The organism is Streptomyces sp. NPDC046915 (assembly GCF_040644935.1).
GTDB lineage: Bacteria > Actinomycetota > Actinomycetes > Streptomycetales > Streptomycetaceae > Streptomyces.
In genome coordinates this window covers 112,058-224,027 of sequence record NZ_JBEYXB010000009.1, presented here as the reverse complement: position 1 = coordinate 224,027, position 111,970 = coordinate 112,058, and the positions used below count along the sequence as shown (strand labels likewise).

Annotated in this window: 105 protein-coding genes and 5 pseudogenes (2 of these 110 cut by a window edge); 46 read left to right on the top strand and 64 right to left on the bottom strand. The window is 71.1% G+C overall.

Annotated elements, in window-relative coordinates:
* Both ABZ915_RS24535 and ABZ915_RS24530 read right to left on the bottom strand, forming a co-directional pair.
* A protein-coding gene (locus tag ABZ915_RS24535; protein WP_361806910.1) for a hypothetical protein crosses the window boundary here: on the bottom strand, positions 1-272 show its 5' portion. It extends 187 nt beyond the left edge of the window; 272 of the gene's 459 nt are visible here — the first part of the coding sequence; its start codon is at positions 270-272; the stop codon falls past the left edge of the window.
* Positions 254-814, bottom strand: a complete 561-nt coding sequence (locus tag ABZ915_RS24530) for a DUF2231 domain-containing protein (protein ID WP_361806907.1) — start codon at positions 812-814, stop codon at positions 254-256. The genes ABZ915_RS24535 and ABZ915_RS24530 overlap by 19 nt, the downstream gene beginning before the upstream one ends.
* A gap of 121 nt (positions 815-935) precedes the next feature.
* On the opposite strand from ABZ915_RS24530, the gene ABZ915_RS24525 reads away from it, so the two are divergent.
* Both ABZ915_RS24525 and ABZ915_RS24520 read left to right on the top strand, forming a co-directional pair.
* Positions 936-1,688, top strand: coding sequence for a transcriptional regulator (locus ABZ915_RS24525; protein ID WP_361806904.1), 753 nt, complete (start codon positions 936-938; stop codon positions 1,686-1,688).
* A gap of 26 nt (positions 1,689-1,714) precedes the next feature.
* Positions 1,715-2,251 (top strand): DoxX family protein, encoded by a 537-nt coding sequence (locus ABZ915_RS24520; protein ID WP_361806901.1) that lies wholly within the window; start codon positions 1,715-1,717, stop codon positions 2,249-2,251.
* Between the two features lie 3 nt (positions 2,252-2,254).
* Here the strand turns inward: ABZ915_RS24520 and ABZ915_RS24515 are convergent, their stop codons facing one another.
* A complete protein-coding gene (locus ABZ915_RS24515) occupies positions 2,255-2,599 on the bottom strand; it encodes a helix-turn-helix domain-containing protein (protein ID WP_361806898.1) in 345 nt (114 codons plus the stop codon).
* A gap of 142 nt (positions 2,600-2,741) precedes the next feature.
* On the opposite strand from ABZ915_RS24515, the gene ABZ915_RS24510 reads away from it, so the two are divergent.
* Both ABZ915_RS24510 and ABZ915_RS24505 read left to right on the top strand, forming a co-directional pair.
* Entirely contained in the window at positions 2,742-3,173 is a 432-nt protein-coding gene (locus ABZ915_RS24510) for an STAS domain-containing protein (protein WP_361806896.1), read from the top strand.
* On the top strand, positions 3,170-3,577 hold the full coding sequence (locus tag ABZ915_RS24505; protein ID WP_361806894.1) for a DUF3224 domain-containing protein: 408 nt from the start codon (positions 3,170-3,172) through the stop codon (positions 3,575-3,577). Before ABZ915_RS24510 ends, ABZ915_RS24505 begins: the two co-directional genes overlap by 4 nt.
* A gap of 383 nt (positions 3,578-3,960) precedes the next feature.
* Here the strand turns inward: ABZ915_RS24505 and ABZ915_RS24500 are convergent, their stop codons facing one another.
* On the bottom strand, positions 3,961-4,920 hold the full coding sequence (locus ABZ915_RS24500; RefSeq protein ID WP_361806891.1) for a chlorophyllase: 960 nt from the start codon (positions 4,918-4,920) through the stop codon (positions 3,961-3,963).
* A gap of 406 nt (positions 4,921-5,326) precedes the next feature.
* Here ABZ915_RS24500 and ABZ915_RS24495 point away from each other — a divergent pair, with 406 nt between their 5' ends.
* Positions 5,327-5,920 (top strand): lamin tail domain-containing protein, encoded by a 594-nt coding sequence (locus ABZ915_RS24495; protein ID WP_361806888.1) that lies wholly within the window; start codon positions 5,327-5,329, stop codon positions 5,918-5,920.
* A 250-nt stretch (positions 5,921-6,170) separates the two neighbouring features.
* Entirely contained in the window at positions 6,171-7,607 is a 1,437-nt protein-coding gene (locus ABZ915_RS24490) for a hypothetical protein (RefSeq protein WP_361806885.1), read from the top strand.
* Between the two features lie 12 nt (positions 7,608-7,619).
* Here ABZ915_RS24490 and ABZ915_RS24485 read toward each other — a convergent pair whose 3' ends face one another.
* The 4 genes from ABZ915_RS24485 to ABZ915_RS24470 form a co-directional block, all read right to left on the bottom strand.
* Entirely contained in the window at positions 7,620-8,411 is a 792-nt protein-coding gene (locus ABZ915_RS24485) for an HAD family hydrolase (RefSeq protein ID WP_361806882.1), read from the bottom strand.
* 77 nt (positions 8,412-8,488) lie between these two features.
* The gene (locus ABZ915_RS24480; RefSeq protein WP_361806879.1) at positions 8,489-9,133 is read right to left on the bottom strand and encodes a hypothetical protein; all 645 of its coding nucleotides are present in this window, start codon (positions 9,131-9,133) and stop codon (positions 8,489-8,491) included.
* Complete coding sequence (locus ABZ915_RS24475; RefSeq protein ID WP_361807398.1) at positions 9,130-10,650, bottom strand: ATP-binding protein; 1,521 nt, start codon at positions 10,648-10,650, stop codon at positions 9,130-9,132. Before ABZ915_RS24475 ends, ABZ915_RS24480 begins: the two co-directional genes overlap by 4 nt.
* Before the next feature lie 29 nt (positions 10,651-10,679).
* Complete coding sequence (locus ABZ915_RS24470) at positions 10,680-11,360, bottom strand: response regulator transcription factor (RefSeq protein ID WP_361806877.1); 681 nt, start codon at positions 11,358-11,360, stop codon at positions 10,680-10,682.
* A gap of 140 nt (positions 11,361-11,500) precedes the next feature.
* Here ABZ915_RS24470 and ABZ915_RS24465 point away from each other — a divergent pair, with 140 nt between their 5' ends.
* Positions 11,501-12,397 (top strand): DUF3152 domain-containing protein, encoded by an 897-nt coding sequence (locus tag ABZ915_RS24465; RefSeq protein ID WP_361806874.1) that lies wholly within the window; start codon positions 11,501-11,503, stop codon positions 12,395-12,397.
* Between the two features lie 224 nt (positions 12,398-12,621).
* Positions 12,622-13,542 carry a hypothetical protein gene (locus tag ABZ915_RS24460; RefSeq protein ID WP_361806872.1) on the top strand — a complete coding sequence of 307 codons (921 nt, stop codon included), beginning with the start codon at positions 12,622-12,624 and terminating at the stop codon, positions 13,540-13,542.
* Positions 13,543-13,626: 84 nt separating this feature from the next.
* On the opposite strand, the gene ABZ915_RS24455 is transcribed toward ABZ915_RS24460, so the two are convergent.
* Positions 13,627-14,484 (bottom strand): intradiol ring-cleavage dioxygenase, encoded by an 858-nt coding sequence (locus ABZ915_RS24455; RefSeq protein ID WP_361806869.1) that lies wholly within the window; start codon positions 14,482-14,484, stop codon positions 13,627-13,629.
* Between the two features lie 195 nt (positions 14,485-14,679).
* Between ABZ915_RS24455 and ABZ915_RS24450 the strand changes: the two genes are divergently transcribed.
* Positions 14,680-15,333, top strand: coding sequence for a maleylpyruvate isomerase N-terminal domain-containing protein (locus ABZ915_RS24450; RefSeq protein ID WP_361806867.1), 654 nt, complete (start codon positions 14,680-14,682; stop codon positions 15,331-15,333).
* A 10-nt stretch (positions 15,334-15,343) separates the two neighbouring features.
* Here ABZ915_RS24450 and ABZ915_RS24445 read toward each other — a convergent pair whose 3' ends face one another.
* A complete protein-coding gene (locus ABZ915_RS24445; RefSeq protein ID WP_361806864.1) occupies positions 15,344-15,679 on the bottom strand; it encodes a hypothetical protein in 336 nt (111 codons plus the stop codon).
* A 347-nt stretch (positions 15,680-16,026) separates the two neighbouring features.
* Between ABZ915_RS24445 and ABZ915_RS24440 the strand changes: the two genes are divergently transcribed.
* The gene (locus ABZ915_RS24440) at positions 16,027-18,219 is read left to right on the top strand and encodes an MMPL family transporter (RefSeq protein ID WP_361806861.1); all 2,193 of its coding nucleotides are present in this window, start codon (positions 16,027-16,029) and stop codon (positions 18,217-18,219) included.
* Between the two features lie 81 nt (positions 18,220-18,300).
* Here the strand turns inward: ABZ915_RS24440 and ABZ915_RS24435 are convergent, their stop codons facing one another.
* From ABZ915_RS24435 to ABZ915_RS24405, 7 genes are all read right to left on the bottom strand, one after another.
* Positions 18,301-26,361: a type I polyketide synthase gene (locus ABZ915_RS24435; RefSeq protein WP_361806858.1), complete on the bottom strand. Its 8,061-nt coding sequence runs from the start codon at positions 26,359-26,361 to the stop codon at positions 18,301-18,303.
* A 93-nt stretch (positions 26,362-26,454) separates the two neighbouring features.
* On the bottom strand, positions 26,455-28,047 hold the full coding sequence (locus ABZ915_RS24430) for a phosphodiester glycosidase family protein (RefSeq protein WP_361806855.1): 1,593 nt from the start codon (positions 28,045-28,047) through the stop codon (positions 26,455-26,457).
* 204 nt (positions 28,048-28,251) lie between these two features.
* A complete protein-coding gene (locus ABZ915_RS24425) occupies positions 28,252-29,709 on the bottom strand; it encodes a glycoside hydrolase family 43 protein (RefSeq protein ID WP_361806852.1) in 1,458 nt (485 codons plus the stop codon).
* Between the two features lie 73 nt (positions 29,710-29,782).
* The gene (locus ABZ915_RS24420) at positions 29,783-30,727 is read right to left on the bottom strand and encodes a carbohydrate ABC transporter permease (RefSeq protein ID WP_361806849.1); all 945 of its coding nucleotides are present in this window, start codon (positions 30,725-30,727) and stop codon (positions 29,783-29,785) included.
* A 1-nt stretch (position 30,728) separates the two neighbouring features.
* Entirely contained in the window at positions 30,729-31,634 is a 906-nt protein-coding gene (locus tag ABZ915_RS24415; RefSeq protein WP_361806846.1) for a sugar ABC transporter permease, read from the bottom strand.
* A 35-nt stretch (positions 31,635-31,669) separates the two neighbouring features.
* On the bottom strand, positions 31,670-33,013 hold the full coding sequence (locus ABZ915_RS24410; protein WP_361806843.1) for an extracellular solute-binding protein: 1,344 nt from the start codon (positions 33,011-33,013) through the stop codon (positions 31,670-31,672).
* Between the two features lie 136 nt (positions 33,014-33,149).
* Positions 33,150-34,973 carry a sugar-binding domain-containing protein gene (locus ABZ915_RS24405; RefSeq protein ID WP_361806841.1) on the bottom strand — a complete coding sequence of 608 codons (1,824 nt, stop codon included), beginning with the start codon at positions 34,971-34,973 and terminating at the stop codon, positions 33,150-33,152.
* A 145-nt stretch (positions 34,974-35,118) separates the two neighbouring features.
* On the opposite strand from ABZ915_RS24405, the gene ABZ915_RS24400 reads away from it, so the two are divergent.
* Together ABZ915_RS24400 and ABZ915_RS24395 are read left to right on the top strand one after the other, a co-directional pair.
* Positions 35,119-36,162 carry a LacI family DNA-binding transcriptional regulator gene (locus ABZ915_RS24400; RefSeq protein ID WP_361807395.1) on the top strand — a complete coding sequence of 348 codons (1,044 nt, stop codon included), beginning with the start codon at positions 35,119-35,121 and terminating at the stop codon, positions 36,160-36,162.
* A 132-nt stretch (positions 36,163-36,294) separates the two neighbouring features.
* Positions 36,295-38,898, top strand: a complete 2,604-nt coding sequence (locus ABZ915_RS24395; RefSeq protein ID WP_361806838.1) for a PA14 domain-containing protein — start codon at positions 36,295-36,297, stop codon at positions 38,896-38,898.
* Between the two features lie 83 nt (positions 38,899-38,981).
* Here the strand turns inward: ABZ915_RS24395 and ABZ915_RS24390 are convergent, their stop codons facing one another.
* The 3 genes from ABZ915_RS24390 to ABZ915_RS24380 form a co-directional block, all read right to left on the bottom strand.
* Positions 38,982-39,791: an SGNH/GDSL hydrolase family protein gene (locus ABZ915_RS24390; protein WP_361806835.1), complete on the bottom strand. Its 810-nt coding sequence runs from the start codon at positions 39,789-39,791 to the stop codon at positions 38,982-38,984.
* Between the two features lie 211 nt (positions 39,792-40,002).
* Positions 40,003-41,040, bottom strand: a complete 1,038-nt coding sequence (locus tag ABZ915_RS24385) for a zinc-dependent alcohol dehydrogenase family protein (protein ID WP_361806832.1) — start codon at positions 41,038-41,040, stop codon at positions 40,003-40,005.
* A gap of 47 nt (positions 41,041-41,087) precedes the next feature.
* The gene (locus ABZ915_RS24380) at positions 41,088-41,498 is read right to left on the bottom strand and encodes a cupin domain-containing protein (protein ID WP_361806829.1); all 411 of its coding nucleotides are present in this window, start codon (positions 41,496-41,498) and stop codon (positions 41,088-41,090) included.
* Positions 41,499-41,699: 201 nt separating this feature from the next.
* Here ABZ915_RS24380 and ABZ915_RS24375 point away from each other — a divergent pair, with 201 nt between their 5' ends.
* A complete protein-coding gene (locus tag ABZ915_RS24375) occupies positions 41,700-42,566 on the top strand; it encodes a helix-turn-helix domain-containing protein (RefSeq protein WP_361806826.1) in 867 nt (288 codons plus the stop codon).
* A 97-nt stretch (positions 42,567-42,663) separates the two neighbouring features.
* Here the strand turns inward: ABZ915_RS24375 and ABZ915_RS24370 are convergent, their stop codons facing one another.
* Positions 42,664-43,452, bottom strand: coding sequence for a class I SAM-dependent methyltransferase (locus ABZ915_RS24370; RefSeq protein WP_361806823.1), 789 nt, complete (start codon positions 43,450-43,452; stop codon positions 42,664-42,666).
* Between the two features lie 120 nt (positions 43,453-43,572).
* On the opposite strand from ABZ915_RS24370, the gene ABZ915_RS24365 reads away from it, so the two are divergent.
* Together ABZ915_RS24365 and ABZ915_RS24360 are read left to right on the top strand one after the other, a co-directional pair.
* The gene (locus tag ABZ915_RS24365) at positions 43,573-44,169 is read left to right on the top strand and encodes a TetR family transcriptional regulator (RefSeq protein WP_361806820.1); all 597 of its coding nucleotides are present in this window, start codon (positions 43,573-43,575) and stop codon (positions 44,167-44,169) included.
* 74 nt (positions 44,170-44,243) lie between these two features.
* Positions 44,244-44,792, top strand: a complete 549-nt coding sequence (locus ABZ915_RS24360; protein WP_361806817.1) for a YciI family protein — start codon at positions 44,244-44,246, stop codon at positions 44,790-44,792.
* 59 nt (positions 44,793-44,851) lie between these two features.
* Here the strand turns inward: ABZ915_RS24360 and ABZ915_RS24355 are convergent, their stop codons facing one another.
* From ABZ915_RS24355 to ABZ915_RS24345, 3 genes are all read right to left on the bottom strand, one after another.
* Positions 44,852-46,066, bottom strand: coding sequence for a glycosyltransferase (locus ABZ915_RS24355; protein WP_361806814.1), 1,215 nt, complete (start codon positions 46,064-46,066; stop codon positions 44,852-44,854).
* Complete coding sequence (locus ABZ915_RS24350; protein WP_361806811.1) at positions 46,063-46,863, bottom strand: MerR family transcriptional regulator; 801 nt, start codon at positions 46,861-46,863, stop codon at positions 46,063-46,065. The genes ABZ915_RS24355 and ABZ915_RS24350 overlap by 4 nt, the downstream gene beginning before the upstream one ends.
* Before the next feature lie 112 nt (positions 46,864-46,975).
* Complete coding sequence (locus ABZ915_RS24345; RefSeq protein ID WP_361806808.1) at positions 46,976-48,337, bottom strand: cytochrome P450; 1,362 nt, start codon at positions 48,335-48,337, stop codon at positions 46,976-46,978.
* 257 nt (positions 48,338-48,594) lie between these two features.
* Between ABZ915_RS24345 and ABZ915_RS24340 the strand changes: the two genes are divergently transcribed.
* Together ABZ915_RS24340 and ABZ915_RS24335 are read left to right on the top strand one after the other, a co-directional pair.
* Complete coding sequence (locus tag ABZ915_RS24340; RefSeq protein ID WP_361806805.1) at positions 48,595-48,813, top strand: hypothetical protein; 219 nt, start codon at positions 48,595-48,597, stop codon at positions 48,811-48,813.
* Complete coding sequence (locus ABZ915_RS24335) at positions 48,813-49,382, top strand: pyridoxamine 5'-phosphate oxidase family protein (protein WP_361806802.1); 570 nt, start codon at positions 48,813-48,815, stop codon at positions 49,380-49,382. The genes ABZ915_RS24340 and ABZ915_RS24335 overlap by 1 nt, the downstream gene beginning before the upstream one ends.
* A gap of 9 nt (positions 49,383-49,391) precedes the next feature.
* On the opposite strand, the gene ABZ915_RS24330 is transcribed toward ABZ915_RS24335, so the two are convergent.
* Positions 49,392-50,393, bottom strand: coding sequence for a glycoside hydrolase family 43 protein (locus ABZ915_RS24330; protein ID WP_361807392.1), 1,002 nt, complete (start codon positions 50,391-50,393; stop codon positions 49,392-49,394).
* A 269-nt stretch (positions 50,394-50,662) separates the two neighbouring features.
* Between ABZ915_RS24330 and ABZ915_RS24325 the strand changes: the two genes are divergently transcribed.
* Positions 50,663-51,496 (top strand): hypothetical protein, encoded by an 834-nt coding sequence (locus ABZ915_RS24325; protein ID WP_361806799.1) that lies wholly within the window; start codon positions 50,663-50,665, stop codon positions 51,494-51,496.
* A gap of 36 nt (positions 51,497-51,532) precedes the next feature.
* Here ABZ915_RS24325 and ABZ915_RS24320 read toward each other — a convergent pair whose 3' ends face one another.
* From ABZ915_RS24320 to ABZ915_RS24275, 10 genes are all read right to left on the bottom strand, one after another.
* Positions 51,533-52,765, bottom strand: a complete 1,233-nt coding sequence (locus tag ABZ915_RS24320) for a cytochrome P450 (protein WP_361806796.1) — start codon at positions 52,763-52,765, stop codon at positions 51,533-51,535.
* Positions 52,766-52,814: 49 nt separating this feature from the next.
* On the bottom strand, positions 52,815-54,203 hold the full coding sequence (locus ABZ915_RS24315; RefSeq protein WP_361806793.1) for an FAD-dependent oxidoreductase: 1,389 nt from the start codon (positions 54,201-54,203) through the stop codon (positions 52,815-52,817).
* A complete protein-coding gene (locus ABZ915_RS24310; protein WP_361806790.1) occupies positions 54,193-54,438 on the bottom strand; it encodes a ferredoxin in 246 nt (81 codons plus the stop codon). The genes ABZ915_RS24315 and ABZ915_RS24310 overlap by 11 nt, the downstream gene beginning before the upstream one ends.
* 113 nt (positions 54,439-54,551) lie before the next feature.
* The gene (locus ABZ915_RS24305; protein ID WP_361806787.1) at positions 54,552-56,081 is read right to left on the bottom strand and encodes an APC family permease; all 1,530 of its coding nucleotides are present in this window, start codon (positions 56,079-56,081) and stop codon (positions 54,552-54,554) included.
* Positions 56,082-56,192: 111 nt separating this feature from the next.
* Positions 56,193-58,097, bottom strand: a complete 1,905-nt coding sequence (locus ABZ915_RS24300) for a DUF2264 domain-containing protein (RefSeq protein ID WP_361807389.1) — start codon at positions 58,095-58,097, stop codon at positions 56,193-56,195.
* 130 nt (positions 58,098-58,227) lie between these two features.
* The gene (locus ABZ915_RS24295; protein ID WP_361806784.1) at positions 58,228-59,274 is read right to left on the bottom strand and encodes a LacI family DNA-binding transcriptional regulator; all 1,047 of its coding nucleotides are present in this window, start codon (positions 59,272-59,274) and stop codon (positions 58,228-58,230) included.
* Positions 59,275-59,331: 57 nt separating this feature from the next.
* Positions 59,332-60,981: an extracellular solute-binding protein gene (locus ABZ915_RS24290; protein WP_361806781.1), complete on the bottom strand. Its 1,650-nt coding sequence runs from the start codon at positions 60,979-60,981 to the stop codon at positions 59,332-59,334.
* Between the two features lie 38 nt (positions 60,982-61,019).
* Positions 61,020-61,907: a carbohydrate ABC transporter permease gene (locus tag ABZ915_RS24285; RefSeq protein ID WP_361806778.1), complete on the bottom strand. Its 888-nt coding sequence runs from the start codon at positions 61,905-61,907 to the stop codon at positions 61,020-61,022.
* The gene (locus tag ABZ915_RS24280; RefSeq protein WP_361806775.1) at positions 61,904-62,758 is read right to left on the bottom strand and encodes an ABC transporter permease subunit; all 855 of its coding nucleotides are present in this window, start codon (positions 62,756-62,758) and stop codon (positions 61,904-61,906) included. Before ABZ915_RS24280 ends, ABZ915_RS24285 begins: the two co-directional genes overlap by 4 nt.
* 233 nt (positions 62,759-62,991) lie before the next feature.
* Entirely contained in the window at positions 62,992-63,435 is a 444-nt protein-coding gene (locus ABZ915_RS24275) for a hypothetical protein (RefSeq protein WP_361806772.1), read from the bottom strand.
* A 171-nt stretch (positions 63,436-63,606) separates the two neighbouring features.
* On the opposite strand from ABZ915_RS24275, the gene ABZ915_RS24270 reads away from it, so the two are divergent.
* From ABZ915_RS24270 to ABZ915_RS24260, 3 genes are all read left to right on the top strand, one after another.
* The gene (locus ABZ915_RS24270; protein ID WP_361806769.1) at positions 63,607-64,113 is read left to right on the top strand and encodes a SigE family RNA polymerase sigma factor; all 507 of its coding nucleotides are present in this window, start codon (positions 63,607-63,609) and stop codon (positions 64,111-64,113) included.
* 77 nt (positions 64,114-64,190) lie between these two features.
* Positions 64,191-65,423, top strand: a complete 1,233-nt coding sequence (locus ABZ915_RS24265; protein WP_361806766.1) for a hypothetical protein — start codon at positions 64,191-64,193, stop codon at positions 65,421-65,423.
* A gap of 42 nt (positions 65,424-65,465) precedes the next feature.
* Complete coding sequence (locus ABZ915_RS24260) at positions 65,466-65,888, top strand: response regulator (RefSeq protein WP_361806763.1); 423 nt, start codon at positions 65,466-65,468, stop codon at positions 65,886-65,888.
* Positions 65,889-65,897: 9 nt separating this feature from the next.
* Here the strand turns inward: ABZ915_RS24260 and ABZ915_RS24255 are convergent, their stop codons facing one another.
* On the bottom strand, positions 65,898-66,551 hold the full coding sequence (locus ABZ915_RS24255; RefSeq protein WP_361806761.1) for a response regulator transcription factor: 654 nt from the start codon (positions 66,549-66,551) through the stop codon (positions 65,898-65,900).
* A 225-nt stretch (positions 66,552-66,776) separates the two neighbouring features.
* Between ABZ915_RS24255 and ABZ915_RS24250 the strand changes: the two genes are divergently transcribed.
* Both ABZ915_RS24250 and ABZ915_RS24245 read left to right on the top strand, forming a co-directional pair.
* Positions 66,777-68,279 (top strand): DUF4118 domain-containing protein, encoded by a 1,503-nt coding sequence (locus ABZ915_RS24250; protein ID WP_361806758.1) that lies wholly within the window; start codon positions 66,777-66,779, stop codon positions 68,277-68,279.
* A gap of 99 nt (positions 68,280-68,378) precedes the next feature.
* Complete coding sequence (locus ABZ915_RS24245) at positions 68,379-68,579, top strand: hypothetical protein (RefSeq protein WP_361806755.1); 201 nt, start codon at positions 68,379-68,381, stop codon at positions 68,577-68,579.
* Between the two features lie 224 nt (positions 68,580-68,803).
* Here ABZ915_RS24245 and ABZ915_RS24240 read toward each other — a convergent pair whose 3' ends face one another.
* The gene (locus tag ABZ915_RS24240; RefSeq protein WP_361806753.1) at positions 68,804-69,388 is read right to left on the bottom strand and encodes a TetR family transcriptional regulator; all 585 of its coding nucleotides are present in this window, start codon (positions 69,386-69,388) and stop codon (positions 68,804-68,806) included.
* Between the two features lie 228 nt (positions 69,389-69,616).
* Positions 69,617-69,772, bottom strand: coding sequence for a hypothetical protein (locus tag ABZ915_RS24235; RefSeq protein WP_361806750.1), 156 nt, complete (start codon positions 69,770-69,772; stop codon positions 69,617-69,619).
* A gap of 113 nt (positions 69,773-69,885) precedes the next feature.
* Here ABZ915_RS24235 and ABZ915_RS24230 point away from each other — a divergent pair, with 113 nt between their 5' ends.
* The 3 genes and pseudogenes from ABZ915_RS24230 to ABZ915_RS24220 form a co-directional block, all read left to right on the top strand.
* Entirely contained in the window at positions 69,886-70,767 is an 882-nt protein-coding gene (locus ABZ915_RS24230; RefSeq protein WP_361806748.1) for an MBL fold metallo-hydrolase, read from the top strand.
* A gap of 47 nt (positions 70,768-70,814) precedes the next feature.
* A pseudogene (locus ABZ915_RS24225) lies at positions 70,815-71,480 on the top strand (SDR family NAD(P)-dependent oxidoreductase); the annotation flags it as partial.
* Between the two features lie 25 nt (positions 71,481-71,505).
* Positions 71,506-71,748: pseudogene (locus ABZ915_RS24220) on the top strand (GNAT family N-acetyltransferase); the annotation flags it as partial.
* Between the two features lie 127 nt (positions 71,749-71,875).
* Here ABZ915_RS24220 and ABZ915_RS24215 read toward each other — a convergent pair.
* From ABZ915_RS24215 to ABZ915_RS24205, 3 genes are read right to left on the bottom strand one after another with little or no spacing between them, the layout of a single operon-like run.
* Positions 71,876-72,577, bottom strand: a complete 702-nt coding sequence (locus tag ABZ915_RS24215) for a PaaI family thioesterase (protein WP_361806745.1) — start codon at positions 72,575-72,577, stop codon at positions 71,876-71,878.
* A gap of 44 nt (positions 72,578-72,621) precedes the next feature.
* On the bottom strand, positions 72,622-73,632 hold the full coding sequence (locus tag ABZ915_RS24210; protein WP_361806742.1) for an alcohol dehydrogenase catalytic domain-containing protein: 1,011 nt from the start codon (positions 73,630-73,632) through the stop codon (positions 72,622-72,624).
* Positions 73,625-74,056: a tautomerase family protein gene (locus ABZ915_RS24205; RefSeq protein ID WP_361806739.1), complete on the bottom strand. Its 432-nt coding sequence runs from the start codon at positions 74,054-74,056 to the stop codon at positions 73,625-73,627. Before ABZ915_RS24205 ends, ABZ915_RS24210 begins: the two co-directional genes overlap by 8 nt.
* Before the next feature lie 104 nt (positions 74,057-74,160).
* Between ABZ915_RS24205 and ABZ915_RS24200 the strand changes: the two genes are divergently transcribed.
* On the top strand, positions 74,161-74,751 hold the full coding sequence (locus tag ABZ915_RS24200; RefSeq protein WP_361806736.1) for a TetR/AcrR family transcriptional regulator: 591 nt from the start codon (positions 74,161-74,163) through the stop codon (positions 74,749-74,751).
* Positions 74,752-74,769: 18 nt separating this feature from the next.
* On the opposite strand, the gene ABZ915_RS24195 is transcribed toward ABZ915_RS24200, so the two are convergent.
* Positions 74,770-75,246 carry a tautomerase enzyme gene (locus tag ABZ915_RS24195; RefSeq protein ID WP_361806733.1) on the bottom strand — a complete coding sequence of 159 codons (477 nt, stop codon included), beginning with the start codon at positions 75,244-75,246 and terminating at the stop codon, positions 74,770-74,772.
* 653 nt (positions 75,247-75,899) lie between these two features.
* On the opposite strand from ABZ915_RS24195, the gene ABZ915_RS24190 reads away from it, so the two are divergent.
* The 6 genes and pseudogenes from ABZ915_RS24190 to ABZ915_RS24165 all read left to right on the top strand — a co-directional run bounded on the left by ABZ915_RS24190 (position 75,900) and on the right by ABZ915_RS24165 (position 79,849).
* Entirely contained in the window at positions 75,900-76,496 is a 597-nt protein-coding gene (locus ABZ915_RS24190; RefSeq protein ID WP_361806730.1) for a hypothetical protein, read from the top strand.
* Positions 76,493-77,416, top strand: coding sequence for a hypothetical protein (locus ABZ915_RS24185; RefSeq protein WP_361806727.1), 924 nt, complete (start codon positions 76,493-76,495; stop codon positions 77,414-77,416). The genes ABZ915_RS24190 and ABZ915_RS24185 overlap by 4 nt, the downstream gene beginning before the upstream one ends.
* A complete protein-coding gene (locus ABZ915_RS24180) occupies positions 77,413-78,459 on the top strand; it encodes a serine hydrolase domain-containing protein (RefSeq protein WP_361806724.1) in 1,047 nt (348 codons plus the stop codon). The genes ABZ915_RS24185 and ABZ915_RS24180 overlap by 4 nt, the downstream gene beginning before the upstream one ends.
* A 78-nt stretch (positions 78,460-78,537) precedes the next feature.
* Positions 78,538-79,146 carry a DJ-1/PfpI family protein gene (locus ABZ915_RS24175; RefSeq protein WP_361806721.1) on the top strand — a complete coding sequence of 203 codons (609 nt, stop codon included), beginning with the start codon at positions 78,538-78,540 and terminating at the stop codon, positions 79,144-79,146.
* A gap of 174 nt (positions 79,147-79,320) precedes the next feature.
* Positions 79,321-79,428 (top strand): annotated as a pseudogene (locus tag ABZ915_RS24170) (sigma-70 family RNA polymerase sigma factor); the annotation flags it as partial.
* Between the two features lie 298 nt (positions 79,429-79,726).
* On the top strand, positions 79,727-79,849 hold the full coding sequence (locus tag ABZ915_RS24165) for a hypothetical protein (protein WP_361807443.1): 123 nt from the start codon (positions 79,727-79,729) through the stop codon (positions 79,847-79,849).
* Positions 79,850-79,873: 24 nt separating this feature from the next.
* On the opposite strand, the pseudogene ABZ915_RS24160 reads toward ABZ915_RS24165, so the two are convergent.
* Positions 79,874-81,405: pseudogene (locus ABZ915_RS24160) on the bottom strand (alpha-galactosidase); the annotation flags it as partial.
* Positions 81,406-81,625: 220 nt separating this feature from the next.
* Here ABZ915_RS24160 and ABZ915_RS24155 point away from each other — a divergent pair.
* Positions 81,626-82,780: an ROK family transcriptional regulator gene (locus ABZ915_RS24155; RefSeq protein ID WP_361806718.1), complete on the top strand. Its 1,155-nt coding sequence runs from the start codon at positions 81,626-81,628 to the stop codon at positions 82,778-82,780.
* Positions 82,781-82,790: 10 nt separating this feature from the next.
* Here the strand turns inward: ABZ915_RS24155 and ABZ915_RS24150 are convergent, their stop codons facing one another.
* The 3 genes from ABZ915_RS24150 to ABZ915_RS24140 all read right to left on the bottom strand — a co-directional run bounded on the left by ABZ915_RS24150 (position 82,791) and on the right by ABZ915_RS24140 (position 85,829).
* The gene (locus ABZ915_RS24150; RefSeq protein ID WP_361806715.1) at positions 82,791-83,075 is read right to left on the bottom strand and encodes a hypothetical protein; all 285 of its coding nucleotides are present in this window, start codon (positions 83,073-83,075) and stop codon (positions 82,791-82,793) included.
* Positions 83,076-83,100: 25 nt separating this feature from the next.
* Entirely contained in the window at positions 83,101-84,471 is a 1,371-nt protein-coding gene (locus tag ABZ915_RS24145; RefSeq protein WP_361806712.1) for a ricin-type beta-trefoil lectin domain protein, read from the bottom strand.
* Between the two features lie 407 nt (positions 84,472-84,878).
* Positions 84,879-85,829: a helix-turn-helix domain-containing protein gene (locus ABZ915_RS24140; protein WP_361806709.1), complete on the bottom strand. Its 951-nt coding sequence runs from the start codon at positions 85,827-85,829 to the stop codon at positions 84,879-84,881.
* Positions 85,830-86,080: 251 nt separating this feature from the next.
* Here ABZ915_RS24140 and ABZ915_RS24135 point away from each other — a divergent pair, with 251 nt between their 5' ends.
* Positions 86,081-86,881: an alpha/beta hydrolase gene (locus ABZ915_RS24135; protein WP_361806706.1), complete on the top strand. Its 801-nt coding sequence runs from the start codon at positions 86,081-86,083 to the stop codon at positions 86,879-86,881.
* A 14-nt stretch (positions 86,882-86,895) separates the two neighbouring features.
* Here the strand turns inward: ABZ915_RS24135 and ABZ915_RS24130 are convergent, their stop codons facing one another.
* From ABZ915_RS24130 to ABZ915_RS24115, 4 genes are all read right to left on the bottom strand, one after another.
* Positions 86,896-87,066 carry a hypothetical protein gene (locus tag ABZ915_RS24130; protein ID WP_361806703.1) on the bottom strand — a complete coding sequence of 57 codons (171 nt, stop codon included), beginning with the start codon at positions 87,064-87,066 and terminating at the stop codon, positions 86,896-86,898.
* A gap of 103 nt (positions 87,067-87,169) precedes the next feature.
* Positions 87,170-87,352 carry a hypothetical protein gene (locus ABZ915_RS24125; protein ID WP_361806700.1) on the bottom strand — a complete coding sequence of 61 codons (183 nt, stop codon included), beginning with the start codon at positions 87,350-87,352 and terminating at the stop codon, positions 87,170-87,172.
* A 144-nt stretch (positions 87,353-87,496) separates the two neighbouring features.
* Entirely contained in the window at positions 87,497-88,195 is a 699-nt protein-coding gene (locus ABZ915_RS24120) for an SDR family oxidoreductase (RefSeq protein WP_361806697.1), read from the bottom strand.
* A gap of 40 nt (positions 88,196-88,235) precedes the next feature.
* Complete coding sequence (locus ABZ915_RS24115) at positions 88,236-88,556, bottom strand: GYD domain-containing protein (RefSeq protein WP_361806694.1); 321 nt, start codon at positions 88,554-88,556, stop codon at positions 88,236-88,238.
* A 299-nt stretch (positions 88,557-88,855) separates the two neighbouring features.
* Between ABZ915_RS24115 and ABZ915_RS24110 the strand changes: the two genes are divergently transcribed.
* Positions 88,856-89,167, top strand: a complete 312-nt coding sequence (locus ABZ915_RS24110) for a hypothetical protein (RefSeq protein ID WP_361806691.1) — start codon at positions 88,856-88,858, stop codon at positions 89,165-89,167.
* Positions 89,168-89,286: 119 nt separating this feature from the next.
* On the opposite strand, the gene ABZ915_RS24105 is transcribed toward ABZ915_RS24110, so the two are convergent.
* Positions 89,287-90,099: an SAM-dependent methyltransferase gene (locus ABZ915_RS24105; protein ID WP_361806688.1), complete on the bottom strand. Its 813-nt coding sequence runs from the start codon at positions 90,097-90,099 to the stop codon at positions 89,287-89,289.
* Positions 90,100-90,213: 114 nt separating this feature from the next.
* Positions 90,214-90,771, bottom strand: coding sequence for a TetR family transcriptional regulator C-terminal domain-containing protein (locus tag ABZ915_RS24100; protein WP_361806685.1), 558 nt, complete (start codon positions 90,769-90,771; stop codon positions 90,214-90,216).
* Between the two features lie 107 nt (positions 90,772-90,878).
* Here ABZ915_RS24100 and ABZ915_RS24095 point away from each other — a divergent pair, with 107 nt between their 5' ends.
* Positions 90,879-92,036: an FAD-dependent monooxygenase gene (locus tag ABZ915_RS24095; RefSeq protein WP_361806682.1), complete on the top strand. Its 1,158-nt coding sequence runs from the start codon at positions 90,879-90,881 to the stop codon at positions 92,034-92,036.
* 2 nt (positions 92,037-92,038) lie between these two features.
* On the opposite strand, the gene ABZ915_RS24090 is transcribed toward ABZ915_RS24095, so the two are convergent.
* From ABZ915_RS24090 to ABZ915_RS24080, 3 genes are all read right to left on the bottom strand, one after another.
* Complete coding sequence (locus ABZ915_RS24090) at positions 92,039-92,275, bottom strand: hypothetical protein (protein WP_361806679.1); 237 nt, start codon at positions 92,273-92,275, stop codon at positions 92,039-92,041.
* A complete protein-coding gene (locus ABZ915_RS24085) occupies positions 92,272-92,886 on the bottom strand; it encodes a ParA family protein (RefSeq protein ID WP_361807386.1) in 615 nt (204 codons plus the stop codon). Before ABZ915_RS24085 ends, ABZ915_RS24090 begins: the two co-directional genes overlap by 4 nt.
* Positions 92,887-93,004: 118 nt before the next feature.
* Entirely contained in the window at positions 93,005-93,637 is a 633-nt protein-coding gene (locus ABZ915_RS24080) for a TetR family transcriptional regulator (RefSeq protein ID WP_361806676.1), read from the bottom strand.
* Between the two features lie 93 nt (positions 93,638-93,730).
* Between ABZ915_RS24080 and ABZ915_RS24075 the strand changes: the two genes are divergently transcribed.
* Positions 93,731-94,522, top strand: coding sequence for an SDR family NAD(P)-dependent oxidoreductase (locus ABZ915_RS24075; protein WP_361806673.1), 792 nt, complete (start codon positions 93,731-93,733; stop codon positions 94,520-94,522).
* Positions 94,523-94,698: 176 nt separating this feature from the next.
* On the opposite strand, the pseudogene ABZ915_RS24070 reads toward ABZ915_RS24075, so the two are convergent.
* Positions 94,699-94,995, bottom strand: a pseudogene (locus ABZ915_RS24070) (LLM class flavin-dependent oxidoreductase); the annotation flags it as partial.
* Between the two features lie 47 nt (positions 94,996-95,042).
* Here ABZ915_RS24070 and ABZ915_RS24065 point away from each other — a divergent pair.
* Positions 95,043-95,510, top strand: a complete 468-nt coding sequence (locus tag ABZ915_RS24065; protein ID WP_361806670.1) for a MarR family transcriptional regulator — start codon at positions 95,043-95,045, stop codon at positions 95,508-95,510.
* Between the two features lie 11 nt (positions 95,511-95,521).
* Here ABZ915_RS24065 and ABZ915_RS24060 read toward each other — a convergent pair whose 3' ends face one another.
* Positions 95,522-96,010 carry a carboxymuconolactone decarboxylase family protein gene (locus ABZ915_RS24060; RefSeq protein WP_361806668.1) on the bottom strand — a complete coding sequence of 163 codons (489 nt, stop codon included), beginning with the start codon at positions 96,008-96,010 and terminating at the stop codon, positions 95,522-95,524.
* A 119-nt stretch (positions 96,011-96,129) separates the two neighbouring features.
* On the opposite strand from ABZ915_RS24060, the gene ABZ915_RS24055 reads away from it, so the two are divergent.
* Positions 96,130-97,119: a pirin family protein gene (locus ABZ915_RS24055; RefSeq protein WP_361806665.1), complete on the top strand. Its 990-nt coding sequence runs from the start codon at positions 96,130-96,132 to the stop codon at positions 97,117-97,119.
* Positions 97,120-97,121: 2 nt separating this feature from the next.
* On the opposite strand, the gene ABZ915_RS24050 is transcribed toward ABZ915_RS24055, so the two are convergent.
* The 7 genes from ABZ915_RS24050 to ABZ915_RS24020 all read right to left on the bottom strand — a co-directional run bounded on the left by ABZ915_RS24050 (position 97,122) and on the right by ABZ915_RS24020 (position 105,233).
* The gene (locus ABZ915_RS24050) at positions 97,122-98,555 is read right to left on the bottom strand and encodes an aminobutyraldehyde dehydrogenase (RefSeq protein WP_361806662.1); all 1,434 of its coding nucleotides are present in this window, start codon (positions 98,553-98,555) and stop codon (positions 97,122-97,124) included.
* Positions 98,548-99,867, bottom strand: coding sequence for an FAD-dependent oxidoreductase (locus ABZ915_RS24045; protein ID WP_361806659.1), 1,320 nt, complete (start codon positions 99,865-99,867; stop codon positions 98,548-98,550). Before ABZ915_RS24045 ends, ABZ915_RS24050 begins: the two co-directional genes overlap by 8 nt.
* 36 nt (positions 99,868-99,903) lie before the next feature.
* Positions 99,904-100,974, bottom strand: a complete 1,071-nt coding sequence (locus ABZ915_RS24040) for an ABC transporter ATP-binding protein (protein WP_361806656.1) — start codon at positions 100,972-100,974, stop codon at positions 99,904-99,906.
* 3 nt (positions 100,975-100,977) lie between these two features.
* A complete protein-coding gene (locus tag ABZ915_RS24035; RefSeq protein ID WP_361806653.1) occupies positions 100,978-101,859 on the bottom strand; it encodes an ABC transporter permease in 882 nt (293 codons plus the stop codon).
* Positions 101,856-102,755, bottom strand: coding sequence for an ABC transporter permease (locus ABZ915_RS24030; protein WP_361806650.1), 900 nt, complete (start codon positions 102,753-102,755; stop codon positions 101,856-101,858). The genes ABZ915_RS24035 and ABZ915_RS24030 overlap by 4 nt, the downstream gene beginning before the upstream one ends.
* A gap of 3 nt (positions 102,756-102,758) precedes the next feature.
* Positions 102,759-103,883 (bottom strand): spermidine/putrescine ABC transporter substrate-binding protein, encoded by a 1,125-nt coding sequence (locus ABZ915_RS24025; protein WP_361806647.1) that lies wholly within the window; start codon positions 103,881-103,883, stop codon positions 102,759-102,761.
* A gap of 174 nt (positions 103,884-104,057) precedes the next feature.
* The gene (locus tag ABZ915_RS24020; protein WP_361806644.1) at positions 104,058-105,233 is read right to left on the bottom strand and encodes an aromatic ring-hydroxylating dioxygenase subunit alpha; all 1,176 of its coding nucleotides are present in this window, start codon (positions 105,231-105,233) and stop codon (positions 104,058-104,060) included.
* A 355-nt stretch (positions 105,234-105,588) separates the two neighbouring features.
* On the opposite strand from ABZ915_RS24020, the gene ABZ915_RS24015 reads away from it, so the two are divergent.
* The 6 genes from ABZ915_RS24015 to ABZ915_RS23990 all read left to right on the top strand — a co-directional run.
* The gene (locus ABZ915_RS24015; protein ID WP_361806641.1) at positions 105,589-106,011 is read left to right on the top strand and encodes a hypothetical protein; all 423 of its coding nucleotides are present in this window, start codon (positions 105,589-105,591) and stop codon (positions 106,009-106,011) included.
* Complete coding sequence (locus ABZ915_RS24010; protein WP_361806639.1) at positions 106,008-107,246, top strand: NADH-ubiquinone oxidoreductase-F iron-sulfur binding region domain-containing protein; 1,239 nt, start codon at positions 106,008-106,010, stop codon at positions 107,244-107,246. Before ABZ915_RS24015 ends, ABZ915_RS24010 begins: the two co-directional genes overlap by 4 nt.
* A gap of 99 nt (positions 107,247-107,345) precedes the next feature.
* On the top strand, positions 107,346-107,537 hold the full coding sequence (locus ABZ915_RS24005) for a ferredoxin (protein WP_361806636.1): 192 nt from the start codon (positions 107,346-107,348) through the stop codon (positions 107,535-107,537).
* A gap of 1 nt (position 107,538) precedes the next feature.
* Positions 107,539-109,593, top strand: a complete 2,055-nt coding sequence (locus ABZ915_RS24000; RefSeq protein WP_361806633.1) for an acetate--CoA ligase family protein — start codon at positions 107,539-107,541, stop codon at positions 109,591-109,593.
* 28 nt (positions 109,594-109,621) lie between these two features.
* Positions 109,622-110,794, top strand: coding sequence for an acyl-CoA dehydrogenase family protein (locus ABZ915_RS23995; protein WP_361806630.1), 1,173 nt, complete (start codon positions 109,622-109,624; stop codon positions 110,792-110,794).
* A 38-nt stretch (positions 110,795-110,832) separates the two neighbouring features.
* On the top strand, positions 110,833-111,970 hold the 5' portion of the coding sequence (locus tag ABZ915_RS23990; RefSeq protein WP_361806627.1) for an acyl-CoA dehydrogenase family protein. The gene runs 35 nt beyond the window's last position; 1,138 of the gene's 1,173 nt are visible here — the first part of the coding sequence; it begins with the start codon at positions 110,833-110,835; its stop codon lies beyond the right edge, outside the window.

Here is a 111,970-nt window from a genome sequence, read left to right as displayed (position 1 = left end):
CAACGTCCCAGCATCACGAATCCCAGCAGGGCGACCGGCAACAGCAGACCGAACGCCGTCCAGGCGAGGCCCCCCTTGTCGGCCACGACGTAGACGATCCACACCACCAGGCCGACCGCGGCCAGGGCGAAATGACCGAAGACCACGGGCGCAGGCAGACGGCTCGCACCGGACTGCTGCTGCCGGATCCCACCGCGTTGGATCCAGGTGCCCAGCATGTAGAAGCCGCCGAGGGCGGTGACCAGCCACGCGATCAGTGCCGCGATGTCCATGGGGAACTCCCGAGTGATGGAGAGTGCGGGGAGACGTAGCCCTCTGCCTGAGTGCCTTCGTCGGCGACGCGCACGCCGTAGCGGTAGGAGAGCTTGCCGCCGAGGAATCCCGAGACGCCCAGGACCGCCAGGCTGACGGCGGACAGGGCGAGCGGGCCGAGGCCGACGCTGCCGCCGTCGGTGTAGCCGCTGTGACGCCAGAGGAAATTGATGACGTAGGCGGCGGTCACCAGCAGGTTCAACGTCATGTGCACCAGGCCGGTGCGGAACGCCCGGGTCCCCGCGGGGATCCCGAGCAGGTCGAGGAATCCGACCATGGCGGCGAGCAGCGCCCCGATCACCCCGACCGCGATCAGCCACTCCGAGCCCTGGGTCAGGAAAGCCGGATGGCTGACGACGTGGGAGGCGATGTCGAACGCCAGGCCGGCCACCCAGGCGCCGATCGGCACCGTCACCAGGATCGGATGGAAGGGATGACCGTACGGACCGGCGAGCGCGGCACTGGTCGGCCGCTTCGCCTGAAGCTGAGACTCACTGGCCATCGCTACCTCCTTCGCTTTTCACCAACAAATCTTTGTCTTATTGCAGGAGGACGTCAAGGCGTGCAGGTCATGACGTCGCAAACAACGCAGCGCCCACGCAGGCAGGAGTTACCGTGGTCTGGTGGCTGTAGACCCGACTTCGCCGGCCGACGCGGCCGGCGCCGCGATCGACTCCGTCAGCGTCCTGGGCGAGGACTCGCGGCGACGCATGTTCGCCTTCATCCGACGCGCCCGCCGGGCCGTGACCCGCGACGAGGCCGCCGCCAGTGTCGGCATATCGCGCAAGCTCGCCGCCTTCCACCTCGACAAGCTCGTCGACGCCGGCCTGCTGCGCGCGCACTACGAACCGCCCGGTGGGATCCGCAAGGTCGGCAGGCAGCCGAAGGTCTACGAACCCACCGACGCCCAGATCACGGTGAACATCCCCGACCGGCGCCACGAACTCCTGGCCGACCTGCTGCTGGACGCCGTCCTGACGGAGGGTGCCGACGAGAACGCCGCGCAGGCGGCGGTCCGGGCCGCCGGCCGGCGCGGCCGGGACATGGGCGAGGCCGAACGGGACCGCACCCGCCCCGGCCGCCTGGGCCCCGAACGCGGTCTGACCGCCTGCGAGCGCATGCTCGACCTGCACGGCTACGAGCCCGTCCGCGAAACCCCCGCCCAGGTGCGGCTGCGCAACTGCCCGTTCCACCCGCTGGCCGCCAAGGCCCCCGACCTGGTGTGCGGGATGAACCACGCCTTCCTCACCGGCTACCTCGAAGGCCTCGACATCACCGGGGTGCAGGCGGTCCTGGCCCCCGAACCCGGAGAATGCTGCGTCCGGCTCGGCCCCGCCGCCGAGATCCCCGAAAAAAGGAAGAAGCCGTTGGCTTAATCTCTGAGCACGGAAGAGGCATCGTCATGAAACCGCCGACTGAACGGCGGTCGGACACCGACGCCCGGACCGCCTTCCTGGATTCGTACGGCGCCGACCTCGGCATCCTGATTCTGCGGCTGACCGTGGGGCTGGTACTCGCCGGGCACGGCGCGCAGAAGCTCTTCGGTCTGTTCGGCGGGCCGGGACTGGCCGCCACCGGCAGACAGTTCGCCGAGCTCGGCTATCACCCCGGCACCTTCAACGCCGGCCTGGCCGGAGCCAGTGAACTGCTCGGCGGGCTCGGTCTGGCCGCCGGATTCCTCACCCCGCTGGCGGCCGCGGCCGTCGTCGGAGTGATGATCAACGCTATGGCCGTCACCGCTTCCCACGGGCTGTGGTCCACGGACGGCGGCCTGGAGTACCCCATGTGCATGGCGGCTGCCGCGCTCGCCATCGCGGGGGTGGGGCCGGGGCGCCTCTCCCTCGATCGCCCCTTCCCATGGCACCGCGGAACCGTGCGCACCGGTGCGTTCGCCCTCGGGGCCGGCGGGCTCGGCGCGGCGGTCGTGCTGGCGCTGTGACCGTTACGACTCCGCCGTGACGTGGGGGTGGGGAAGCGTGCTGCGGTCGGCTTCGTCCTGGATGAGCAGGGAGAGCAGTGATGCCACGGTCAGCCCGGCTTCGGCCGGGTGCCGGAGGATCTTGCTGGGGTCGATCCGGTAGTTGTTGGTGCGCCCCTCCCGGGTGTGGGAGAGATAGCCGTCGCGTTCCAGGTCGGCGATGATCTTCTGGACGGCGCGCTCGGTCAGGCGGCAGTGTGCGGCGATGTCGCGGATGCGCGTGCTGGGATTGTCGGCGATGGCCGCCAGGACCCGGGCATGGTTGGTGAGGAAGGTCCATCCGGTGTGTGGTTCGGGCACTCCGTCCATGGCCGTCAGCTTACCGGCCGGGCATTCAGGCATTCAAAAGCACGTACTGTTTTTCATGTATTGGTTGACGGGAATGGGTCGGTCGGGGGAGCCTGGAGCCGGAGGCTGGTGATCAGGCGAAGGACCAGGCGAGGAGAAGGACATGCCGGAGCCTGCGCCGCGGGCGCAGCCCCTCATGGCGAAGGGCGTCGCACGTACGGACAGCGGCAGCGGCACGCCGTTCGTGCCGTGCCGGGCGACGCTCGCCGTCGTGCGGGACGGCACCCGGATGGGCGTGGTGGTCCGGGGTGAACTCGACTTCGACGCCGACCGGTGGCTCCGGCATGACCTGGACGACGCGCTCAGGCGCTCGGTCGACGGCATCACCCTGGACCTGAGCGCGGTGGACTTCTGTGACTGCGCCGGCCTGGGCATCCTGCTCACCCTGCGCAAGCGGGCCCTCCAGCAGGGCAAGACCGTCACCATCCGGGCCGGCAGTCCCACGGTCGAGCGACTGCTCGACCTGACCGGTGCCGGGGAGCTGTTCGAGCCCCCGGGCCCTTTGTCGGACCGGATCGATACGGTCGGCCCATGAGAGCTGCTGGAACCTTCACCGTCAACGCCTTCGTCCCGACCGAGCTGAAGCCCGACCCCGCCGTGGCCACCGGCCTTCCGGTGGGTGTCGCGACGATGGACAAGCGCTTCGAGGGAGAGGTCGCGGGCCGCTCGGCGACCTTGTTCACCGCCGCGTTCGACCAGACGACCGGGGTCGGCACCTATGTGGCCATGGAGTCGTTCGAAGGCTCGCTGCACGGCCGTGACGGTGCCTTCAACTTCGTGCACTCGGCGACCACGTCCGGCAGCGACCGCACCGCGGAGTTCTTCACCATCGTCCCGTCGAGCGGTACCGGGGAGCTGGCCGGGATCTCCGGTGCGGGCGGCATCACGGTCGACGCCGACGGCACACATCGGATCTGGCTCGACTACTCGCTCACCTGAGTACGCCCGAGTACGTCACCGGCCCTGCCGCAGCGGGGTGATCAGCTCGTCGGCCGGCCACCGCGCCACGCCGGGCGGGTAGGGGCCGCGCAGGCTCAGCACGATGTGGGTGAAGCCTGCCGCGATCAACTCGGCGAGGGCGGCGCGGTCTTTGGCCGGTCCTGGCCAAGCGCCTCGCCGGGCGCCGGCGCAGCACCGAAGGCTGGCGCAGGAACGTCGTCGCGCTCACCGCAGAGGGGCGCAAGCTGCTGCGCAGAGCCGAACGCACGCGCCTGGACGCTGAACGCCGCTTCCTCGCGCCCTTGCCCGCCACCGAAGCGGACGCACTGGTGGGTGCGCTGCGGAAGCTCACCGCCGAGCCCGCGGCGCCGGACCGATAGGGCCTACTTGGACTCGACTCGTCCGAGCGGGTCGGGGTCGGCCGTGAGCGTGTCACATGCCGCCTGCCAGGCGGGATCCGCGGAGTAGAGCTCGGATCGGAGGTAGGCCCAGGTGAGCCGTTGGACCGCGGACACGCGCTCGGGGTTCTCGTCCGTGGTCTCGGCCACGTCGTATCCGGAGATCCCGCCGAGCCCGTGCTCCGCGTCGAACAGGGTGAGCAGGGACTTGGGGCCGGGGGAGAGGTGGTACGGGTCGGTGTGCCATTCCGGGCCACGGACCGTCAGATGGGCGGAGGCGTCCTTGTCGCCGGCGACCACCAGTGTGGGTGTCGTCATCCGGGAGAAGTCCGTGCTCAGGAAGAACGAGTAGTTCTCGGCCACGAACTCGGTGACGGCGTCGCCGCCCCTGCCGGGCGCGGCGAGGAGTACTCCCGCCTTGATCCGGGGGTCGGACAGGTCCACTTCCGTTCCGTCGTCCGGATCGGTGACCCGGGCGCCCAGCAGCAGGCTCGCGGTGTGCCCGCCCATGGAGTGGCCGGCCACGGCCACCTTGCCGCGGTCCAGGCGGCCGAGGAGTTGCGGGACGGCGGCTTCGACGGCGTCGAGCCGGTCGAGGATGCGCTTCATGTCCTCGGCCCGTGACCGCCAGTACAGAGGCGCCCCGGGTGTGCCGGGGTCCAGGCTCAGCGTCCTGGAACTCAGATGGGTCGGCTGGATCACGACGAAGCCGTGCGCCGCCCAGAAGTCGGCGAGCGGGGCGTAACCGTTCAGCGAGGAGAGGTGGTTCGAGTGGCCCTGGCCGTGTGACAGGAGGATGACCGGCAGATCGCTCCCGGTCACGGGCGCGGAGACCCGTATCCGAAGGTCCACGGCCCGGTCGGGGGCCGACAGGACCACCGGGCTGACCGAGAGGACGGGGACCGGCGAGCTGATGGTGTCGGCCGGGTGGATCGGTGCACTCATGGGGCGTATTTCCCTTCACATGCAGGAGCGGCCCGCTACAGCTACGCTGAAACGGAGCGTTGTTCCGATTAATATACGGAACGGCGTTCCGTTTTGGCAACAGCCGTCGGCCGTCGGGTCGTGACCGGCATCGGCTGTTACTCACTTTCGGGTGACGCCGACCCTCGTCATGGGCGTCGATCCTTCATGCCTCAACGTGTCTCAGATAGTTGGGTGATACAGGCGAGAGTCACGTGAATATGGACAATTCGTAACACGCGTCGCGTATCCCATGTGGTTGGCGCGTCCGGTTGCAGGGTGTCGGTGCGCGGCCGCCCGGCCGCCACCCGCACCGAGCCCCCGCCGGCGCCGCGGCAGCAGACCGCTCGCCGGGGGTGTGCTCCGAACCCTGTGAAGGGGGACCCCCGTGTCCGTATCCGTTTCTGTGACCACCCGCCGTCTGACCGCCGCCGCGGCTGTCGCCGCGGCCGTGGTGGGGGCGGTGGCGCTGCCCGCGTCGGCCGCCGACCACCACCAACGGCCTTTCGACCGTGACCGCGTGGTCATCAGCGACGTGCAGTACCTCTCCCCGGGCCGGGAGGACCGTTCCCGCCGTTCCCTGAACCGGGAGTGGGTGGAGATCACCAACAACGGCCGCCGTGGCGTCGACCTGGACGGCTGGACGCTGTCCGACGAGGACGGCCACACCTACACGTTCCGCTACGCACGGCTGGCCGGCCGTGCCACGGTACGCGTCCACACCGGCCTCGGCCGGGACAGTGCCACGGACCTGTACCAGGACCGGCGGACACACGTGTGGGACGAGGACGCCGACACCGCCACCCTGCGCGACGACCACGGCCGGTTCGTCGACGCCTTCTCCTGGGGCCGGGACCACCACCGCCACGACGGTGGCGACCGCTGGGGCGGCGAGCGCCGTGAGGGCGGCCGCGGCTGGGACGGTCGTCGCGACGGTGACCGCGAGGAGGGCCACCACCACCACGGTGACCACCGCCGGTAGGCGGCCTGCCCGTTGGTGACCGCTGACTCGCCGGTCGGTCACCTCCGGTACGCACGGCTGACGGCGCGCCGCCTTCCACGGTGGCGCGCCGTCTCCTTCGCTCACCGTCACCCACTTGGTCGCCACCCGGCTCTGCTCGGATTGACAGCTGCCTCACCGGGCGCGGTACTGAACACGAGGGGCTCTTGGTCAAGAGTTCCCCTGTGGTGCACTCCACCACCCCCCATCTCTCCCCGCTCAGGGAGCCGCCATGACGGTGCAGCAACAGCAAGCCATGATCCCGACGGTTCTGGTCTACGAGGACGACCCGGGATTTCCCCCCACGCATGTCAACATGCCCGTGCCGCATCCCGTTCCTCAGCTCGACACCCAGCCCTTCCCGACGGCCATAGCCGAGCCGGCGCCGCAGCCGGACAGCGCGGGGCCGGGCACGGAGGCGTTCCGCTACTGGGTGGCGGCCGACGCGCTCAGCAGGGCCAGCCGGACCTGGGGTCCGCTGGTTCCGTCGGGAACGCAGTGGCATCCGATGGTCGGACGCGCACTCACCGCGCACCTCAACGCGGGAGACGACCTCAACGCCTTCTACAACCGCAGAGGCCTGTTCTTCTTCCGCCACACCGTGGCCGGGGTCACCGTCGCCGCGTGCGAGAGCTCCGAGGTCGTCGAGCACGAGACGGGTCACGCGGTCCTCGACGCCCTGCGTCCTCAGCTGTTCAACATGGCGAGCGCCGAGGCGGACGCCCTGCACGAGGCGTTCGGGGACATCAGCTCCCTGCTGAGCTCACTCCGCCTGGAGTCGCTCCGGACCGCCGTACTGGCCGAGACCCAGGGGGACCTCGAACTGTCCTCGCGGCTGTCACGGGTGGCCGAGCAACTCGGCTGGGCGATTCGCCAGGGCCACCCGAGCGCGGTCGACCCGGACTGCCTGCGCAACCTGTCGAACAGCTTCTTCTACACCGACCCGGTGCACCTGCCACCGAGCGGGCCCGCGAACGCGCTCTCCAGCGAACCGCACTCGTTCTCCCGGGTGTTCAGCGGCGCCTTCCTGAAGGTCGTCGCCGGGATCTTCCACATGCAGGACCTCCAGGACCAGGCCGGTCTCGGGGCGGCGGGCGAGATCGCGGGCCAGCTGCTGGTGGACGCCGTGGTGGCCGCACCCGTGGTGTCCGGCTACTACGCGCAGATCGCGGGTCACATGATCGCCGCGGACCAGCGCCGCAACGGCGGCCGGTACAGCCAGGCCCTGCGCTCGGCGTTCATCCGCCACGGCATCCTCTCCATGGAGGCCGCCGCGTCCATCACCGGGCCGGAGGTGGCCCGCCGGAGCGCCGGCATCACCGAGGCGATGCCGGGCGGTGCTGACGACCAGGGCATGACCCCCGTGACGATCCAGGGGACGATGTACGGCATCACCCAGCCCCTGACGCTCGCCGCCCCGGCGGAGGAACGGCGGTTCGGCATCGCCGGCTCCGACCCCGCCGGCGGCACGGTGCGGCCCGCCGATCCCGAGCGGGTCGCCACGTCGTACCTCGAGGACCTCTTCCGCCGCGGCCGGGTCCACGTGCCCGAGGAGCACCGCTCGGACGCGGCGTTCGTGGACGTCAGCCCGACCCGGCTCAAGACCCACGAGATCGCGCGCGCGACGACCGGAGAAGGCCTCGCTCTGATCCGGCGGTGCTTCGACTAGCCGAAAACCCGACTAGCCGAAATAGCGCAGACGACGGACGGTCAGCCGTCCGTCGTCCTCGCGTTTGACGACATGCGTCGTCCTCGCCGTCGGCTCCTCGCCCTCGAACACCGCCTCGCCCCGCGCCAGCAGGTCGCTGACGTACTTGTCGGTCGCCCGGCGCTCGGCGTCGTCGTTCGCACCGGCAGCCGCGGCGCCACCGTCCACCGGCCCCCGCAGGTCCACCGTGAAGCCGCCGCGTTCGAGGGCCTCGGCGCCGCGTGTGGTCGCCATGGCGAGCACCAGCCGTTCGGACACGGCATTATCGGGGACGGCCTCGGTCTCGTCCATGGCCGCGGTCAGCTCCGGCAGGCCCCGGCCGTCCGGCACTTGGATCCGCGCCCGGAGCACGGCACGGTCCTCCAGCGCGGCGAAGACGAACACCGGGTGGGGTGCGGTGCGCATCCCCGCCTGTCGTGCGAAGGCACGCTCGTCGGGATCCTCTCCCACGAAGACACAGTCGCCGGCCGGCACACCTCCCGTGCTCGCCACCGCCTGGTCGAACAGCCCGCGGTCGTTCTTGGCACCCCAGTGCACGAGGCTCACGTCGGTGAAACGGCCGGGGAACGCCTTGTGCAGGGCCGCGGCGGCCCGTGCGACCGCGCCGCCCCCCGAACCGGGGTTGGAGATGACGCCCTTGCGCACCTCGCCCAGGGCGTCGAGGACGGCGATGACGCGCGGCCGGGGCAGAAGTGTCAGCGAGCCGTCGGGCTCCACGCGGGCATCCGCCAGGGTCGCCCCGATGTCGAAGAAGATCACAGGCATCTGGGATGCCTTCCCGCGGCGACCTCTTCCGTCTATGGTCCGCCCGGGTGACAACCGCCTTGCGGAGAGCCGCGCTTCTAGCCGTCGGGGCACTGCTTGCCGGTTCCCTCGGTGTGCCGGCCGTCCGGGCCCGTGACGGTCACCGGCAGCGGTTCGGTTCCGGGGGCGGTGACGCGTTGGGCCGCGACGGCCGTGCAGATGAGCTGGAAGGCGGCGAGACCGTCCGGCTTGGCCGTGGGCACGGAGAGTTCGATGAGCACGCGGCCGCCGTTCGACGTCACTTTCACCGGGGCCGAGGCGGGGGTGGCTTCCGGCCGGACCAGGGTGGGGGTGTCCGTGGGGGTGTCCGTCGGGGCATCCGTGGGGGTGTCCGTGGCAATGGACGGGGCCGCAATGGACGGGGCCGCAATGGACGGGGCCGCAATGGACGGGGCCGCAGTGGACGGCAGCGGTGGCAGCAGCGTGTGCAGTCCCTTGAGCCGTTCCTTCTCGGTCGGCCCCTGGAGCAGCAGCCGCACGGCCGGCTCGACGCCTACCTCGGCGGCCATCTGGCGGGGTACGGGGACCAGCGTGCCGTCCGCCACGAGGTAGACCCATGTCGTCGCCACGGCCCCGCCGGCGGGGCCGCCCGCCTCCACCACCCCGGTCGTGGGGATGCCGCAGGAGACGAGCGCGCACAGTGACGGAAGGATCAGCGACGCGGACCGGCGTACACCTCTCATGACCGGCCTCCTCGTGGCGACGCGCCCTTCGGCGGCTCGACCCGGGGCGGACGCGGCGGATCCTCCCTGCGCAGGGGAAGTTCCACGGTGAAGACGGCACCGCCCTCCGGCCGGTTCCCGGCGCGCACGGTCCCGCCGTGCACGCGGACGTTCTCGGCGGTGATCGCGAGACCCAGGCCGCTGCCTTCGGTCCGGGTGCGGGCGGCGTCCGACTTGTAGAAACGCTCGAAGACATGAGGCAGCACGCTGTCGGGGATTCCGGGCCCGCTGTCCAGCACCTCGATGACGGCCAGGTGGTCCGCACCGGGCTCCCCGCCCCCGTGCAGGCGCAGTTGGACCGGGCGGGCGCCGTGCCGGAGGGCGTTGCCGACCAGGTTCGCGACCACGACGTCGAGCCGGCGCGGGTCGACGCGCCCGCGCAACGCGTCCGGTGGCGGCAACCGGACGTCCACCAGGTCGGTCCAGGCGCGGGCGGCGAGTGTGCGCCGCAGCGACTCGGCGAGGTCGATCTCGTCCAGGTGCAGCACCGCCGCGCCAGCGTCGAACCGGGAGATCTCCATCAGGTCGTCCACCAGGCGGGCCAACTTCACGGTCTCCTCACTGATCAGCCGTACCGCGGTGGCGGTGTCCGGGTCGAGGCGGGCGGCGTCCTCGTCGAGGACGTCCGTGACCGCCGACATGGCGGCCAGCGGGGTGCGCAGTTCGTGCGAGACGTCCGCGGCGAACCGACGGGCACGGGCCTCCATGTCGCGCAGTTCCGCGACCGACTCCTCCAGGGCGGCGGCGGTCTCGTTGAACGTGTGCGACAGATCGGCGAGTTCGTCGGAGCCGTCGACGGCGAGCCGGGTGTCCAGTCGTCCCTCGGCGATGCTGCGGGTGGCGCTGCGCAGCGCCCGCACCGGACGCAGTACCCCACGCGCGGCGAGCAGCGCGAGCAGCACGGCCAGCGCCAGGGCGGGCACGGCGGCCCTTTCGACGGCGGTGACCAGGGCGTCGACGTAGGCCTGTTCCGTGGTCTGCGGCACCGTGAGGAAGACGTGGAGGCCCGAGGAGGTGGCACGGTCGGTGAAGATGACCGACATGCCGACGACGAGTGCGGTGTGATCGCCGCTGTGCACCCGCTGGAAGACGGTGGCCTGCCTGGAGTTCACGGCCTCGCGCAGGTCCGGCGTCAGTTCCTCGAACCGGTCGTCGGGGACGGAGGTCGCGTTCAGGTCGCGATAGGTGACCAGGACGCGCCAGGTCCCGGACGGCTCGGCTGCCGCCACGTTGGCCGCGAAAACCCTCAGCCCGGCCTCGTTCGACGGCACGCTCAGTGTCGGGGCGAGCCGGTTCACCTGGGCGCGCAGCTGGCTGATCACCATGTCCTGGCTCTGCTGGAGCACGCCCGTGCGCGCCTCACGGAAGGTCAGGGCGCCGGTGGTCAGGGCGGTGAGCGCGGCCACGAGCGCGAACGCCACGACCAACCGGGTGCGCAGGCCGCGCAGTTGCGGGACCTTGGCGCGGGCTCCGAGCAGCCTTCGTGCGCGGGGTTTCGGCACGGGCGTCACAGGGAGGCGAACCGGTAGCCGAAGCCGCGCACGGTCTCTATGTAGCGGGGCTCGCCCAGCTTGGCGCGCAGCCGTTTGACACAGGCGTCCACCAGGCGCGCGTCCCCGTGGTAGCTGTGTTCCCAGACCGCTTCCAGGAGTTGCTGCCGGCTGAACACCTGGCCGGGCGAGGCGGACAGGAGCAGCAGGACCCGCAACTCGGACGGGGCGAGCGCGACGGGCGCACCCCGCAAGGTCACCGAGAAACCGGCCCGGTCGACGGTCAGGTCCCCGTAGGTGTCGAGCTTCGGCAGACCGTCGCCGACGGGTACCGCGGTCGCACGCCGCAGCACGGCACGGATGCGCGCCTCCAGCACCCGGGCCTGCACGGGCTTGACCACGTAGTCGTCGGCCCCGGCCTCGAGCCCGACGACGATGTCCTCGTCGTCGCCCCGCGCCGTCGCCATGATGATCGGCAGTGTCTGGTCGAGGGCGCGCATCCCACGGCACACGTCCAGGCCGGGCATGCCGGGCAGCATCAGGTCCAGTACCACGACGTCCGGCCGGAAGGACCGCAGGACCTTCAGCCCCTCTTCCCCCGTGTCGGCGGCGGCGACCTCGTGGCCCTGGCGGCGCAGCGCGAGGGCCACACCCTCCCGCACGGCCCGGTCGTCTTCGATCAGCAGAACGCGTGGCATGCGCTCAGTATCCCTACGACCTCCGGGAGATCGAGAAACTGTTACCGGATGATCATATGAGCCAAACCCCGGCTCGCTGTTACCTTTTCGTTACCGTTCGGGCCAGATTTGATCACATCGCGATCACAATCTGAACAACCATGACCGCGCACAAAACAACTCCCTCCCGCACCCGTCGCCGTCGGAACGGCCGCGCGCACGCCTCCGCGCGCGGGCCGAAGGCGCCGCTGTGGGGCGGACTGGCGGCCCTGACCCTCTTCGGCGCCGCCGGTCTCGCGGCCGTGGGCTGGACTTCTCCCGGCGCGACCGGCGCCCACGCCGGTGCCGGTCGCGCCGACGCCCGCGCCGACATGCGCGACGCGCCCACCGGACACGCGAGAGCCGGCTCCGAGCCCACCCGGCCGACCCCGAGTGCCACGTCTTCGCCCAGCCCGTCGACCAGTTCCTCCGCCCCTCCCTCCCGGCAGGACATCCCGGCCACGGGGCCGGGCACGTTCACCACCGCACCCGGCGGCAGCGCCAGGGTCGGAAAGGGGAAGGTCCTGCGTTACCGGGTCGACGTGGAGAACGGCCTCGACCTGTCCGCCGCGGACGCGGCCAAGGAGGTGGAGCGCGTGCTCGCCGACCGGCGCGGCTGGACCGCCGACGGCCACTCGGCGTTCCAGCGGGTGTCCGGCGGCACCACCGACTTCGCCGTACGGATAGCCACACCCGGGACCGTGGACAAGATCTGCGGTGAGTCCGGGCTCGACACCGGCGGCAAGGTCAACTGCGACGTCGGCCGCAACGTGATGGTCAACCTCAGACGCTGGCTGCTCGCCACACCCGTCTACGCCAAGGACGTCACCGCCTACCGCGCCCTGATCGTCAACCACGAGGTCGGCCACTTCCTCGGCCACGGCCACGCCGGCTGCCCGGGCACGGGGCGGCCCGCCCCCGTGATGATGCAACAGATCAAGGGCATGCACGGCTGCGTGCCCAACGTATGGCCGTACGACGAGCGGGGACGGTACGTCACCGGGCCCGCGGTTCCCTGAGCCCATGGGTTTACGCAGTACGAGTGAATGAGGGGGCTTTTCGATTCGGTGCCAGTGGTAGATCTTTTACGGTCTCTGCGTGGATCCGGCGGCCGCAGAGGAGGTCCTGCGGGCGGGGGGCCGGTTGAGAGGCGCACCGGATGGTGGGGTTGGGCAAGTCGCCGGACACACTCGGGGGACGGACCGGGACGAGGGCCTGGGGCGCGGTCGGTGTGGTGTGTCTCATGGGAACGGTGCTGGCTGCCGGCGCGTGGTGGACGGCCGGCGGCCCGGCGGCACGGATGGTGGACAACGGGCCGTCCATCGGCTGCTGGGTGTTGACGGCCTCTTTGATGCTCCGTGCCTGGGGCGCGAGCGGCCCGGTCCGCAAACGCCTGCTGCTGTTGGCGGGTTCCGCGGCGTCCGGCGGCGTGTACCGGGGCGCGGTCGACATGCTGTCGGCCCACCCGCAGGTCTGGGGACGGAACGCGCTGAGCTCAGTGGTGGTCACCGGCGTGACGCTGGCGGTCGGACTGGGGATGGCGGGTCTGGTGGTCGCCGCCGATGCCGGTGCGGGCCGGCACGTTCTCCTGCGGCGCCTGTTCGACGGGGTGGTCACGGCCGGGTCGGTGTTCATGACGGGATGGGTACTGCTGCGGGAGGCCGGTGACGGCTGGCGGCTGGGGACGGGCATGGTCGGCCTCCTCTGGGCCGCGGAAGTCGTGTTCCTCAGCTTTCTGTTCGCCCTGCGCCGGCTCGTACGCGGCGACCAGCGGGTCACCCTGTGGGTAGGCGCGGCGGGATTGTCCCTCACGCTGATCGGCGACAGCCTGCGACTGTGGACGATCGGCCCGAACGGCTTCGAGGTGATGTCCTGCCAACTGGTCGACGCCTGCGACACCGCGGGACTGCTGCTGCTCTCCGCCGGCCCTTGGGTGCCCGGCGGGGCGAGCGTCCTGGTCGCCGGTCAACCGACGCTGCAACTGGGCATAGAGGGCGCCGCCGCGTTCATCCCCCTGACCGTCTGCACGGTCACGGCGCTGGGTTATGCGCTGGCTCCTCTGTCCCGCGACCCGGTGCCGTTGCTGGTCGGCGGGACGGTCATGCTCAGTCTCTGGGCACGCCAGACGTTCCTGCCGAGGGAGAAGGCCGGCAACGACGACTGAGACGACGCGACGGCATGGCGGCAACGAGCCCCACCCGCCTGTCCGTCGGGACGGCCCTGCGGACAGGGCCGTCCCGGGGAAGGGCTACGACGTGCTCACGCCGATGGTGAGGGTCGCCTTGTAGCCGTCGGAGACGCTGTCGCCGAGCGCGGTCAGCGTCAGCAGGCCGGAGGCGGCGCCGCCGTCGTCGTAGATGGTGTCGTCGTCGAGCTGCGTCTCCGTGGTGGTGTTGTCCGAGTACGGCGAAGACGCCTGGACCTCGGTGTTGATGTCCGGGTCGAAGAACAGCTGCCCGGTGTGGACGAGCGTCCCGCCGGTGTACGAGTCGTCGGTGAGCGTCACATCCGTGTGGACCCGCAGGTGGACGTGGACGGCGCGGGAGACGTAGTGGCCGGGCCAGATGGAGGTGATGTTCACCTGCCCGTCGGAGTCGGTCATCTGGCCGCCCCGGAGGAAGGTGCCGTTGTCGGTCTCCGTGTGGCCGTTGCCGCCGACGAAACCGGAGTACTCGCCGAGGGAGTCGCAGTGCCAGATCTCGACCAGGGCGTCCCCCAGGGGGGAGCAGTCGTTGGCGGTGTCGACGACGGTGAAGGTGTACTGAACCTCGACGCCTTCCTTGCCGTCGCGGATGTCCTCCCGGACCAGGGCGCCCGAGAGGGAGTACGGTCCCTCGGTGACCTCGGCGGTGAGGGTGCAGACGCCCGCGGAGGACGAACTGGTGGCGGTCGTGGTGGCGGAGGCGTCGGTCTCCGCCGTGCTGGTGTCGGTGCTGGCCGAGGCGAAGCCGGCGACCGCGAGTCCACCGGTTACGGCGATACCGCCGCCGCCGATGAGGACGCGCCGTCGCTGTACGCCCTTGCCCCGTCGATGCCGGGCGGGCTGGGAGGAGTCGGAGAGCTCTGGTTCAGGTGACTGCGGTGTTGCGGAGGCGTTGTCTGTCATGGCCACGAACGTAGAGACGCACCTGAAGAAAGCATTGAAAGCGCGCTGTGAGCGGGCTGGGGACATAGCCCCCAACTGCCGCGTATCTTCAGGAAGTCGGGGCGCATTCCGCGTGTCCCTGGGCCTGGGGCGGGGGTTCGCGGAAGGGGGGTGAAATGAGTCGCGCACGGCGGTCGGCGCTGCTAGCTTGCCGCGGTGGATCTCTTCTCACGGTCGTGGACGGCGTTGCGCGCGGCGGTCGCCGAACTCCCGGACAAGGACTTCGAGCAGCCGTCCGGCTGCACGGGCTGGCTCGTACGTGACCTCGTGTGCCACCTGGTCATCGACGCACAGGACGTCCTGATCACCCTCGTCACCCCCGCCGAAGCGGAACCGACCGTCAACGCGGTCACCTACTGGAACCTCGTCGAAGCCCCGACCGGCGACGACCCGCTCGACGCGCTGGTCGTCCGGCTCGCCGCCGCGTACGAAGAGCCGCGGCTGCTCAAGTTCCACCTCGACGACGTCGGCTCCGCCGCCGGACGCGCCGCCGAACTCGCCGACCCCACCGCGCGGGTCAGCACCCAGGGTCAGGTCCTCACCGTGGGTGACTATCTTTCCGCGTACGTCATGGAATGGACGCTGCACCACCTCGACCTGATCGCCCGGCTCCCGGACGTCGCGGGGCCGCCCGCGGAAGGCCTGTCCCGTTCCCGGGCGATGCTGGAAGAGATCGCCGGGTCCGCGTTCTCCAGGTCGTTCTCCGACGAGGACGCGCTCCTGATCGGCACCGGACGCCGGGCACCGACCGCCGCGGAGAGTGCCGAACTGGGCTGGCTGGCCGAGACGTTGCCGCTCTCCCTCGGCTGAGACGTGGCCGTCACTCGGGGTGGGTCACCGCCTCCTTCTGCAGTTGCACCGCCGCCAGGAGGCTCAGCTTCGGCTCCGCCTGGCGCAGCGCCTTCACCGCCGCGACCGAGGCGATGTCCCCCGTGAAACCGACGGCGGCCAGCCGGGAGCGGACCCAGCGGGCGCGCAGCTGGTTCTCGGTCGCGACGGCGGTGGACTCGACGAGTGCGGCGGCGCGTTCCAGACCCGGGCGCTCCTCGGGCGAGGCGTCGGCCAGCGCCTGGCGCAAGGCCGCCGCGACCATGTCCGCGTCCCGGATCACCAGCACGGCGTCGTGTTTCCTGCTCAGTCCCGCGAATCCTGTCATGCGGATCATGGTGACCGTCATGCTCCGTCGATGCCAAGCGACTTGAGCAGTCTCAGAGGTGGACGGTCATCTCCACGGTGACCTGGCGGACAGCCGCCGTCCTCGGGGAAGAGCGAGGTGGTGAAGGCGGTACACAGCCGGCGAAGACGCGGTCCATGAGGCCGATCCGAAAATCTCTGGCAGGGCCCGGTCGTGGCCTGATGGAATGATCTTGCGTCCGGTCACTACGATCGGAGCTCAAGACAACCGTTCGACCGGCCCGATGCTGGGTGCCGGTCGGGGTCGCCGATGCCAGGGTCCGCTCCCCGGGTTGCGGTGATCTTCCTGTTCCAGGAGGACCCTCCCGCATGTTCCGACGTATTGGCAACACCGTCGTCCGACATCCTGTCTGGACGATCGTTGCATGGCTGATCGCGGCGGTTGCGATCGTCGCCACCGCTCCAAGCCTGCCCTCGAACAGCGACGAGAGCAGTTTCCTACCGAAGAGTTACGAATCCATCAAAGCGGCGGATCTCCAACAGAAGGCGTTCCCCAGCGCCTTCACCCCGTCCGCGATCGCGCTGTACCAGCGCACCGACGGCGGCAAGCTGACCGCCGCCGACCAGAAGGACGTCGCCCGGATCACCACCGAACTGGGCAAGAAGCACATCGACCAGGTGCAGAAGGTCGTCCCCGGCCAGCCGTCCAAGGACGGCAGGTACACCATGACCCTGGTCCAGATGGACAGCAAGAACGCCGGCCAGCCCAAACAGGCCGACGCGGCCAAGGTCCTGCGTGACGACGCGAAGGAGCTGACCAAGGGAACGCAGCTCGACGTCAAGCTCGGCGGTTCCGCCGCGCAGGCCCTCGACCAGCAGGATTCGTCCAAGCGCGGCCAGGCGCTGATCGGCATCGGCACCTTCGCCATCATCCTGGTGACCCTGCTGATCATCTTCCGGGCGCCGATCCTGGCCGTACTGCCCCTGATCCTGATCGGCCTGGTGTCGGCCATCGCCAACGGGCTGATCGCGTACGCCACCAAGCTGTTCGATCTTCAGGCCAACAGTTCGATCTCGTCGATCCTGATCGTCGTGCTCTTCGGCGTGGGTACGGACTACTTCCTCTTCCTGATATTCCGATACCGCGAACGCCTGCGCGCCGGCGACGAGCCCAAGGAGGCCATGATCAACGCGGTCGCCCGGGTCGGCGAGGCCATCGCCTCGGCCGCCGGGGCGGTCATCATCGCCTTCCTCGCGCTGTCCCTGTCCACGCTGGGCTTCCTCAAGCAGATGGGCCCGGCGCTGGCGATCGCGGTCAGCGTCACCCTGATCGCGGGCCTGACCCTGATCCCGGCCGTGGTCTCGCTCATCGGGCCGAAGGTCTTCTGGCCCTCGAAGTCCTGGCGGCAGGAGCCGGACAACGCCCGTTTCGCCGCCCTCGGCCGTGGCGTGGAGCGTCGCCCGGTGCTGACCGCCGTGGCATCCGGCCTCGTCCTGCTCGTGCTGTCGCTGGGTACGCTCGGATTCAACGCCACGTTCGACCTTGCGTCGGGGTCCATGCCCAAGACCAAGGAGTCCATGGTCGTCCAGGACGAGATGCAGAAGGCGTACTCGGCGGGTGCCGCGGCGCCCACGGACGTCTACCTGTCCAGCGCCGACGGCAAGCCGCTGGACAAGACCGCCTTCGACGCGTACGCGCAGAAGCTCGGTGCCGTGGACGGCGTCGCGAACGCCCGGATGTCCCAGGTCAACCAGGCCGGCACCACGGCGGACTTCACCGTCACGCTCAAGTACGAGGCCTCGACGGACAAGGCGATCGACGCCGTCGGCAGGGTGCGCGACGTCGCGCACTCCGACGCCCCCGACGGCACCGAAGCCGTCGTCGGCGGCATGTCCTCGATCTACAAGGACATCGACACCGCGGTCAACCACGACTACCGGACGGTCTTCCCCGTCGCCGCCGTCCTCATCATGGTCATCCTGGGGCTGCTGCTGCGCAGCGTGGTCGCGCCCTGGTACCTGATCGCCTCCGTGGGTCTCGGGTTCGGCGCCACCCTGGGCGCCACCGTATGGATCTTCCAGGAGGGACAGGGACACTCGGGTCTGATGTTCATGCTCCCGGTGATCATGTATCTGTTCGTGGTCGCCATCGGTACCGACTACAACATCCTCATGATCGCCCGGCTCCGCGAGGAGGCACGGGAAGGGCGCGAACCGCGTGAGGCGGCCGGCATGGCGCTCAGGCATGCCGGGCCGACCGTGGCCGCGGCGGGCTTCATCCTGGCGGCGACCTTCGCCACGATGATGCTGGCGGGCAACGCGCTGCTCACGGAGATGGGTTTCGCGGTCTCCTTCGGCATCGCGGTCGCCGCCTTCGTCATGGCGATGTTCTTCACTCCGAGCCTCACCGCGCTCATCGGCCACGCGGCGTGGTGGCCGGGGCACGGGGACCGGGCGGAGGAAGGGACGGCCGGCGCGGCCTCCGGACCCGTCGGTCCCGGACGGGAATCCGACGAGGACCGGGACGAGACCGCCCACGATCCGTCGGCGCGCCGCAGGTAGGAACGTCATCGGCGCGCGTGCCGGAACCGCGGGCGCCCGGGGTCCCACACGGGACCGCGGGCGCCCGCGCTGCGTGGCGGGTCAGGACTGGGCGCCGAGCCAGTCGTGGACGGCGGCGGCGGTCGTGGGGGCGTGGTCCTCCAGGACGGTGAAATGGTCACCGGACACGGTGACTTCGGCGTGCGGCAGACCCCATGGCGCGGGCGGTTCGGTGCCGGGCAGCTCGTCCCTCGCCCGGACGAAGAGCGTGGGAGCCGACAGGGCGGCCGGCGCCCAGCCGGAGTAGAGCGCCAGGTAGCCGGCCATCGCGGTGAGCCGGTCGGCGTCGGCCGGCGCGAACTGCGCCGCCCTGTCCAGCATTCCGGCTGTCATCGCGGAGAGAGCGGGCCCGTCGTCGCTGCCGGCCGGGTAGGTGTCGATCAGGACGACGGCGGCCGGCCCGGCACCCGCGCGTTCCAGATACTCGGCCACGGCGTGCGCCACCCAGCCGCCGGCCGAGCGGCCCAGCAGGGCGAACCGCTCGCCGTCCGCGCAGGCGAGCACAGCGGCGGCCTGAGCGGCCACGAAGGCGTCCAGCGTGGCCGGCAGCGGTTCGCGCGGCAGGAATCCCGGGTGCGGCAGTACCGCGACCGGCCGCAGGCCCTGGAGGTCCCGGCCGAAGCGGGTGTACTCGTGCGGTCCGGAGAGCGAGCTGAGCGCCGGGAAGCAGATCAGCCGGGGCCCCGCGCCCTCGGTCGAGAGCGTGACGGCCTTGGGCGGTGTCCCGAGGGCCTCGGCGCTGTCGAAGACCCTCCGCAGGCGGGAGGCGATCGTCAGCAGCGCCATGCCGTCCCACGTCCGGCCCGCGGCGCACGCGGCACGGAAGAGCGCGGACAGGGAGTCGGAGGGGTCGCCGTTCCCCGCCGACGTCTCCCGCGGCACGCTCGCCGCCGCCGAGTGGGCCTGGGACCACCGTTCCTCGAGGTGGGTGGCGACCGCACGAGGCGTGGGGAAGTCGAACAACAGGGTGGACGGGAGGGACAGTTCCGTCACCGTCTCAAGACGGTTGCGCAGTTCGACCGCCGCCAGCGAGTCGAGGCCCAACTCGGTCAGCGTACGGTCCGCGTCGATCGCCGACGGTCCCGCGCCGTGGCCGAGCACAGCGGCCGCTTCGGTGCGTACCGCGGTCAGCAGCAGGGATCCGTGTTCGTTCGCGGGTGCGGCGGCCAGCCGTCGGTGCAGCGAACCACGACCATCGGGTTCTGCGGGCGCGGCGGGGTTCCGGCGGGCGGACTCCCGGCCCGGCAGCCGCGACAGAGGCGCACCGGCCATGCCCATGGCGCCGGAGGACGCCGGGCCCAGGCGCGCTGCCACGAGCACCGCCTCGCGGCTGCCGACGGCGGTGTCGAAGAGCGCGAGGCCCTCCTCGGTGCTCAGCGGGACGAAACCGGAACGGGCCATCCGCCGCAGATCCACACTGTTCAGATGGGCGGTCATACCGTCGCTCTGCTGCCAGGGTCCCCACGCGAGAGACGTGCCGGGCAGGCCGAGACTCCTGCGGTGCTCCGCCAGAGCGTCCAGGACGGAGTTCGCCGCCGCGTAGTTGCCCTGGCCGCCGGAGCCGAACACCCCGGCCACCGAGGAGAACAGGGCGAAGACCGCCAGGTCGTGGTCCCTGGTCAGTTCGTGCAGTGCGAGGGCCGCGTCCACCTTCGGCCGGAGCACGCGAGCCAGCCGGTCCGGGGTGAGCGCGGGGATCACCCCGTCGTCCAGGACACCCGCGGTGTGCACCACGCCGGTCAGCGGGTGCGCCTGAGGCACACCGGCCAGCAGAGCGGCGAGCGCGGCGCGGTCGGCGACGTCGCACGCCGCCACCGTCACCTGGGCGCCCAGGCCGGTGAGTTCGGCCCGGAGCTCGGCGGTGCCCGGGGCATCGGCGCCGCGCCGTCCCGCGAGCAGCAGATGCCGCACGCCGTGCTCGACCACGAGGTGACGCGCGATCGCCCTGCCCAGCGAACCGGAGCCTCCGGTGATCAGGACGGTGCCGTCGGGGTCCAGCCGACGGCTGGGGCCCGCACCGGTCACCGCACCGGCGGCGCGGACCAGCCTCGGAACGTACGCGACTCCCCGGCGCACGGCCGTCTGCGGCTCCATGCCCGCCACCACCTGTGCCAACGCCCTCAGCGAATGGGCGTGTTCGTCCACGTCGACGAGTGCGAAACGGCCCGGATTCTCCGTCTGAGCCGAGCGGACCAGTCCCCACACCGACGCGTAGGCGACAGCGGAGACGTCCGCGTACGGCCGTTCTGCGGCCCCGATGCCGACCGCCCCCGAGGTGACGACGACCAGGCGCGAGCCCGCGAGCCGGTCCTCGGCGAGCCAGTCCTGCACGAGCCGCAGCGCCCAGGCGGCCGTACGGTGTGCGGCGGAGGCCGGGCCGGTGCCGTCCGCGACCTCGGGCAGGGGCGGACACGGGGCGAGGACGACGGCCGGTGCGGCGGCGCCCGCCGCGGCCAGGTCCGCGTACCGCGTCGTCGTGACGCCGCAGGGGACGAGCGCGTCGACCAGCCGCGGATCGGCCTCGCCGAGCACGCCCCATGCGGACGGTCCAGGAGGTGCGGCGGCAGAGGAGTCCGCCGGCCGAGTCCAGTCGACCCGGAACAGGGAGTCTGCGTGCACGCCGGCGGCGCTCACCTGCTCGCGCGGAAGCGGCCGCAGTGCCAGGGAGCGGACCGTGGCGAGAGGCCTCCCGGTGTCGTCTGCCAGCTCCAGTCCCGCCCGGTTCTCCGCTCCGGGGGACATACGCACCCGCAGCCGGCGGGCACCGGAGGCGTGCACGCGCACACCGCTCCAGGCGAAGGGCAGCGACACCGCCCGGCCGGAGCCGTCGTCGGGCGTGGCCCCACCGAGCATCATGGTGTGCAACGCCGCGTCCAGCAGGGCCGGATGCACGGCGAACCGGCCGGCGTCGGCGTCCCCCTCCTCCGGCAGCACGGCCTCCGCGAGGACGTCGTCGCCGAGGCGCCAGGCGGCTCGCAGCCCCTGGAACACCGGGCCGTAGCCCAGTCCGCCGCGCGCGAGCCGCTCGTAGAAGCCGCCGCCGCCGTCCTGCCCCGGCCCGCCGTCGAGCGGCAGCGGTACGGCGCCCGCCGGAGGCCAGTCGGGCAGCGCGGCCGGTGCCGCGGACCCGCCGCCCGCAGGCGGGCCCGACGGCTCTTCACCCGCCAGGACACCGGAGGCGTGGCGGCGCCACGGCCCCTCGGACGCGGGCGTGTGCGGCCGCGAGTGGAAGACCACGGCCCGCCGCCCGTCCCCGTCCGGGCCGGACACCTTCACCTGCAACTCGACGGTTTCGGTGGTGGGCAACGGCAGCGGTGCCGTGAGAGTCAGCTCGTCCAGGACCTCGGCGCCCACCAGGCCCCCGGCGTGCAGGGCCAGCTCGACGAACGCCGTCGCGGGCAGGAGCACCGTGCCCAGCACCGCGTGGTCGGCCAGCCAGGGCGCCTCGCGCAGCGAGAGCCGTCCGCTCAGCAGCAGGCCGTCGTCGTCCGCCGTGGACGTGGCGGACCGCAGGAACGGATGGAGTCCGGCCCCCGGTGACGTCACGGACTCCGGTCGCCGGTCGGAGTCCAGCCAGTACCGCCCGCGCTGGAACGCGTACGTGGGCAGTGCCGTACGCCGTGCGCCGCGTCCGGCGAACACCTCCCGCCAGTCCACGCCCACCCCGTGGGTGTGCAGCGCGGCCACCGTGGCGAGCAGCGCCTCGGCCTCGGGACGGGAGCCGCGCAGGGCGGGGACGACCAGGGGTGCCGGCGTGTCGGCGAGGCAGTCCTGCGCCAGGGCCGACAGCACACCGTCGGGGCCGAGTTCCACGTAGTGTGCCGCGCCCCGTTCCCGCAGGTGGCGCATCGAGTCGGCGAAGCGGACCGGGCGTCGTACATGCTGCACCCAGTGCTCCGGTGAACTCACCTCCTCGGCCGTGGCCGCCCGGCCGGCCACGGCGGTCACGAGGGGCAGGCGCGGAAGGGAGTAGGTGAGTTCCCGGGCCACTTCGGCGAAGTCGGCGAGCATGGGCTCCATGTGCGGGGAGTGGAACGCGTGGCTGACCCGCAACCGTGAGGTCTCGCTGCCTCGTTCCCGCCAGTGCGCGGCGATGTCCAGTACGGCCGCCTCGTCCCCTGAGACGACCACGGAGGAGGGGCCGTTGACGGCCGCGATGTCCACCTCCTGCTTCCGGCCGGCGAGAAACGCGAGGGACGCGGCCATCTCGCTCTCACCGGCCCGCACGGCGACCATGGCCCCTCCGGCGGGCAGCGCACCCATCAGCCGTCCCCGTGCCGCCACCAAGGTGCAGGCGTCCGAGAGGGTCAGTACTCCCGCGACGTGCGCCGCCGCCAGCTCGCCGACGGAGTGCCCCGCCACCATGTCGGGACGCACGCCCCAGGACTCCAGCAGCCGGAAGAGGGCGACTTCCAGGGCGAAGAGCGCCGGCTGCGCGAACCGGGTCGTGTGCAGGTCGGCGCCCGCCTCCGAGCCGTCCGGCGCGAACACCACGTCCCGCAGCGGGCGAGGCAGGAGCGGGTCCAGCAGCGCGCAGGTCTCGTCGAAGGAGCGGGCGTAGACGGGGTGGGCTTTGTACAGTTCCCGCCCCATACCGGCCCGTTGGCTTCCCTGACCGGCGAACAGGAAGACGACAGGGCCCTTCCGGCGGGGCCCGCCGGTGATCACGCCCGGTCGCTGCTGCCCCTCGGCCACCGCCTTGAGGGAGGCGAGCAGGTCCTCGCGGTCCCCGGCCACCACCACCGCGCGGTGCTCGAAGGCGGCACGGGTCGTGGCGAGGGAGAACCCGGTGTCCAGCAGGCTCGTCGCGGGGTTCGCGGCCACTGCGGCATGCAGCCGCGCGGCCTGGGCGCGGAGCCCCGCGGCGCTTCTGGCCGAGACCGGGAACGGCACGGCTGCCGCCGGGGCCGAGGACGTGGAGGCCGCGTACTCGGGGGGTGCCGCGGCGGACGGCTCCGGTGCGGGGGCCTGCTCGAGTATCACGTGGGCGTTCGTCCCGCTGATCCCGAAGGAGGACACGCCCGCCCGGCGCGGCCGGCCGGTCCGGGGCCACGGCACCGGCCGGGTCAGCAGCGACACCGTCCCCGACGACCAGTCCACCCTGGGTGTCGGCTCGTCGGCGTGCAGGGTGCGGGGCAGCTCACCGTGCGCCATCGCCTGGACCGTCTTCATCACGCTCGCCATGCCCGCGGCGGCCTGCGTGTGACCGATGTTGGACTTGACGGAGCCCAGCAACAGCGGGCGCTCCCGGGACCCGTCCTGCCCGTAGGCGGCGAGGAAGGCCTCCGCCTCGATGACGTCACCCAGCCGGGTGCCGGTGCCGTGCGCCTCGACCGCGTCGATCTCCTCGGGCCGCAGCCGCGCGTCGGCCAGCGCCTGCCGGATCACCCGCTGCTGGGCCGGCCCGTGCGGGGCCGTCAGGCCGTTGCTCGCGCCGTCCTGGTTGACGGCCGAGCCGCGCACCACGGCGAGTACCGGATGACCCGCACGCCTCGCCTCGGACAGCCGGGTCACCAGCAGCATGCCGGCGCCCTCGCCCCACGCGGTCCCGTCCGCCGCGGCACCGAACGCCTTGCAGCGGCCGTCGGGAGCCAGCGCGCGCTGCCTGCTGAACTCGACGAAGGAACCGGGCCCCGACATCACCGTGACGCCCCCGACGAGGGCGAGGGAGCACTCGCCCCTCCGCAGCGCCTGGGCCGCCAGGTGCAGGGCCACCAACGACGACGAGCACGCCGTGTCGACGGTGATGGCGGGCCCTTCGAGACCGAAGGTGTAGGCGATACGGCCGGAGGCGACGCTGCCCGCGTTGCCGATGCCGAGGTACCCCTCGATGTGCTTCGGCGCGACCGCGAGACGGCCCGCGTAGTCGCTGTACATGACGCCGGCGTACACACCCGTCGCCGTGCCGCGCAGGGCGCCGGGATCGATCCCGGCCCGCTCGAAGGCCTCCCAGGCGACCTCCAGCAGCAGCCGGTGCTGCGGATCCATCGCCAGCGCCTCACGGGGCGAGATACCGAAGAACTCCGGATCGAAGCGGTCCACACCGGACAGGAAGCCGCCTTCCCGGACATACGTCCGTCCGGCCCGCCCGGGATCCGGGTCGAACAGCCCTTCAAGGTCCCAGCCCCGGTCGGCGGGGAACGGGGTGATGGCGTCGACGCCGTCGGCGACCAGCCGCCACAACTCCTCGGGGGACTCCACACCACCGGGGAAGCGGCACGCCATCCCGACGATCACGACAGGGTCGTCGGCGCCGCCGGCCTCTCCAAGGCCCGTGTGCGCGGTGCCCGTCGACTCCCCGGTCAGCCGGACCCGGAGATGGGCGGCCATCTCGGCCGCGGTCGGAAAGTCGAAGGCGACCGCTTCGGACAGGGCGAGACCGGTCGCCGCCGACAGCCGCCCGCGCAGCACCGTCGACGACAACGAGTCCAGGCCCAGATCCCGGAACGCGGTCCCCGGCTCCACCTCGTCGGCACCGCAGCCGAGCACGGCGGCGACCTCCGCGCGGACCAGAGCCAGCAGATCCGCCGCCGTGGGCCCGGTCCGCGGGGCGGTCGCCGCCCCCAGGAGCCGGGCGGGCCCGTCGGCGAGCGCGTACCGCTTGGGCTTTCCCGAGGCCGTGCGCGGGACGGCGGCCACCTCGTAGAGGTCGGCGGGGACCTTGTACGGGGCGAGGCGCGCACGGCAGGCGGCGAGGATCGTTCTCCGGTCGAGCCCGCCGGCCCGTTCGGGGACCAGATAGGCGACCGGCACTTCGCCGAGCACGTCGTGGGGGCGGCCGGTCACCGCGGCGTCCGCGATCTCCGGCAGATCCAGCAGTGCCGCCTCCACCTCGGACGGGTGGATGTTCTCCCCGCCCCGGATGATCAGTTCGCTGACCCGGCCCGTGATGGTGATCTCGCCGGAGGCGTCGATCCGGGCGAGGTCACCGGTGCGGTACCACCCGTCGCGCAGGACCTCGGCGGTGTCCTCGGGCCGGTTGAGATAGCCGGCCATGACACCGGGGCCGGTGATCCACAACTCGCCCTCACCCGTGGCCTCGCCGTCGCTGCCGCCCCCGACCCGGGCCCTGAGGCCCGGCACCACACGGCCGCAGGAGCCGGGCGTCCGGTGGGCGCCCGGCGCCGTCATGGTGGCGGGCCCCGTCTCGGTGGCGCCGTAGTGCTCGAGGAACGGGACGCGGCAGATCTCCTCGAAGGACCGCTGGAAGGCGGGTGTGACCGCGGCACCCCCGCTGATGCAGCCACGCAGCGCGGGCGCCCTCAGTCCCTCGCCGCGAACGGCGTCGAGGAGCTGGGCGTACGTCGTGGGCACACCGGCGAGCAGCGTGCACGGGTCGTCCGTCCGCCGCAGCTCGCCGAGCACGTCCGCCACCGAGAACCGCGGCAGGATCCGGGCGCCCGCTCCGGTCGCGGTCACCCCGATGACGCACGTCAGCTGGCTCATGGCGTGATGGAGGGGAAGCGGCCACAGCAGACGGTCGTCGGCCGACAGCCCGAGGACGCCGACGATGCCCGACGCGACCGACCACAGACGGCTGCGCTGCGTCGACAGCACGCCCTTGGGTGTGCCGGTCGACCCGCTGGTGTAGAGCAGCCAGGCCACCTCGTCGAGTCCGAGGTCGTCCGGCGCGGGCACGCGAGGCTCGGTGGCGGCCCATTCCTCGTAGCCGGCCGAGCGGTCCGTTCCGGTGCCGTCCACCGGTACGACGGTCACCTCGGGGCGCTCGGCCAGCAGGCGTCCCAGCCGGACCGACTGCTCCCGGTCGGCGAAGACCACCCGGGCGGCGCTGTCGTCCAGCATGTGCGCCAGCTCGGCGTCGGAACTCCGTGTATCCATCGGCACGCCGACCGCACCCGCCCGGAGGACGGCGAGCAGGCTCTCGACCACCTCGACGCGATTGCCGAGCAGGACCGCGACGCGCTCGCCGTGCCGCAGCCCGAGTCCGGCCAGATGACCGGCCAGCCGTCCGGTCCTGAGCTCCAACTGCCCGTACGTCACGCTGGTACGGGAATCCTGGAACGCGATCTTGTCACCGAAGCGCCGGGCATGCTCCCGAAGCAGTTCCGGAAGCGGTCTGATGCGGTCTGTGCGTGCCGTCATGTGGTTGCGTTCTTCCTTCGGGCAGGGGGAGTTGATGCTGCCATGCCGCCGCCGCACAACTCGACCGCGGCACGCCACCCGCCCTGCCCGATGTCAGCCGGTACGGCCGGGCAGTACCTGGATGGTGCCGCCGACCGCGCGCTCGCCCGTCGCGTCCGAGGGGTTGTTGAGGAGCACACCGTGGACGGCCATCGCGGTGGAGCCGCCGCCGTCGAGGTTGAGGGCGTCCACGGCGCCGAGAGAGCGCATGAAGGCAGCGGCCTCCTGGAGTGTGAAGCCCTCGCTGCCACCGGTCCGGCGGCCGTCCACCGTGGCCAGGATCAGCCTTCCCTCGGCGTCGACACCGGCCATGGTGCGCGGCTGGCGGACATTCGCCCAGGCGTAGCCGAAGGACAGGTCCTGCGGGTCGACGACACCCTCGGCCGCCGCGTCGACGCTGATGCGGCCGTGCCGGACGAGGGTGGGGGCGGCACTGACGATGCTGTCGTCGCGGTCGAGCCGTACCCGCTTGCCCGCCGTGTCGCGGACGACCTCCCGCACGGCGGCCGGCCGGCCGACGGGCGCGTGGTGGGTGAGCCAGTCGGCCGCGGCGCCGATGCCCTGGAGTACCGCGCCGTGCGCCGGAACGGTTCCGCCGCGGGCACCGGCCGACACCACGCGGCCGTCGGCGTCCAGCACGACCTGCGTGCCGGGCCCGGTGGGCAGCGGAGCGCCGAACTCGCCGGTGAACAGCACCAGATCGTCGGTCGCGTGGCAGGTGACGTCCTGCCAGGGCAGCTCGCTGGGGCTCGCGCCCGGACGCCCGCAGTCCCGGACCAGACCGGGCACCCGGTTGATGCCCTCGGCCTGGTAACTGTCCGCCCCCGCGCGCACGGTGACGCTCGTCGTCAGGTCGGCCACCCGCACCTGCCGGCCGCCGTCCCCGATGATCAGGGCCGCCCGTGATCCTGCGGCCATCGACTCCAGTTCACCGTGGTCCGCGCTGAGGCCGGACTGCGTGCCCTGGACGCCGTCGGCGTCGGAGGTGACGAAGAACCCCGCGTTCACTCCCACCAGGGACCCCAGCTTCGCGGCGACCGACGAAGTGGTCGCACGCTGGGCGACGTTGCCGTCATGGGTGCCCTCGACGGTGCCGGTGAAGGTGCGCGGATCGATGACCGCGACGTGCACGTTCTCCCGGTCGGCGGGCTGATCGGCGTCGTAGCCCGTCCAGTCGACGGCCGTGTGGAAGCCCGCCGCGGTGACCGCCTGGGCCGCGCTCTGGGCGGCCGCCTGGGTGGTGTACGAGCCGATCCTGACCCGCAGGCCCATGACGCCGTGCGGGGTGTCGGCGTAGTCGGGCCAGCGCACGGTCTCCACCCGCGGTGCGAAACCGTCCGCGCTCAACTGCCCTGCGGTGGCGTCGGCCCAGGACCGCGGTCCCACCGCGGCCCAGGTCGCGGCCCCGCTGAGGCGGCCGGTGCCGGCGCGCTGCACGGTGACCGTCCAGACCGGCTCCGCGGCACCGTTCTCGATGCCGGCGCTGCGCACCCGCACGCCCGGAGCGACCGTCTGCGTGGTCCATGTGACGGTGTCCGCGGCCTGAGCCGTCCCCGGGACTCCGCCCGAGGTGACGACGGCGAGCGCCGCGGCGGCGCTCAGCACCGCTCGTACGCGCACGGAAGACCGGCTGTCCCTGTGGTCCATGGCATCCTCTCGTTCCCACGGCGAGTGGCCGCACGAGCCGAGCCCTTCCGGCCATCTGTCGCGAATGATCCCAACGGGCGAGTGGTGCCGCAGCGGCGCGCAGTGATGACGCCTCGGGTAACAGTAGGAGAATTGCCCCGGTGTGGGAGCGGAGTACGGCCGTGTGCCACGGCGGGCCGGCCGTCCCTCCGCTCCCACGAGCCGTCACTTGGTGTAGACCTCCGCCCGGTCCACGCTCACGAACGCCGCCTGCGACGTGGCGTCGTGCTCGCCGGTCACCCGCACGCGCAGGGTATGGCGGCCGTACGGCAGTCGCGGGCTGATGTACTGCACGGTCTCGCCGGTACGGATGGTGCCGTAGAAGTCGACGCGCTGCTCGGCGCCTCCGTCGACGCTCAGGGCCGCGATCCCGTTACCGGTGTCCCGCACGGACAGCAGGGCGATGCGGGTGCCGGTGAACGTGAAGGTCGCCGTGTTCCCGGCCTGGTCGCTCCAGTGGTCGTCGCCCCAGAAGCACTGGGTGCCGCAGCCGGTGCCGGAGTTCCACGCGCCGGTGTACGTCACCGTGCCGTCGCCGCTTGAACGGCCGTCGTCGTTGATCCAGTACGTGCCGGAACCCGGGTCGCCCGAGGGCAGGTCCTGCGTGGCGCCCATGGCGAGCGGACGGCCGAGGTTCGGGCTGCCGTCGGCGTTCCATGTGATCTTCTGGGCGCGGGTGGTGCGGTTCGAGTAGGTGAACGTCGAGGTCGTCTTGGCGTGGTAGACGATCCAGTCCTCCGTGCCGTCGGGCGAGCGGAAGAAGGCATGGTGGCCGGGGCCGTAGACGCCGTGGTCGTCGGCGCGGGAGAAGACCGGGCCGGAGTGCTGCTTCCAGTTCGAGGGCACCAGGGGGTCGGCGCCGTTGCGCAGGGACATCATCCAGAGCTGGTAGTCGGGCTTGCCCGTGTCGCAGGTCGAATACGTCATCCACGTACGGCCGTTGCGGTTGAGGAACTCCGGTCCCTCGCGGACCTCGGGGCAGCCGCCGGCGGCGTCGATCGCGACGGAGTCGCCCGAGACGGTGTAGGGGTTCGACAGCGGCGCGATGTTGATGCCGTTGTGCTGGTACTGGTTGATGCCGGCGTACGCGAGGTAGAGGCGCCCGTCGTGCTGGAAGACGCCGGGGTCGATCGCGAAGTCGGAGGCGTGGTTGGGCGGGGCGAGCTTCGCCTTGAAGTGGTAGGGGCCCGCCGGGTCGTCGCGGTCCGACTCCAGCACGTAGACGCGGTGGTGGTCGTCGACGCCGTCGTCGGCGGTGTAGTAGAGGTACCAGCGGTTGCCGAAGCGGTAGAACTCCGGGGCCCAGATGTCGCGGTTGCGTGAGGTGTCGGTGTCCGTCCACACGGTGACGGGGTCGGCGGTGAGCAGCGTGCCCAGTGAGGACGAACGCCACATGCGGATGCTGCCGCCCTGCGTGGTGGTCAGGTAGTAGGCCCCCTTCCAGTACGTCATGTAGGGGTCGGGGCCGGTGTTGAGCGGGTTGCGGAAGGTGCCCGTCGCGGCCGCGGTGCCGGCCGGTTCGCTCGGTTCGGCGGTGGCCGGCGGGGCGGCGACGAGACCGAGCAGGACGACCAGGAGCGAGAGAAGAGCTGTGAGGGGGGTGATGCGCGGTCCGGCGCGCATGGGCGACTCCTTTACTCGTTGTGGGACTGCGTTGTCGTGGGGCACGTCCCGGGGCGGGAGTGCCCCGGCGGTCTCACTGACCGCCCAGGCCGGTCGTGGCCACGGACTTCACGATGTGCCGCTGGAAGAACATGAAGACCACGACGAGCGGGAGGGCGGCCAGCACGGCGGAGGCCATCGTCTGGGCGTACTGGATCCCGTAGGCGTCCTTCACCGAGGTGATGCCGACCGGCAGGGTCATCAGCGCGGGATCGGAGGTCGAGACGAACGGCCACAGGAAGTTGTTCCACGCCCCGATGAACACGAAGATCGACACGGCCGCCAGCATCGGCCGGGACAGTGGCAGCAGCACCGACCAGAAGATCCGCCAGTGTCCGGCGCCGTCGATACGGGCCGCCTCCTCCAACTCGTGGGGCAGCGAGTCGAAGTGCTTCTTCAGGATGAACACCATCACGGGTGCCACGGTCTGCGGCAGGATCACCGCCGCGTAGGTGTCGAGCAGGTGCAGGGTGAGCATCTGCCGGAACCACGGCACGATCAGCAGTTGCGGCGGCACCAGCACGGCGGCCACGGAGAGCGTGAACAGCAGACGGCGGCCGGCGAACCTGGTGCGGGAGAAGGCGTATCCGGCCATCGCGGAGACCAGTACGGTGATCACGGTGACGGCCGCCGAGATCAGCAGGCTGTTGAGCATCCACAACGGCAGGTCGCCGCGTTCCCACACGGTGCTGAAGCCGTGCAGGGTGAAGCCGTGCCGGGGCCAGAACCAGTGCGCGGGATCGCTGGCGTCCGCCTCCGACTTGAACGCGGTCAGCAGGGCCCACGTCATGGGCAGCAGCCACACGACGCCGAGGAGGACGAGTGCTCCGAGCGCGAGCGCACGGGTGAGGCGGCCGTCGCCGAGGGTGAGGTTCGTACGGCCGCGCGGGGCGCTTCGGTGAGCTCTCAGCTCTCTTATGTGGCCGGACGTCCTCGGTGCCGGCGCGGTGGTGCGGACGGGCAGGTCGGTGGAGGTCATGTCACTTCTCCCGGCGGCGGAGGGCGGCGTACTGGACGGCCGAGGCGATCAGGACGAGGGCGAAGAAGATGTAGCTGATCGCCGAGGCGTAACCGAGCCGGTAGCCGGTGAAGCCGACGTCGTAGATGTACTCGACGACCGGGCGCGTCGAGCCGTTCGGGCCGCCCTTGGTGAGCAGGTACACCTGGTCGAAGACCTTCAGCGAGGCCAGGACCTGGAGCACCGTGATCACGACGGTGATGCGGGACAGCTGGGGGAGGGTGATGGACCACAGACGCCGCCAGGCACCCGCGCCGTCGATGGCGGCGGCCTCGTACAGGTGGTCCGGGATGGACTGCAACGCGGCCAGACAGAGCAGGAAGTTGAAGCCGGCCGTCCACCACAGCGTGGTCAGGGCGATGGCCCACATGGCGACCGACTCGTCGCTGAGCCAGGCGACTTGGTCCAGACCGAGGACGTCGAGGAGATGGTTGTACAGGCCGAGGTCCGGCTGGTACAGCCAGAGCCACAGCAGGCTGACCACACCGACGGGCAGCAGATAGGGGGCGAAGAAGGCCAGCCGCCACACCCACTGGCCGGGCAGACCGGTGTGCACGAGCAGGGCCAGGCCGAGCGCGACCAGGACCAGCGGCACGGTCGAGATCAGGGTGAACCACACCGTGTGGCCGAGCGAGCGCCACATCTCGGCGTCCTTGAACGCCTCGGTGAAGTTGTCGACGCCGACGAAACTCGGGTCGTGGGCCGACAGCGAGGTGTCGGTCAGGCTCATCCACAGGCCCTCACCCAGCGGCCAGAGCATGAACACGGCGAACAGGACGAGGAAGGGGAGGGCGAACAGCAGGCCGGGCGGGATCAGCCGGCGCACGGACGGGACCCCAGGGCGTGGAGCGGCTTGGGGAGAGGACATCGTTGTGCCTCCTGCGCGGGTGGTACGCGGCCGGATCAGGCCGGGCTGGGCTTGGAGAGGAAGGTGTTCAGGCGCCGCACCATGGCGCGGGCCGCACGGTCGGGGGCGAGGCCGTCGAGGAGGGCCTGCTGGAGCACCTGGGACATGGCGTTCTGGAAGTCGGAGCCGGCGCCGGCGAACCACACCGCGGGGTCGAGGACGACATGGTCCTGGGCCTGGGCGTAGTGGGACTGGGGCTGAAGGCGTGCGTAGGCGCGGGTGCGGGTGACGGGCCCGTAGGCGGGGATGTGCCCGGCGGTGGCCCAGATCTGGCCGGCCTTGAGCAGGGCGGCGACCGCCCGGTGCGTACGGCGGCGGCGTTCGGGGTCCGGGTCGGGGTGGCGGGGGAGTACGAAGGAGTGCGAGTCGGCGTACACCGCCGGGGTGCCGAAGACCGTGGGGAAGGGCGCCGCGCTCACGTTCTTGTCCGCGGCGCGGAAGGTGCCGAGCTCCCACTCGCCCGAAAGGATCATCGCCGTCTGCCGGTTGGCGAAGGCGGCGATGGCGGCGGCGTAGTCGAGCCGCTTGGGGTTGACCTGGCCGTCGACGAGCTTGGCCATGAAGGCGATGACCTCGGCCATGCGGTCCTCGTCGACCTCCGCGGGTCCGCCTTCGGGCAGCCGGAAGGTGCCGCCGGTCTGCCGGTACAGGCCGTAGAACAGCCGCCAGCCCTGGGCGGTGTCGGTGACGTAGCCGAAGGCGATGCCCTGCTTGCCGGAGGCCTTGGCGAGTTCCCGGCCGGCGGCCAGGAACTTGTCGGTGGAGGAGAACGCGTCGGCGTCCAGGCTGCCGTCCTTGGTCAACAGCCCCGCCTTGGCGGCCGGTTCGGGGTGGAAGAAGACGATGAAGGGATGGGTGTCGAGCGGGACGGCGTACGTGTGTCCCTGGTACTGGGTGCGCGACCAGACCGCGTCGGTGAAGTCGTCGCGGCCGACGCCGTACTCGGCCAGCACGTCCAGGTCCCACGGGTCGAGCAGCCCGGTGGGGGCGTAACCGGCCAGCCGGGACATGTGCGCCACGGCGACATCGGGTCCGCGGCCGCCGGCGGAGGCCATGGCGAGCTTGGTGTAGTACGGCGTACCCCACTCCAGGACGGTGCGCTCGATGCGCGTGCCCGGCATGTCGGGGCGCGCGGCGCGCACCATGTCGTTGAGCAGGCCGCCGTCGGCGCCGCTGAACAGGTCCCACAGGCGCACGGTCGACGCGTCGGCGGCCTGCGCGGACCCGCAGCCGCTGAGCGTCCCGGCGCCGAGGAGGGCGGCCCCGGAGGCGAGCGCGGTACCGAGCACGCGGCGCCGGGTCGGGCCGGGGGGACCGACCGGGACGGGTATGCCGGTCATGGGGGCTCCTTTCCACGGGCGACGGTGCGCCGGGAGAGGGCTCCCGGGTACCGCCACCGCACGGATCGTTCTTACATCGATGTAAATCCCGGGCAGGGTGCGGACTTCTTCCGCTCGGGCGGTACGGGGGAGGGCACTACGCCTTGCCCTCGTAGGCGGCCGGGCGGGCCTGGGCCCGGCGCAGCCGTTCGGTGCCGACCTTCTCGGTGCGGTCGAAGCGGTAGACGCCGTTGCGCTCCTGGAAGACGTCGGTGAGCTGGGTGTAGCAGTAGCCGAACATGTCGGGGTCGTCGAGCAGCACGCCGGTCAGCCCGGTGAAACGGTCGACGAACTCCTCGTCCGTGCGCGGACGTTCGCCGTACCCCCAGGACGTCTCCCGCTCGTCGCCGGCCGCCGCCACTGCCTCGGGGTCCCACCAGATGCCGCCGAACTCGCTGCAGAAGTACGGCTGTCCGCGATAGGGCACCGACCAGGACCGTCCGTCGGGCGCCGTGTTCACATACGGCCGGTCCTCCGCCAGGCCGTCCATCGTCTTGGCGAAGGTGTCCGGGTCCTGCTCGTAGCAGTGGGAGTCGTAGACATCGGTCTCCGGCACCCGGTGGGCGTAGCCGGAGGCGTCGATGACGGGACGGGTGGCGTCGGCCTGCTTGGTGGCCAGGAACATGCCGCGGGTGACGTCGTCCAGCTGGGTGATGCGGTCGTGCAGGTGCTGGTACGTCTCGTTCAGCGGGCACCAGCCGACGATCGAGGGGTGCGAGTAGTCCCGCTCCACGGCCTCCAGCCACTGGGTGACGTACGAGGCGTCGGGCCGCTGGTTGTCGTCGCGGGCGCCGGTCTCGCAGCCCCAGTCGCCGAACTCGCCCCACACCAGGTAGCCGAGCCGGTCGGCGTGGTGGAGGAAGCGCTCCTCGAAGACCTTCTGGTGCAGGCGGGCGCCGTTGAAGCCGGCCGCGAGGCCCAGTTCGATGTCGCGGACCAGGTCGGCGTCGCTGGGGGCGGTCATCAGGCCGTCGGGGTAGTAGCCCTGGTCGAGCACGAGCCGCTGGAAGAGCGGTTCGCCGTTGAGCAGCAGCCGCTTGCCGTGGATCGAGACCGAACGCAGGCCGGCGTAGGAGCCGACGGTGTCGACGGCCGCGCCCTCGGCGTCGAGCACCTCCAGGACGAGGTCGTACAGGTGCGGGTCGACGGGCGACCAGACCCGGCGCCGGTCCTCGGGGACGGCCAGCACCAGCCGGGGCGCGAGGCCCAGGTCGGCCCGGGACTCGGCGGTCGCGACCGGGCCGGCCGCGTCGCTCAGGGTGGCCCGCACCCGGTGGCCGGGCAGGTTGGCGGTCAGCGGCAGCTCCAGGTGGAAGGAGCCGGACGCCAGGTCGGGGGTGATGCGGGGGCGTCCGAGGGAGACGGAGCGGGGGACCGGCTCGAGCCACACCGTCTGCCAGATGCCCGTGGTACGGGTGTAGTGGCAGTGGGAGTTGGCGTACCAGGTGGCCTGCTTGCCGCGCGCCTGGGCGCCGTGCCGGCTGTCCCGGGCGCGTACCACCACGGTCAGCTCCCGGCCCGGGGCGGCCAGGTCGCCGAGGTCCGCGGTGAAGGGGGTGAAGCCGCCCCGGTGCCGGGCGACCTCCGTGCCGTCGGCCCAGACCGTGGTGTCGTGGTCGACGGCCCCGAAGTGCAGCAGCACCCGCGAGTCGGTCCAGTCGTCCGGAATCGTCACCGTGCGCCGGTACCAGACCGCCTCCAGGAAGTCGGTCTCGCCGATGCCCGACAGCTCCGACTCCGGGCAGAACGGGACGAGGATCCGGTCGGCGAGTTCGCGGTCCCGGAGGCCGCGCTCCAGGCCGGTGTCGGAGCGGTCGATCTCGAACTGCCACTCGCCGTTGAGGTTCAGCCATGCCTCGCGGACGAACTGAGGCCTGGGGTACTCGGGGCGGGGAGGGGCCGTGAGGTGCGGGACGGGCATGCTGCTCCTTGCATCCGGAGTGCTGTTCGGTGGCTCGGACATGGCACCATGGCGATTACATCGATGTAAATAGTGCGGACGGAAGTGAACTCCGGAAGAGGCCGGGCCCATCGGATCGGCCCGGGGTCCGTTCGTGCGGATCGGTATGATCCCGGCAGGCGGAAGGGTGATCAGCGTGGCGGCCAGACCGAGGATCAAGGACGTGGCGGAGTACGCGGGTGTCTCGCCCAAGACCGTCTCCAACGTGATCAACAACTTCGAGCATGTCTCGGACCAGACCCGGGCCGCGGTCCGCGAGGCCATCGACGCCCTGGGCTACCGGGTCAACGTGGCGGGACGCCAGCTCCGCCAGGGCCGCACCGGGATGATCACGCTCGCCGTTCCCGAACTGGACGTGGCCTACTTCGCGGAGCTGGCCAAACACGTGATGGCCGAGGCGGACCGCCGGGGCCGCACCCTCCTGCTGCACAGCACCGGGGGAGTGCGCGAGCGTGAACTCGCCGCGCTGCACGGCTTCGACGCGCACTTCTCCGACGGTGTCATCCTCAGCCCGCTGTCACTGCTGCCCCGCGACCTGGCCACCCGCGACCGGCGGCTCCCCGTCGTCCTGCTCGGCGAACGCCCCGCGGCCGGCACGACCGACCACGTCGGCATCGACAACGTCGCCGCCGCCCGCGAGGCCACCGAGCACCTGCTCTCCCGCGGGCGCCGCCGTATCGCGGTCATCGGCGGGTCCGTCCGGGGCCGTCAGGGCACCGACCGGCTGCGCACCGACGGCTACCGCGAGGCCGTGGCCGCCGCCGGCCTGCCCTTCGACGAGGACCTCGTGACGCCGGTGCACGCGTACCACTGGCAGGACGGCGCCCGTGCCGCCGCCGCGCTGATCCACCGGGACACATCCCCGGACGCCCTGCTCTGCCTCAACGACCACCTGGCGCTGGGCGCGCTGCGCGCACTGCACGAGGCCGGCCGGTCGGTGCCGGGGGACCTCGACGTCATGGGCTTCGACGACATCGAGGCGTCCCGTTTCAGTGTCCCGTCCCTGACGACGGTCGCCCCCGACAAGGAGCAGATCGCCCGCAGCGCGGTGTCCCTGCTGCTGGACCGCATCGACGATCCCGAGTCGGGCTCCGCGCAGCACCATGTCGTCGGGCACGAGGTGATGGTGCGGGAGAGCACCGGGGGCTGACTCGACCGTTGTCATGACCCTGGACAGCGGCCGGGAGCCGTGCTCTGATGCCAACGGTCACCGTTTCCAACGTTGTAATGAGTTGTCGGACCGAAGCGGTGAGCCGCCACCCTTCCTCAGTCAAGGAGGACCGTGCGCATCAGATCGCTCAGACACCGCCTGTCCCTGCTGATCGCGGCCGCACTCGCCGTCGCCGGACTGTCCGCGACACCGACCGCGACAGCCGCGGACGACCCCGTCCAGGTTCACGGCCTCAAGGGCGAGTACTACACCCAATCCGCCCCCGGGGCCTTCGACTTCGCCCAGCTCAAAGCCACCGGATTCGACCCGCAGCTCGACTTCGGCTCGCTGGAGTCCCGCCTGAACTCCGCCACCGGGCAGTCGGACGACGTCAGTGTCCGCTGGACCGGCCGCATCGTGCCGGAGAAGACCGGCGCCACCACCTTCTCGATCATCGGCGACAACGGATTCCGCCTCTGGGTCGACGGAAAGCTCGTCATCGACCACTGGGTCGACGACTGGGACCGCGAACAGACCGGCGAGCCGGTCGAGTTGGCCGCAGGGAAGGCCTACGACATCAAGGTCGAGTACTTCGAGCACTACGGCGGCTCCAACCTCCACCTGCGCTGGACCCCGCCCGGCGGCACCAAGACCGCCGTACCCCAGTCGGCGTTCCTGCTGCCCGAGGGATACGCCTACAACGGCGCCATCGCCACCACCGTCCTCGGGGACGGCCGCACCCTCCGGCTGGACTTCGCGCAGCCGCTCGCCAAGCCCGACGCCCACCTGACCGACCACCTCGACGCCGTCATCGGCGGCGCCACCTGGCCGCTGGGCGACGCCCGCCTGAACCCCGCCGACTCCAAGTCCCTTCTCGTACCGCTGAAGGAACCCGTCGTCGGCAACAAGACCGGCACCGCGCCCGGACTGGCCGACGTCCGCTACGACGGACAGGGCGGCCTGACCGCAGATGATGGCAACGTTGTCAGCTCCTTCTGGAGCAGCGGCGCCAACCACTCCACCTACGAGCTGCGCACCAAGTGGGCCGACGACGTCACCCCGGCCAACGCGCACCGCGAGTACCCGAGACCCCAGCTCACCCGGGACGCCTGGCAGAACCTCAACGGCAGCTGGCAGTTCGCCGCGGCCGAGAAGGGCGAACAGCCGCCCGTGGGCCGCACCCTGGGGGAGCGGATCCTCGTCCCGTACCCCGTCGAGTCCCAGCTCTCGGGCATCGAGCGGCACGAGGACCGCATGTGGTACCGCCGCACCTTCACCGTCCCTTCCGGCTGGAAGATCGGGGACCATCGGCGCCTCCAGCTGAACTTCGGTGCCGTCGACTGGCAGGCCGAGGTCTACGTCAACGGCACCAGGGTCGCCGAACACCAGGGCGGCTACGACAAGTTCAGCGCCGACATCACCGACGCGCTCAAGCCGGGCCGCACCCAGGAGCTGATCGTCGGCGTCTACGACCCGACGGACGCCGCGAACGGCGAGAACCCGCCCGTCGGCAAGCAGCGCCTGGACCCGAGCGGCATCTGGTACACCCCGACCTCCGGCATCTGGCAGACGGTGTGGATGGAGCCGGTCGCCACCGACCACGTCGACCAGCTGAAGCTGACCCCGGACGTCGGCAGCGGCACGCTCACCGTCGCACCGCAGGGCGTGCGCGACGGCATCCGGATCACCGCGACGGCGTACGACGGCAAGCGCCGGGTCGCCACGGCCACCGGCCGCACCGGCGAACCCCTCACCCTCACCATCCCGCACGCCCGCCTCTGGTCACCGGACCACCCGTTCCTGTACGACCTGAAGGTCGACGTCGGCGCCGACCGCGTCGGCAGCTACTTCGGCATGCGCTCCATCGCGGTGGAGAAGGTGAACGGCGTCCCGCGCACGGTCCTCAACGGCAAGCCGGTCTTCATGATGGCCACCCTCGACCAGGGATTCTGGCCCGACGGCCTGTACACCGCACCCAGTGACACGGCCCTCGCGTACGACCTGAAGATGCACAAGAAGATGGGCTTCAACGCGGTCCGCAAGCACATCAAGGTCGAACCCGACCGCTGGTTCTACTGGGCCGACCGGCTCGGCCTGCTGGTGTGGCAGGACATGCCGGCGATGACAGCGGGCCTGAACCCGTCCACCGCCGCCCGTGCCGAGTACGAGCGCGAGATGAAGCAGATGATCGACGAGCACATCAGCAGTCCCGCGGTCGTCATGTGGGTCGTCTTCAACGAGGGCTGGGGCCAGTACGACATCGGCCGCGTCGCCACGCAGGCCAAGTCCTGGGACCCGACCCGCCTGGTCAACAACATGTCCGGCCTGAACCTCGGGGCCGACGGCGGGGCCGGCGACATCATGGACGAGCACGGCTATCCGAGCCCGGCCCTGCCACCGCATCCGGACGGCCGACGGGCCCTGGTCAGCGGCGAGTACGGCGGTCTCGGGCTCGCGGTACCGGGCCATGCCTGGTCGGTGCAGCAGTCGTACGTCGACGTCGACCCCACCACCTACACCGACGACTACCTGAAGAAGCTGAGCGAGGTGCGCGCGCTGGCCTGCCGGGGCAGCAACGGCGCTGTGTACACACAGATCACGGACGTCGAGGGCGAGCTCAACGGCCTGATGACGTACGACCGAAAGGTGACCAAGCCCGACGTGGCGCGGCTGAAGGCCGCCCAGGACGCGCTGATCGACGACGCGTCACGGGCGGATCCGGCGGGCTGCGCCTGACCTGGGCGACGCTCCGCGGCCCGGTCCGCCCACCGCTTCGGCGGCGGGCGGACCGGGTCCTGCCGTCCTGCCGCCCTGTCGTCTCAGGTCGCGCCGGTGAGCAGGGAGAGGTAGCCGAGCGACTGCCCGGATGCCGTGGGGTGGTAGGAGTCGGTGAGATCGAGCCAGTCGACGCTGTGCAGCCAGGGGCTGGACGAGCAGATCTCGTGCCCGGCGAAGGCGGCCCGGACGTCGGCGAACGTGAACCCGTGGGCGGCGGCGCGCCGGGCGATCACGCGGTCGAGGTGGTCCACGGCCTCGTTCAGCGCGGACCTCTCGGTGTCCTGGAGGCCGCGCGAACAGGTGCCGTGGAGCTGGTAGAGGTGGGGGTAGCCGAGCACCACCACACGGGCGGCGGGCGCCTTGCTCGTGATCGCCGAGTAGAGACGGTCGAGGTTGCCCGGGAGAGCCTCGTCCATGAAGGAGTCCGCCGCGGCGATGGCGGACAGGCACGCGTCATGGCCGGGCAGCGCGCAGGTCGCCATGACCCGGACGAAGCCCGCGTCGCTGCCGCCGACCGTGAGGGTCACCAGGCCGGTACGGGAGGTGAGCGGGCCGAGCTGGTCGGCCAGGACATCGCCGGTCCGTGCATGGTTGCACGCCGTGAAGTCGAAGGACGACGGCGCATGGGCGGTGGCCCACAGGGCGGGGTAGGCCCGGCCGCTGCGCAGGCAGTCCGTGCCGGAGGAGAGGTAGCCGCCGGCGCCGACACCGGCGGCGTAGGAGTCACCGAGGGCCACGTAGGCCGTGGCCGTCGTGCTCGGCGCCGCTTCCCCGGCCGCGGGACCGGCGAAGGCGGAGGCGGCCGCGAGGAGAAGTGAGGACGCGCCGGACGCTGTGCGGGACTGTCTCATGACCCTCTTTATCGCGGCCCGGCCCGCCCTCCACCCGCCGTGGCCGTCCCGCCCGCCCCGCCGCTTTGACAAGCGCCGGTGGCGATGCCCGCGCCGAAGCGCCCGGCACCGGCGGGGACGCCGGCCGGGCCGTGGGGCGCGGCGCACGGGCGGTGGCCCGGCGGGGTTCACCCGGTGAGCCGTCACCCGTCCGGCGGCCTCGCCGCTCCCGTCAGGGACGGACCAGGACCTTGAGGGCCTCGCGCCGGTCCATCGCGCGGTAGGCGTCGGGGACCTCGTCGAGGCCGACGGTGCGGTCGAAGACGCGGCCGGGGTCGACCGTGCCGTCGAGGACGCCGGGGAGGAGCTCCTCGATGTAGGCGCGGACCGGCGCGGGGCCGCCGGTGAGGGTGACGTTCGGGCCGAACAGGCTGGTGAAGCCGACCGGTGCCTCCTCGTACTGCGGGACGCCGACGCGGCTGATCACACCGCCCGGACGCACCACGCCGACCGCCATCTCGTAGGCGCTCATGTAGCCGACGCACTCCAGGACGGTGTGGGTGCCGTCGCCGCCGGTCAGTTCCCGCACGCGCTCGATGCCTTCCTCGCCGCGTTCGGGGACGACGTCGGTGGCGCCGAACGCGCGGCCGAGGTCGGTGCGTTCCTTGTGCCGGCCCATGAGGATGACGCGCTCGGCACCGAGCTGCCGGGCGGACAGCACCGCCAGCAGGCCGACCGCGCCGTCTCCGACGACCGTGACGGTGGTGCGGGGGTTCACGCGTGCCTGCTTGGCGGCGTGGTAGCCGGTGCCGTACACGTCGGACAGGGTCAGCAGCGAGGGCAGCAGCTCGGAGTCCTCCGCGACGGGCAGCCTGACGAGGGTGCCCTGCGCCTGTGGGACGCGGACCGCCTCGGCCTGGCCGCCCCCGACGTCCCCGGTGGCCCAGAAGCCGCCGTTGCGGCAGGAGGTGTGCAGGCCCTCGCGGCAGAACGCGCAGGTGTTGTCGGAGTACGCGAAGGGGGCCACGACCAGGTCGCCCCGCTTCAGGCCGGAGACCTCGGAGCCGAGCTCCTCGACCACGCCGATGAACTCGTGGCCCATCGGCGTGCCCTGCGGAGAGTCCGGCATGGTGTGGTACGGGTGCAGGTCGCTGCCGCAGACACAGGAGCGGACGACACGCACGAGGGCGTCGGTGGGCTGCTTCAGCACCGGGTCCGGCGCGTTCTCCACGCGCACGTCGCCGGCACCGTACATGAACGTTGCTCGCATGGGGGGTACCTCTTGTGCTCGATAGGTCGGTGGGGCCGGATCCGCGGTCAGGCCCGGGTGCGCGGGCCGGCGTAGCTGTCGTCGGTCACGTGCTCGGCCCACACGGTCTCGGGGCTGTCGTCGCCCGTGCCCTCCCACATCGCCAGGTGCTCCATGAAGTGGTCGGGAGCCGCGCCGTGCCAGTGCTCCTCGCCCGGCGGACAGGAGACCGTCTCACCGGGACGGGCCTCGAAGACCGTGCCGTCGCGGGTGCCGATCAGGGCGATGCCGGAGATGACGTGCAGGGTCTGGCCCAGCGCGTGGCGGTGCCAGGCGGTGCGGGCGCCGGGCGCGAAACGGACCAGGTTCAGTCGCAACCGGGACGGTGCGTCCCCGGGGTGGATCACGTCCCACCACACATCGCCGGTGAACCACTCGGCCGGCGCCCTGCTGGTCGGGGTCTTCTTCAGGAATTCCACGGAAGTGCTCCCAGCCCCCGGAGGGGGAATCGTTTCTCGATACGTCGGTGAATTCCGTACGCATCCCACGTATCCGTACGCATCCCACGCTCACACGGCGGCGCGGGTGCGCAAAGAGGAGAGTTTCCTCCTGGGACGAGAACATCCTGGGAGAAAACTCTCCCACCCACCCGGGGAGCGGCGGGTGCCAGACTGGCCCGTATGACCAGCAGCGCACACCTCAAGGAGCTGGGCGAGTTCCTCAGGGCCCGGCGTGCCGAGCTCAGCCCCCGCACCGTGGGCCTGCCCGACACCGGGGCGCCGCGCAGGGTGCCGGGGCTGCGCCGGGAGGAAGTCGCCCAGCTGGCCGCGATCAGCACGGACTACTACATCCGCCTGGAACAGGGCCGCATGCAGCCGTCGGCGCCCGTGTTGCAGGCCCTGGTGAGTGTGCTGCACCTGAGTGACGACCAGCGTGACTACCTGTACGAGCTGGCCGGCAAGGCCGCCGCCCGGCCCCGTCGGCGCACCGGGCAGAAGGTGCAGCCGCAGTTGCGGCGCCTCCTGGACGATCTGACCGTGACGCCCGCGATCGTCCTGGGGCGGCGCATGGACGTTCTCGCCTGGAATTCGCTGGGCGCCGCACTCGTCACCGACTTCTCGCGGATAGCGGAGAAGAAGCGCAATTACGTGCGGCTGCTTTTCGCCGATCCGGCGATGCGGCGGCTTTATCCGGACTGGGAGAAGGTGGCCCGCACCTGCGTCGCGCAGCTGCGCATGGAGGCCGCCAGGTATCCCCAGGATCCTCAGCTGGCCGCCCTGGTCGGCGAACTGTCTGTGCGGGACGAGGACTTCCGCACCTGGTGGGCCGCCCATCATGTGGCCGCCCTGAACGTCGGGACCAAGACCCTGCACCACCCCGTCGTCGGTGAACTCGTCCTCGACTGGGACACCCTCACCGCGAGCACCGACCCCGACCAGCAACTGATCGTCTGGACCGCCGAGCCCGGCACCCCCTCCCACGACGGTCTCCGCCTGCTCGCCTCATGGGCGGCCGACCGCCTCGAGGAGACGGAGGGCACTCGCTGACCACAGGCCTGTCACAGGGACACCGGAGCAGGCAGGCGTGCCAGTCCGAGCGCCTCCGTAGTCGATGCCCTGGCCCGCGCCCTGCAACTGCACCCGCCTAGTCCCGTGCCGAGTGACGGCCGTCGGCTCCGGTTCGCTCTGCGGTGACCGCCACCGTCGCGTACGGCATCGTGAAGCTTCCGCCCATTGCGTCGATGGCGGCTCCGACGCCGTCCAGTAGCTCTGCCAGCCGGTCCGGCGGGAGCCGGGTGAAGGTGCCGTGCGTGGGCATCTGGTCCAGCCAGGCGTCGCGGCTGTAGGTCCGCTCCCAGTCGAACCGCCACTGCTCCGGTTCGCCGAAGCCGCCGACCTCGCGGATCCCGTCGGCGACCTTGGTGAACAACTCCTGGTATCCCTTCAGGGCTCCCGTCGTCATCACCCGGAGGTCGAACGGCGCCTCGGGCAGCACCCGTCGGCAGACGTCGGTGACTGCTTCCGCCAGGTCGGGCGGATACTCGAAGACGTTCCAGAACGCGGCCAGCAGGCCCCCGGGACGCAGTGCCCGGACCGCCTTCGCCGCGCCCGCGACCGGGTCGATCCAGTGCCAGGTCTGCCCGGAGACGACCGCGTCGTACGTCCGGCCGACGGGGTCCCAGGCTTCGAACGCGGCGACCTCGACCTCGAGCCCGTACTGTCGCGCCCGCTCGGCCATGCGCGCGTCGACCTCGACCCCGAGCACCGTGCAGCCGGCCGCCTGGAACTGCCGGGCGACGATGCCGGTGCCAGTGCCGACGTCGAGCAGGTCGGGCCCGGGGCTGGCGGCGACGACCGCCTCCACCAGGGCGTCGGGGTAGCTCGGGCGGGTGCGGTCGTAGCGTTCGGCGTCCGACCCGAACGACTCCGCCATCTGTCGCTGCCGATGGGGCTCATTCCCGGAAATCGGTAAAGTGGTCATGTGCCCACTATGGGTGGGCGCTTGCCCACTCGTCAACGGGTGGGGCCCGGCGAAGGAAGAAGGCGATGCACGATGCCGACAGGCGTGGCCATCCGCGATGCGCGCGAGCAGCTGTTCGACGCCGCCGAGCGCGTCCTGCTCAGGGACGGGCCGAGCGCGCTGACCAGCCGCGCGGTCACCGCGGAGGCAGGCTGCGCCAAAGGTGTTCTGCACCGGCACTTCGCCGACTTCGACGCCTTCCTCGCCGAGCTGGTGCAGGACCGCATCGCCCGGATCGACGGCCAGTCCGCGGCCCTGCGCGATTCCGCCGGGACCGGCACGGTCGTCGGCAACCTCGCCCAGGCGCTGACCGACCTGTTCGGGCCGGTCGCCGTGGCGATCGTCGCCCTCGTCACCTTCCGGGACGAGCTGCGCGCCCGGCTCCGGCTGACCAGCCCGGTCGGCATCCCACTCCTGACGGAAGCCACGGCCATGATCGCCTCCTACCTCACCGCGGAGCGTGAACTGGGCCGCATCGCCGCCGACGCCGAGGTCGACACGCTCGCTCCCACGCTGATCGGAGCCGCGCACCTGCTGTTCGCCGACCGGAAGGGCGCCCCGCCGGAGACGGGGGCCGTCCGCAAGGCCGTGATCACGGTCCTCGCAAGCGCCGCCCAGGATCGGCCGTGAGGTCCTGACCGCGCATCCGAGCCGCCGCCAAACCCTGTTGAGAAGCCGCCCCGTGTCGAGCACAGTCTCTGGGCATGGAGTTCTTCTGCCACCACCGTGACCGGCCCGGCTCCCTGGCGCTGCGCCACGCACTGCTGGAGGAGCACTGGTCCTACATGGACCGGTACGCGAAGGAGCTGATCGCCCGCGGCCCGACCCTCGCCGCCGACGGCGACACCCCCACCGGCAGCGTGCACATCGTCGACCTGCCCGATCCCGCCGCCGCCCGCGCGTTCGCCTTCGATGAACCCGGCTACCAGGCCGGCGTCTACCGGGACGTACTGCTGCGCCGGTGGCGGAACATGCTGGGGCGCACGATGTGGGACTTCCCCGGCGGCCGGACCGGTGGCGACAGGTACCTGGTGCTCGGCCTCGGCGAGGGTCGGACCCCCGATCTCGCCGTGCCGCCCGACCGGGACGAGCTGATCGCGTACGGCCCGCTGCTGTCCGACGACGCCGCGACCTGGGTGGGTACGGCGGCGCTGGTCCGGGCACCGGGCCCGGACGCGGCACGAGCCGTGCTGACCGCGGACCGGTACGCGGACATAGAGGTCCACCACTGGCAGTTCGGCGGCCGGCGGTGACGGACCAAGGGCGTGCCGCGCCGATGGCTGCCCACGCGACCGGAAACCGATGACCGGCATCAGCTCCTGGCCAGTTGCTGGACGGCCTTGAGCGCCTGGCCCGCTCCGTCCTCGGTCGCCATGTGCCGCGCGGCCGTCGCGGCGGCTCGTGCGTATGCCTGCTGCTTCACTACGTGGCCGAGGGCGTCGGCGAGCCGTTCGGCGGTGAGGGACCGGAAGGGGACCGGGTCGGCGGCGGCGCCGACAGCGGCAAGGCGTCGCGCCCAGAACGGCTGGTCGGCGGTCACCGGTACCGTGACCGCGGGCACCCCGGCCCGCAACGCCGCGGCCGAGGTGCCGGCCCCGGCGTGGTGGACCACCGCGGCCAGACGCGGGAACAGCAGGGCGTGCGGTACCTCGCCGATGGTGAGAACGTCGTCGCCGTCGGCCGCGAGCCCGGCACTGCCGGCCTGGAGGATGCCGCGCAGCCCGGCACGGCGCAGGGCGCGCACGGCGATCTCGCTCAGCCGTTCCCCCTCGCCGGCCGCCATGCTCCCGAAGCCGATGAACACGGGCCGGGGACCGGCCTGGAGGAAGTCCTCCAGGCCTGCGGACAGCCGTTCGGCCGCATCGACATGGGGCCACCAGGTGCCTACGGCCTTCAGGCCGGAACGCCAGTCGGACGGTCGGGGCACGAGTGCCGTACTGAAGCCGTGCAGCACGGGCCAGTTCGCCTGTTCCTGCCGTCGGCGCATCGCGGATGCGGAGACCGGGGGCAGATCGAGGCGCTGGCGCAACTCCACGACCGCCTGCTCGTAGAGGCGGTCGACCATGCGCAGGGCGAAGCGCCCGGCCAGGCGGTTGGCGGGCCGGCCCAGTGAACGGGAACCGGTGACGACGGGCGGGAAGTCGCGGGTCGGCGCGGTGGGTTGGAGGTACACACCGAGGCTCGGTGCGCCCGTGGCCTCCGCGAGATGCCAGCCGAGCGGGGCCGTGGTGGCCGACAGCATGAGCAGGTCCGCGCCGTCGGCCATGGCGTCGGCGAACCCCTGGCCCAGTTCGGTGACGAACGCGGCGGCGGAGCGCATCAGTTCACGCTTGCCCGTGACACCACCGCCCGCCCGCGGGTCGGCGGGAAGGTGCCGGAATTCCAGCCCCGCGCCTCGTACGAGGGGCGCGAAAGTGTCCGTGGTGGCGAGGGCGACGTCGTGCCCGGCCCGGCGCAGCCCGGCGCCCAGGCCCGTGTAGGGCGCGACATCGCCACGCGAGCCGGCCGCGGCGATCAGGATCCTCATCGCTCCTCCTGAGAGCCGGTACGGCCGCCCGCGTGGCGGGCCGCGTTGGCGTGGACCGCCTTGCACATGTAGGCGGCCAGGCCCGGGCGTTGCTGTGACGGCGGTACGACCAGGGCGAAGGCGCGCGGGTCGGCGGCGAAGTCGTCCGCGATACGGCGGTGCATGTCGGGCGGGCAGGAGGTGAACCAGCGTGAGATGTGCAGCCGGTGCTCCTCGGCGAGGTCCATGGCCCGCTCGCCGTCACTGGGCTCCCGCTCGTCGAAGGCGGCGAGCAGCTCCGCGCGCCAGGCGGCGGCCTCGCCCATGAGCTGCCGCCAGTCGTCCTTGGTGTGGGCGGCCGCGCGCGCCATCGCCTCGCGCTGTCCCTCCGTGTGCGCCCACTTCAGTTCCGCCTCTGTGGCATAGCTCAGGTCGAAGGTGATCTCACCGAAGACCTCGAAGCGTTCCTGAGGGGTCAGGGACACCCCGGTCTGCTGGACCTCGATGGCTCGTTCCGCCACCTCGGCCAGCCGTTGCAGCCTGGCGATCTCCTCACTCAACTGCCGCTGCCGACCGCGCAGTTGGTCCACGACGTCGGCCTGCGGATCCTTGAGGATCCCGGCGATCTCCTCCAGGGTGAAGCCGAGCTCGCGGTAGAAGAGGATCTGCTGGAGACGGGCCAGGTCGGCGTCACTGTAGAGCCGGTATCCGCTGCGGCTGCGGCCACTCGGCGAGAGCAGCCCCGCCCTGTCGTAGTGATGCAGCGTACGCACGGTCACCCCGGCGAACCTCGAGACCTCACCCACGGAGTAACTCATCCACCTGCCCTTTCGTCGGCATACAGCTTCGAGCCTGACGTAAGGGGAGGGTCAACTCGCTCTCCGGACGGCGGGTGCCGCCGCCCACACGGAGCGGCGGGACCCGGCCGGGCTACCGGCTCGTGCCGGGCTTGCGTGGGCGCACGGTCATCAGCAGCGTCCGTGGGCGTACCGTGGCCCGGGCCACGGGCCGCACGGTCTGGTCCTCGGGGAGTTCCAGACGCACCGTCCTGGCGATCGTGGCGATGGCTGTGATCAGTTCGGTGAGCGCGAACCGGTCGCCGATGCATTTGTGCTTGCCGGCGCCGAAGGGGAGGAAGGCGCCGCTGGGCGGGGGCTGGGCGCTGTCCAGCCAGCGGTCGGGGTCGAAGGTGAGCGGATCGGAGAACAGGGTGGGGTCGCGGTGCAGGGCGTGCTGGCAGTAGGCGAGTTCGGTGCCCGCGGGGAGGGTCCACGCGCCGAGGCGGGTTTCGGTGACGGTGCGGCGGGTGACCAGCCACCCGGTGTGGTGCAGGCGCAGCGTTTCGTCGATCACACGGCGCAGGTAGGGGAGTTGAGTGACGTCCTGGAAGGTGATCGGCCGCTCGCCGAGCGTCTCCTCCAGCTCGGTGAGCACGCGGGCCTCGATGTCGGGGTGACGGGCCAGTTCGTACAGCGCCCATGACAGCACCGAGGCGGTGGTTTCGGTGCCGGCCACCGCCAGGGTGAGGATCTCCGAGCAGATCTGGAATGCGGTGAGTGCCTCTCCACTGTCCTCGTCGGTGCCGCGCAGCAGCATGGAGAGCATGTCACCGGTGTCGTGCCCGGAGGCCTGCAACCGGTCGACCGCACGGTGGATGGTGGCTCGCACGGCGTCCCGGGCCTGGTTGAAGCGGATGTTGAAGGGCAGCGGCAGCCGTTCGACCCAGTCGGGCAGCATGATGCGGGCGCCGACGCCGTTCATCACGACCGACAGGTCGTCACGTAGTTGCAGGAACGTTTCTTCGTCGAGGCTGCCGGAGAAGACGGTCTTCGCGAGCATGTCGAGCGAGAGCTCGACCATCGCCTCGCGCACATCGAGTCGTCGGCCGGGCTGCCATCGGCCGACGGCCGTGGTCACCGCCTCGCGCATGATGTCGACGTAGCGGGCGGTCTCCGAGCGGGCGAAGGCGGGCTGCAACTGGCGCCGTTTGCGTACATGTTCCTGGCCGGCGGCGGTGACCACGCTGTCGCCCAGGAGCTGGCCCATTTTTTCGAAGAACCGGCCCTTGTCGAGGCCGGGGCCGAGGTCGGTGAGCATGGTTCGGATGAGGTCGGGGTCCTGGACGATGATCGTGCGGGTGCCGGGCTGGAGGGTGATCTCGACCAGTGGTCCGTAGTCCTCACGCAGCGAGGCGATAAAGGCGAGGTTGTCGCGCATGAGCTGTATCGCGTGACCCAGCAGCGGAACCGAACCCGCCGCCCTGGGTATGGGGGGAGACGCTGTGAGCGTCATGGGCGTCGTGCTCCCTTCAAGGGGATCGGGGCGCCCTATCCCTTCCCGAATCAGCCACATGGTCAATCCATGAGGTCTCGTGGACCAGGCCACGCCGCGAGTTGGCCAGAGCCCATTCGTCCCCGCCATCGATCTGGCGGCCCTGCCCGATGACGCGACGGATCTCTCTCCCTCCCCGCGGGAGCGGCCGTGGAGGAGCGGGACCGGAATTCCTGGGTGGCCGAGGTGTGGGAGGCCACCTGCGATGACATCGTGCTGTGCACCGCGCGGTGACGGCGGGCGAACGGGCCGGGGCCGGAGCGGCGTCGGGCGCCGTCGAGGACCGGGTGCTGCTCGCCGACTGGAACCCCGACATCGAGGACCAGTGTCTTCCGGAACCCCTGATCCAGGCATCCGGGTGCGATGAGTTCGGCCGGCGAGCGCGGTCAGCACTACCGGGGGACCATGAGACGCACGAGATCAAGAGGAGTCCGTGATGCCGGCACGCGCGCAGACGCAGGAACCGCGAACAGATCTGGACACGCGCTACAGCTCTCCGGGCGCCACCGCCACACCGTGGGCCGAGGCCGTCTCCCGTCTGGAGGAAGCCGAGATCTTCTGGCTGTCGACGGTCCGTCCGGACGGCCGCCCCCACGTCACACCGTTGATGGCGGTCTGGATGGACGGGGCACTCCACTTCGCCACCGGGGCACGGGAGCGCAAGGGGTTCAACCTCGCGGCCAATCCCCATGTCGTCCTCACGACCGGCACCAACGCCTACGGCGAGGGCCGGGACCTGGTGGTCGAGGGCGAGGCGGTCCGGGTCACCGACGAGCAGCGGCTGGCCGAGCTGGCGGCGGCGTGGGAGGCGAAGTACGGACCGGGCTGGCACTTCGAGGTGCGGGACGGTGCCTTCAGCACCGCCAGGACCACGGCGGCCCCGCCGCCGACCGAGGAGGCCGACGACGCCGGCCGTGCCTTGGTCTTCGAGGTGTCGCCCCGCACCGCCTTCGGGTTCGGCAGGGGTGAGGCCTTCAGCCAGACCCGCTGGCGCTTCTCTTCCTGAGAGAGGGTGTCATCCGCCGCCGTCGAGGTCGTCGCGCCGGCGGAGCACCCGCAGCTCGTGGCCGACGAACTCCATCTCGTACAGCTTCCCGCGCGCGTTGTCGAAGGGACGGTGCAGGACCATCATCAGCCGGCCGTCGAACGTGTGGAACAGCATGCCGTGACCGCTGTCGTCCCGCACCAGGGGCCGGTGCTGGTGCCATGGCCCGGTGATGCTCCCGGACTCCGAGACGGCACAGGTCTGCACATAGCCGCCGCCGACGGTGCCGTCCTGGCCGGCCACGTTCTTCTCGTACGTCGACCACAGCATGAGCAGGGCCCCGTCAGGAGTGCGGCACAGCTGCGGGCCGTCGGTGACATAGGGCGGGAGCTGGTTCGGGACGCCGCCGGGTATCTGCTCACTGATCCAGGACGCGTCCGAGGCCTTGAACAGGAAGACGGGTTCACCGATCGTCCGGGACAGGTCCGGAGCCAGCCGGATCGCTTCCATGGTTCCGTCGATGGTCTGGAGCCACTCGTGCGCGTACACCATCCATGGCTGCCCGGACGGATCCACGTAGAGCGTTCCGTCGAGGGTCATCAGGTTCTCGGGCGGGGTCGGACGTGAGGGGTCCACGACCGTGAAGGGGCCGAGCAGTGAGTCGGACACGGCGGTGACGGTGCCGCGCATGTAGTTCGGGACCTGGAACGGCGAGCCCCATGGGCCGGCCGGCGGTACCGGAAGCGGCTTGTCCTCGTTGTGCAGCGTGGTGAACAGGTAGTACCTGCCGCGCCATTCGTGCACCTCCGGTGCCCAGCCGCCGTCGGTCGCCCAGATTCCCTCCTGCTCGGCCGCCAGGAAGACCACGACAGGGGGCACCCAGTCACGAAGGTCGTGGCTGCGGTGGACCATCGTGCCGACGCCGTCCACACCCGATACGGACGGCTCGTTGGACGTGTACAGGTAGTACGTGCGGGTGTCGGCGTCGGCGACGATGAACGGATCGTGCAGCGGCATGTCGGGAAGCCGCATCGGTTCGGTCTGAGCCACCGTCGAAGAATACGGCCGGTCCGGCCATGTGCGGTCCCCTGCACCCCGCTCGTGCCCGCGGGCGCCCCCTCCCGGCGATTGGCGCGGCGGCGCGGACCCGCCAGAGTGGGCGGAGCGCTGTCCGACGACGTCGGGCCGCGAATCAAGGGGGAAGAGGGGGAATACCGTTGCCTTGGGAAGATCTCAAACGACGGCTCGACGGACTCGGAGTCAGGTTCGCCGAAAACGCGCCTCACTGGCAGGTCACCGCCGTGGTGGGAACATTCCACGCCCACCCGGCGTTTCTGGACGCTCTCAGCGCCGATGAAGCCAAGGGCCTGTTGCTGGGCGGCTCCCAGGAAGCCGTACCGCTGGTGGGCCGGTTCCGACTCGTCCTGGACAGCCACCTCGAAGCCTTCGACGAGGTGCGCACCCAACTGGGAATCGCCAAGGACCGGTACGGGGACCTGAGCGAGCGGATCCCGCTCCTTCAGTACGCCGACGCCGGCAAGGACCTGGCTCCGTGGTGGCAGGACGGAGTGCGCGCCGAAGCACGGGAGTTCGCCGACGAGCAGAACCCGGCCTCGGTGCAGGCCTTCATCAATCTGCACGGGATCTACCTGTACGCCCTGCGCGCCCTCCAGGCCGGTGGAGCCGAGCCTGCCGCCGCGAACAGGCCCAAGGCCATCCGCGATGTATACGCCGAGGGCCGCAAGGCGGCCGAGTCCACCGCGCCGGGCCGCCCGACCCTGGGCACGCAGGCCGACTGGCGGTCCCACCGGCCCGAATGCGCGGCCACGCTCCAACGGAGCACCGACCGGCTGAACTTCGGCTCCGTGGACGCCCTCGTCGCGCACGCCTTCAAGCACCCGCGACGGGACAAGCCCCTGACGCAGGAACCGAATGCGGCGAAGAACCTGATCGACGCCTATCTGAAGGGCGCCCGGGACCAGATCAAGGACGCCACGGACATCAGCAGCGCACTGGCGCAACTGGGCACCACCCGCACGTACTACTTCGGCCCCCGGGCGGGGCGCGCCATGGTCGCCGTCGACGAATCCGGTGCGGCGTGGATCACCACGTACTTCGCGCCCGGCGGGATCTGACGGCTCCACGCGGCCGGCAAACTGATCCTTTCCGGCTCAGGGACGCAACTCGTCGAAGCTGACGCTCAGATGGCGCGGACCGCGCAGCACGGCGTTCGGGCGGTAGGGCGGCGGGTCTTCGAGCAGGCTGGGGTTGCCGAGGCGACGGGCCAGTTCGGACAGCGCGATCTGGGCCTCGAGGCGGGCCAGTGGCGCGCCGAAGCAACTGTGGATGCCGCTGCCGAAGCCGAGGTGCTGGATGTCCTCGCGGTCCGGGTCGAACCGGTCGGGGTCCGGGAAACGCTCCGGATCCCGGTTGCCCGCCGCGAGGACGAGCCAGATGCGTGAGCCCTTGGGAATGGTGACCCCGCGCACCGCGATATCGGCGATGCAGGTGCGCTGCGGCACGAGCTGCACCGGAGGTTCGTAGCGCAGGAGTTCCTCGACGATCTTCACCGACAGGCCCGGGTCGTCGCGCAGCCGCCGGAGGTACTCCGGATGGCGAAGCAGGGTGAGCATGCCGTTGGTGATCAGGTTGACGGTCGTCTCATGGCCGGCGATGAGCAGCAGCACCGCCGTGCTGAGCACTTCCATCGTGGTCATGGCGCCGTCCGGACCATGGCTGTTCACCAGGTCGGACAGCATGTCCTCGCGCGGTTCCCTGGTGCGCTGCTCCACCAGCCCGTTCAGGTACATGCCCAGCTGCAACCGTGCCTCCTGAGCGGCCCGCTCGGAGTCGGCGCTGGTCCGGGTGTCCGGGTCCAGGCCGGCGACGATCGGGTCGACCCAGGCACGGAAGCGGGGCTCGTCCTCGCGCGGTACGCCGAGCAGCCGGCAGATCACGGTCACCGGAAAGGGGTACGCGAACTGGTCGACCACGTCGATCTGCCGCGCGTTCCCGAATCCGTCGATCAGGTCGGTGACGATCCGGGCGAGTTCACCGCGCATGGAGTCGATGCGGGTGGGTCGGTGCGGCGGGCCGAAGGAGCTGTTCGCGATCCGCCGCAGCCGGTCGTGCTCCGGCGGGTCGAGCCGGATGAAGCTCGGCGGCAGCCCGGTGGCCTCCGGCCTGGACAGCTCGTCGTCGGCCGCGACGGTGAGGTTGGTGAAGTCGGAGCTGATCCGCGGGTCGTGGAGCAGGCCCTTGATGTCCCAGTACGAGCTGATGACATACGGACCGTCCTCCTCCTCGTGCAGCACCGGGGTCTTGCGGAGCTCCTCGTACAGCGGATACGGGTCGGCGCGGTTCGCGAAGTCGGTGATCCGGCGCAGGAGAGTGGCGTGCGTCATGCGGGGTCCTTGGGGCGTGAAGGTCCGTGGGGGCGAGGGCCGGACCCGGTCAGCGGGCCGGGGTGAAGACCAGTTGCCGGTCGGCCGGTGAGTAACCGCTGAGGGTCACGGTCGGGCCGTGCGTCGGCAGGGCGGGGTCGGGGAAGCCGGCCGGGACGGGCTGCCGGCCCTCAGGACGGCGGTCGACCGTCGGGAACTCCACCGGGAACGGAGCGCCCGTCTCGATCTTCCGCTGGTAGAACTCCAGCCACCGCGTGTTGTCGAAGCTCACGGCGGCGATGACGCGGCCTTGGTAGCCGTACACCCCGACGAACCTGCGCTCGGTGAGCGAGCCCTGCGTGATCATGATCTCTTCGCCCATGGGCGGGACGCCGACGGACTTGATGTTCACGCCGAACTGCGACGACCAGAAGGCGGGCACCCACAGGTGCGGGCGCCGCTCGGCGCCGGGGCTGATCATGTTGTGCGCCGCGACCTCTGCCTGGGCGACGGCGTTGCCCCAGTGTTCGAGAGAGAGGAACTGATAGCCGAACAGCGCGTGCGGGGACCGTGCGACGTCGCCCGCGACGAAGACGTCGTCGGTGACGATGCCCCGGAAGTCGAAGGCCCGGCAGCCCGCGTCGCAGGCGATGCCCCGAGGGCCCGCGCCGAGGCCCGAGCCGGCCAGCCACTCGGTGTTGCGCGTCGCCCCGAGCGAGACGATCACGACGTCCGTCTCGACGATGCTCTCGTCGGACAGATGGGCGGCACGTACCCGGCCCACGGAGTCGCCCTCCAAGGCGGTGACCATGACGCCGGTGCGCAGATCCACACCGCTGTCCTGATGCAGCTGTGCGGCCACCGCGCCGATCACTCCACCCAGGGCACCCACCAGGGGCGCACCCGCGCGCTCCGCCACGGTGACGGCGATGCCCATCTCCCGGCAGGCCGAGGCGATCTCGCAACCGGTGAACCCGGCGCCGATGACGAACACCCGGCGCGGCCCGGCCCGCAACCGCCGGTACAGGGTGGCGGCGTCGTCCCGGGTGCGCAGCACGAAGACGCCGTCCAGCTCGGCCTCCGACTCCTTCGGCCAGGGCCGCGCACGGACGCCGGTCGCGATCAGCAGCCGGTCGTACTCGACCTCGTCCCCGTCGGCCAGCCGTACCCGCTTGGCCGCCAGGTCGAGACCGGTCGCCGCGACGCCGAGGCGCCACTTCGCGTCGATCTCGAGGCGCCGGGGCAACTCGGTGTGCTGCGGGGACGCCCTGCCCAGCAGGACCGCCTTGGACAGCGGCGGCCTGTCGTACGGCTCGTAGGGCTCGTCGCCGATCATGGTGAGGGAACCGGCGAAACCCTCGGCACGCAGCGTCTCGGCGGCCCGCAGACCCGCGAGCGAGGCACCCACGATCACGATCCTGCCCTCGCGCCTGAGCCAGTCCAGGTAGTCAGCGGGCATCGGACGGCCCCTCGGCGGATGCGACGGGCGCCCCGCCCCGGCCGTCCAGACCTTCGGACGTGATCGCCTGTACGGGGCAGGCGGCGACGGCACGCGCGAGGCTGTCGCGCTGTTCGCCCGCGGGATGCGGGTCGTAGACGAGCGACTCCTCGCCGTGCATGGCGAAGACGTCCGGCGCGAGGAACGCGCACTGCGCGTACCCCTGACACCTGTTGAGATCGACGACAAGCCTCATCAGCGCTGTGCCCCTTCGCGGCCGGGTCCATCGCCAGCATGGATGCCGGGACGGACCGGCGCTCGCCGGTGCCCGCCGACCGGGTGAGGACGTCCGGCCCTGGGCTCCGCCCGCTACCCCTTGGCCGCGGACGACCTGCGGGTAGGGCTGCCCAGCGCCCAGAAGAGCACGCCGAGGAGCATGAACCCGACGAGCGGGACGGCCTCCGTCAGCAGGTACTTCCAGCGCTCGCCGTGACTCCAGCCGTCCGGCGCGTAGGCGGAGCCGAACCAGTGGTCGCCGAGACCGGGCGCGACCAGCTGGACACTGGCGAACAGGATGAGCAGGGTGAGCACCGCGCTGATGACGCGGGGGAAGGGTGCCTTGTAGGGACGGGCGACGTCCGGGGCCTTGCGACGCAGCACCGCGAGCGCCGGGAAGATCCCCAGGTAGCTGACGAGGGTGGTGGAGACGGCGAGGCCGAGGACGGCGCCGAAGAGCTTGGCGGCGCTGCCGCCGGTCAGTTCGTGGGCCAGGACGAGGACGCCGGTGGAGACCAGCCCGCTGAGGATGTTGACCCGCACCGGGGTGCCGAACCGGCTGGAGATGACGCCGAGGAAGCGGGGGGCGGCGCCGTCGTAACCGGAGACGGCGAGGGCGCGGTCGGAACCCATGACCCAGGTGACGCCGGAGGACAGCACCGTCAGGATGAACATGATCGCGGCGAGGTCCCCGAGGACGCTGCCGGCACCACTGAGCGTGGCGGTGCCGTCCGCGGCGACATGGCCGCCGTACACGGTGAAGACCTGCCGGATCGCGTCGATGAATCCGCCGAGACCGGTGATGGCCTTGACCGGCAGGACGAGCAGGATGCCGAGGATCGGCAGCGCGTACAACAGAACAGAGAGAAGGGCGCTGCGGAAGATCGCGAAGGGCACGTCCCGCTGGGCGTCGGTCATCTCGTCGCCGGCGGTGTTGGGCAGCTCGAAGCCGACGTAGTTGAACATCAGGACGGGCACCAGGCCGACGAATCCCGCGTACGTGGGGGAGAAGTCACCGATCCCGAATCCGTGCAGGCCGTGCTTGATGCCGTACACCACGACGGTGACGGTGAACAGGCCGAGCAGGACGAAGCGGCTCCAGGCGCCGATGGTGGGAATCCACTTGCCGATGTCGAAGGAGAGGATCGCGGCGAGCACCCCCACCCAGACGAACACGAGGGTGAAGACGTAGAAGGCCGGGGTGCTCAGGTCCTTGCCGCCGTTGAAGAAGGTGGTGTAGGCCGTGGCGGCGGAGACGGTCAGCGTGCCGCCGAGCCACACCGGATTGGTGATCCAGTACAGGAAGTTGTTGACGGCACCGGTGAGCCGCCCGAAGGCCCGGCTGGTCCAGATGTAGGGACCGCCCTCGTCGGGGAACGCGGCCCCGAGTTCGGCGATCAGCAGTGCCGAGGGCACGAAGAAGACGACGGCCAGCACGATCAGCCAGGTGAACGCCTCGGCACCGGACGAGGCCACGGAGCCGATGGTGTCCACGCCGACGATGGTGCAGAGGAGGAAGAAGAGGATGTCGAAGCGGCCGAAGTGCTTGCGCAGCTTCTGCCGCTCCACCTGGGCTGCGGCCGGCGTGTCGGCCGGCTCGGAGATCATCTGACCAGCGGCCACCGGGACTCCTGCGTGCTCGGGGGACAGGGGATGGATCCGGCCAATAATCCGCCGCTATCACAAAAGCCCACAAGCGCTCATGTCCAATTCTTGACCCTCAATTCTCCTCTCTCAACGCGACAGCGGCACTGTGTGAACCGTGCCGTCCGGGAAGTGGACCTGTGCCGTCCCGTCCGGCATCTCGTGTGCGCGTGTGCCGTCCCGCAGGGCTTCGGGGTCGCTGGACACGCTCGGGTCCGCGGTGAGGACCACCAGGGTGGCGAGGAGGAGCGTGCCGCCCGGGTGCTCCGCGGTGAGGAGCGGCGTGGCCGAATACCTGCCGTAGGCGTTGTGTCCTGTGCCACGGCCGACTTCGCCCTCGCGAGCGTTCGGGACCCCGGGCCGGTCGAGCAGGGCGACGAGCGCGCTGGTGAGGCCGTCGTCACGGATTGTGACCGCCCATCCAGGTCCGGTCGTCGCGGTCGGCCGGGAGGTTTCGCTCGCGATCGCCCAGCCCCCCTCCCGCACGAGGGTTCCGGCCGGGGCCTCGATGCGGTGCAGGCGGACCTCCCAGGGACCGTGCACCGCGCTGACCGTGGTGATCGCATGCTCGTGCTCGGTGCCGTCCGCCGACAGCGGGGTGTGCCAGGAGGCGGCCCCGCTGTCCTCGGTGCCCAGGGGGTGGATACGGCCCCGGCGTGAGGGTCCGGAGGGGAGCAGCAGGGCGATGTGGTTGTCGTGCCCCGCTGCCTCGTCGCCCGGAGGTGTCTCCGGCGCGGTGGCGGTCGAGTAGGCGAAGCGGGTGTAGTGCGGGTTGGCCTCGGACGGGGCGGGTGGCGGCGCCAGCCGGTCGCTGCCGTGGTTGACGAGCCGTACGATGCCGTCCGCCGCCGTGGAGTGCAGCAGCCAGCCCGGTGCCGGCAGGGCCACGCGGTGGTCCCCGGTGTCGACCGGGCCGGGTTCCTCCCGCGCCGTCCAGACGGGGTGGCCGGCGGGCAGGAGCAGACCGAGGAACGCCTTGGCCGCCCAGTACGGGGAGGCGGGGCCGGAGTAGGGCTGGGTCACCGGAAGGAAGGACCGGTACCAGCCGAGGGTCAACAGGCCCTGCTCGTCGGGCACTTGATGGTCGGCGAAGTGCTTGAGCGCGCCCGAGGCCAGGCGTCGGGTACGGCCGGGCGGCAGGGGAGTGGCGTCGACGAGGGCACCGGCCCACAGGGGCGCGGTGGCGGCGTAGCGGTAGGTCAGGGAGCGGCCCTGGTGGACGGGCGCACCGTCGGATCCGAAGAAGTACTGGTGGGTCCGGAGGAAGGCGCGCAGTCGGGTGCGGTGCGTGCGGACGAGTCCGCGGTCGGCGCGGTGTCCGGCGATACGGGACCACAGGACGGGGTACAGATGCAGGGCCCAGGCGTTGTAGTAGTCGAACTTCCGGCCGTCGCCGTCCGTGTACCAGCCGTCGCCCCGGTACCAGTCGTCCAGCCTCGCCAGCCCCGCGTCGATCTCCGCACGGCTGTGCGGGGCGTCGATCGAGGCGAGGAACTCCTCGGTGATCACCTGGAAGAGCCGCCAGTTGGAGTCGTTGGCGGTGGCCCCCACGAAGCCGCCCAGCCAGTCCGCGGTCCGCTGCCGTACGTCGTCGGGCAGCTGGTCCCAGATCCAGGGGCGGGTCTCGTGCAGGGCGATGGCGATGGAGGCGGCCTCGACCATGGGCTGTGCGCGGTCGGTGATCGGCGGCCAGTGCTCCGGGTGGCGGGGATCGGTGCCGGAGGCGAGGCCGGTGGCGTAGCGCTCGATCAGCTCCTCCGCGCCGGTTCCGCCGGAACCGGCGATACGGAAGGCGGCCAGCAGGAAGGACCGGGCGTAGCCCTCGACCCCGTCGGACCAGACACCGGAGTGACCGGTCCGGCCGGGGAGGCGGTACTGGGCCAGACCGGGGGTGGCGTACGGAAGCAGGGCACCGAGCAGCCGGTCGGCGGTGGCTTCCCAGTGAGCGCGGGTGTAGCCGGTGAAGGGGGACAGGGTGGGGTCGGGCGGGGGCATGGGGGTGGGATCGGGTGGGGGCAAGGGGGTGGGATCGGGTGGGGGCATGGGGGTGGGGTCGGGCGGGGGTGGATGGCTCGCGTCGGTGGAGAGGTGCGGCGCGGTCATACGGCGGTGTGTCCTCCGTCGGTCAGGGGCGCCCGGGTGGGGGTGCGACGCTGTCGCGCACGACGATGTGGGTGCCGAGCAGATGGTGGGCGCCGGCGGCGTGTTCGGGATCGCGCACGGCCAGACGTATGGCGGCGCGGCCGAGTTCCTCGGCGGGGGTGCGTACGGTGGTGAGCGGAGGGCTGAAGTCCTCCGCGAGGGGGATGTCGTTGTAGCCGACGACCGAGATGTCGTCGGGAACGCGCAGTCCGGCCTCGGTGATCGCGCGCAGGGCGCCGGCGGCGACCATGTCGTCCCCGGCGAAGACGGCGGTGAACTCCGGGGATTCTTTCAGTAGTTCGGTCATGGCGCGGTGGCCGGCCGCGCGGCCGAGGCCGCAGTCGACGACATGCGCGGCCTCGGCTGGGAGCCCGTGTTCGGTGAGGGCGGCGCGGTAGCCGGCGACGCGGGCGTCGAGGGCGGTGTTGCCGGGCAGTCCGCCGAGGAAGACGATCCCGCGGTGACCGGCGGAGAGCAGGTGTCCGGTGACGGCCCGGGCACCGGCCTCGTTGTCGAACTCCACCACCAGTACGGGCAGTTCGGGGTCGGGTGCGGGCCGCCCGCACAGCACGAGCCGGGCGCCGGAAGCGTCGAGGGCCTGGGCGTAGTGGGCGACCCGCTCGCGGTAGGCGTCGTCCTCCACCACCCCGCCGACGAGGATCACCACCCGGGCGCCCTCCTCGCGCATGAGCTGGACGAAGTCCATCTCCCGCTGCGGATCGCCGCCGGTGGTGCCGACCAGGCACAGCCAGCCGCGGTCGGCGGCCTCCGCCTCGACGCCCTCCGCGACCTGGGCGTAGAAGGGGCTGGTGACCTGACGCAGGACGACGGCGACCATCTTGCGGCCGTTGCCGACCAGGGCGCGGGCGTGGGCGTTGGCGACGTAGTCGAGGGCGCGGGCGGCGCGCATGACCCGGGTACGAGTGGCGGGCGGAACGGGGTAGTTGCCGCTGAGCACGCGCGAGACCGTGGCCACGGACACCCCTGCCCGTTCGGCCACCTCGCGGATCGTGACCCGTTCCTTCGCCATGTCGCTTCCCGTCCCTCTCGTCCATGTGCCCGTGACCCGGCGTCCGCCGACGCCGGCTCATGCGTTGGCGGCGTGTTCCTTGGCGTATTCCTCGGCCATTCTGTCGCCGCCCTGGGAACGCCACCTGCGTACGGCGTCGTCGTAGGCGGACATCGGTGAACGGCCGGCGACCACCGCGGTGATCGTGTCGTCCATCAGCGCCTTGAGGGTGGTGCCCTGCGTGGTGTAGGTGGTGGACTGCAGGCCGTAGGAGGCGTCACGGATGGCGACCGGCACCACCTTCTGCTGCCAGGCGTACACGGCCCGCACGGCCTCGGGCCGGCCCGGCACGAACAGCACCTGGGGTCCCTCCGCCAGGTACCGGAAGGGGAGGTTGGTGACGTTCTCGACCTCGCCGAGCTTCGTGAGCCGCGGGGAGCCGTCCTTGCCCCGGGTGAAGTGCGTGCCCTCCAGGCCGTAGTGGACCAGTTCCCATTCCTTCGAGCCGAACGGGGCGGCGAGGTGGTCGAGGACGCGCAGCAGCAGTTGGATGCGCTCCTTCTTCGCCTTCTTCAGGATGGTGTAGCCGAAGGAGCGACGGGCGGCGACGACACCGCCCGGGGTGCCGTTCGGGCTGTACGGCAGTGCGGGCGTTGGGGTCAGCAGGCCCTTCGCGTCGGGATAGAGGGTCTGGTAGGACCCGAAGCCGTTCTGCATCGAGCCGACGGTCCCGTTGAGGAACAGGGTGCCCAGGTCGGCCGTCGACATCGAGGCGGCGTCGGGGTGGTAGGAGCCGTTCTTGCGCAGCTGCGCCTGGTAGGCGACGGCCGCCTTGTAACGCTCGTCGGTGAAGTTGGGGTGGAACACACCGGCCTTGTCCACCGCCCAGCCCGTCGGGGCGTTGTGGGCGGCGGCGTGCACGGCGTTGCCGAAGTCGGAGCCGGTCGCGGCGCCGAGGGCGTAGGTCTTGCCGTGCGTGGCCTTCTTGGCGACGGCCGCGAAGTCGTCGGCGGTCCATCCCTCCCGCATGCCCGCGTCGGTGAACAGACCCTGGTTGAGCCAGAGCGTGGAGCCGGGCAGCGGGCGTTCCAGGGGTATGCCGTAGAGGCGGCCGCCGATGCGGCCCATGTCCCGCCAGGCGTGGGTGGGGACACCCGCCAGGTTGGGATAGTCCTGCACCGCCTCGCCCGACAGGTACGGCGTCAGGTCCTCGGCCCTGCGCTGGACGAACTGCGCCTCCCGGGGCAGGACGAACCCGGAGAACATGTTGATGATGTCCGGCAGTGAGTCGGGGTCGCCGGCCATGACGGTCGCCATCTTCTTCTGGTAGTCGTCCGTCGGGATGACCGTGAACTCGATCCTGACGCCCAGGGCCTTCTCGACGGCCCGCCAGTACTGGTTCTGCGAGCGCCCTTTCGGAGGAGTGCCGAAGGTGACGGACATGACCCTGATCGTGGAGCCGTCGCCCGGTGTGCGGGAGACCGAGGTGGTGAGGTCGGCGGGGTAGGAGGTGTAGCCCGGCTGGACACCCGCGTCGGTCGGGGCGAGATCCGGCTTCGCCGCCGAGGACGCCGTGTAGGCGGGCCAGGCGGCGAGCTTCTTCCCGGCGTTGGTGGTGTCGCCGTCGTCGGAGGCGGTGGAGCATGCGGTGAGCAGACCAGGGACGGAGATCGCGGTGCCCGCGGCGGCCATGGTGCGCAGCAGGGTGCGTCGGGACATGCGGGGCATGAGCGGGTGACCTTTCTCGATACGGCTCTGGAGGGTCTTCAGCTCTTGATGGCGCCGGTGAGCACGCCCTTGGTGAAGTACTTCTGCAAGAAGGGGTAGACGAGCAGGATCGGTACCGTGGCGATCACCAGGACCGCCATCTGGATGGTCTGGGGAGCGTTCACCGTGCCGTCGCCCAAGGTCGTGTCCGTGATCCCGGAGCCGGCCACGACGTAGGTGCGCAGCACCTGTTGGAGCGGCCAGTGGTCGTTCTCCAGGTAGAGGGAGGCGTAGAACCAGGAGTTCCAGTAGGCGACGGCGTAGAACAGGCCGACGACGGCGAGGGCCGCCTTCGACAGCGGCAGCACGACGGACCACAGCACCCGGAGGTCACCCGCCCCGTCCAGCCGGGCCGCCTCGTACAGCTCCTCGGGTATGCCCTGGAAGAAGCCGCGCAGGACGACGAGGTTGAAGACGTTGACGAGTACGGGCAGGACGAGTGACGCGTAACTGTCCAGCAGCCCCAGCTGCTTGACGAGCAGGTAGTTGGGGATCATGCCCGGCGGAAACAGGAAGGTGAACAGGATCAGCAGCAGGGCGGGCCGGCCGCCGAGGACACCGGGGCGGGAGAGGGCGTAGGCGAGGGTCACGGTGCAGGCGAGGCTGAGCAGAGTGCCGGTGATCGTGACGCCGGCGCTGACACCGAGGGCATGGGTGACGATGCCGCCGTCGAGGATGTCGCGGTAGGCCTTGAGCGTCGGGTGTTCGGGCCACAGCACCCATCCGCCGCCTGCGACCACCTCGCGCTGGGAGGCCAGGGAGGTCGACAGGATGACCAGGAACGGCACGCACACCAGCAGGACGACGGCGACGAGGGCGACGGCCTTGCCGGCCTGGGTGACGGGCCTCGGCTTCTCCATCCAGCCGGGCCGGGCATGAGCGCTCACTTGTAGACCCCCTGTTCGCCGAGGCGATGGGCGACCTTGTTGGCGGCGTAGACGAGCAGGGCGCCGACGACGCCCTTGAACAGGCCCGCGGCGGCTGCGAAGCCGTAGTCGCCGCCGATGACGCCCCGGTAGTAGACGAAGGTGTCGATGATCTCGGCGGCCTGTGGGCCGACCGTGTCGCGCTGGAGCAGCATCTGCTCGAAGCCGGTGGAGAGGATGTCACCGAGCCGCATGATGAGCAGCAGGACGATCACCGGGCGGATGGCGGGCAGCGTCACGTGCCAGAAGCGCCGCCAGGGACCGGCGCCGTCGAGCGCGGCGGCCTCGTACTGCTGCTCGTCCACCTGGGCGAGCGCGGCGAGGAAGATGATGGTGCCCCAGCCGGCGTCCTTCCAGATGACCTGGGCGACGACCAGTGGCTTGAAGGCGTGGGGGTTGCCGATGATGTCGACGGTGTGCAGGCCGGCGTCGTTCAGGTAGCCGTTCAGCATGCCGGTGTCGCCGAGTACCTGCTGGAACAGGGCGACGACGATCACCCATGAGATGAAGTGCGGCAGATACGCCACCGACTGTACGAACCGGCGCACGGAGGACCACGTCAGGCTGTGCAGCAGCAGGGCGAGGGCGAGCGGCACGGGGAAGTAGAAGACCAGTTGGAGCAAGGCGATCCAGAGCGTGTTGAGGACCGCGTCCCAGAATCCGCTGTCCTCGAACATCCGCTGGAAGTTGCCGAGACCCACCCAGGGGCTGCCCCACAGGCCGTCGAACGGGACGTACTCCTTGAACGCGATGACGTTGCCGATCAGCGCGCCGTAGTGGAACACGAGGAAGTAGGCGAGCCCGGGGAGCATCAGGAGGAACAGGGACCGGCCCCGTCGTCTGTGAAAACCTTTTCGCTTGGCTGGAGCGCCTGCCGGGTGACGGGTAGGGCGGCTCACCGTCGATTTCCCGGCGCGCTCACGTAGCAGGGCTGCCACGGAGCCTCCTCGGCTGCGGTAGGGAGTGAGCCGAAGTTAAAACGTTTTCAGAGCCGGGTCAACACTTCTGACATTCATCTCCCGTTCTTCGCAGGTGACTTGGGCGTTCAGTAACCCATCGGGCGGTAGTGGCCCAGCACCGCGGCCAGGTGCGCGAACCACTGCCCCAGCCGTTCGCGCGGCTTCGCCTGCACGACGCACTCGTAGACCTGGCCGTCCAGGTGGACGACGGCCATCATCAGGTCCTTGCCCGACGGGCTCGCCTTGTAGTGGACGCTGCGGATCTCCTGCCAGGGGAACTCGGCGGTGACGTCGTTGATCTCGAAGGCGACGCCCTCCACGTCGACCACGATCGAGCAGTGGCGGTCGACGGCCATGAACTCCGGGCCCGACGGTGCCGGTTGGGGCGGCGTCGGCGGCATGGGCGGCATCGGCGGCTGGGGGTACTGCTGCGGCGCCGGGGCGTACGGCTGCGGCATCGCGGCGTACTGCGGTGGCGGGGGACCGAATCCCTGTGGCTGCTGGTGGCCGTACGGCGGCTGATTCGTCATGGGTCCCCCGGTTCCTGGTCCTTCGTGTTGCGTCGTCTCGCACGGAAACCTACCCGCCGTACACCGCTGCCTCGAACTCGCCGTCCGCCGGCTGTGAAACATTTCCGGGGGCCCGCCGCATCAGTGAAGTGAGAGCGGTCCGAGCGGCCACGGTGACAGGGGGAACCACGCATGACACACGTCCGCGCGGACGACTACGCCGAGTTCGCGGCGGTGCGCGCCGGGCATCTGTACCGCTCCGCGTGTCTGCTCACCGCGGGAGACACGCATCTCGCGGAAGACCTGGTGCAGGAGACGCTGGGGCGGCTGTACGTGCGGTGGGGGCGGGTGTCGAAGGTCGGCAATCCGGCCGGGTACGCGCAGACCGTCCTGACCCGGACCTTTCTCGCGCATCAGCGGCGCCGGAGCAGTACCGAGCGGGCGACGGACGTACTGCCGGACGTGCCGTACACCGCCGGCGACACCTCGCTGCGACTGACCCTGCTCCAGGCGCTCGCCCTGCTGCCCGCCAAGGACCGGGCCGTGGTCGTCCTGCGCTACTGGGAGGACCGCTCCATCGAGGAGACCGCCGACGTGATGAACGTCAGCTCGGCGGCCGTCCGGACGCGGTGCGTGCGGGCTCTCGGGCGGCTGCGGGAGCTGCTGGGTGAGGACCTCGGCGAGTACGCGCGGCACTGACGGCTCCTGACGGCTCCCTTCGACGTACCGGCCCATGTCCATCGCATCACTTCAACCCCGGGAAACGGTGGTCTGCCATGCCCGACGAACAGCACAGCGACTCCTTCGAGGACCGGCTCTCCGCGGTCCTGCACGAAACAGGCGGCGGCTTCGACACCGACCGGGCCGCGCTCGCCGCCGCCGGCCAGGTCCGCGGGCGGCGCCTGCTGCTGTGGCGCCGGGCCACGGTCGTGAGCGGGACGGCCGGGCTCGCGCTCATCGGCGTGGCCGGGGCCCTGCTCCTGCCGTCGGGGGAATCCCAGGACCCGCAACGCTCCTCCGTGGCCGCGAACCCGAAGGCCACGCGGAGCGCCTCGCCCGTCACCGGCGACCAACTCCTCCGGACGTTCGAAAAGCTGCTGCCCGAAGGCAAGATCAGCGGTCAGGTGGCCCGTGGCGCGGACGAGTCCCTGTACACGCCGTACGCGACCGTCGTCTATGACGACGGCAAGGGCGCTGGGGCCGTCGGTATCAGTCTGGGCCGGGCCGAGACCGGCAGCCAACAGGGGAGCCAGCTCACGACCTGCCCGGACAAGACGTTCACCCCGTACGAACACTGCTCCACCAGCCGGCTCCCCGACGGGTCGCGGCTGAAGGTCATCCAGGGCTACGAGTATCCCGACCGGCGCGTGGACACCAAGATGTGGGACGTGGAACTGGTCACCCCGGCCGGGCAGCACGTCTCCGTGACCGAGTGGAACGCCGCCGCCGAGAAGGACGCGCCGATCACCCGGCCCGAGCCGCCGCTGACCACGGCCGAGCTGAAGAAGATCGCCGCGGCCGAAGTGTGGCGCGGATACATCGATTCCATCCCGGAGGACCCCAGGAAGCCGACCGCCGCGACGCGCACTTCGCCCGCCGTCACCGGCGCCCGCACCACCCTCCTCGGGCTGCTGCCCAAGGGGCTGGACGTGGTCGCCAAGAGCACCGACGACACCGACTTCGCCTATGCCGTCGTCGACGACGGCAAGGGCAGGAGCCTGGTCCAGGTCAATGTGCAGGCGGACATGCGGGACGTCGCCGGCGACCTCTTCGGCGCCGGCTCCGAGACCCTGCCGAACGGCACTCGGGTCGCCGTCCGTCAGGGACCGGGTGAGAAGGGCGGCGAGGGCGTCGTGATGTGGACGGCCGACACCATGCGGGCCGACGGCCGGCGTGTGGTGATCAGCGCGTTCAACTCCGGCACCCAGCACGACGCCGCGACCCGCAAGACCCCCGCTCTCACCGTCGAGCAGCTCCGGAAGATCGCCCTCAGCCGGAAGTGGGAGTAGGGGCGTTCGGCGGAGGGTGTCGCGTTTTGGCGGTCAGCTGCAATGTTCGTCCGTGCCCGGGTGTGGGACGCTCACGGTGTGGTGCGTTGCCTCATCGTCGACGACTGCCTCCACTTCCTGACCGCCGCTCGCGATCTGCTCGAGCGCGAGGGCGTCGACGTGGTGGGGGTGGCGTCGACGGGCGTCGAAGCGGCCGAGCGCGTCGAGGCGCTGCGGCCGGACGTCGTCCTGATGGACATCGAACTCGGCGCGGAGAACGGCGTCGAACTCGCGGATCGTCTGCATCGGGACGCCACGGGCGAACCGCCTCGCACCATCCTGATCTCCGCCGGCGCCGAGCAGGACTGCGTGCAGCTGATCGCGGCTTGCTCGGCGATCGGCTTCCTGTCCAAGACCTGCCTGTCCGCCGCCGCGATCCGCGCCCTGCTCGACGAAGGGTGCGACCGCCGGCCCGGCAAAGACTGAAGAACCGGGTCAGGGGGCCTGTAGAAAAGTCAGGACGGCTCGCACCCGCCGGTGGTCGTCGTCGGTCTCGGGCAGGCCCAGTTTGCCGAGGATGCTGTGCACGTGCTTCTCGACGGTGCCCTCGGTGACCCAGAGCCGGCGCGCGATACCGACGTTCGACCGGCCCTCCGCCATCAGGGCCAGCACCTCGCGCTCGCGGTCGCTCAGCACGTCGAGGGGATCCGCACGCCGCCGGACCGACACCAGTTCCTGGATCAGGGCCGGATCCACGACGGATCCGCCCCTGGCGACCCTTCTGACCGCCTCCAGGAACTCCTCCACGTCGGCGACCCGGCTCTTGAGCAGATACCCGATCCGCCGGCCGCCCGCCAACAGCTCCATCGCGTGCTCGACCTCGACGTGCGCGGACAGGACCAGGATGCCGACGTCCGGCAGCTCGCCGCGGATGACGCGGGCGGCCTCCAGCCCCTCCGTGGTGTTGGTCGGCGGCATACGGATGTCGACCACCACCAGGTCGGGCACCGTTTCCCTCGCGAGTCGCAGCAGGGCGTCGCCGTCCCCGACCTGGCCCACGACGGACACGTCGGTCCGTTCGAGCAGGCTGGCGAGGCCCTGGCGGAGCAGGACGTCGTCGTCCGCCAACACCACCCGCAACTCCGTCATACCGCGCCTTCCACCGTCATGTGGGGAATGGCCGGCCGGCCTCCCGGCCCATGTCCGGAAGGCCTGCCCACCTCCAAACTCTCACGGGCGTCGGCGTCGAGTCGACCGCTGAACGGCCAGGTGGTGCAGCAGGCACGGGCCGGCGCCACGACCCGCCGCGCGGGCCCTGGCTCTGTCACACTTGACTGACGAGACCTGCAAGGGCCGGGCAAGGGAAGCGGCGCGATGACGCATCGCCGAGTGAACGTGCTCAGCCGGCGCTGCGTCAACGGGCTGCTCGCCGGTACGGCGATGGTGGCTGCGGTGACAGGCCTCCTGAACGCCCTCGAACCGTACGACGTACCCCTGCACCTTCTGGCGCTCTACCTGCTCGTCGTCCTGGCCGTGGCCGTGGTGTGGGGGACCGTGCTCGCCGTCGTCACATCGGTACTGAGCGTCGTCGCGTACGGCTACCTGTTCGCCAGGCCGCACGGATTCGCGATCGCCGACTCGGAGACCGCCGTCGCCGTGGCCACCTTCCTCCTCACGGCGTCGGTCGTCGCACAGCTCGCGGCCCGGTTGCGGCGCACCGCGCGTGTCTCGGAACGGCTGTCGCGGGAGCAGTCCGCGTTGCGCGAGGTCGCGACCCTCGTCGCGCGCTCGGCCGACCCGTCGACGGTGTTCGAGACCGTCACCCGCGAGGCGGCCCTCCTCTGCGGCGCCGATCTGGCCGTCATGGAGCGCTACGGGACGCCCGACACCGTGAGCGGCGTCGCTGCCTGGAGCCGCCGGGACGGGCCGATCGCGCAAGCCGTCCGTGTCTGCTTCGCCCTCGACGGACTCAGCGTCTCCCGTGACGTCCGGAAGTCGTGCGAACCGGTCCGCGTCGAAGACTACGCGGGGGCGACGGGTTCGATCGCGCGGGAGGCGCGTGCCGCCGGCGTCCGTTCGTCGGTCGGGTGCCCGATCGTCGTGGCCGGGCGCCTGTGGGGGGTGATCATCGTGTCGAAGAAGAGCGAGGGCTCATTTCCGGCGAACACCGAGTCCCAGATCTCCGCGTTCACGGATCTCGTCGTCATCGCCATCGAGAACGCCAGGGCCAGTGCGGAACTGACCGCCTCACGGGCCCGCATCGTCACCGCCGCCGACGGGGCGCGGCGCCGCATCGAGCGTGATCTGCACGACGGCGTCCAGCAGCGGCTCGTCTCGCTGCTCATCCTGCTCAACAACGCGCAGATGACGGTTCCGCCGGATCTGGACGGACTTCGCGCGGAACTCCGCCACGTCGCCACCGGGCTCACGGACGTGTTCGACGAACTCCGTGAGGTGGCGCGCGGTATCCATCCCGCGATCCTGGCTCAGGGCGGCCTTGCTCCCGCGCTCAAGGCGCTCGCCCGGCGCTCGGCCGTCCCCGTCGATCTCGATGTGCACGTCGAGGACAGGCTGCCCGAGCGGGTGGAAGTCAGTGCGTACTACGTCGTCTCCGAGGCGCTGACGAACGCGGTGAAGCACGCGCAGGCCTCGTTCGTCACCGTCACCGTGGACGCCGGCTCCGATGTGCTGCGCGTCCGTGTGCAGGACGACGGCGTCGGCGGCGCCGACTTCGCCACCGGCACCGGACTCGTGGGCCTCAGAGACCGGGTGGAAGCGTTGGACGGCAGGATGTCTCTCGACAGTCCGCGGGCCTCGGGGACCACCCTCAGCGCGGAGCTGCCGTTCGAGCGGACCGACCACGACGGACGCGACTGAGGGCCGGCCGGGCAGCGGAAGGGGGCCGGCCGTGGACCGGCCCCCTTGGCTTTGGGATTACCAGCCCCAGTCGTTCTCGTCATCGTTGTTGAAGCCGCCGTGGTCGCCGTGGTCACCGCCATGGTCGCCGTGGTCACCGCCGTGGTCGCCGTTGTCACCGTGATCGCCGCGGTCACCGCCGTGGTCACCGTGGTCGCCGCCGTGGTCACCCCCATGATCGCCGCCGTGGTCGCCCCCACTGTCGCCGCCGTGGTCGAAGTGAACAGCGGCCACCGCCGAGGTCGGCGCGGCGACGGCTGACGCAGCGGCACCTCCCAGGGCCAGGGCGAGACCCGCGAAGGCAGCAACGAGCCATTTGACGTTGCGCATGATGTATCTCCCGTGATGGATTGAACCTGACGGTACGTCAATGTCCGTTTGGGTCCCTTTTCCGTGGGTTCTACGCTGCTCCCCCGAGGTTGCTCGGACAACCCTGGAAGCCGGAAGCGGGCCTACCAGCCAGCTGTAATCGCCCAGGTGTACGGCTACTCGGCGGTCGTCCCCGGCTCGCTGATCCGGCGGGCGGCCTCGACGACCGCCGCGCGGTGCAGGGCCAGCCGCTGCGGTGACCAGACCTGGTCGCCCTCCTCCGGGGCGCCCTCGGTGGCCCAGAACCATGCCTGGGCCGTGGCGAGAACCATGGTCAGGAGGTCGGAGGGCTCCACTCCCCGGGCGACTCGGCCGCGCTGTTGTGCGTCGGCCACCTCGGCGGCCTTGTGCCGGAAGGCGTCCGGTTCGAGCCGGGTGGCGGAGGGGCGTTCCAGTAGTTTCCAAAGCCGCAGGCGCATGAGGTCCGGCCGGGCGACGAGGTGGTCGAAGATCGCGCCCGCGTATCCGGGCAGGTCCTCGACGTCGAACGGGACCGATTCGGCACCCTCCGTCATGGCCCGTCGCAAGACTTCGTCGAACAGCTGTTCCTTGTTGCCGAAGTAGACATAGATCAGCCGCTTGTTCGCCCCCGCGGTCTCGGCGATCCGGTCCACCCGGGCCCCGGCGATGCCGTACGCGGCGAATTCTGCGAAGGCGGCGTCGAGCAGCCGGGCCTTGGTGGCGCTGGAGTCCCGTGTCATGGAGGCACCCTAGCAAGTAACTATCTAGTTATTGACACTGACGACCGGTCGTCCTACGGTCAGTATCTATCCAGTTAGTTATGGAAGGGAGGTCCCGTGAACCACCGCGCGCTGGAGTTCGGCCGGGCGCCGGCACGATCCGACACATCGGCCTGTGCGAGGCGTCCGCGCGGACCATCCGGCGTGCTCACGCGGTCCACCCGCGCACCGGCCGTCCAGACCGAGTACTCACTCTTCGAGCGCGGCATCGAACAGGACGGGGTGCACGAAACCCTGCGGGAACTGGACCGGCCCCAGGGTGCGGTCGCCATCCCCGGGACCGAGCGCCGTCGCTACCTGGAGGAGAACATCGCCGCCACCGAGGTGACCCGCACCCGGGCTCATGGGGGTGCTCAACGGCTGAGAGCCGACCGCCGCCTCACAAGATCCCCGTCACGGGGCTCGCCCCCTTTGCAAACACACAGCCCCGAATCCCTGCGTACGCGAAAGGCTCAGCCATGCCCCAGCCGGCCAGCCGGTCCCGGATCGCCATCGGCGACACGACGATCACCTATCTCCCCGACGGCTTCGGCGTGCAAGACCCGGACGTCCTGTTCACCGGCGTGGACTGGACGACGCGCCCCGGGTACCTCGAAGACGGGCAGCTCATCCTCTCGTTCGGCTCCTTCCTCATACGCGCCGGCGACCAGAGGATCCTCGTGGATCTGGCCGTGGGGAAGATCGATGTGGAGGTGCACGGCACCGCTCGGCTCAAGGGCGGTTCGCTGCTGCGGAACCTCGCCGGGGAAGGGCTGTCCGCCGACGACATCGACACCGTCGTATACACCCATCTGCACCTCGATCACGTCGGCTGGACCAGCGATGTCGCACCGCTCCCGAACGCGCCCGCGGCGGACTCGCCCACCGGCCTGACCTTCGCCCACGCACGTCATCTCATGTCGGAGGACGAGTGGCGGTACTGGCCGACGAGGACGGCGACCATGGGCGGACCGGACGCCGAGGCAGTGCTCGAGCCGCTCGACGGCGTCGTCGAGTTCGTCGAGACCGGCGACAGCATCGCGCCCGGAGTCACCGTCGAAGCCACACCCGGGCACACCCCCGGACACCTGGCCGTCGTCGTGCGGGACCCGTCGGGTGCCGGCACCGAGTCCGTCTGCATCGTCGGAGACATCCTGCACTCCGCGGCGCAGGTCGGCGACCCCGCCCTGGTGTTCTCCTTCGACGTCGATCCGGACCAGGCCCGAGCGGTGCGCGACCGCATGCTCCGGCGGCCGGACACCGTGATCGCCGCCGGGCACTTCACGGACGACGTGTTCGGCCGTGTCACATCGACGGGCGGCACGTACACATGGACTCCGGTGCACTCGATCGGCGAGTGAACCGCACGTGGCGGCCCTCGGATCTCCGAAGTCAGGAGACTCATCCCATGTCCGTACCTGAGACGCCCCACACGTTCGGGGCGAGCACCACCGCCGCCGAGGTGATCGACGGTGTCGACCTGCACAGCCGCCGGGCCGTGGTGACCGGAGCAAGCTCCGGAATCGGGGTGGAGACGGCCCGGGCGCTCGCCGCGGCCGGCGCCGACGTCACCCTGGCCGTGCGGGATCCCGACGCGGGTGCCCGAACGGCGGCGCGCCTGGAGGCTGAACTGCCTTCCGGATCCGGCAAGTCGACAGTGGGGCGGCTGGACCTCGCCGACCGGTCGACGGTCGCGGCGTTCGTGGCGGCCTGGCACGGCCCGTTGCACATCCTGGTCAACAACGCCGGAGTGATGGCCCCGCCGGAACTCGTCCGTACACCCGGCGGCCGGGAATTGCAGTTCGCCGTCAACCACCTGGGCCACTTCGCCCTCGCCGTCGGCCTCCACCCGGCACTCGCGGCGGCGAGCGGCGCACGGATCGTCTCGGTGAGCTCCATCGGCCACCTCTTCTCACCGGTCGTCTTCGACGACCTGGACCACCGCTTCCGCCCGTACGACCCCTGGACCTCCTACGGACAGTCGAAGACCGCCAACGCCCTGTTCGCCGTCGGTGCCGCCGAGCGATGGGCCGACGACGGCATCACCGCCAACGCGCTGATGCCGGGCAACATCGCCGACACCCCCCTCGCCCGGCAAGACTGGCGCCGGAACAGCGGCCGTCCGGGCCGCCCTGACGGCGGCCGAGGACCTCGGGGAGCACTACGTCGTCGTCCTGGGGCACCCGTCCTACTACCCCCGGTTCGGCTTCACCCGCGCCTCCACGCACGGCATCGGCCTGACCATCGACGTCCCGGACGAGGCCCTGATGGCCCTCACCCTGGACGCCGGCCACCCGCTGCCCGGCGGCACCGTCCGATACGCCGCGCCGTTCGGCATCTGACCCACCCGGCTGCGCGGGGGCGCGCCGACGCCCCTGCGCAGCCGTACTCGTCGCGCAGGGCAACCTCACCGGCATGGTCCGTGCCCCGCTGCCGGCCCAGACCCTCGTTCCGGTCCACACTTCACCGTCATGCCGATCGGCCGGCGTCCTGTGTGCCGGGGAACAGGGCGCGGGCCCGGTCGGGGTCGGGGGCGACGAAGACGCCGTCCGCGGTGACCAGCGCCACCGACGGGTCGTCCTCGGAACTGATGGAGCCGCTCACGAACATCTTGCGGTCCTCGGTGCCCGTGACGTGGGCGAAGACCCTCAGGGGCGTCTCCACCGGGACGGGCCGGTGGTACTGCACCCGCAGGGAGACGGTCATGGCGGGGCTTCCCGCCGCGTAGCAGGCCCAGCCCATCAGCTCGTCCAGCAGCATGGCGCTCATGCCGCCGTGCGCATACCCGGGCGGGCCTTCGTGCGCGATGCCGAGGGTGCAGTGGCCGACGACGCCGCCGCTGTCCGGCGTCACCCGCATGGGCGGGGCGAGCGGACTGCCGGGGCCGGTGACGGGGCTGAACATCCGTACCCCGCCGGGGAACTCGTCCACCGCCGGGATCTCCGCTCGTGCGCGTCGTCGGCCGGTCAACTGCCCCGTGAGCCGGCGGACTTCGCCCGTCAGGCGGTGCAGGACCTCGGTCGGGGTCGCGGTGCGCACGGTGGCGTCCACCAGGGCGCGCAGTTCGTGGCCGAGTGCGGCTATCGCCGCCCGCCGGCCATCCAGGTCTTCCGCTGTCGGGCGAGCGGGGTCGGCGTGTGTCGTCAGGGGTTCGGTCGGTGGCGCGTTCATCGGTTTTCTCGGTCGGGGGCGTGGTGGGCCGGGTCGGGACGCGGTCAGCCGTCGGCGCGGACGAAGACGGGCTTGAGGTGCTTCTCGGGCAGTGCGTCGGGGAGTTGTTCCCAGTCGAGGACGTGGGAGACGACCCGCGCGGGGTCGACGGTGCCGGAGCGGGCGAGGTCCAGGGCGTCGGGGATGTGGTCGCGGACGTTGTCGCGGGCGATGCGCAGGGTGACGCCGGTGAGGTACATGTCGAGCAGGGGCAGTTCACCCGGGCGGAAGTGGTTGCCGGCGGACTCGCAGATGCCTTCGGGCGCCAGGGACTTGACGGCCAGGGCGAGTTGGTCGACGCGGCCGGTGGCCTCGACGGCGATGTCGAAGCCGTGCCGGACGGGCTCGAGCGTCTCGGCGGTGGCGGCCCCGTAGCCGCGGGCGATCTCGCGGTGTGCGGGGTCGGGGTCGACGTACAGGACGTCGGAGGCGCCGAGCGCGCGGGCGATGTCGCAGACGTACAGGCCGATGCTGCCGCGGGCGACGACCAGGACGCGGGCGCCCGGCTTGTTCCTGAGGTGCGGGGCGACCAGGCGCCAGGACAGGGACCAGTTGTCGCTCGCCGAGGCCATGGCGACCGGGTCGAGATCGGCGGGCAGGGGGACGAGCATGGCGTCCGCCCACGGCACGCGGACCAGCTCGGAGAAGAGGCCGCCCCAACTGCCGCCGATGGGTGCGCCGTACATGGCCATGTGCGGTACGGCCGTGCAGTGCGCGGTGAGTCCGGCGCGGCAGTTCCCGCAGGTACCGCAGTTGATGGACCAGGGGACGACCACCAGGTCGCCGGGGGTCACGGCGGTGACGGCGTCGCCGGTCTCGACGACCCGGGCCACGCACTCGTGGCCGAGGGCGAACGCAGGCTCTATGAAGCCGTGACCGGCGAGGATCGCGGTGTCGACATCGCAGGAGGTCGCGGCGACCGGGGCGACGATCGCCTCCTGGTCGGACCGGAGCCTGGGGTCGGGTGCCTCGCGCCATTCGACGCAGTCGCGGGCCACATAGGTCAGTTCACGCATCGGCCCGCTGCCCCTTCGCGAGCGCGACCAGGTCGGCGTAGCGGATGACGGATCCGCCGGCGCCCCAGGTGCCGTCGGGCTGCTCGTGCACCAGCACCCACACCCGCAGGGCGTCGTCCACCGGGAGCCCGGCGGCGGCGAGGACGGTCTGGGTGGCGTCCTCGACCAGGCCGGCCTTGCGCCGCTCGGACAGCGCACCCTGGGGAACCGTCACGTCCACGAGAAAGCGCGGCGCGTCGTCCTCGGCGGTGGTCTGTGCCCCCTCGGGCAGTTCGACGAGGTAGCTCCACGCCTGGGCGCGGAAGAACGCGGTGTCGGGCGCTCCTTCCCAGCGGAGCAGTACGGCGGCCAGGTCCCGGTGGACGGTGCCGCGGCCCTCCTCGGTCAGGGAACCGGACGGAACGGTGAGCCGGATCATCGGCATGGCGAATTCTCCCTTTCGTGCTCTGCGCGCGGTCTATAACGATCGTTATAACCGGAGGCCACGCTAGACTATGACGTGCGTTATAGCCAGAGAGGGGCACGATCTTGGCCAAGTCCAGCGCGCCGTCGCGTGAGCGCATCCTGATCGGGGCGGCCGACATGATCAGCAGGCGCGGCCTGAACGCGACCAGCATCCGGGAGCTGGCCAAACACGCCAAGGCGCCGCTCGGCTCGACCTACCACTACTTCCCCGAGGGCAAGCAGCAGCTGGCCACCGAGGCGGTGCGGTATGCGGGAGAAGCGGTCGCCCACATCCTGCGCAAGGAGCTGGACGCGGGCCCGGTCGCCGGTTTGCGCGCCTTCCTGACCCTGTGGCGCGGCATCGTCGTCGACAGCGACTTCCGGGCCGGCTGTCCCGTGCTGGCCGTCTCCGTGGAGGAGCCGCCGACTGACGAGATTCCACCGGCCCTGGTCGCCGCCGCCGAGGTGTTCGAGGACTGGGAGCGGTTGCTGACCGAGGCGTTGACGGGGCACGGCGCCGATCCCGACCAGGCGCCCGGGCTCGCCGCCCTGGTCGTGGCGTCCGTCGAGGGTGCCATCGCCATGTGCCGTGCGAAGCGCAGCATGGAGCCGCTGGATCAAGTCGCGCGGCAGCTCGAAGCGTTGATCGTCGGCGCGCTCGACGGTTCCGCCTGACGGTTCGGGGCTACGGGCTCAGGCGCCGATCGCGGCGCGGATCGCCTCGGCCTTCTCCTCGGTGAACACGCCGCTGTCGAGAAGGGAGAGTATGGAGAGCACGCCGCCGCGCGAGCCCCAGCTGCCTTCCTCGATCACCCGGAAGTTGACCCACCAGGCCGGCGACGGCTCGGTCAGTCCGCATGCTTCGGCCAGCGCGGTCAGGACACGCTCGATGACCTCGGCCCGGACCTCCCGGCGCCAGTCGCCGTCCATCACCGCCACATCGATCAGCATGGCGTCGGGTTCCTGACCGGCATCCGCCGACAAGCGGCCGCCGATGGCCACCATGTCCGGTTCGCGCTCCACGAAGTGCACCTGGAACCCGATCCGGGCGGCCGGCGCGAACCGGCCCACCTCGGGTACGAGCACCGCGTCCGTCAGGGTCTCGGCCAGTGTGCGGCGCTGCGCGAGGCTCAGGCGCCCCTTCGAGGTGTTCACGGTGTTGACGGTCATGGGCTGCCTCCTATAACGCTCGTTATAGTCAGACCCTACACTGAACTTATAACGACCGTCATAAGGCGGGATACCTGGGCTGACTCGCTGCGGGACGGTCGATGACCGTCCCCGCATGCCCGATATGGGTGATTTATATGAATTTTGCTTTGGTTGGCGTGGAGGGAGGGGAGCGTACGGGGTGATGCAGCTTGCCGAGACGGCGCTCATCCGTCGCTCTTCCCGAGTGACGTTCGACCCGTTCCCGTCCCGGTCGGGCGGGGATGCCCTTTGGAGGCACGATGCCTGTTCTGACAGCCACTCACCTGGCACCGGTATCCACCGAGTCCGCCGAACATGCCGCCTTGACCTCTTTGATGTCTACTCAGGAAGCCCCGTTCAGCGGCGCACCGACCTACGCCCCGCAGGCCGCCGGCAAGTTGCTGCTCCTGGCTCTGCTGTCGCCCAAGGAGCCGTCCGAGCCCCGCGAGAAGTGAGCGCCGACGACCGGCCACAGCCACTGACGTTCCGCGCGAACAGAATGGTGGATCCCGATGCCTGACCCAGACCCCTCACCCCACAGCCGATTCGCCGCTGCGGTGCAAGGTCTGGCCGGTCATGTCCTGGGTGCCCTCGCAACGGGCGCCCAGGATCGGTCTGGACCGGCGGCCTACGTGGATGCCGGCGAGGACACCAAGGCGGCGCTGGCGGCCGTACGGGTGCTCGGGCCGGATGTCTTCGCGCCCGCGGCACTGGCCGGCGCCCCGTTCGGCCACGCCGACGGCCAGTGCGTCGTCGAGGCCTTCCGTGTCTTCCCCCCTTCCGCGGCCGACCCGCCCGAAGCACAGTGGAGGGACTACGCGAGCATGGCACTGCTCGGCGCGCACGCGGAGGAATTCCCCGCCCTGCGGGCCCTGCCCCGGACCATCGACCTCACCGGACTCGCCTGGCAGGCGGTGTCGGCGGCCATGGCACCGCTGCACTGTCTCACCCTGCCCGGCCTGCCCAGCCCCTTCTCCGACCCGCCCGACAGGCACGCGCGCGCGGTGTCCCAGGGAGTCACCCGCGCACTGCTGCGCCGCGACCACACGACGGCCGCGCGGCTGGCGCGTTGGGCGGCGCTCGCCACGGCCCGCGGCAGCCGCACCCACCTCGACCTGCCGGCGGCACTGCGGCACCTGGAACTCTACGGCGGCAACGACACGCACACCGCCCTCGACGTGGCGATCGCCCGCCTCCTGACAGCACGGCCCACGGGGACGACCACATGACCGACCTGCCCTGCCGGCACCTCGCCCAGCGCATGGCCTCCACAGCGATCGGCTGGCTGCACCGCCACCGCGAGTACGGCGCGTTCCCACCCGGAACCTCGGCCGAACTGGCCGACCCCGACGGCGTCTACAAGCCGCTGGGCGAATCGGCGCTCGCGGCCTGCCTGCTGCTGCGCACCCCCGCCTCCACCCCGGCGGACCGGCAACTGGCCGACGGCATCCTCTCCTTCGCCTGGGCGCAGCTCGGCAACGGCACGCTGCTGTACGAGCGGCAACTGCGCTACCCGGCGATGACCGACCCGCTGGAGGTCTACGCCCACTTCGCGCGCGCCGGCTACCGGCACGACGCGCTGCACGAACTCGAGCGGTACCTCACCGGCCTGGCCGCGCACCAAGGCACCGAGCACCTGCCCAACCGTCGCCTCGCCGTCGCCAACGCCGCCCACGTCGCCGGACTTCCCGTACACGCCCACTGGCCCACCCTGACGGCCGCGACCTGGCTCGGGCACACCCCCGAACCGTGGACGATCGACTGGATGACCGGCTACGCCGTCACCCACACCGTCTTCCACCTCACCGACTGGGGTGCTGAACCGCACAACCTGCCGCCCGCCCTGAGCGACTACCTGGTCACCTGGCTGCCGGTGTGGACCGACATCTGGGCCGAGATCCACGAATGGGACCTCGTCGCCGAACTCCTCATCGCCGGCCTGTGCCTGCCCGACCCCGTCGGTGACACCGGCGCCTGGCAGCGCCTGGCCGAGGTACAGCGTCCCGACGGGCTGATGCCCCCGGACGGCCGGCCCATCCCCGACGACCCCCACGAGGCATTCCGGACCGGTCACCACACCACCGTCGTAGCGGCGATCGCCGCGACCCTGGCGCTCGTCCGGCACCAGCAGCAGCCGGTCGCTTCGTGACACCCGCCGGCCCGCTCGGGCGGGCACTGACCGCCTTCGCCTCGGCGGCGCCCCAGGGAACGGGACTCGCCGTCGCCGCCCTCACCCCGCAGGGATCGACGATCCTGTGCCGGGGCTGGACGGACGCCTCACGCCGGCGGCCCGTCACCGAGCACACCGGCTTCGAGATCGGCTCGGTCACCAAGACCTTCACCGCGCTCCTGCTCGCCGAACTCAGCGCCCGCGACGAGGTGCATCCGCGCGGGACGCTCGCCACCCACCTGCCCCCGGCGGCGCTTCCCCGTGGTCCCCACAGCCATTCGATCACCCTGGAACACCTGGCCACGCACACCTCCGGACTGCCCCGCCTGCCCCCCGGATTCCTGCGCGCCGCCCTGCCGCACTGGTTCACCAACCCCTACCGCGACTTCCCGCCCCAGGCACTCCTGCCCGCCCTCTCCCGGACCCGTGTCCGTCGCCGGCCGGGCACCCGCAATTGCTACTCCAACTTCGGGATGGGCCTGCTGGGGCACATCCTCGAACGAGCCACAGCCACCCCCTACTCGGCCCTCCTGCGCACCCGGCTCCTCCAGCCGCTCGGCCTGACCGACACCACCGCCGCACCCGGCACGGGACACGCCGTAGGACACCGCAACGGCACCCCGCTCGAACCCTGGCTCATCCCCGCGCTCCCCGCGGCCGGAGCACTGCGCTGCTCCATCCGCGACCTCCTCCACTACCTCGACGCGCTGCTCGAACCCGACCGGGCCGCCCCGCACGACACCCCACTGCGCACCGCACTGCACGAGGTCCTCGCCCCACGGCCCACCGCCCCCGGCACCCCGCCCTTGTGCCTGGCCTGGACCCACCGCACCCTGCCCACGCACACCGTCTGGTTCCACTCCGGCGGCACCCGCGGCTTCACCGCCTTCACCGGCCTCACCACCGACCCGCCCACCGCCCTCGCCGCCGTCACCAACACGGGTCCCACCATCCGCGGCACCTTCATCCAGACCGCCTACGACCTGCTGCGCCACCTCATCCGGACGGGCCACCGAGCATGAATTGGCCCGCGACCCGCGCACGGCGCACCTGAGAAACTGCGCCTCCGGTGCCGTACTTCGAGGCTTCGAGGAGATGCGATGCAGGTAGCCGTGGTCACCTTCGACGGATTCAACGAGCTCGACAGCTTCATCGCCTCCGCGCTGATCAACCGGTGCCGGAAAGACGGCTTGGAGGCCCTCATCACGACACCGACGCCGGTGGTCACCTCCATGAACGGCGTCGAGGTGACCGGACAGCGCCCGATGGAGTTCGTGACCGAAGCCGACGTCGTGCTGATCGGCAGCGGGGTGAAGACGCGAGACGTGGTAGCCGACGACCGGCTGATCGCCAGGCTGCCGCTCGACCCGGCGCGACAGCTGATCGGTGCGCAGTGCTCCGGCGCGCTGGTGCTCGCCCGGCTCGGGCTGCTGGACGGCATGCCCGCCTGCACGGACATGAAGAGCCGGCCCTTCGTCGAGGACCGCGGCGTCACCGTGCTGGACGCGCCGTTCCACGCCGAGGGGAACATCGCCACGGCGGGCGGCTGCCTGGCGTCCCAGTACCTCGCCACCTGGGTGATCACCCGGACGCTGGGGGAGGCCGCCGCACGCGACGTCCTCGACTACGTGGCTCCGGTCGGTGAGAACCGGGAAACCGTCGAACGTGCCATGCGCGCCGTGCACGCGGGCGAGGCGGCACTGCGCTGAGGCCCCGCGCATCAGCCCCCTGCCAGGCGAAGCCCGATCGTGCGGGATTCGGGGCGCGCGAACTCGGGCCACCGTGGCTCTGGACACGCGCGCGCCCGGTGCGCTCGCCGTCGAACAGACCGCGTGCGCGACCAGGGGCCGTCGCACCCGGAGCAGTGCATCGAGCAGCACGAGATGCGGGACTGGATCTGGTACGCGGTGGAGGCACTGCCCCCGCATCTCCGGCTGGTGACGATGCTCCGCCACTTCAGCGGCATCACCTCCTACCAGGCGATCGCCGCCGCCTGCGAGATACCGGTCGGCACGGTACGCAGCCGCCTCGACCAGGCCAAGGGAAAAATGGCCCGGGAACTGCCGTCGACGGCCGGCCACGCGCACGAAGATGCCTCGGCTCTCACCGAGGACAGCCGGCACGAGGCCGTGGCGACCCTGGAGGCGTCCGAGCGCGGCACGCTGCCCCAGGACATATCCGAGTTGTGGCCGAAGGAGAGCAGACTCGTCGGCCGGCTCAGCACGCCGGGGGAACACACCCACCCCACCCCCCATCCTGGTGGCCAGCCGCGACATCACCATCTGGGAAATGGACGTCACCAACCCCGTCGGCACCGACGACCCCTGTCCGTCGACCCTCGCCTGGCTCATGTTCCGCGAGAGGAGAAGAGTCAGGGAACTCCGGCTGATCTGGCCCGAGCCGACGCGGTGAGCCGCACGGACGGGGACGGTCCCGTCAGGTCCGGTCCGTTCCGTCAGCGCGTCGCAGTTCGAGCAGCAGGGCCTGCTCGGGGTTCAGATTCGGCATGGGCAGGCCGGCGACCGTGAGGACCGAGCCGGGCAGGGTCAGCCTGCCGTCGAGCGCCGCGGACAGCCAGGCGGGGCCGGATGTCTGGTGGAAGGAGGGCAGTCCCAGCTCGGTGCGCACCCGCACCCGGTAGGTCGCGTCGTGGGCGGGACCGGGCAGCTGTACTCGCCCGTACTGGCCCTCGGGCGAGGTGGCCATCCGCGCCCAGCAGTAGAGCGCCGCCGACCGGTCGTCCGCCACGACCCCGTACAGCAGCGTCGACTCGCCGACGAGGTCGGCGCGGACCGTGCGGCCGCCGTGCAGCAGGGGGCGCAGTTCGCGGTGGAGCGCGGTCCAGGCGGTGAGCCGGGCGAGTTCCTCGGGCGCACAGCGGGTGAGGTCCTGTTCGATGCCGGCGTGCCCGAACAGGGCGGTGGTCAGCCGCAGCGTGTCGGAGCTGACGCGGGCGGTCGTGTGACTGGTGCCGGGGCCCACATGGGTGCCGATCAGTTCGGGCGGCAGCAGTTGTCCGGTCCAGCGCTGGACGGCCTGGCGCTCCACCGGGTCATTGCAGTCCGAGGCCCATATCCGGTCGGTGTGCGCCAGGACGCCCAGGTCCACCCGGCCGCCCCCGGCGGCGCAGCTCTCGATCTCGAGCCCGGGGTGACGCCGCTTGAGGGCGTCGAGCAGGCGGTAGAGGGCGAGCACCTGGGCGTGTGCCACGGGGCGGTCGGTCGTGCCGTGCACGCTCTCGTGGAGTTCCCGGTTGTGGTCCCACTTGAGGTAGGCGATGCCGTACTTGTCCACCAGGGCGTCGAGTGAGTTCAGCAGGTAGTCCCAGGCATCGGGGTTGGAAAGATCGAGTACGTGCTGATGACGGGCGGACGGGCCGATCCCGCGGGCCGGGCCGAGCACCCAGTCGGGATGGTCGCGGGCCAGATCGGAGTCGAGGTTGACCATCTCCGGTTCGACCCACAGCCCGAACTCCATGCCCAGCGAGCCAGTCCGGCGTCGTCCGAGCGGCGCCCGCGGAACCAGCCGTCGTCCAGTACGAAGCGCTCGACACCGACCTCGGCGGCCTCGTCGGCCAGCCGCAGCAGCCGGTCCGGATCGTGGTCGAAGTACACCGCCTCCCAGCTGTTGAGGATCACCGGGCGCGGACGGCGCGGGTGGGCGGGCCGCGCCCGCAGCAGGGCGTGGAAGCGGTCGGAGAGGCCGTCGAGCCCCTGATCGGACCAGGCGAAATGACACACCGGCGTGGTGTGGGACTCGCCGGGAGCGAGCCGGATCTCCCCGGCCCGCAGCAGTTCACCGCCGCCCAGCACCGAGGCGTGGGCACCCGCGCCCTCCGGCAACTGCTCGACCAGATACCGCTGGTCGCCGCTCCAGGTCACGTGCACGGCCCAGACCTCCCCGGTGCGGAAGCCGAACCCGGGCACGCCGACCGTCACGAGGTAGGGCGAGTCCAGGCCGGGCTTTCCCCGTCGCGGAACCGTCCCGTCCGATCCGGCGAGGAGTGCGGCGAATGTAGGCGGGGTTTCCTTCCGGCGTCAACATAATCGGCGGACAGGGATCCCAGGGCTCCCCGTAGTTGAGGCTGCGGCTTCGGCCACGCGACGCCGAATGACCTGCCGTTTCGGCGCAAGAGGTGGAGTGAAATCGCTCTTGAATTACTTTCCAAAGGAAAGGTAGGGTCGCCGCATGACCCTCGCCGACCAGCCGCCCGCGGCCGCCCTGGTCTTCCAGACCCTGCTCCAGCACGGCCCGATGAGCCGTGCCGAGATCGGCCGGCGGACCGGGCTGACGCCGGGAGCCGTCACCAAGGTGGCCACCCCGCTGATGACCGACGGCTGGATCAACGAGGTGGGCCGGCCCACCGCGGCACGGACCAACGGCCGCCCGGCCACGCTGATCGCCGTACGGGCGGAACGCGCCCTGTTCGCCGGCGTGAAGGTCACCGGCGAGGAACTCATCGGCGTACTGGCCGATTTGACGGCCCGGCCGCTGTCCTCCCGGCGGGTGTCCCTCGGCTCGCGCGACGTGGGCAGCGTGGTGCTGGCGATCGCCCGGCTGGTGGACGAGCTGCGGGCGGCGGCGGGCCTGGAAGGAGCCGATTCACTGCACGGTGTCGGCGTCACGATCTCGGGCGACGTGGACAGCCAGTTGGGCATGGTCCAGTACACGCCCTTCCTCAACTGGCGCCGCGTGCCGCTCGCCGAGCTGGTCGAGTCGGCCGTCGGAACCCCGACGGTTATCGAGAACGACGTACGGGCCCTGACCGTGGCCGAGCAGTGGTTCGGCGCGGGCGCCGGCCTGTCCACCTTCGCCCTGGTCACCGTCGGCGCCGGCATCGGCGCGGGACTCTCCATCGGCGGCCGGGTGGTCTCCGGCGCGCACGGCGTGGCGGGCGAGGTCGGGCACCTTCCGGTGAGCGGCGTCGAGCGCGTCTGCACCTGCGGCAACACCGGCTGCGTCGAGGCGGTCGCCTCCACCCACGCGATCACCGAGCAGGCCCGGCAGGCCACCGGTGACCCGGGACTGACGATGGACGAGGCGGTGCGCCTGGCCCACACCGGCGATCCCGCCGTTCGGGCGGTCTTCGCCCACGCCGGACATGCCGTGGGCCTGGCGCTGGCCTGCGTGGCCAACCTCATCGGCCCGGAACGGATCATCATCTCCGGCGAGGGCGTGGCTTCCTACGACCTGTTCGCCGACCACATCCGGCAGACCTTCGTCGATCACGCGTTCGGTGCCGCCGTGGACTGCGATCTCGTGGTCCGCCCACTGCCGTTCGAGGAGTGGGCGCGTGGCGGGGCCGCGGTCGCGGCGCAACGCGTCTTCGTTCCCGCCAGGTAGCGGGCTCGGGTCAGCCGCTGTGGGAGACGGTCAGCCCGTAGAAGGCGACGCGGGCGCCGTTCGTGGTGCTGTCGGAGGACGACTGGTTGTACGAACCGGCCTTGACGGTGCCGTTGGCGGTGGCGGCCGCCTTCGCGTCGAGACATCTGCCGCTCGCGGCGTTCATCACGGTGGCGAAGCCGGTGGGCAGGGCGGTGGTCGCGGCCCGCGCCGGTGCTCCGGAGAGCATCGACGCGGCCGTCACGGCCACCAGCGCGGCCGCGGCGGATCGACCGCGGCGGGGTAGGGAAAGCATGGTTCTCCTAGCCGGATGTGGGGGTTCAGCCGGTGTAGCCGGCGAAGGCGCGGGTGTAGTCCCAGTCGGACTGGCCGACGCCGGAGCAGCTGTCGGCGACGCCACCGGTGCAGGGGCGGTCGCGGTTCGCGGACCAGAAGGTCAGCCGCGCGAGGTGGTGCTGTTGGGCGTAGGCGAGGATCGTGCGGAAGTCGGCCACCGTGACGGTCTCGTTGTTGTCGGTGATGCCGTTCATGGAGGAGATGCCCATGTCCCGGTAGGCCTGGTCGTCGTTGTAGCCGTAGGCGTTCTTCAGCGCCGACTTGAGGCCCTCGGCGGCCTGCACGGTGAGGTTGCCCATGTTCTGGCCGGCGCCGCCGAAGTCGAAGGGCATGATGGCCCAAGCGTCGACGGTCAGTCCGGAGGAGGCGGCACGGTTGATCAGACTCGTGTCGGGGCCGCTCTGCCCGGTGCCGATGGTGATGTAGACCTTCAGGCCGGAGTTGTCGGCCTTCACGGTCTTCAGCGCGTCCACGGTGCGCTGCTGCACGGCGGCGTTGCTGTAGGCGTCGGCCTCGAGGTCGATGTCGATGGCCTTGAGACCGCCGTAGGCGTTGATGACCTTCTGGTACGCCGCCGCCAGCTCGCTCGCGCTCGAACAGGAGCTCTCCAGCTTGTTGCCGCTGTAGCCGCCGAACGACGGGATGACGTCACCGCCGTTCGCCCGCACGGTGTTGACGGTCTGCTGGTCCACGCCCCCGGTCAGCGCACGGCTGCCGTCCCACTGAGGGTTGCAGTAGCCGTTGCTGAGCACGAAGGCGAGGGTGAACCACTTGACGCCGGTGGCGTTGGTGATCGTGGTCGGGCTCGGCGGGTTGCCCCAGCCGTTGTAGAGGTACGGCGCCACGGCCATCGGTGAGGAGGGCGTGGTGCCGCCCGCGGCAGGCGCGTTCCACTTCTGGTTGGCGCCGCCGGAGCAGCTCCAGATCTGTATCCGGGTGGCGTTGGCGGAGCTGTTGCCCGTGACGTCCATGCACTTGTCGGCCTGCGGGTTGACGATGTCCTGCGCGGCGGTCACGGTCCACTTCTGGTTGGCGCCGCCGGAGCATGTCCACAGCTGGAGCTTGGCGCCGTCGGCCGTCGAATTGCCGGTGACGTCAAGGCACTTGCCGAGGGCGCGGATGGTGCCGTCGGTGTCGACCGTCCACTGCTGGGCGGCGGTGCCGTTGCAGTCGTAGAGCTGGACGGCCGTACCGTCAGCGGAGTTGGCCCCGGCGATGTCGAGGCACTTGCCCGCGAGACCGGTGATCGTGCCGGTGGCTGCCTGGGCCGGGGACGCGGCGAGCAGTCCGGTGGACAGGGTGAGAGCGGTGACCGCCAGTGTGGCGGACACGGAGAGGGGCCTGGGTTTGGCCATGGTGGGGGGCGGCCTTTCGTGGGGGGTGGGCGCTCGGGAACGCGTTCACCTTGCGAACGGTCGAGTGCACACGCGGGGGAGTGGTCGCCCGCAGAAACTAAAGGTCCGGACCACTTCCGTCAAGGTGTGAAGTAAGAGTTGACGAAAGGGAGTTGAACGATGCGGCGGACCACGTGCAGCCGTTCTGCGAGGGGAACGGCATGAGTGCGCCTTCTGTTCCATCGGCCCGCGCGACAGGAGGTGTCGGAAGACCGGATCGACGGCGGCGGAGCCGCGTGCTCCTCGCTCGGGCTGGATCGGTACCGGGCGGACCGGAGCACTCCGACTGCTACCTGCCGACAGTGGCGTAGTCCCGCTTGTCGAACAAAGTGTTGAAGGCTTCGCGGACGCATCCGCGCGCCGTGCGGTCAGGCCGTGGTCGTCCGTTGGAAGGTCCGCCGGTAGGCGGTGGGCGTGGTGCCGAGGGCGTCGCGGAATCGGGCGCGGAGGTTGGTGCTGGTGCCGAGGCCGCACTGGGAGGCGATCTGTTCGATGCCGAGGTCGGTGACTTCCAGGAGTTCACGGGCGTGGTTGACACGGGCGGTGAGCAGCCACTGGTGGGGGGTGATGCCGGTTTCCTGCCGCCACATCCGGACCAGGGTGCGGGTGGAGACACGTGCGTGCCTGGCGAGAACGTCGAGGGTGAGGGATTCGTCGAGGTGGCGCAGGGCCCACTCGCGGGTGTCGGCGAGGGTGTGCGCGGTGGGCTCCGGCAGGGCCTGGGCGATGTACTGGGCCTGGCCGCCGTCGCGGTGCGGCGCGGCGACCAGTTCGCGGGCGATCTCGTTGGCGACGGCGGCGCCGAGGTCCTTGCGGACGATGTAGAGACACAGGTCGATGCCGGCGGTCACGCCCGCGGAGGTCAGCAGGGGATCGTCGTCGATGTAGAGGACGTTGCGGTCCACCCGAAGCTGTGGGTAGAGCCTTTCGAGATCGTCGGCGCTGGCCCAGTGCGTGGTCACCGTACGACCGTCGAGCAGCCCGGCCGCGGCGAGTGCGAAGGCGCCGGTGCAGATGGACGCGATGCGGGTGCCTCGGCTGGAGGCGAGTTTCAGGGCTGCCGCGACCTCGGGCGCCGGTGGCCGCTGGTAGTCCCAGTAGCCGGGGACGATGATCGTGTCCGCTCGGGCCAGGGCAGGCAGCCCGGCGGTGACTCCGACGGTGAACCCGGTGCTGGTGGTGACGCCGCCACGGCTTTCGCCGCACACCGTGAGGTCGTACGGCGTGTTGGGCCGCGCGTTGAAGATCTGGGTGGGGATGCCGAGATCGATGGGGAGCACGCGGGGCAGCGCCAGGACTGCGACGCGATGAGGAGCCATGGCGTCAATGGTACGACCGTAACTTTCCTGACACCGGATGGCGGCCCACAGCGCAGCAGTGCGAAGCCCGCGGAGCAGTCCGTGACCGTGTCCCGAAAGTTGCGAACCGTGGCAGCCGAGCCAGTGGTTGATCAAGAAGGGCTGGACGACGATCGAGTCATGAGCAGCCCGGCCCCACCGCCGGGGCTCACGCCGACGGCGGCCGCGGCAGAGCGGCTCCGCAGCGGCCCAGACGAGGACATCTGACTGTCGTGACCACACACACGCCCATCGGCCGGTACTTCGACGTGAAGGACGGACGGGTCTACGGCCACGTCCGCGAGGGCGACGGACCGGCCCTGGTCTTCCTCCACTACTGGGGTGGCTCCCACCGCACCTGGCGGCCGGTCCTCGAGCGCCTCAGTCCCGCGCAGGCGTTCGTCTCGTACGACCACCGCGGCTGGGGCGAGTCCACCGAGGTGCCCGGCCCGTACGGCATCGAGCAGCTGGCCGACGACGCCGAGCGCGTCATCGACGAGCTCGGCTACCGCGAGTACGTCCTGGTGGGCCACTCGATGGGAGGAAAGACGGCCCAGGTGCTCGCTTCCCGCCGTCCCGCCGGGCTCCAGGGCATGGTGCTCGTCGCCCCCGCCCCGCCGGCGCCGGTCGGTGTGACACCCGAGTTCCAGGAGATGCTGGCGCACGCCTACGACAGCGAAGAGACCATCAGCCAGAGCATCGATCTGGCACTGACCAACGGCGCGCTGTCCGCCGAGGCCCGCAGGCAGGTGCACGAGGACAGCTCCCGGGCGGGCGAGGCGGCCCGCTCGGCGTGGCCGCGGCAGGCACTGGTCGAGGACTTCGCGGACAGGGTCGGCGCGATCGACGTTCCCGTACTGGTGCTGGCCGGCAGCGAGGACAAGGTGGACCCGCCGCAGATCCTGCGCGAACACCTGCTTCCCCTGATCCCCACCGCCACCCTCACCGAGCTCGGCGGCACCGGCCACCTCTCGCCACTGGAGGTACCCGACCAGGTCGCCTCTCACATCACCGCGTTCGTCACCCGCCTCTGACACTCCCGCGCCGTTCACCCACGCCGGCTGAAGCCGTGCGGCATCGTGCCCGGCCACCAGGACCGGACGAGGACCGTGCCGAGCCTGCCGGGCCGTACCGCGTGCTGCACGGCTTCGGCCAGAACGCCAGGGCCGTACGTGGCGGCCAGGTCGAACTGGCCGTCGTGGACGGCACGGCGGTTCATGATTCCCCTCCCGCGCCCCGTCCTGCCGGCGGGGCTTGGGCGGGGCGTCAGCCGATGTCCTGAAGCAGCAGGTGCTTCGCGCTGAGCGGACCGTCCAACTGCATCAGGCGCCCGCACGCAGACCGCCCAGGTCCAGCACGGCGAATCCGAACTCGTCCAGCAGGCCGGTCACGGCCGCCTTCGCGTCGGCGCCGTCGCCCGTGCGGAAGGCCACCAGCCGTCCTTCGGGATGCCGGGGATCCGCGGCGATGAACGGGGCGAACAGCGTGTTCAGCGCCTTCACCACCCGGGCGCCGGGAAGGCGGCCGGCAACCCATTCGCTGCCCGTGAGGTCACCGACGCCGTAGCGGCCCCGGTAGGGGTTGGCCGCCGCGAACTGATTCGTCGCGGCTACGACGATCTTCCCCGACCAGGTGGTGAGATCGTGCGTTCACACGGTCGGGTAGAGGAGTTCCAAGGGGCCGGACAGCGCGGCGCGCACCCGGCGGGTGGTCTCGTCGACGAGCACTTCCGGCTCGTCACCGCTGATCGCTTCCATGGTCCGTGCCGCCACTTCCGCGGCCTCCACCTTGGGAGCGTCGACCCCGGCGGTGGCATCGGTGTCCACATAGCCCACATGCACACCGACGACCAGCGTGCCCTGCTCCCGCAGCCCCACGCGCAGCGCGTTCGTGAGCGACCACTGGGCAGCCTTCGACGCCGCGTAACCGGGAAACCGGTTGTTCGCCCGCCACGAGGCCACCGACAGCATGTTCACCAGGGCTCCGCCACCGTTGGCGGCGAGGACGGGCGCGAAAGCCCGTGATACCGCCCAGGTGCCCAGATAGTTCACCTCCAGCTCCTGCCGCGCGCCCTCCAGAGATCCCTCCAGCAACCCCGGCCCGGCCTGGATGCCGGCATTGTTGATCACGATGGTCGCGTCGGTCGCCGCCCTCGCCGCGGCCGCGATCTGTTCCGGGTCGGTGACGTCCAGGCGCAGCGCTTCCAGCCCGGACTCCTCGAAGTCCTCGGGTCTGCGGACGCCCGCGTAGACCTTGGCGGCACCCCGTGCCAGCAGAGCGCGCGTGAACGCCCGGCCGATTCCCCGGTTCGCGCCGGTCACCAGCGCGACTGACCCCTCGATCTCCATCGGACACCTCGTTCCACGGATCCCCTGTACGGCGTGGCCTCTATGCGCCGGGGGCGCGGAAGCCGACCTGTCGGCGGGCGGCCTCGTCGAGCTCGTCGAGGGTGAGGAGAGGGGTGGCCCGGGTGCTGAGGGCGCCGCTGGCCTTGACGGTGAGACTGACGGCGGCCATGGAGACCGGGTCGGGGAAGTCGACGATGAGCACGATGTCGTCCGCCCCGAAGGCGAAGTACATGGCCTCCACCGTCCCGCCGAGACCGGTGACGACCTGGTCGACGGCGGCGCGGCGGCCACTCGCTCCTTCCTTGAGCAGACCCTTCGTGCCCTCGGGCGTGTAGGTGGCCTGGATGAGGAACTTCGGCATGGTGGCGCTCCCTGCCCGTCTCTGGTCCCGTACGCAGAATGCCCTTCCCGCTGTCACGCCGGCCGCCTCTCACCGAGCGGCTGGATTCACCCGTTGGAAGCCACAGCTCTCCGTGCGGCGGAGGAACCGGGGTCATCTGCCGGAACGCCAATCCGAAAGGGCGCCGCTCACGTACAGGAAGTAGGGCCGCAAGCTGGGGGCACACCCCTGGACGGCTGATTCACCCCGGCGCCGCGGCCATCCATCTCGTGCCGCTGAGAGTCGCGCGAGACGACGATGGAAGGAAGGGTGCATTCATCATGCGAGCACAACGCGCGAGGCGTCTCGCCGCGGCTTCCGCGGCCGGCATGCTGATGGCCGGCGGTGCCGTGATCACCACAGCGGGCACGGCCGCGGCAGCAGCCCCTGCCGTGCACACCCGGGTGACCACCGACGGGTGCTTCGACAACAACGACGGACGCTGCTTCGACCACGGTGGATTCCGTTTCGGCCACCGCTTCGACAACGGTGGGTTCGGCTTCGGCCACCGCAGTTTCTGCTTCTTCCACCCCGGGTTCTGCTTCGACCACCGCTTCAACAACGGAGGTGTTGTGATCGTCGTGATCAGGTAGCAGTCGTCCCAGCAGGCACATGGCGCATAAGTCGCAAGCAATTGGCGCATGGCGCATGGCGTACAAAGGGAGCGCGTCCGTCACGGCCGCGCTCCCTTGTCGTGCTCGGCGTCCCCTGCCTACGGCTTGCGGGCGAGTCCGCCGTGCTCGGCGATGACCTGCGGGGACGAACCGGGCTCCGGACGCCACTGCGTGACCGGGACGACGCCGGGTTCGATGAGCTCCAAGCCGTCGAAGAACGAGGTGATCACGTCGACAGGACGCAGGTTGTACGGGACTGCGCCACTGCTGTTGTAGGACTCCTGGGCCTGCTCGAAGACCGGGTCGACACCGAGTGACCCGTCGTTGATGGAGAGATGACTGCCCGACGGCAGGGCGGCCATCAGCCGGTCGACGATGGAGCGGGCCTGATCGTAGTCGGCGACGTGGCCCAGGATGTTGCTGAGGATGAGCGCGATGGGCCGGCTGAAGTCCAGCGTCCCGGCGGCCGCCGCGAGGATGCGGTCCGGGTCCGTCACGTTGGCATCGATATAGGCGGTCGCGCCCTCGGGGGAGGAGAAGAGCAGGGCGCGGGCATGGGCCAGGACCATCGGGTCGTTGTCGACGTAGACGATCCGTGCCTCGGGGGCGAGTCGCTGGGCGACCTCATGGGTGTTCTCCGCGGTCGGCAGGCCCGTGCCGATGTCCAGGAACTGCCGGATGCCCGCCTCGGAGACGAGATACGAGATGTTGCGGCGCAGGAAGGCGCGGCTGCTGCGGGCGATGGTGACGATACCGGGGAAGACGGCGGTGTACGCGTCGCCGGCCTGCTCGTCGACGGGGTAGTTGTCCTTGCCGCCGAGCCAGTAGTTCCAGATGCGCGCGGAGTGCGGCACCGACGTGTCGATCTTCTGGTGCGTCTTCGGTTCGGGCGTCGTCGCGGGGTCGGTCATGAGTCCTGTCCGTCTTTCAGCCGAGGCATGGATCATCCAAGGCACAACCTACGTCCGAACGCCCGCCTCCTGCCTCCGAGTTCGGCATCCCGTGGCGAGCCCGCCTCGCCCACGTCACCGCAATGCCGCCGCCACCAGTCCATGGATCTCCTGGTCGGGGACGGTTCCGCCGCTCACCAGGCGGTCGAAGACCAGGCCGTCCACGCAGACCAGCAACGTGACCGTACGTTCCTCGGCGTCCGTGACGCCCTGTGCGGTGAGGAAGTCGCACACGATCTGCCGTGCGGCGTTCTCGCGCGGCTCGAGGATCTCCCGCAGTTCCGGGTGGTGCACGCTCTCGATGGCGCAGGCATAACGCGCGAGGGAGCGGCGCCGTCCGTCACCGGTGAGCCGTTGCCCGACGAAGGCGGCGATCCCGGAGGCCAGTTCTTCGGCGCTCCGCGGCGCAGGTGTCCGCTCGCCGATGTTCTGGAGTTCCGCCTGGTCGAGTGCGACGAGGCGCCGGACCAGTGCCGTGAGCAGTGCGTGCCGGGTGCGGAAGTATGCGGAGGTGGTGCCGGGGGGCAGGTGCGCCGCGCCGTCCACCGCGCGATGGGTCAATCCGCGGATCCCGGACTCGGCGAGCACGTCGATGGCCGCGTCGGCAAGGAGGGTGCGTCGGTCGGTGGACATCCCCCCTTTCTACACCTGTAGAGGAACGGGGTACGTACGGAGTGCGTCCGGAGTACCCTCCTTCTACATCTGTAGAAAGATCGCCAGGGCGCATGAGGGGGCCGGGTATGGGCGGGAGCGCGGTAGTGGTCGGTGGAGGGATCGGCGGGCTGGCCGCCGCGATCGGCCTGCGCCTGATCGGCTGGCAGGTGACGGTCGTCGAACGCGCCCCGGTCCTCGCCGACGTGGGCGCGGGTATCTCCCTGCACGCCAACGGCATACGCGCCCTGGACGCCCTCGGCGTCGGCGAGACGGTGCGCGCGGCCGCACGTCCCCAGTACACCGGAGGCACCCGGACCCCCCGTGGCGGTCGGCTGGCCCGGATGGACGGGGTCGCCCTGGAGCGCGAGCTGGGAACGCCGATCGTCGGCATTCCCCGGGCCGTGCTGCACCGGCTACTGCGTACGGCACTGCCGTCCGAGTGCCTGCTCGTCGGGGCCGAGGTGGCCTCCACCGACCGCGGCGATCCCGGCCGTGTACGGGTGACACTCCAGGACGGCGTCCTCGACGCGGATCTGGTCGTGGCCGCCGACGGAGTGGGCAGCCGCCTGCGCTCCCAGCTGTTCCCCCGTCACCCCGGCCCCGTCTACAGCGGATCGACCGTCCTGCGCGCCATCACCGAGGACCCCGTCGAGCTGGACACGGATTTCGAACTGACCTGGGGGAGGGGAGCGGAGTTCGGGCACATCGCTTTCACCGACGACCGGGCGGAGTGGCACACGGTGCTCAACTCCCCGCCGGGCGTACGGCATCCGAACCCACTCGCCGTGCTGCGCCGACGCTTCGCCGCCTGGCACGATCCGATCCCCGCCCTCCTGGAGGCGACCCGGCCCGATGCCGTTCTGCACCACGACATCCACGAACTGGCAACGCCTCTGCCCTCCTTCACCGCGGGCCGGATCGCCCTGCTCGGTGACGCGGCCCATGCCATGACCCCGAACCTCGGCCAAGGCGCCTGCCAGGCCCTGGAGGACGCCGCCACCCTCGCCGCCGCACTCACGGCCGAACCCACCGTCGAATCAGCACTGATCCGTTACGACGCCGAACGCCGCCCACGCAGCCAAGCCGTCGCACGCGCGGCCCGCCAGGCCGGCCGCATGGGCCAGCAGCTGAGTCACCCCCTGGCGGTCGCCGTGCGCAACACCGCGCTCCGCCTGGCTCCGTCCGGCGCGACCGTCCGCACCGTCCTGCGGCACGCCGACTGGACGCCACCGAGCCTGAGTTGACGCTATTCGCCCGACCCGTACCAACTCGTGAGAGGGCGCAGTACAGCGGTGCCTGCCTGGAGGAGCGCGGAGACCGGTGGAGCCACCCAACTGGTGAGGTTGCTCTGCAAGGCGGGGTCGAGCTCGATGGTCACTCGGACGTATCGGGTGTGCAGCCGGGTGACCTTGGCCTGCCGGGACGCGGTCGTCCGCGGTTCGCGCCGCAGTGCGGCCCGGTAGGTGTCCTTGCGCTGGTTCACGTGCCGTCCTGACGGTTGATGAGCTCGTCCGCGAGGTCCATGTAGGCCGAGCCTTTGACGTGGACCGGGCCGCCGAACGACTGGGCGTACAGGTCGAGTCGCGGAATGTGGGTGGACAGCACGTCGAAGCCGCGCTCGGCAAGAGCTTCGCGGGCGTCGGCGTCGGGGCCGGTGCGCGTGGCGTCCGGGCGATTCGTACGGTTCAGCAGGACGGCGGCGCGGGCCGGCCGGGCGCGCAGGGACTGCATGTCGCCCATCTCGCCGCCGATGGGTGCCATGCGATCCAGCTCGATGGGGGCCGGGGTCACCGGCACGATCCACTCGCCGGCGTATCTCATGATGCTCCGGGCGATGTGGGCGTGGTCCTCCAGTTGCGGGGCGTCGAACACCACCGCCTGCCGGTTGCCGAGGAAGTCGTTCACCCGCCGGTGCACGTCACCCACGGGAAGGGCGACCACGGGAAACGGAAATCCGCCTGCCAGTTCGCTCCAGCGCAGCGCGGAGGAAGCGGGGTCACTGTCCACCAACAGCGGGGGGATGCCCGACTCGTGGAGAGCGTGAGCCAGCCAGACCGCGCTGGTCGTCTTTCCCACTCCGGGTTTCAGGTTCACAAAGGCGTAGCTGAGCAGCACGAGAGCCGACGCTAGCGGTCCCGAGTGGCCGACTGCCGTCGGCACGTCACACGGCTTCGGCGTTCACCCGGTGGCGCCGGTGACCCATTCGAATGGGCTAGCGTCCGGTGGGCCGGCGTCCGGCTGCCGTACCGGGCGACTGGCCGCCGGCGCGTCCCGCGAGCAGCAGGAGGGCGTCGACCAGATCGTCTGCCGGGCTGCCGGTCGCCAGGTGGCGCAGTTGCAGACCCATCACCACGGCGACGGTGGTCGCCGCCAGGCGCTCGGCGTCGGGAACGCCCAGGGCGGTGAGGATCTGGGCGGCCAGCCGGTCGTAAGCCTCGAACGCCTGCGATGCCGCCTCGCGCAGTCGTTCGTCGCGTCCGGCGTGGATGTACAGCTCGAAAGGCGCGAGGTGGGCGCTGTCGAGGGCCGTGCCGCAGGCCACCTGCCCGGCCAGCGACGCCGCGTCCTCGATGTCCAGGCCCTCGGTCTGGCACTGGTCGGCCAGCTCGGTGAAGTACCGGGCTTCCTCGCGCACGAACTGGAGCAGGCTCTCCCGCAGAAGATCGTGCTGGGTTTCGAAGTGGTAGGTGACGGAGCCGAGCGATACGCCGGCCTCCTTGGCGATCCTCCTGTTGGTGAGCGCCGCGATCCCGCCCTCGCCGATGATCCGCAGGACGGCGGTGATGATGCGCTGACGTGTCGGGACGGAGGGCGCGGTGGGTGCGGGGAGGGCGGCCTTGGGCATGCCGCTCATTGTTCCACCGGTGAAGTCCGCGGCCTGGGCAGGGGGCGGCGGAGCGGCTACTGTTCGTTCGAACGAACAGACCGGAGGGTAGTCGTGCAGATTGCTGGGGCCACGGTTCTGCTTACCGGAGTCACGGGCGGTATCGGCGGGGCGCTTGCCGCCGAACTGTCGGCCCGGGGCGCGGAACTCATTCTCACCGGCCGGCGTCGCGAGGCGCTGGACCCGCTCGCCGAACGCTATGGAGCCCGGACGATCCTCGCCGATCTCGCCGACGCGGAGGACGTGCGACGCCTGGCCGCGGAAGCCGCCGGCACACAGATCCTGGTCGCCAACGCGGCCCTGCCCTCCAGCGGCGACGTGCTGGACTACACGCCGGCCCAGATCGACCGGGCGTTCGCGGTCAACCTGCGCGCACCCGCTGTGCTCGCGCGCCTGCTCGCCCAGGACATGGTGGAGGCGGGGCGCGGGCACATCTGCTTCGTCGGGTCCCTGTCGGCCATGGCGGCCACCAAGTCGTCGTCGATGTACACCGCGACGAAGTTCGGACTGCGGGGCTTCTCCCTGTCCTTCCGTCAGGACCTGCACGGCACGGGCGTGGGCGTCTCGATCGTCCAGCCCGGCTTCGTGCGCGACCTGGGCATGTTCGCGAACACCGGCTCGCCGACGCCTGGAGGTGTACGTACCGTCTCGCCGGAGCGGGTCGTCAGGGGAGTGATCCGGGCGGTGGAACGAGACATCGCCGAGATCAATGTCGCCCCGTTCGAGCTGAAGTTCCTCACCAAGGTCGCGTCACAGTTCCCGGGGTTCTCGGAACGCGTGCAGCGGTGGGTGGGCGCGGAGCAGACCATGGACACGATCGTGGCGTCCCAGCGGCCCAGCCGCTGAGCCACGACCGTCACCGGCGAGAGTCGTGCCGGCACGGTCCCGGTCCTGGCCTTCCCCGCGCCCAGGACGCCTACGTTGTTCCTGGCATCAGCCCACGAGGATCTCGCGGACACCACTCGGGTGCCATACAGCTCGACGGCGCGCAGGCGGGCGCTGACCGGCTGGGCGCCCGTGGCGTCGGTAGCGCGACGGTGCAGGTCGAGGTAGGGCGCGAAGCGCTCCGGAGAGCCGCCGATGACGGCGGTCATGAGCGGGAACCCGTAGCGCGCGGTGCGGACGACCGACTGGGTGCCCTGACTCGGTCTTGGGGAAGACGTCGGCGCTGTCGAGTGGCGCCCGCTTGGTGTCGCTCCAGGTGACGGTCTTCTCCTTCAGCAGCTTGGCGAAGAGCTCGATCTTCTCCTCGCTCAGGTCGTAGCCGAAGAGGGGAACGACTCCGTGAAGGAGCCGCGCCCGAGGATGGCCTCGCGCCGAGGGTCGCCAGTTTGGTGAACTGTCAACTATGCCTAGACTTTCTTCCATGGACGAGACGGCGCAGTGGTTGACGCCAGAGGAGCAGCGCGCGTGGCGGGGGTTTGTCCGGTTGCATGACAAGCTCGTAGGCCGTCTGTCGCGCATGCTGCAAAGCGAGTCGAACATGTCGGCCGCGGACTTCGCGGTGCTGGTCCAGCTGACCGATGTGCCCGAGGGTCGGCAGCGGGTCCTGGACCTCGCCCAGGCGTTGGAGTGGGAGAAGAGCCGGATGTCCCACCACGTCGCCCGTATGGCCAAGCGCGGTCTGGTCGTGCGGGAGGAGTGCCCCGAGGACGGGCGCGGCGCGTTCGTGGTGATCACGGAGGAGGGGCGTGCGGCGATCGAGGCCGCTGCCCCGCGCCATGTCGAGGGGGTGCGCGAGCTGTTCCTCGATCATGTCACGCCCGCGGAACTGCGGGTGCTGGCCGCGATGTCCGAGCGTGTCGTGGGCAGGATGGGCGAGGACCAGCCCTGAGCGGGGTGGGACTACTCCTTGCGGGGCGCCGGTACCGGATGCTTGCTCAAGATCGACACCCGGTTGAAGGCGTTGATGGTGATCGCCACCCAGATCACGGCGGAGACCTGGTCGTCGGTGAGCACCTGCCGGGCGGCATCGTAGGCGGACGCCTGTGCGTCGGCATTCGTCGGATCGGTCGTCACCTCGGCCAGGGCGAGCGCCGCGCGCTCCGAGTCGGTGAACGAGGCGGTGTCCCGCCAGGCCGCCAGCACTCCCAGTCTCTGTGGTGACTCGCCCGCGCGCAGGGCCGCCCTGGTGTGGAGGTCGAGGCAGTAGGCGCAGCCGTTGAGCTGGGACACCCGGAGGTTGATCAGTTCCACGGTGGTGCGGTCGAGCCCCGCCTCGGCGGCCACCGCGCGCACCGCCTCCGAGGTCTCCAGGAGGGCGTGGAAGGCCTTGGGGCTCTGTTTGTCGACGAAGATCCTGCGCAGTGCGGATCCGGTGGGGCTACTGCTCAATCCGGGCCTCCTTCGCGACCGCCCAGGCCGGCCCGCACACGGATCGGTGCTGTGGTCGTCGGCCTGCGCTCATGGCATGATAGTTGATGTAGCAACTAATTGTGCGAGGGGTGGCTGCGATGAGCAACGTGGAAACCGAACCCGCGGCGCTGAGGTGCGGGGCGCCGGTCGACGACGGCAGGCCGGCCGGAGCGCCCGGTGTCGAGGTGCTGTCGGCGCGGGAGGTGCCCCTGGGCGGTCCACGTGCGATGCGCGTGCGCAGGACGCTGCCGCAGCGGGCCCGGACGCTGATCGGTGCCTGGTGCTTCGCGGATCACTACGGTCCCGACGACGTCACCGGGACCGGAGGCATGGACGTACCCCCGCATCCGCACACCGGCCTCCAGACGGTGAGCTGGCTGTTCAGCGGGGAGATCGAGCACCGCGACAGCCTCGGCACCCACGCCTTGATCCGGCCCGGCGAGATGAACCTCATGACCGGCGGACACGGCATCTGCCACTCCGAGGTCTCCACCCCGCGCACCACCCTCCTCCACGGCGTCCAGCTGTGGGTGGCGCTGCCCGAGGAGCACCGCGACGCCGAGCGGGACTTCCAGCACCACGTGCCCGAGCCCGTGCGCATCGACGGGGCCGGGATCAGGGTCTTCCTGGGCTCGCTCGCCGGAAGCACCTCCCCGGTGCGGACCTTCACGCCCCTGCTCGGCGCCGAGATCACCCTGGAACCGCGTGCGGTGATCACCCTCGCCGTGGACACCGCCTTCGAGCACGGCCTTCTCGTGGACAGCGGCAGCGTCCGCCTGACCGACACCGCACTGAGCCCGGCCGAACTCGGCTACGTCCCCTGCGGCGCCGAAAACCTGACGGTGGTGAACGAGTCGGACGTCCCGGCACGGGTGATTCTGCTCGGCGGTCCTCCCTTCGAGGAGGCGATCGTCATGTGGTGGAACTTCATCGGACGCAGCCACGAGGACATCGTCCGGGCCAGAGAGGACTGGGAGGCGTCCTCCGACCGTTTCGGCGCGGTCGAAGGCTTCCCGGGCGGCCGTCTCCCCGCACCGGCCCTCCCGAACGCCCACATCACGCCGCGCGGTAATCCCCCGCGTCGCTGACCTCACAGCATCACGTGCTTGACCTGCGTGTAGTCGAGCAGGCCGGTGAGGGAGAGGTCGCTGCCGTAGCCGGAGTGCCGTACGCCGCCGTGCGGCATCTCCGACACCGTCGTGCCGTGGGTGTTGAGCCAGACGATGCCGGTGTGGAGCGCCCGGCTCGCCCGCATGGCGCGGTCGTGGTCGCGGGTCCACACGCTCGCGGCGAGCCCCTGGGGGACGGAGTTCGCCATGCGGAGGGCCTCGGACTCGTCGGTGAAGGGCTGGACGGTGACGACGGGCCCGAACACCTCGCTGCGTACGATCTCGTCCTCCTGCCGCACTCCGGCGACCACCGTGGCCCGGTGGAAATAGCCGGGACGGTCCAGGGCGGTTCCACCGGTGACGATCTCGGCATGGTCCGGCAGTCGCTCCAGCAGGCCGTGTACGGAGGCCAGTTGGGCGGCGCCGGCGAGCGGGCCGAAGTCGGCGTGATCGTCGTCGGGGGCTCCGGGTACGCGTCGTGCGGCCCGGTCGGCGAAGGCGTCCAGGAAGGCGTCGTGGATCCGCCGGTGGACCAGGATCCTGGTGGCGGCCGTGCAGTCCTGCCCAGCGTTGTAGAACGCCAGCGACGACAACTGCTCGACCGCGTCGTCGAGGTCGGCGTCCTCGTGGACCAGTACCGGTGCGTTGCCGCCGAGTTCGAGGTGCAGCCGCTTGAGATCGGCCGCCGCCGCGGCGGCGATCTCCTGTCCGGCGCGGACACTGCCGGTGACGGCGACCAGCCGCACCTGCGGATGGGCGACGAGCAGCCGCCCGGTGCCACGGTCGCCGCACACGACGTTGAGCACACCGGGCGGCAGGTGCTCGGCGGCCAGCCGGGCGAGGAGCGTGGTGGAGGAGGGTGTGGTGTCGGACGGTTTCAGGACGACGGTGTTGCCCGCGGCCAGCGCGGGGGCGACCTTCCACACCGCCATCATCAGCGGGTAGTTCCACGGGGTGATCTGGGCGCAGACACCGACCGGCTCACGGCGCAGGACGGAGGTGCGGCCCGGCGTGTACTCGGCGGCGGCGGCTCCCGGCAGGTTCCGGGCGGCTCCGGCGAAATACCGCAGCACGTCCACGATCGCCGGCAACTCGTCCGCCAGGAACAGGGCCCGCGGCTTGCCCGTGTCGGTCACCTCGGCGCCCGCCAGGACGGCCGACTCCCGCTCCAGGGCGTCGGCGATGCGCAGCAGCGCGGCCTGCCGCAGCGCCGGAGTCGTGGCCGACCAGCCGGGAAAGGCCTCCTGCGCCGCGCGGCAGGCCGCGTCGACGTCCTCGGGGCCGGAGAGCGGGGCCGTGCCGTGGGGGAGTCCGGTGGCCGGGGCGACGAGTCGAACCGTGGCCCCGGAGACGGCCGGTACCTCCTTGCCGCCGATGTGGTTGAGGACGGTGGTGAGGCGAGCGGTGTCAGCCACGGCGCAGTGCCTCCTCGGCGGCGGCGCGGCCGGTGCGGACGGCGCCCTCCATGTATCCGGCGACCCACTGGTCCGAGCCGCAGACGTAGAACGGCGGTTCGTGGGTGCCGTGCAGGGGGCCGACCGCGGTGACCTCACCGGGCGGCCACTGGGTGACGTACCCCTGGGTCCACGGGTCGGTGCCCCACAGCCGCAGATGGCAGGCGGCCGGCCGCAGTGCCTCGTCGCCGAACATGGCGGCCATCTCGGTGAGCAGTTCGGGCGTACGGAGCTGCGGCGGAGTGCCCAGCAGGACGCCGTAGCGCTCGGGCGGTATCAGCGCCGACAGGATGCCTTCGCCCTGCGGCCAGGTGCTGCCCAGGACCCCTTCGGCCTCGGACAGTCCGCTCAGGTCGTCGTCCCGCCAGAAGGGACGGTCGTACACGGCGGCGAACTTCGCGGCGACGGCGTGCCGTTGCCGGTGCAGCGAGGCCAGGCGGGCCTCGCTCACACCGCTGACGGCGACGTCCCGCAGCGGTCCCACGGGCAGGGCGCTCACCACGGCGCCGGCGGTGAGGACCTCACCGGTGACCAGGCGCACGGCGCAGCGGCCGGGTCGTACGTCCAGTGCGGCGACGGGCGAGCCGAGCCGGACACGGGCGCCCAGCTCGCGACCGAGGACCTCGGCGAGCGTCGCCGATCCCTCCGCGAGCCGCAGTCCTTCCCAGCCGTCGTAGTCGTAGTCGCCCGTGCCCGAACCGGGCACCGCCGCGCTCTTGCGCAACGCGGCCAGCAGCGAGATCCGCTCGTACGAGCCTCCCGCCAGGGCGAGTTGGCCGATGTCCCACAGGCGTACGACCGCGGGCGTGGCGTGCCGCGAGCGCAGCCAGTCGGCCACGGACAGCCGGTCGAGGGCGGTGGCGTCCGGATGCGACCAGGGGTCGTCGGGATCGACGGTCGCGGCGAGTGCGGTGAACTCCGCACTCAGTCGCTCGTGCAGCAGCGCGTCGCCGGGTCCGAACCAGTGCGGCGGATCGCCGGCCGAGCGGCCCTCCGGCGTGGCACGGGTGATACGCCCGGGTTCCGCGACATAGCTGGGGACCAGTTCAAGGCCCACTTCCTTGGCCAGTTGAAGGTAGGCGGTGTGCCCGTGCCCGACCACCTCGCCGCCCAGCTGGACGGTACGGCCGTCGGGGGTACGAGTCTGTTCGACCCGGCCGCCGACGCGGTCCCGGGCCTCCAGGACGAACACGTCGGTGCCCGCGGACGCCAGGTCGCGGGCGGCGGTGAGCCCGGCCAGCCCGGCGCCGAGCACGATCACGTCGTGATGCATCAGCTTCGCTTTCGTGAGTGAGGCGGGTGGTGGCGGTCAGGCCAGTACCAGGCAGTGCTCGGGACGCCAGCCGAACTCCACCGTCTCGCCGCCGTTCCAGCGGTCCTCCATGCGCGCGCGGGCCGTGTTCTGCTCCAGCACGGACAGCGTGACGCCGGGGGCGAGTTCGATCAGGTAGGTCGTGGTCGGGCCGCTGTAGACGGTTTCGCGGACGACGCCGCGCAGCATCGACATGCCCGGTTCGAAGTCCGACAGCCAGATCTTCTCGGGCCGCACGGACACGCTCACGGCGGCACCGTCCGCGATACCGGACCGGGAGCCGACCGGCAGGGCCGGACCCGCGTCGAGACAGACCTCACCGCCCCGGTAGGTGCCGGTCATCAGGTTGGACGTGCCCATGAAGGAGGCGACGAACCGGCTCGCGGGGTGCTCGTAGACGTCCTCGGGTGTGCCGCACTGTTCGATGCGCCCGTCGTTCATCACGGCGATCCGGTCGGACATGGTCAGTGCCTCGTCCTGGTCGTGGGTGACGAAGACGAAGGTGATGCCGACCTCGCGCTGGATCTGCTTCAGCTCCACCTGCATCTGCCGGCGCAGTTTCAGATCGAGGGCGGCCAGCGGCTCGTCGAGGAGGAGGACAGCGGGCCGGTTGACGAGCGCACGGGCGAGGGCGACGCGCTGCCGCTGGCCGCCGGAGAGCGTACGCGGCCTACGGTCCGCGAGGCCGTCGAGCTGGACCAGCTCCAGCATCTCGCCGACCCGTCGGCGGATCTCGCCCTTGCCGACCCCCTTGCGCTTGAGGCCGAAGGCGACGTTGTCGGCGATGCTCAGGTGGTCGAACAGCGCGTAACTCTGGAAGACGGTGTTGACGTTGCGCTTGTCGGGCGGCAGCGCGGTCACGTCCTCACCGGCGAGCAGCACCGAGCCCTCGGTGGGGTCGCTGAACCCGCCGATCATGCGCAGCGTGGTGGTCTTGCCGCAGCCGGAGGGGCCCAGCAGGGAGAAGAAGTCGCCGGCCTCGATGTCGAGGTCGAGACGGTGGACGGCGTAGGAGTCCGCGAACTGCTTGGAGACGCCGTCGAGCCGCACGGCCGGGGTCGCGTCCATGGGTCACTCTCCGGAGAGGATGTCGAGGCCGCCGCGGCGGCCGAAGAGGCGCGGGATGAACAGGGCCAGCGCGATCAGGGCGATGGATCCCGCGAGCATCAGCGTGCCGACGGCGTTGATGGTGGGCTGCACCCCGAAGCGGATCGCCGAGTAGATGCGCACCGACAGCGGCTGGGGGTCGACCCCGGTGGTGAAGTAGGCGAGCACGAAGTCGTCGAAGACGAGCGCGAAGATCAGTACGGCACTGGCGAGTACGGCGGGCAGCAGGGCCGGCAGGGTCACCAGGCGGACGGCCTGCCAGCGCGTGGCGCCCAGGTCCATCGCGGCCTCCTCCACCTCCGGGTTCAGTGCGGCGACCCGCGACCGGAGGATGACGGTGACGTACGAGATGGAGAAGGTGATCTCCGAGAGCATCACCGTGCCGGTGGACAGTGCCACGCCCAGGCCCTTGAACAGCAGCATCGACGCGACGCCCGTGACGATCTCCGGCGTGACCAGCGGCACCAGCATGACCAGGCCGGCCAGCGAACCGAGCCGCGTGCGGCAGCGGACCAGGCCGAGCGCGAGCGCCACTCCGAGTACCACCGAACCGGCCATCGCCACCAGGGAGATCCGCAGGCTGGTGCCCAGGGAGGAGATGAGGACGTCGTCGTGGACGAAGGCGCGGTACCAGCGCAGGCTGAACCCGCCGAACACGACCAGGGACTTCTTGGAGTTGAAGGAGAACAGGGCGACGACGGCGATGGGCAGGTAGAGCAGGGCGAAGAAGAGCGCGGTGACGGCGATCAGGACCCGGGGTCTGCGGTCGGCGCGTCCGCGTCGCGCGCGGGCCCGGCCGGCCGGACGGGCCGGGGCGGTGGCGGAGGGCGGCTTGAGCAGGGTCATCGGCGGGCCTCCGCCTCGTCCTTGCGGGTGCGGCGCAGGTAGCCGAACATCCCGATGAGCAGGACCAGCATGAGCAGCATGGTGAGCGCGGAGCCCAGCGGCCAGTTCTGGCCCTGGAAGAACTTGTCCTGGATGAGGTTGCCGATCATGATCTGGTCCGGCCCTCCCAGGAGCTGTGCGCTGACGAAGTCGCCCATGGCGGGCAGGAAGACCAGGACGAGTCCGGCCGCCGCGCCCTGCCGGGTGGCGGGCAGGGTGACGAAGAGGAAGGTGCGGACCGGGCCTCCGTACAGATCGCGGCCGGCCTCGACGAGGGAGACGTCCAGCCGCTCCAGGGCCGCGTACAACGGGATGATCATGAAGACGACGAAGCCGTAGACGAGCCCCGCGACCACCCCGACGCCGGTGTTGAGGATCTTCGTGTTTCCGTCGGCCAGACCCACCGCCCGCAGGACGCGCAGCACCGGTCCGTCGTCGGAGAGGACCACCGACCAGCCGTACATGCGGACCAGGTAGTTGGCGAAGAACGGCACCACGATCGCGGCGATCAGCGCGTGCTTGTAGCGTCCGCCGTGCAGGGCGACGGTGTACGCCACCGGGTAGGCGATCAGCAGACAGATGAAGCAGGTCAGCAGGGCGTAGCCGAGGGAACGCGCCAGGACCTCGGTGTAGGCGGGGTCGGCGAGGGCGCGGACACCGGCGAGGTCGAAGCCGAAGCGCGGGTTGCCGAGTTCGTCGGTGGTGCCCACGGCGAGGACGGCGACGAGCAGCAGAGAGGCGATCAGGAATCCGGTCATCCACAGGGTGCCGGGGAGCATGAACCAGGCCCACATGCGGGTGCCGGTGGCGTCCGGGCCGCGTCGGCGGGCGGGCGAGCGGTGACGCAGCAGTGCCATGACTCAGCCCGCCTTCACATGGGTCCAGGCGGTGTCGCGGGCGTCCTCCGCCGCGCGGCCGCCGTTGCGGAAGAACAGGTCCGCCTTGAGGTCGTCCTCGGTGACGAGACACTCGGGGAAGGGTTCGACCAGATCGGCGTACACCTTTTCGGAGCCGGCCACCGGCATCGGATAGCCGATGTACTCGATGTTCTTCTTCACGTTCTCCGGCCGCAGCATGTAGTCGATGAACAGCAGAGCGGTGCCGGGATGCGGGGCGTTCCAGGGGATCGCGTAGCAGTCGGAGTTGATCGGTGTGCCCTCCTTGGGGGCCTCGAAGCCGAAGACGGACGGGTCCTTGGCCTGGTTGAGCATGGCGGCCATGTCGCCGCTCCAGGCCTGGGTCATGACCGCGTTGCCGTTGAGGAGGTTGTTGTAGCTGTCGCTGGAGAAGCCGCGGAGCCTCGGGCGGAGGGTGCCCAGCAGGGAGGTGATGCGGTCGAGGTCACCGGTGTCGCCGGTGCTGACGCCCAGGCCCAGTTCCAGGGCGCCCATGCCGAGGACCTCGTCGCGGTCGTCCAGCAGGAACACCTTGCCCCTGGCCCTGTCGTTCCACAGGTCCTTCCAGGATCCGGTCAGGTCGCCGATCCTGTCGCGGCGCCAGCCGATGCCGGTCTTGTACGCGGTGAAGGGGACCGTGTGCGCGGAGCCCGGGTCGTACCAGGGATCGGCGAAGTAGGCGTGTGTGCCGAACACGGCGTGCGAGTTGGTGAGCTGGGCGTGGTCGATACGACGCAGCCGGCCGCCGCGGATCAGCCGCTGGGCCCATTTGGCGGAGGGGAAGACGATGTCGTAGCGGTTGCCGGCGTTGAGCTTGGCGACCATGCCCTCCATCGAGTCGAAGTTCGACTGGACGACCTTGACGCCGTACTCCTTCTCGAAGCCCTTGAACACGGAGGGGTCGACGAAGTCGGCCCAGTTGAAGTAGACGAGATCGCCGTCGACGCGGGCCCGGACCGGGGCGAGGTCCTTGGCGTCGGGCGTTTTCGCGGGCATGAACCCGCAGCCGCCGACCGCGGCGCCCAGCAGGCCGCAGGCGCCTGCCCGCAGCAAGGCGCGTCTGGTCGGTGGGGGTACCTCGGGGGACATGGAGCGTCCTCTCCGTCGAGGAACGGCACAACTCCAGGGCGGGACCGGTGGGTGCGGCTCACTACGGGCCCTGACTCCGTAGGGATGGCCGGTCTGGGGAGGGTGCGAGTGTGCGTCAGCGGGAGAGGGGTAAGCCCGACCGGAGGCGCAGGGCGGGCGGGTACGGGGCGCGGGTCACCGGCCGTCCCCCTCCAGGTCGTCCCGGACCCGGCGGGCGAACCAGCCGACGGCGGCCTCGCGCTGCGACAGCGGGCCCGGCTCGAAACCGGGCGTGGTCAGGCCGGCCTGCACGCGCTCCACCAGCTCGGCGTCCTCGTCGTTGGTGACCCAGCCGATGTGGATGTTCAGCCGCCGGGCCAGCCGGGTGCGCAGGCTCTCGCCGTGCCGGGTGTAGAAGGCGCCGGGGATCGCCGCCCGGTCCTGGGCGGTGGGCAGGGCGGTCCACGCGAGCACGTGGTCAGGGTAGAAGTCGATGAGCGTGTTCGGGTAGATCACGGCGTACCGCCACACGCGGCGGTCGGCCTCGGTCAGCCCCGGCATCGGGCTGGCCAGGCGCTGGTAGAGGCGCTCGGTCCAGTTCGAGGACGGCTTGTCGCGCAGGGGAGACTCGAACAGGACGTAGTGCTCCCGCACGTCCACCGTGTACGCCTGGTAGTCGAGCAGACGCATCAGCGCGGGGTGGGCCACGGGGACGTGATAGCCCTCGAGGTAGTTGTCGACGATCACCTTCCAGTTGGCGTTCTGCTCCTCCCCGCCGGTGAGGTCGTGGATGCGGTGCTTGCCGACGGGTACGAGACCGGGCCCGGCGTAGCGGCCGACGGCCTCGGCCAGACCGGCGCAGGTCTCGGCGAGCGGGGCCGCCTCGAGGTCGAGGTTGACGAAGACGAAGCCCAGGAACGACTCCACGTTGACCGGGTGCAGTCCGAGCCGGGGCTTGTCCAGGCAGGGGATCCGGCGTGCCTCCGGGGCACCGACGAGTCGTCCGTCCAGTTTGTAGGTCCAGCCGTGGTACGGGCAGCGGATCGCCTTGCCCGACGGCTCCGGGCCGCTGACCAGGCGGGTGCCGCGGTGGCGGCAGACGTTGAGGTGGGCCGCGAGGCCGCCGTCCTCGGTCCGCACCACCAGGACCTCCCGGCCGGCGGCCGTGGCGGTCAGGCGTGCTCCCGGCCCGGGGAGGTCGGATTCATGGCAGACGAGCTGCCAGGACCTGGCGAAAACGCGCTCGGTCTCGGCCTCGGCGACGGCCGGGTCGGTGTAGTAGCGCGCGGGCAGTGCCTCTCCCGGGTGTTCGGGGGGCGGTTCCGGCGGGGCAGTGGACGCGGCGACTGTCCCGGTGGTCGAGGGGTGCATGGAGTCCTCCTCCGTGCCGCGACGGCGGCGACGGGCGATGAGGCTGTGGCCGGGAGGGCAGGCGGGCCGTGCTCGGTGGCCTGCCGCGTTCCTGGCTGACTGATTGGTTAGTCAGAGTGGTCCCGGGTCCGGAGCAAGTCAAGGCTTGTGGCTGACTAATTAGTTAGTTAGTGTCGTTGGCAGGTGGATGCGCCGGCTCCAGCGGACGGCTGCCCCAGGGCGCATCCCGAACTCCCGCGGACCGTGATCCGCACGGCGCCGTGCCTCTCGGCAAGACGCGGAGCCCCCTCGATCCGCCATCGCCGCGCCACCCCTCTCTTCCGACCACCGCAAGGGTGCGACCCCGGAGGCACACATGAGCGCTCGCCGCAGTCTGGTATGGCTCGGCCTGACGCCGGAGCCCGAGCAGGAGCTGCCCACCGCTGTGGCCGCCCTGCGGGGCCCCGCGCACGGCCGTCCGCCGTCGGCCCTCGTGGCCGCCGAGCGACGTCGCGTCGAGCGGCTGGTGCTGCGCGGGACGCAGCACGGCTGGCTGCGCTACCTCGGTGAGGTCACCGCCCTGGTGGTCCGGGCCGCCGAAGGGCCCCCGGCCGCCGACCCGCGGCCGGCGCTGCTGGCGGGCGAGGTCGTCCTCGACCACCACCGCATGCTGATCGGCCTGCCCGGCCCCGGCTACGAGCTCACCGCCGCACAACGGCGGGACCTGGAACGGGCGTTGACCCGCCTGAGGTCCCGTTCCTCTCCCTACGGCCACTCCGAGCCCTGGAGCACCGCATGACCGGCGTCTTCTCCCTGCTCCCCGAACAGCGGCACGGCCTGCTCACCCACCCGGCCTCCGGTGACCTCGACCGGTACGTGGCGGCGGGCGGCTACACCCCGGTGCCCGAGCCGGACCGGTTGCTCGACCGCATCGCCGCCGTGGGGCTGCGCGGGCGCGGCGGTGCCGGTTTCCCCGCGGCCGTCAAGCTGCGCGCCGTCCGCCACGCTCCCGGCCCGTCCGTCGTCGTCGCCAACGGCGAAGAGGGCGAGCCCGGTTCGGTCAAGGACCGCTGGCTGCTGCGCCACCGGCCGCACCTGGTGCTGGACGGCGTCCGGCTGGCGGCGGCCATGACCGGCGCCGGACGCGGCTGCGTCTACCTCTCCGACGCCGTCGCCGAGCGGACCGTCCGGCAGGCGCTCGCCGAGTGGCCCGGCGACCTCCACGTCGACGTCGTACCGACCCCGCACACCTACGTCGCGGGGGAGGAGACCGCGGTCGTACGCCGCATCGACGGCGGCCCGGCCCTGCCCACGGCCAAACCCCCGCGCCCCTTCGAAAGCGGTGTCGGCGGCGCCCCCACCCTCGTCGCCAATGTCGAAACGCTGGCCCGCATCGCGATGCTGCACGCCCACCCCGAGGCCGCGACCGCCGTCGCCGGCACGCACCTGGTGACTCTTTCGGGCAGCGGTGGCACGGCCGCGCTGGTCGAGGCGTCCGCCGGCACGCATCTGAAGGCCATCGCCGACATGGGCGGACACGGCAAGGCCGAAGCGGTCCTGCTGGGCGGCCTGTTCGGGGGACTGCACGGCCCGGACTGGGGCGACCTCCCGCTCGATCACGACGGGCTGGCCGCGGCCGGCGGTGCGCTCGGCTGCGGGGCGCTGCACTTCCTGCACCCCGGGGACTGCCCGGTCGCCGTGGCCACCCAGGCGGCCGCCTACCTCGCCGCACAGAGTGCCCGGCAGTGCGGGGTGTGCGTCTCCGGTACCGGAGCGCTGGCCCGGACCCTCACGGACATCGCACGCGGTGTGTCCGGCGACGGCACGACAGACCGGCTGCGCCGCTGGTCGCGGCAACTGCCCGGCCGTGGCGCGTGCGGGCTGCTCGACGCCGCCGCACGCGTCGTCGGCAGCCTCCTCACACACTTCCCCGACCGGATCGACGGCCACCGGAACTCCGCCTGCCCGGCCTGCCGCGCCCTCGGCACCTCGGCACCCGATGAGGGACGCCGGTTCAAGGTGACCGTTCCCTGAAGCCCCGACTTCTGACCCCTGGCCGCTGCCCCCTGGCCTCTGCCCCCGTATCCCGCCACGCTCCCGCCGCCCGGACCGGGACACCGAAAGGACCGCGTCATGAAACTCCTGCTGGACTCCACTCGCTGCCAGGGCTACGGCCTGTGCCAGGAACCCGCGCCCGAACTGATCGACCTCGACGAGTGGGGCTACGCGCAGGTACGCGAGACCACCGTGCCGCGCGACGCCGAGGACGCCGCGGCCGCGGCCGTCGCCGCCTGCCCCAACTCCGCCCTGCGGCTGGTGAAGTGACATGGGACGCGACCTCTCGGCCCTCTTCGACCCCGTCTCCGTCGCCGTCGTCGGAGCCAGCGACGACCCCGCCAAGTACGGCCACGCCATCGCCGCCCAGGCACTCCGCGCGAACGGACGCCGCCCCGTCCACCTCGTCAACCGCCGTGGCGGCACGGTGCTCGGCCGCACCGCGGCCCCCAGCCTGAGCGCGGTCGGTGAAGTCGTCGACCTGGCCGTGATCTCGGTACCCGCCGCCGGGTTCGAGGAAGCCGTCGACGAGGCCCTGCGGTACGGGGCTCGGGCGATCGTCGCGATCACCGCGGGCTTCGCCGAGACCGGAGACGCGGGGCGGGCACGCCAACAGGCCGTCGCCGAACGCGTACGGGCCGCCGGCGCCGTCATGGTCGGCCCCAACTGCCTCGGGCTGGCCGACAACACCACCGACCTGTTCCTGGCCTCGGACACCTTCACCCCCGGAGGTGTTGCACTGCTCAGCCAGAGCGGCAACCTCGCCCTCGAACTCCAGCTCCGCTTCCGCCCGCACGGCCTCGGCTTCTCCCGTTTCGTGTCGCTGGGCAACCAGGCCGACGTCACCCTCGTCGACCTGCTCGCCGACTGCGCCCGGCACGAGGGCACCCGGGCCATCGCGGTCTACGCGGAGGACTTCGCGGACGGGCGCGCCTTCGCCGAGGCGGCCGCCGACGCCGGGAAGCCCGTGGTCCTGCTCACCGCCGGCCGCGGTGACGCCTCCGCGCGCAGCGCGCAGTCGCACACCGGGGCGCTGACCACCTCCGCCGACGTGGTGAGCGCGGCCTGCCGGGACGCCGGTGTGGAACTGGTCGCCACCCCGCGTGAACTCACCGTCGCCCTGGCCGCGTTGGACGGCGGACGCCGAGCGGCCGGCCGCCGGGTCGCCGTGCTCACGGACGGCGGCGGCCACGGCGTCGTCGCCGCCGACGCGGTCGAGGCGGCCGGACTGACCGTGCCCGAACTCGGGCCGGACACGCGGCGGCACCTGCGTCAGGCCCTGTGGGAGCAGTCGGCCGTCGCCAACCCGGTGGACCTGGCCGGCATGGGCGAGCAGAACCCGGGCTCCTACGCCGAGACCGTCGCCGCGCTGCTGGCGGCCGAGGAGGTCGACGCCGTCCTGATGACCGGCTACTTCGGCGGCTACGCGGCGGCCGACGGCGGACTCGGCGGTGGGGGCAGGGCACTGGCGGACGGGGAACAGGCGGCCGCCCGCCTCATCGCCGCCCGCCACAGCGCCACCGCCAGGCCGCTGGTGGTGCAGTCGATGTACCCCGAGTCCCCCAGCTGCCGCACCCTCACGGCAGCCGGCATCCCCGTCTTCGCCGCCACCGAGGACGCCGCCCGTGCCCTGGCCGTCACGGCCCCCGGCACACCCCGCACCGGCATCACACCGCTGCCGGCGCCCGCCCCACCGCTGCGCGCCTGCGGCTACCTCGACACCCGCGGAGCGCTCGAAGCGGCCGGACTGCCCTTCCCCGCCGCCCGGGAGATCCGCAACGAGACCGAACTTCTCGCGGCCACCGCCGAGTTCACCGGCCCGTACGTACTCAAGGCGCTGCACCTGCTGCACAAGTCCGACGCCGGCGGCGTGGCCCTGGGCCTGGCCGGACCCGACGAACTGCTCGCCGCCTTCCGGGAGATGCACGCCCGGCTCGGCGCGCCCGCCTACTCGGTCGAGGCCATGGCGGACCTGTCCGACGGCATCGAACTCATCGTCGGCGTCAACCGCGATCCTCGTTTCGGCCCGGTCGCCATGGTGGGCCTGGGCGGAGTCCTGGCCGAGGCGCTGCACGACGTCGCCTTCACCCTGGCCCCCGTCCCCGCCGACCATGCCGAGCGGCTGCTGCGCGGGCTGCGTACCGCCGCCCTCCTCGACGGCGTACGCGGCCGGCCCGCCCTCGACGTCGCCGCGGCAGCGGCCGCCGTCGAGACGATCACGGCATTCGCCGCCGCCCACTCCGAGCTCGCCGAGATCGAGGTCAATCCCCTTCTGGTACGCCCCCACGGCGTCCTCGCGCTGGACTCCCGAGCCGTCCTCGCCTGACCCGCCCTCCCCGATCAATGAGGCCCCCATGGACATGCGTTACACCCCCGAACAGGCCGACCTGAAGCGTCGCGCCGCCGACTACGCCCGGCTGCTGATGCGGTACGAGGACCAGTCCGAGCAGGCCGGCGGACCCCTGCCCCAGCACCTCGTCACCGAACTGACCCGGGCCGCCATGGACGCCGGCGTCTACGCCATCAACATGCCCGCCGAGTGGGGCGGAGCCGGCCTGAGCCTCCTCGACCAGGTCATCGTCGAGGAGGAGTTCGGCAAGGCCACCAACTGCCTCTGGGACATCCCCTGGCGGCCCGCCAACGTCCTGGCCCACGGCGACGAACGGCAGCGTGAGAAGTACCTGCTGCCCGTGATCCGGGGCGAGAAGTTCGACGCGTTCGCCGTCACCGAGCCCGGCGCCGGCTCCGACCCGTCCTCCGGCACCTCCACGGCCACACGCACCGACGGCGGCTGGCTGCTGAGCGGGGAGAAGTGGTTCGTCACCTGCGGCGACATCGCCGACTTCCTGCTGGTGCAGGCCGACGCCGGGCCCGAGCGGCTGCCCACGCTGTTCTTCGTGGACAAGGCCGCACCCGGCGTCGAGATGACACGGGTCCCGCGCTTCATGCACTCCGCGGTCAACGGGCATCCCGAGTTCACCTTCACCGACGTCTTCGTGGCCGACGAGGACGTGCTCGGCGGCGTCGGCAACGGCTACGAGCTGACCAAGGAATGGTTCACCGACGAACGCCTGATGATCGCGGCACGCACCGTCGGCGCGGCCGAACGCGCGCTGCGACTGGCCCGTGACTGGGCCGTGGAGCGCGAGCAGTTCGGGGCGCCGATCGCCTCGTACCAGCTGATCCAGGGGATGCTCGCCGACTGCGCCGTCGACATCGCCGTCAACCGGGCCTACACCCACCAGGTCGCCTGGGAGGCCGACCAGCCGCACACCGACCGCAAGACCCTGCACGCCAAGGCCTCCACCGCCAAGCTCGCCGCGAGCGAGGCCGCCGGCCGGGTCGCCGACCGCTGCCTCCAGATCTTCGGCGGCCGCGGCTACGACCGCACCTACCCCGTCGAGCGCATGTACCGCGAACTGCGCGTGGACCGGATCTGGGAAGGCACCTCCGAGATCCAGCGCCTCATCATCGCCAACGAGCTGATCAAGCGCGGCACCCGCGCCCTCGCCCTGCCCACGCACTGAACCCCCCGTCACCACCCGCCCCGACATCGAGGACATCCATGGACTTCCGCCTCACCCCGCGCCAGGCACAGCTCAAGGCCGACGCCCGCGCCCTCACCGACTTCATCGCCGCCTACGAAACGCAGTGCGAGGAGAACAACGGCCTGCCCGCCGAGGTCCACGGCAAGATCCGCGACGCGGTGCTCGACTCCGGCCTCCAGGCGGTCAACATGCCGGCCGAATGGGGCGGCGCCGGACTCACCATCGCCGAGCAGGCCACCGTGCAGGAGGAACTCGGACGGCTCACCGGCGCCCTGTGGGACATGGTGTGGCGACCCGCCAACGCCCTCAGGTTCTGCACCCCCGAGCAGCGCGAGCGCTTCCTGATCCCGGTGATCAAGGGCGAGCGGCGGGACTGCTACGCGGTCACCGAGCGCGGCGCGGGTTCGGACCCGCAGAACCTGGCCACCACCGCCACGAAGAACGACCACGGCTGGGTGCTGAGCGGCGAGAAGTGGTTCGTGACCGTCGGCGACCACGCCGACTTCATGATCGTGCTGGCCGCGGCGGGACCGGAACGCGCCCCCACCCTGTTCCTCGTCGACAAGGACACACCCGGCATCGAGATGACGCGCGTACCGCGCTTCATGCACACCTTCGTCTACGAGCACCCCGAGTTCACCTTCACCGACGTCCAGGTCGGCGAGGACGCCGTGCTCGGCGCCATCGGCGAGGGGTACGACATCACCCGCTCCTGGTTCACCGAGGAGCGCCTGATGATCGCGGCGCGCACGACCGGTGCCGCCGAACGGGCCCTGGAGCTGGCCCGTGACTGGGCCGTGGAGCGCGAGCAGTTCGGGGCGCCGATCGCGTCGTACCAGCTGATCCAGGGGATGCTCGCCGACTGCGCCGTCGACATCGCGGTCAACCGGGCCTACACCCACCAGGTCGCCTGGGAGGTCGACCAGGCCTCGGCCGAGGACCGCAAGACGCTGCACGCCAAGGCGGCCATCGCCAAGCTCGCCGCGAGCGAGGCCTCGGGCCGGGTGATCGACCGGTGCCTCCAGATCCACGGCGGACGCGGCTACGACCGTGCGTACGCGGTGGAACGGCTCTACCGCGAGCTGCGCGTGGACCGCATCTGGGAGGGCACCTCCGAGATCCAGCGGCTGATCATCGCAGGCGAACTCGTCAAGC

Coding starts and splice junctions, on each gene's coding strand:
- ABZ915_RS24530 (WP_361806907.1), bottom strand. CDS start 814: ATGGCCAGTGAGTCTCAGCTTCAGGCGAAGCGGCCGACCAGTGCCGCG.
- ABZ915_RS24520 (WP_361806901.1), top strand. CDS start 1,715: ATGAAACCGCCGACTGAACGGCGGTCGGACACCGACGCCCGGACCGCC.
- ABZ915_RS24515 (WP_361806898.1), bottom strand. CDS start 2,599: ATGGACGGAGTGCCCGAACCACACACCGGATGGACCTTCCTCACCAAC.
- ABZ915_RS24510 (WP_361806896.1), top strand. CDS start 2,742: ATGCCGGAGCCTGCGCCGCGGGCGCAGCCCCTCATGGCGAAGGGCGTC.
- ABZ915_RS24505 (WP_361806894.1), top strand. CDS start 3,170: ATGAGAGCTGCTGGAACCTTCACCGTCAACGCCTTCGTCCCGACCGAG.
- ABZ915_RS24500 (WP_361806891.1), bottom strand. CDS start 4,920: ATGAGTGCACCGATCCACCCGGCCGACACCATCAGCTCGCCGGTCCCC.
- ABZ915_RS24490 (WP_361806885.1), top strand. CDS start 6,171: ATGACGGTGCAGCAACAGCAAGCCATGATCCCGACGGTTCTGGTCTAC.
- ABZ915_RS24485 (WP_361806882.1), bottom strand. CDS start 8,411: ATGCCTGTGATCTTCTTCGACATCGGGGCGACCCTGGCGGATGCCCGC.
- ABZ915_RS24480 (WP_361806879.1), bottom strand. CDS start 9,133: ATGAGAGGTGTACGCCGGTCCGCGTCGCTGATCCTTCCGTCACTGTGC.
- ABZ915_RS24470 (WP_361806877.1), bottom strand. CDS start 11,360: ATGCCACGCGTTCTGCTGATCGAAGACGACCGGGCCGTGCGGGAGGGT.
- ABZ915_RS24465 (WP_361806874.1), top strand. CDS start 11,501: ATGACCGCGCACAAAACAACTCCCTCCCGCACCCGTCGCCGTCGGAAC.
- ABZ915_RS24460 (WP_361806872.1), top strand. CDS start 12,622: ATGGGAACGGTGCTGGCTGCCGGCGCGTGGTGGACGGCCGGCGGCCCG.
- ABZ915_RS24455 (WP_361806869.1), bottom strand. CDS start 14,484: ATGACAGACAACGCCTCCGCAACACCGCAGTCACCTGAACCAGAGCTC.
- ABZ915_RS24445 (WP_361806864.1), bottom strand. CDS start 15,679: ATGACAGGATTCGCGGGACTGAGCAGGAAACACGACGCCGTGCTGGTG.
- ABZ915_RS24440 (WP_361806861.1), top strand. CDS start 16,027: ATGTTCCGACGTATTGGCAACACCGTCGTCCGACATCCTGTCTGGACG.
- ABZ915_RS24435 (WP_361806858.1), bottom strand. CDS start 26,361: ATGACGGCACGCACAGACCGCATCAGACCGCTTCCGGAACTGCTTCGG.
- ABZ915_RS24430 (WP_361806855.1), bottom strand. CDS start 28,047: ATGGACCACAGGGACAGCCGGTCTTCCGTGCGCGTACGAGCGGTGCTG.
- ABZ915_RS24425 (WP_361806852.1), bottom strand. CDS start 29,709: ATGCGCGCCGGACCGCGCATCACCCCCCTCACAGCTCTTCTCTCGCTC.
- ABZ915_RS24420 (WP_361806849.1), bottom strand. CDS start 30,727: ATGACCTCCACCGACCTGCCCGTCCGCACCACCGCGCCGGCACCGAGG.
- ABZ915_RS24415 (WP_361806846.1), bottom strand. CDS start 31,634: ATGTCCTCTCCCCAAGCCGCTCCACGCCCTGGGGTCCCGTCCGTGCGC.
- ABZ915_RS24410 (WP_361806843.1), bottom strand. CDS start 33,013: ATGACCGGCATACCCGTCCCGGTCGGTCCCCCCGGCCCGACCCGGCGC.
- ABZ915_RS24405 (WP_361806841.1), bottom strand. CDS start 34,973: ATGCCCGTCCCGCACCTCACGGCCCCTCCCCGCCCCGAGTACCCCAGG.
- ABZ915_RS24400 (WP_361807395.1), top strand. CDS start 35,119: ATGATCCCGGCAGGCGGAAGGGTGATCAGCGTGGCGGCCAGACCGAGG.
- ABZ915_RS24390 (WP_361806835.1), bottom strand. CDS start 39,791: ATGAGACAGTCCCGCACAGCGTCCGGCGCGTCCTCACTTCTCCTCGCG.
- ABZ915_RS24385 (WP_361806832.1), bottom strand. CDS start 41,040: ATGCGAGCAACGTTCATGTACGGTGCCGGCGACGTGCGCGTGGAGAAC.
- ABZ915_RS24375 (WP_361806826.1), top strand. CDS start 41,700: ATGACCAGCAGCGCACACCTCAAGGAGCTGGGCGAGTTCCTCAGGGCC.
- ABZ915_RS24370 (WP_361806823.1), bottom strand. CDS start 43,452: ATGGCGGAGTCGTTCGGGTCGGACGCCGAACGCTACGACCGCACCCGC.
- ABZ915_RS24365 (WP_361806820.1), top strand. CDS start 43,573: ATGCCGACAGGCGTGGCCATCCGCGATGCGCGCGAGCAGCTGTTCGAC.
- ABZ915_RS24360 (WP_361806817.1), top strand. CDS start 44,244: ATGGAGTTCTTCTGCCACCACCGTGACCGGCCCGGCTCCCTGGCGCTG.
- ABZ915_RS24355 (WP_361806814.1), bottom strand. CDS start 46,066: ATGAGGATCCTGATCGCCGCGGCCGGCTCGCGTGGCGATGTCGCGCCC.
- ABZ915_RS24350 (WP_361806811.1), bottom strand. CDS start 46,863: ATGAGTTACTCCGTGGGTGAGGTCTCGAGGTTCGCCGGGGTGACCGTG.
- ABZ915_RS24345 (WP_361806808.1), bottom strand. CDS start 48,337: ATGACGCTCACAGCGTCTCCCCCCATACCCAGGGCGGCGGGTTCGGTT.
- ABZ915_RS24335 (WP_361806802.1), top strand. CDS start 48,813: ATGCCGGCACGCGCGCAGACGCAGGAACCGCGAACAGATCTGGACACG.
- ABZ915_RS24330 (WP_361807392.1), bottom strand. CDS start 50,393: ATGCGGCTTCCCGACATGCCGCTGCACGATCCGTTCATCGTCGCCGAC.
- ABZ915_RS24320 (WP_361806796.1), bottom strand. CDS start 52,765: ATGACGCACGCCACTCTCCTGCGCCGGATCACCGACTTCGCGAACCGC.
- ABZ915_RS24315 (WP_361806793.1), bottom strand. CDS start 54,203: ATGCCCGCTGACTACCTGGACTGGCTCAGGCGCGAGGGCAGGATCGTG.
- ABZ915_RS24310 (WP_361806790.1), bottom strand. CDS start 54,438: ATGAGGCTTGTCGTCGATCTCAACAGGTGTCAGGGGTACGCGCAGTGC.
- ABZ915_RS24300 (WP_361807389.1), bottom strand. CDS start 58,097: ATGCCCCCGCCCGACCCCACCCTGTCCCCCTTCACCGGCTACACCCGC.
- ABZ915_RS24295 (WP_361806784.1), bottom strand. CDS start 59,274: ATGGCGAAGGAACGGGTCACGATCCGCGAGGTGGCCGAACGGGCAGGG.
- ABZ915_RS24290 (WP_361806781.1), bottom strand. CDS start 60,981: ATGCCCCGCATGTCCCGACGCACCCTGCTGCGCACCATGGCCGCCGCG.
- ABZ915_RS24280 (WP_361806775.1), bottom strand. CDS start 62,758: ATGCTCCCCGGGCTCGCCTACTTCCTCGTGTTCCACTACGGCGCGCTG.
- ABZ915_RS24275 (WP_361806772.1), bottom strand. CDS start 63,435: ATGACGAATCAGCCGCCGTACGGCCACCAGCAGCCACAGGGATTCGGT.
- ABZ915_RS24270 (WP_361806769.1), top strand. CDS start 63,607: ATGACACACGTCCGCGCGGACGACTACGCCGAGTTCGCGGCGGTGCGC.
- ABZ915_RS24265 (WP_361806766.1), top strand. CDS start 64,191: ATGCCCGACGAACAGCACAGCGACTCCTTCGAGGACCGGCTCTCCGCG.
- ABZ915_RS24260 (WP_361806763.1), top strand. CDS start 65,466: ATGTTCGTCCGTGCCCGGGTGTGGGACGCTCACGGTGTGGTGCGTTGC.
- ABZ915_RS24255 (WP_361806761.1), bottom strand. CDS start 66,551: ATGACGGAGTTGCGGGTGGTGTTGGCGGACGACGACGTCCTGCTCCGC.
- ABZ915_RS24250 (WP_361806758.1), top strand. CDS start 66,777: ATGACGCATCGCCGAGTGAACGTGCTCAGCCGGCGCTGCGTCAACGGG.
- ABZ915_RS24240 (WP_361806753.1), bottom strand. CDS start 69,388: ATGACACGGGACTCCAGCGCCACCAAGGCCCGGCTGCTCGACGCCGCC.
- ABZ915_RS24235 (WP_361806750.1), bottom strand. CDS start 69,772: ATGAGCCCGGGTGCGGGTCACCTCGGTGGCGGCGATGTTCTCCTCCAG.
- ABZ915_RS24230 (WP_361806748.1), top strand. CDS start 69,886: ATGCCCCAGCCGGCCAGCCGGTCCCGGATCGCCATCGGCGACACGACG.
- ABZ915_RS24215 (WP_361806745.1), bottom strand. CDS start 72,577: ATGAACGCGCCACCGACCGAACCCCTGACGACACACGCCGACCCCGCT.
- ABZ915_RS24210 (WP_361806742.1), bottom strand. CDS start 73,632: ATGCGTGAACTGACCTATGTGGCCCGCGACTGCGTCGAATGGCGCGAG.
- ABZ915_RS24205 (WP_361806739.1), bottom strand. CDS start 74,056: ATGCCGATGATCCGGCTCACCGTTCCGTCCGGTTCCCTGACCGAGGAG.
- ABZ915_RS24195 (WP_361806733.1), bottom strand. CDS start 75,246: ATGACCGTCAACACCGTGAACACCTCGAAGGGGCGCCTGAGCCTCGCG.
- ABZ915_RS24185 (WP_361806727.1), top strand. CDS start 76,493: ATGACCGACCTGCCCTGCCGGCACCTCGCCCAGCGCATGGCCTCCACA.
- ABZ915_RS24175 (WP_361806721.1), top strand. CDS start 78,538: ATGCAGGTAGCCGTGGTCACCTTCGACGGATTCAACGAGCTCGACAGC.
- ABZ915_RS24165 (WP_361807443.1), top strand. CDS start 79,727: ATGGACGTCACCAACCCCGTCGGCACCGACGACCCCTGTCCGTCGACC.
- ABZ915_RS24155 (WP_361806718.1), top strand. CDS start 81,626: ATGACCCTCGCCGACCAGCCGCCCGCGGCCGCCCTGGTCTTCCAGACC.
- ABZ915_RS24150 (WP_361806715.1), bottom strand. CDS start 83,075: ATGCTTTCCCTACCCCGCCGCGGTCGATCCGCCGCGGCCGCGCTGGTG.
- ABZ915_RS24145 (WP_361806712.1), bottom strand. CDS start 84,471: ATGGCCAAACCCAGGCCCCTCTCCGTGTCCGCCACACTGGCGGTCACC.
- ABZ915_RS24140 (WP_361806709.1), bottom strand. CDS start 85,829: ATGGCTCCTCATCGCGTCGCAGTCCTGGCGCTGCCCCGCGTGCTCCCC.
- ABZ915_RS24130 (WP_361806703.1), bottom strand. CDS start 87,066: ATGAACCGCCGTGCCGTCCACGACGGCCAGTTCGACCTGGCCGCCACG.
- ABZ915_RS24120 (WP_361806697.1), bottom strand. CDS start 88,195: ATGGAGATCGAGGGGTCAGTCGCGCTGGTGACCGGCGCGAACCGGGGA.
- ABZ915_RS24115 (WP_361806694.1), bottom strand. CDS start 88,556: ATGCCGAAGTTCCTCATCCAGGCCACCTACACGCCCGAGGGCACGAAG.
- ABZ915_RS24110 (WP_361806691.1), top strand. CDS start 88,856: ATGCGAGCACAACGCGCGAGGCGTCTCGCCGCGGCTTCCGCGGCCGGC.
- ABZ915_RS24105 (WP_361806688.1), bottom strand. CDS start 90,099: ATGACCGACCCCGCGACGACGCCCGAACCGAAGACGCACCAGAAGATC.
- ABZ915_RS24100 (WP_361806685.1), bottom strand. CDS start 90,771: ATGTCCACCGACCGACGCACCCTCCTTGCCGACGCGGCCATCGACGTG.
- ABZ915_RS24095 (WP_361806682.1), top strand. CDS start 90,879: ATGGGCGGGAGCGCGGTAGTGGTCGGTGGAGGGATCGGCGGGCTGGCC.
- ABZ915_RS24080 (WP_361806676.1), bottom strand. CDS start 93,637: ATGCCCAAGGCCGCCCTCCCCGCACCCACCGCGCCCTCCGTCCCGACA.
- ABZ915_RS24065 (WP_361806670.1), top strand. CDS start 95,043: ATGGACGAGACGGCGCAGTGGTTGACGCCAGAGGAGCAGCGCGCGTGG.
- ABZ915_RS24055 (WP_361806665.1), top strand. CDS start 96,130: ATGAGCAACGTGGAAACCGAACCCGCGGCGCTGAGGTGCGGGGCGCCG.
- ABZ915_RS24045 (WP_361806659.1), bottom strand. CDS start 99,867: ATGCATCACGACGTGATCGTGCTCGGCGCCGGGCTGGCCGGGCTCACC.
- ABZ915_RS24040 (WP_361806656.1), bottom strand. CDS start 100,974: ATGGACGCGACCCCGGCCGTGCGGCTCGACGGCGTCTCCAAGCAGTTC.
- ABZ915_RS24035 (WP_361806653.1), bottom strand. CDS start 101,859: ATGACCCTGCTCAAGCCGCCCTCCGCCACCGCCCCGGCCCGTCCGGCC.
- ABZ915_RS24030 (WP_361806650.1), bottom strand. CDS start 102,755: ATGGCACTGCTGCGTCACCGCTCGCCCGCCCGCCGACGCGGCCCGGAC.
- ABZ915_RS24025 (WP_361806647.1), bottom strand. CDS start 103,883: ATGTCCCCCGAGGTACCCCCACCGACCAGACGCGCCTTGCTGCGGGCA.
- ABZ915_RS24020 (WP_361806644.1), bottom strand. CDS start 105,233: ATGCACCCCTCGACCACCGGGACAGTCGCCGCGTCCACTGCCCCGCCG.
- ABZ915_RS24015 (WP_361806641.1), top strand. CDS start 105,589: ATGAGCGCTCGCCGCAGTCTGGTATGGCTCGGCCTGACGCCGGAGCCC.
- ABZ915_RS24010 (WP_361806639.1), top strand. CDS start 106,008: ATGACCGGCGTCTTCTCCCTGCTCCCCGAACAGCGGCACGGCCTGCTC.
- ABZ915_RS24005 (WP_361806636.1), top strand. CDS start 107,346: ATGAAACTCCTGCTGGACTCCACTCGCTGCCAGGGCTACGGCCTGTGC.
- ABZ915_RS24000 (WP_361806633.1), top strand. CDS start 107,539: ATGGGACGCGACCTCTCGGCCCTCTTCGACCCCGTCTCCGTCGCCGTC.
- ABZ915_RS23995 (WP_361806630.1), top strand. CDS start 109,622: ATGGACATGCGTTACACCCCCGAACAGGCCGACCTGAAGCGTCGCGCC.